Source organism: Pseudomonas sp. RIT409, from assembly GCF_003052515.2.
Taxonomy (GTDB): domain Bacteria; phylum Pseudomonadota; class Gammaproteobacteria; order Pseudomonadales; family Pseudomonadaceae; genus Aquipseudomonas.
Genome location: NZ_QARE02000022.1, coordinates 1 through 84,897, shown reverse-complemented (window position 1 = coordinate 84,897; position 84,897 = coordinate 1). Strand labels below are relative to the sequence as shown.

Here is an 84,897-nt window from a genome sequence, read left to right as displayed (position 1 = left end):
ATGCAGTTGATTCTATGGAAGCTCGAATCGCTGCGTCAGTGGGAGAAAGACACGATTACCCGCTGCATTCAGGCGGTTGTCGACCATCTTCAACTCAAATTGCGCGATGCCATGCCGTTGATGTTCGCGGCCATCACGGGGCAGGCCAATTCGGTTTCGGTGACGGACGCCATGGAAATTCTGGGTCCCGACCTGACGCGCTACCGGTTGCGCCAGGCCCTGGATTTGCTCGGCGGCGTTTCCAAGAAAGAAAACAAGGAATGGGAAAAGCTCCTCGCCGCGATGGCCTGAGTGAACGGCAAGCCCCTGATTTTGCGCGAGCGGAATCGGGGGAGGGCGGTAAGTGATTGTTATCCCGGAAAATTCTTTTGAAATTTGTTTAAAAAAAGTTTGACAGCTACAGGGGTCGCACTTAATATGCGCCCCGTCCACACGGCAACACAGAAACACGGCGGTGACGCAGTGTGATGTGAGAGTGTAATGTGGGGCTATAGCTCAGCTGGGAGAGCGCCTGCATGGCATGCAGGAGGTCAGCGGTTCGATCCCGCTTAGCTCCACCAATTTAGAGGCTTCAAGGCGAGCTGCACAGCGTTGAGGTTTGTACCGAAAGATCGGAACCAGCACCGATCAGGTACACAAAGGGTTACGTCCCCTTCGTCTAGTGGCCTAGGACACCGCCCTTTCACGGCGGTAACAGGGGTTCGAGTCCCCTAGGGGACGCCACGATTCATCGAGATGGACCGCAAGGTTGGTCTCCGCCGAGAGGCGTAAATCCGGGGCTATAGCTCAGCTGGGAGAGCGCCTGCATGGCATGCAGGAGGTCAGCGGTTCGATCCCGCTTAGCTCCACCAATTTTTGCCAGGGTTCGTGAGTGATGGTCTCACGAATCTGACTGAAGGTTTTGCGTCCCCTTCGTCTAGTGGCCTAGGACACCGCCCTTTCACGGCGGTAACAGGGGTTCGAGTCCCCTAGGGGACGCCACGATTTCTCGCTCTGCGAGACCAAGGGTCATTCGATTATTGAATGGCCCTTTTGTTTTTCTGGGGTTTGGTGCCCAACCTCTTGCTTATCTTTCCCTCCCGCTTGCCATCCCGCATGATGCAGATAATATTATCGTCATCATTCCGGAGGCGGCCATGAACGACAAAAAAGCACAGACCCGCGAACGCATTCTCAACGCGGCGAGCGTGGCGTTGATTGCGCGTGGCCCGGTTGAACCCAGCGTCAACGAAATCATGGGCGCAGCCGGCCTGACGGTGGGCGGCTTCTACGCCCACTTCGACAGCAAGGAAGCGCTGATGCTCGAGGCCTTCAACCAGTTGCTGAGCGAGCGGCGCGCCATGGTTGCGAACATCGATCATCAGCTCCCCGGCAGCGAGCGTCGTGCTTTATTGGCCGCGTTTTATCTCTCGCGCAGGCATCGAGATGCGGAGGAGCATGCGTGTCCGCTGCCGACAACCATTGGCGAGATGGCGCGGCTGTCAGACGAATTTCGCGATGCCCTGTCCGAGCACATCGAACTGATGGTTGCTCAACTGGCCGCTTCTCCCGAAGAAACCGACAAGACGCTGGCCGATATCGCTTTGATGCTGGGCGGCCTGGCACTGGCCCGCGCCCTGGGCGCCAACGAGCTGTCTGACCGTGTGTTGCGAGCTGCCAAGTCGGCCATGCAATGAGGCGTTCGCGACAGGCCGAACCCCGGCCCCGATGCTTTTGGTTACACTGCTCGCCAACGCATTCATGAGCGGCGGGAATACGCATGGGCTGGGATCTGGCAACGCCATTCGTCATCGACTTACAGGTGAGCGAAGACGACATCGATGGACTGGGGCACGCCAACAACGCGGTCTACGTGACTTGGCTCGAGCGTTGCGCCTGGCGCCACTCTCAGCAATTGGGGCTGGATTTGACCGAGTACCGCCGCCTTGATCGTGCCATGGCCGTGGTGCGGCATGAAATCGACTACCTGGCCAGTGCTTATCAGGAAGATGAGTTGCAATTGGCCACGTGGATCGTCGACTGGGATCAGAAAATCAGAATGACCCGCCGCTTTCAGCTCAAGCGCCCTCGTGACGGGGTCACCCTATTGCGGGCGCAGACAACATTCGTCTGCATTGAACTGTCCAGTGGGCGGCCGAAACGCATGCCTGCCGAATTCATTGAAGGTTATGCCCCGGCGTTGCAAATGGTCGCTTCCTGACGCGCGGCCCGTTCCCAAGCGTTTCGCCACTGCGTAAACTGCGTGACTTTTTTTCGAGTGTGCGCCATGCAAATTGCTCTGGCCCCCATGGAGGGCCTGGTCGACGACATTCTGCGCGATGTGCTGACTCAGGTCGGTGGTATCGACTGGTGCGTCACCGAATTCATCCGGGTCACCGAGCGCCTACTGCCCGAGCACTATTTCCACAAGTTCGCTTCCGAGCTGCTCAACGGCGCGAAAACCCGGGCGGGTGTGCCGCTGCGGGTCCAGTTGCTGGGGTCCGATCCCGTGTGTCTGGCAGAAAACGCTGCCCTCGCCGCGCAGTTGGGAGCGCCGGTCATCGACCTGAACTTCGGTTGTCCGGCCAAGACGGTCAACAAGTCGCGGGGCGGGGCCGTGTTGCTCAAGGAGCCTGAACTGCTGCACTCGATTCTCAGCCACGTGCGCCGCGCAGTGCCCGCACACATTCCTGTCACGGCCAAGATGCGTCTGGGCTACGACAGTACCGAACCGGCGCTGGACTGCGCGCGGGCGCTGGAGGCGGGTGGTGCCGAGCATATCGTGGTCCATGCCCGGACCAAGGTGGACGGCTATAAACCGCCGGCGCACTGGGAATGGATCGGCAAGATTCAGGACGTGGTGAAGATCCCGGTCATCGCCAATGGTGAAATCTGGACAGTAGAGGACTGGCGCCGTTGTCGCGAGATCTGCGGCGCGCGGGACATCATGATCGGCCGCGGCCTGGTGGCGCGCCCGGATTTGGCGCGGCAGATCGCAGCGGCTGAGGCGGGCCGAGAGGTCGTCGAGATGACGTGGGAAGAGTTGCTGCCGCTGCTACGGGACTTCTGGTCGCAGGCCATGGCGAAGATGACCCGCATCCAGGCGCCGGGGCGCCTCAAGCAGTGGGTGGTGCTGTTGACCAAAAGTTACCCTGAAGCGACGTTGCTGTTCGATTCGTTACGCCGGGAGACGGACTGCGAGCGCATCAGTCAGATGCTGGGTGTGGTGGAGCCGGAAGTGGCCTGAAAAAATTTTCATAGTGACTCTTGAAACAGAAGTGACTGCACCTATTTAGGGATTACGCGATGCCGAAGTCGGGTCGCGGAGACAAACACTTGCTGATTCATTCAGGAGATTCACATGACTACTGCATTTTCTCTGGCTCCACTGTTCCGTTCGTCCGTAGGCTTCGATCGTTTCAACGATCTGTTCGAGTCGGCGGCCCGCAACGAGTCGGCCAGCAGCTACCCTCCCTACAACGTCGAAAAACACGCTGACGATCAATATCGCATCGTCATCGCGGCAGCAGGTTTTCAAGAAGAAGACCTCGAGTTGCAGGTCGAGAAAGGTGTGCTGACTGTCACTGGCAGCAAACGCGACAAGCCAGCTGAAGGCGTGACCTTCCTGCATCAAGGCATCGCCCAGCGCGCGTTCAAGCTGTCCTTCCGTCTGGCCGATCACATTGAAGTGCAAAATGCCGCACTGGCCAACGGCCTGCTGAACATTGACTTGTTGCGCCTGGTGCCTGAAGAGGCCAAGCCAAAACGCATCGAGATCAATGGTCAGAAAACGCTGGCCCATTGATTGTCAGCCAGCCACACAAAGGCGCCCTTCGGGGCGCCTTTTTTATGCGCGCGCAACGCTCACTTTCGGTGGGGCCGCTACCTGGGGCTCAACGGCTTACCCGCTCGCGCAGCAGGGCCTCGAACCCGTCCAGTGTCAGCGGCTCGCTGAACAGAAAACCTTGATAGAAATGACAATCCAGCTGTGTCAAAAACGCCAGTTGCTCTGGCTTTTCTACCCCTTCGGCAATGATTTCCAGGTTGAGGCTGGCGGCGATGGCAACGATGGCCCGGACGATTTCGGCGTCATTGGGGTCATTAGTGGCATCGCGCACGAACGACTGATCGATTTTCAACGTGCTGACGGGCAGGCGCTTGAGATAGGTCAATGAGGAATAGCCCGTGCCAAAGTCGTCCATGGCGAAGCTGATACCCATCTGTTTGAGCGCCAGCATCCTGGCAATGGTTTCCTCCAGGTTCTTGATCACGATGCCCTCGGTGATTTCCAGTTTGAGCATGTGGTACGGCACGCCGTGCTGCCGCAGGCAACGCTCCACGCGCTCGACGAAATCTGCCTGACGGAACTGGCGCGGGCTGATGTTCACGCACAGGCTGAACGTGTGGCTGTCGATCAGTCCCTTGCGCAGCAACTCGCTGCCTGCCCTGCATGCCTCTTCGAGGATCCAGTTGCCGATGTCGAGCACCATCCCGCTTTCTTCCATGATCAGGATGAATTGATGGGGAGGTACGTCGCCGAGGCTAGGGTGCTTCCAGCGCAGCAAGGCCTCGGCGCCTATGATCCGATCGCCTCGGGTGTCGACCTGGGGCTGATAGCTCAGGCTGAACTCGTTACGGCTCAACGCCTGGCGCAAGTCGTTTTCCATGCGCAAGCGGTTGCTGGCGGCTTTCTGCATGTCGCCATGGAACATTTGCGTGGTATTTCTTCCCGAGTCCTTGGCCCGGTAGAGCGCGATGTCGGCACGTTTGAGCAGGTCGGCGGGCGTGGCGCCGTGGTCGGGGATCACTGCCATTCCGATGCTGGGGGTGACCTGCAGGCGATGGCCATCGAGAAACATGGGCTCGGACAGCAGCGCGCGCAGGGTGTCGGCGAGGCCGTGCACATGCTCGATGACCTCATCCCGCGTGCCTTCCAGGCCGCTGACCAGCACCACGAATTCATCACCTCCGAGCCGGGCGACGGTGTCTTCAAGCCGCACGCTGGCCTCCAGGCGGGCGGTGACGATTTTCAACACGCTGTCACCTACCGGATGGCCGAGCGAATCGTTGATGTGCTTGAAATGATCGAGGTCGAGAAAGAGCAGTGCACCGCGCAGTTCATGGCGCGTGAGCAGGGCGATCTGCTGGCTGAGGCGATCCATCAGCAGCGCCCGATTAGGCAGATTGGTCAGCGAGTCGTGGTAGGCCAGGTGCTGGATCTGCGCTTGGGCACTCTTCAACTGGCTGATGTCCCGCGCGGTGATCAGCAGGCAGGCGGTGTCGTCGAGTGTCAGCGGGTCAACGGACACGTCCACGGTGACGAGGTCACCGTTCTTGTCGCGTCCCAGCAACTCCCGATTACGTATCCGCCCTTGGTCCTGGACTTCCTGAATCAGGCGCTCGTACTGGAGCATGTCGGCAATTATCACGAAGTCGAATACCGTCTGGCCCACGACCTCGTTGGCGCTGTACCCGGACAGCCGCGAGAAGCCATCGTTGACTTCAATGTATCGACCTGTGGCTCTCTCGATAATGATGATGGCGTCAGGACTGGAGTGAAACGCGCGGGCAAATTTCTCTTCGCTCGCTTGCAGGGCTCGTTGCGCGCGCTTGTGTTCGGTGTTGTCGATGAAGGTGCTGAGCAGGTAGGTCCCGTCGCTGAGCTCGATGCGCTGCGTATGCAGCGTGCCTTCGTGGGCTTGCCCATCGCGTCCATACAATTGGGCTTCGAGGCTTGCGGGTTCGCTGCCCAGCGATGCCTTGTCCAGCACCACCTGGCGTTGTTGAGGAGTGCCCCACAGGCCTATTTCCAGTGTGGTACGGCCCATGCAGTCAGCGAGCGGCCAGCCGAATGTGACTTCGAAATGACGGTTCGCTTTGCAGACCAAACCATCCGTTTGCCGCGTCAGCAGCACCACATTGGGGCTGAGGTTGAACAGGGTCGCAAAATGGCGTTCCGATTCCTTCGCCGTGAGCGCCAGGCCGGTGAGCGGGTACAGCGAGCTGTCAGCGTTAGTGGGCATGTGATCACGAGCCTTGAAGGAATAAAGCCAGTATGTCGATCCATGAGCGTCACCCTCAGGCCTCGGCCGCCTGAGCATCGAGCAGCGCCATGAAGGCCCTTGCGGCGTTCGACAGCGTGCGTTCGGTGTGAACAATGTAGCCTAGCTGGCGCCGCAGCTGGATGCCGGGCAGCGGAATGCGCGCCACCTGTTCATCGAGCATGGTTCTGGGCAGCACACTCCATGCCAGACCGATCGAGACCATCATCTTGATCGTTTCCATGTAGTTGGTGCTCATGGCGATGTTGGGTTTGAGTCCCTGCGCCTCGCACAGCCCGCTGACAATGTGATGGGTAAAGGTGTTGCCCCCCGGGAAGACGGCGGGGTACCCAGCGATGTCCGCCAGGCTCACATCAGGGGTCGTCGCCAGTGGGTGTTCAGGGGCGGCGACGAAGTCCAGAGGGTCATCCCATACCGGCACCGCCTTGATCAGCGAGTGGGGCTCTGGGGCGAGGGTGATCACCGCCAACTCGGCGCGGCCGTGAAGGATCTCCTCGTAGGCGACCTCCGAGTCAAGGAACTCGATGTCCAGCGCGACATCGGGATACGTCCGAGTAAAGGCCCTCAATAAAGGAGGGAGCCGGTGCAGACCGATGTGGTGGCTGGTGGCGAGGCTCAGCCGACCGGTGACCTCTCCCGTCAGATTGGTCAGCGCCCGGCGTGTATCGTCCAGGACATTCAGTATTTGATAGGCACGGGGCAGCAATGCGCGTCCCGCCTCGGTCAAGCTGACTTCCCGACCCAGTCGGTCGAACAGCCGGACGTTGAGCTGCTGTTCCAGGCCCGCAATACGCTTACTGATCGCCGGTTGCGTCAGGTGCAGGTGCTCGCCCGCAGCGGAAAAGCTGCCGGTTTCGGCGATGGCGATAAATGCATTGAGATTGGCCAGGTCCATTCGAATTCCTATCGGTTATCCAAAGCATGAAAAATATGAATTTGAGTTATTTAAGCATATTCCCTAGCATCTCCCCCACAAGCCGAAGGGTTTTAAGGTGTCGCCGTGACACCCATGCCTGGGGCATAGAAACAAGCTGATGAGGAAACCGTCTGATGGCTGGCAAAACGCTCTACGACAAGCTTTGGGATTCGCATTTGGTCAAGCAGCGCGATGATGGCTCGGCGCTGCTCTACATCGACCGTCACATCATCCATGAAGTGACCTCCCCACAGGCTTTCGAGGGCCTGCGCCTGGCCGGGCGCAAACCCTGGCGGATCGACGCCAACGTTGCGACCGTCGACCATAACGTGCCCACCACACCCGACCGCAAGGGCGGTGTCGAGGCCATTGCGGACCAGGTTTCGCGTCTGCAGGTCAAGACGCTGGATGACAATTGCGATGAGTACGGCATCACCGAATTCAAGATGAATGACGTGCGTCAGGGCATCGTCCACGTGATCGGCCCGGAGCAGGGCGCCACCCTGCCAGGCATGACCGTGGTCTGTGGCGACTCCCACACCTCGACCCACGGCGCGTTCGGCGCGCTGGCGCACGGTATCGGCACCTCCGAAGTCGAGCATGTGCTGGCTACCCAGTGCCTGGTGGCCAAGAAGATGAAGAACATGCTGGTGAAGGTCGAAGGCAAATTGCCGTTCGGCGTGACGGCCAAGGACATCGTGCTGGCCATCATCGGCAAGATCGGCACCGCGGGCGGCAACGGCCACGCCATCGAGTTCGCAGGCAGCGCGATTCGTGACCTGTCCGTCGAAGGCCGCATGACCATCTGCAACATGTCCATTGAAGCCGGTGCGCGGGTCGGGCTGGTGGCCACTGATGAAAAGACCATTGCCTATGTCAAGGGGCGTCCTTTCGCGCCTACCGCGGAGCAGTGGGACGCCGCCGTCGAGGCGTGGAAGGACCTGGTGTCCGACGCCGATGCCGTGTTCGATACCGTCGTCGAGCTCGACGCCCCGCAGATCAAGCCGCAGGTAAGCTGGGGCACGTCCCCGGAAATGGTGCTCGCCGTGGACCAGAACGTTCCCGATCCGGCGCAGGAAGCCGATCTGGTCAAGCGGGGTTCCATCGAGCGCGCCCTGAAATACATGGGCCTGAAGGCCAATCAGGCGATCACCGACATTCAACTGGATCGCGTGTTCATCGGTTCCTGCACCAACTCGCGCATCGAAGACCTGCGCGCAGCAGCGCAAATCGCCAAGGGCCGCAAGGTCGCCGCAACCATCAAGCAGGCGATCGTCGTGCCAGGCTCGGGTCTGGTGAAGGCGCAAGCCGAACAGGAAGGGCTGGACAAGGTGTTTATCGAGGCGGGTTTCGAATGGCGCGAGCCTGGATGCTCCATGTGCCTGGCGATGAACCCGGACCGGCTGGAAAGTGGCGAACATTGCGCATCCACCTCCAACCGTAACTTCGAGGGCCGGCAAGGGGCGGGCGGACGTACCCACCTGGTCAGCCCGGCAATGGCGGCGGCAGCGGCGGTGAACGGCCGTTTCGTCGACGTTCGCACCCTGAGCCAGCATTGAGGAGTCCAGCATGAAAGCCTTTACCCAACACACCGGCCTGGTCGCTCCGCTGGACCGTGCCAACGTCGACACCGATCAGATCATTCCGAAACAGTTTTTGAAATCCATTCGCCGCACCGGTTTCGGTCCGAACCTGTTCGACGAGTGGCGTTATCTGGATGTGGGCCAGCCGTATCAGGACAACTCCAAGCGCCCGCTGAATCCGGAATTCGTGCTCAATCATGCGCGGTACCAGGGCGCCAGCGTGCTGCTGGCCCGTGAAAACTTCGGCTGCGGTTCGAGCCGCGAGCACGCGCCATGGGCGCTGGAGGAGTATGGTTTCCGTAGCATCATCGCGCCGAGCTATGCCGACATCTTCTTCAATAACAGCTTCAAGAACGGCCTGTTGCCGATCATCCTGACCGAAGCGGAAGTCGATGAGCTGTTCAAGGCCGTGGAAGCCAAAGAAGGCTATCAGCTGAGCATTGACCTGCAGGCCCAGACCGTGACCGCAGAAAATGGCAACGTGTATCGCTTCGAAATCGATGCATTCCGCAAGCACTGCCTGCTCAATGGCCTGGACGACATCGGTCTGACCCTGGTCGATGGCGATGCCATTGCCGCGTTCGAGAGCAAGCACCGCGCGGCGCAGCCTTGGCTCTTCCGCTGAACCGCGGCTTTAACGTCAAGCCACAAGCGGCAAGTTATACGCGGCGCTGCGGGTCTTGCAGCTTGCCGCTTCAAACGTGCAGCTTTCGAGTCGGCCTCGCTCCAGAGGCCGACCGCCATTTTGAAATGAGGGTGTTATGAGCAAGCAGATTCTGATTCTTCCAGGTGACGGCATTGGCCCTGAAATCATGACCGAAGCGGTCAAGGTGCTGGAGCTGGCCAACCAGAAGTATCAACTGGGGTTCGAATTGAGCCACGACGTCATCGGTGGCGCGGCCATCGACAAGCACGGCGTGCCGCTGGCCGACGAAACGCTGGACCGCGCCCGTGCCGCCGATGCCGTGCTCCTGGGGGCGGTGGGCGGTCCGAAATGGGACACCATCGAGCGTGACATCCGCCCGGAGCGGGGCCTGCTGAAAATCCGTTCGCAACTGGGCTTGTTCGCCAACCTGCGCCCGGCGATCCTGTACCCGCAACTGGCCGAGGCCTCCAGCCTGAAGCCGGAAATCGTCGCCGGTCTGGACATCCTTATCGTCCGCGAGCTGACGGGCGGAATCTATTTCGGCGCACCGCGCGGGACCCGCGAACTGGAGAATGGCGAACGTCAGGCCTATGACACGCTGCCCTACAGCGAGAGCGAGATCCGTCGCATTGCCCGCGTGGGCTTCGACATGGCCCGCGTACGCGGCAAGAAGCTGTGCTCCGTCGACAAGGCCAACGTACTGGCTTCCAGCCAACTGTGGCGCGAAGTGGTCGAGCAGGTGGCCAAGGATTATCCGGACGTCGAGTTGAGCCACATGTACGTGGACAACGCTGCCATGCAACTGGTCCGTGCACCCAAGCAATTCGACGTGATGGTGACCGACAACATGTTCGGCGACATCCTGTCCGACGAAGCCTCGATGCTCACCGGCTCCATTGGCATGCTGCCTTCCGCGTCGCTGGATTCGAACAACAAGGGCATGTACGAACCGTGTCACGGTTCTGCGCCGGACATCGCGGGCAAAGGCGTGGCCAACCCGCTGGCGACTATCCTGTCGGTGTCGATGATGCTGCGTTACAGCTTCAATCAGCACGTGGCCGCGGATGCCATCGAGCAAGCGGTCAGCCAGGTGCTGGATCAAGGCCTGCGTACGGGCGACATCTGGTCCGAAGGCCATGCGAAGGTCGGTACGCAAGAAATGGGCGACGCCGTAGTCGCCGCGCTGCGCAATCTGTAATATCTCGGGCCCACTGCTGCAATGTGGATGCGAAAACGCATGCGGATGCCATGCGGATGCGTCGCTTCTCCCCGCCACAGTGGCCCCACTTTTAATTAAGGTGTAGTTGCGATGAAACGTGTAGGTCTGGTCGGTTGGCGCGGTATGGTTGGTTCCGTGCTCATGCAGCGCATGCTGGAAGAGCAGGATTTCGATCTCATTGAGCCGGTTTTTTTCACCACCTCCAACGTCGGCGGACAGGGTCCGTCGGTGGGCAAGGACATTGCGCCGTTGAAGGATGCCTACAGCATCGACGAGCTCAAGACCCTTGACGTGGTGCTGACCTGCCAGGGCGGCGACTACACCAGCGAAGTGTTTCCGAAACTGCGTGAAGCAGGCTGGCAGGGTTACTGGATCGACGCCGCCTCGTCCCTGCGCATGGACGACAGCGCCGTGATCGTGCTCGACCCGGTCAACCGCAAGGTCATCGACCAGCAACTGGACGCCGGCACCAAGAATTTCATCGGCGGCAACTGCACTGTCAGCCTGATGCTGATGGGGCTGGGCGGTCTGTTCGAAGCCGGTCTGGTGGAGTGGATGAATGCCATGACCTACCAGGCAGCGTCGGGCGCCGGTGCGCAAAACATGCGCGAGCTGATCAAGCAGATGGGCGCCATCAACGCCTCGGTCGCGGACGATCTGGCCAACCCTGCCAGCGCCATTCTGGACATCGACCGCAAGGTGGCTGAGGCCATGCGCAGCGACAGCTTCCCCACCGAAAACTTCGGCGTGCCCCTGGCAGGCAGTCTGATCCCTTGGATCGACAAGGAACTGCCGAACGGTCAAAGCCGCGAAGAATGGAAAGGCCAGGCCGAGACCAACAAGATCCTCGGTCGCTTCAAGAGTCCGATCCCGGTCGACGGCATCTGTGTGCGCATTGGCGCCATGCGTTGCCATAGCCAGGCACTGACCATCAAGCTGAACAAGGATGTGCCTATCGCCGACATCGAAGGCCTGATCAGCCAGCACAACCCGTGGGTGAAGCTGGTGCCGAACAACCGTGAGGCGAGCATTCACGAACTGAGTCCGACCTCCGTGACCGGCACCCTGAACATTCCCGTCGGGCGCTTGCGCAAGCTGAACATGGGTTCGCAGTACCTGGGCGCGTTCACCGTGGGTGACCAACTGCTGTGGGGCGCTGCCGAGCCACTGCGTCGCATGCTGCGGATTTTGCTGGAACGTTGATTCCCGGCGGTCGCCAACCCTGAAAGCCGCCTTGAGGGCGGTCGATGGGACGATTTCCCCACACCCTGCGAGGGCTACGCGTTCGCAGGGTGCTTCATTTTTGCGGGGCTTCCCGGGCCACTCGCTCGAACTCCGGCGACCTCTACCCGCGGACGCGATTGACCGGTAGTCTTCAACCGACAAATCACACCGTGAATGAGGGGCAACGATCTCCCTGCACCGGGACCGGCCCGTTTTCAGCGACCGAGGCGAACGTTGAGCGAAAGACGCGAGTTCAGCGGGGGCATGAAGGGCAAGAACCTTCGCTACCTGGACGATAACAAGAACACACCCAGTGCAACGACCCGGACCGGGTTTCTGTTGCTTGAACACTTTTCCCTGCCGGCCTTCACCCAAGTACTGGACACCCTCGTCACGGCCAATCTATTGCGGCCCAGGCTGTTCACCTCGCGCACCTTTGGTTTGCACGAAGGCGAAGTCGTCAGCGATCTGGGGCTGGTCATCCGGCCTGACGCGAAACTGGAATTGCCAGACCTCAAAGCCCTCGATTTGCTGGTCATTTGCGGCGGCTATCGCACCGAACTGAACACTCACGAAGCACTGACGACATTGCTCACCACCGCGGCCGATCTGGGCATTGCGCTGGCCGGGCTGTGGAACGGCGCCTGGTTTCTCGGCATGGCCGGATTATTGGAAGGCTATCGGTGCGCCATTCACCCTGAACACCGCCCGGCGCTGGCTGAGTTGTCGAAAATCACCCATGTGACCAGTGAGCCGTTCGTGGTCGACCGGGATCGGCTGACCGCATCCAGCCCGTCAGGCGCGTTCCACATGGCGCTGGAGTGGATCAAGGGCCTGCACGACAAGGCGTTGGTGGAAGGTATCGAAGACATCTTGTCTTTCGAAGAGTCCCGCTATCGCCGGATCAAACCCAGCCGTCACCTCTCGGTCAGCGCGCCGCTCAAGGAAGTCGTCAAATTGATGGACGCCAACCTGGAAGAGCCGCTGGAGATGGATCAACTCGCACTTTACGCCGGACGTTCGCGGCGGCAGATCGAGCGATTGTTCAAAGAACAACTCGGCACCACGCCGCAGCGGTATTACCTGGAACTGCGGATTACCGAAGCCAGACGTCTGTTGCAGCACACCGAACTGTCCCAGGTTGAGGTGCTGGTGGCCTGTGGATTCGTTTCGCCGAGTCACTTCAGTAAGTGCTACAGCTCGTATTTCGGGTATCGACCGTCGAAGGAGAAGCGGTTGGTGAAGTGAGGTGTCGTGCTGCTACCGCGTCAGCCAAACCGGGCGGATCGCTCAGTTCGGGGACAACTCGCAAAACCGCAGCCGGTTGCCAAACGGATCGGCCACTTCCATGACCTTGCCCCAGCCCTGTTCCTGAATCCCGGGGCGGGCATGTTTATAGCGCTTGGCGTTGAGTTCTTCGCACAGGGCTTCGATCTGCGTCACCGGCACGAAAACGCCGTGTTCCGACAATTGACAATCCCCGTGCCGCTTCTCTAGGATGCCGCTCATGCGCCGATTTAAACAGCTACTTGCGGGGCGCCGGGTGTCGAGCATTCGTCACCGAAATACCGCTAAAGCGCTGGTTCGGTGTTGCCTCTCACCGCTGCCCAGCGGAACACTGAGGCGGAGAACCCAGCACCATGAGTAACACGTCCAGCCCACGCCCCCTGATTCGTCTGGTCCCACTGACCAGTCCGTTCAATCGTCGCAATCCGAAAATCCTTCTGGCCGGATCCCATCAGCCGACGCTGCTGCGTTATCTGGACGGTCGACCTCGCCGCCAGCACGGCCCCCATGCCTTTCTGATTCAGTTCATCGCGGCAGATGAGTCACTTGAGCGCTTCAACAACGATCAGTTCGATCTGGCCGTGGTTCAGGCGCCCTCGGCGGACAGGGCTGATGCGGTGATCCGCCACCTCACACGCATCGCCCGTCAGGGGTTGATTACCCGTTGTTGAGATGACGCAACGCAGGCTGCAGCGGCTCCTCGGGGTGAGTGAGCGCGCGCTGCCCACGGATGCGATTGGCGTGTTGGCATTGCGCGATCAAGCTGTGGCGCAGCGACCAATCGGTATTGATGATGTAAAAGTTCTGGATATAGCTCCACTCGTCCACTGACGCAAACCACTGATCGACCTTGTGTGACAGGTCAGTGGCTGCGTGAAAGGGCAGCGAGTATTTGGCGCATTGCACGGCGGTGAGGCGACAAGGTGTTTTTTCCTCTTGGGCGACGCTGTCGATAAAGGCTTTCAGGGTATTGGTGTTGAACAGGTTCTCCCCGGGCCAGCGCTGAAGCACGCCGTCCCAGAACTCATCACGGACGCTGCTGTGGTTGTAGGCGATGACGACGTTGCGGCCCGGATAGTCCGCCCAGAAACTGCTCAGCGTCAGGTCACTCAACTGGTAGGAGATCAAGCGCTGTTCCATCTCGTCGAACAGCAGGCCCTGAAGTTCTGCGTGCGCTTCATCGGTAAAACCGTCGAACTGATGAAAATCCAGGATGACGATTTCCTGCGCAGGGGCGCCCTGGCTTTCCAGTTCCTGAAAGAACGCTTTGACCTTTTGCACGATGTCGACGGCCACCGTTCTGCCGGACGAGGTCAGGTGATAGAGCTGAAACCGCCGGGGGCTGCCGGCCGGCTGGTTCTTGTAGAACGCGACGCGCAGATCCAGTACGCGGATCCCATGGCGAAGCTGTTCGTGAGGTGACACATCCTGAGCGATCTCCTGAGGCAAGCCCAGGTTAGGGGATTGTTTGTCGCTGCCGGAGTTGTGTGTGCCCGGCAGGATCAGTTCGTCGATCCGCAGGTGTTGCAGCTCGGGCGTTTCGGCCATCCATTTCATGTGGATGGGTGCGTGGTTTTGTAAAGTCTGGCTCATGGCGTCGATCCTTGACGTTGAATTGATGAATGATGAGCGTTACGCGGCACAGCGAAGCGCTGCTCGTGATACCCATGGACAGGTTTGCGTGTTCGCCAGAACCAAGCAATGGGGTTCCGGCCGGTGAACCGTTGCGAGGTGTGTTCAGCGAAAACAGGCAGGGTGAGGTCCTAGCTCCGTTTTCCGCCAGCGTCGAGAACGTTGTGGATCACCGGTGTCCTACTGCCGCTGACAACTCTCGTTGCAATCGCGCCCCGTTTGAGCTTCAGCGCACCCGCAGCACGACGCGGCCCCGCACCGGTTCGTCATCCAGATGGTTGTGCGCCTTGCCGAACTGTTCGAAGGGCCAGGTTCGATGAATGTCCGGCTTGAGCAGGCCTTTGATCGTCAGATCGTTGATCACCTCCAGTGCGCGTGCCATCGCTGCGGCGTTCTGCTCGATGCCCAGTTCCGGTTTGCCGGTGAAGTTCTCAAGGCAATGCACGAAGAAACGCATGTTCTTTCTGAACGCTTGCATCGCCGGGAACGGCGTGGTGTTGCCACCGCGCAAGCCATACAGCACCAAGCTGCCGCGGGGGGCAAGTACATCGCCCAGCAGCGACAGTTGGCGACCGCCGAAGCCATCGAACACCGCCTCGATGCCCTGGCCTTTGGTCAATGCCTGGATACGCAGGCCGATGTCGTCCTCGTCGGTGACGATGACGCGCTCGGCGCCGTTGGCCAACAGGTATTCGCGATCTTCGGCATGTTGCGCGGCGGCGATGACATGCAGGCCCAACGCCTTGCCCAACTGAACGAAGGCAATGCCGGGGCTATAGGCCGCATCGGTCACGAGCACGGTCTGGCCGGTCTGAATGCCTGCCAGGTCAATGAGGGCAAAGTACGCCAGCAACATCGGCGTGTAGTGCACGCTGGCCTCTACGGGGGTCAGGACGTCGGGATAACGGGTCAGGGCGTTACGCGGCACGATGACGTGATCGCCACACACGGGGTAGTCGTTGGCGCTCATGGCCTTGAAGCTGGCCACCCTGTCGCCCACCTGCAGATCGGTGATGCCCGGTCCGACGGCCTCGACGATACCGGCCATTTCACTGCCGATACCGGCGGGTAATTGCACCGGGGCCAGGGCGAGGTTCTGACGCCACAACACATCATCCCAGCTCACGCCGAGGGCTTCTGCACGAACCAGCACTTCCTGCGGGCCGGGTAACCGGTCAGGCTGCTCCTCGCAACTGAGCACATCGGCTTTGCCGAAGCGATGAAATTTGATGGCGCGGGACATTTTCAACCTCGACTCATTTGATTAGGGTTGAGAAAACTTTAAGGGCGCGTGGCGTTACGCACTATTTCTGTCTGTCGATACCCGACATGCCTGCTATCAATTGGGGTTTGTGGAACTCGCATGCGATCGGAGCAGGGCGGTGAGCAGGCGCAAAGAGCGCACCAAGTCATTTGATTTCTCCATCATTCAGGGGTTGGCAATGTCGTGTGATGTTCGCTTCAAACAGGCGTGTGAGCAGGTCGGTCACGACTTCGATGGTGAGATCAAGATCGGCGGCAATTACGTCCCGCTGGTCCGTCATGACGCTCAGCTGTACATCAGCGGTCAGATTCCGAGGGTGGGTGACCAGGTGATGGTGACGGGCAGGGCGGGCGCCGATGTGACCCTGGAGCAGGCGCAACTGGGGGCGAAGATCAGCGCCCTCCGCGCGATCGCATTATTGCAGCGCAGCCTGGGCAGCCTCGATAACGTCAAACGGGTCTTGCGCATGACCCTGTTCGTGCAATGCACCGACAGTTTCACCCAGCAGAGCGAAGTCGCCGACGGCGCGTCCGAGGTGTTGTTTTTCGTGTTCGGCGAGGCGGGCGCCCATACCCGCAGCTCGGTGGGGGTGTTCCAGTTGCCGAAGAACGCAACCGTGGAAATGGACCTGATTGCGGTGGGCGGATAGCCGAGGAGCAACCATGCCTAATGGGGCACCGCGAACGGCTCCCCGCCCTGGCTCAACCCCTGTCACTTGCCCCACGCCGCCAGGGCGCTTTCGACAAAATGCCTGACTTTGGGCAAACGGTAGCGGTCCTGCGGGTACATCAGCCAGAGCGACCGACTCGGTGGCGGCCAGTCCTGCAACAAAGGGACCAGTGTTCCGGCGTTCAGGTCCTCGCGAATCAACACATCCGGGAGCATCGCGATGCCCATGCCGGTCAACGCCGCCTGGCGCAAGGCGGGTGAGCTGTTGACGATCATCGGCCCGGATACCGGGATCTCGATGATTCCTTCAGGGCTGGTGAGCATCCACAGCTTGTCGGCGGCGCGCCATTCGTCACCTGCCGGGTAGGCGAAGGACAGGCAGTGGTGGTCGCGCAAGTCTTCAGGCGTGATTGGGGTGCCGCGCCGGTCAAGGTATTCCCGCGATGCGCAGACGGTGAGGGTGTAGTCCTCGAGCGGCCGGGCGATGAGTGCCGAGGGATCAGGCTTGCCCAAGCGGATCGCGGCGTCGAATCCGTGTTCGATCAGGTCCATCAGCTGATTGCTCAGGACCACCTCGATCCTCAATTCCGGGAAGCGGTGGCTGAATGCGCTGAGCATGGGCGAGAGGCGTTCGGCCCCGAATGCGGGGGGCGCGGTCAGCCGCAGCGTGCCACTGGGCCGTGTTTGCGCATGCTCGGCCATGCGCTCGGAGTCGCTCACCAGGCCGAGCACTTCCACGCAACGTCGGTAGTAGAGAACGCCGAATTCCGTCAGGTTCTGTCGACGGGTCGTGCGGTGCAGCAGGCTGACCCCGAGGCGTTGTTCAAGGGCTTTGAGGTGGTTGCCCACCATGGTCGTCGACATTTCGCAATGACGCGCCGCCGCCGTCATGCTGCCGCTTTCGACCACCTTCACAAACACTGTCATGGCCTGGAAAACGTCCATTATCAACCTCTGCTTTAAAGTCACTCAACAAAGTCGATCTTTATACAGCAAAAGCGGTTAACGATACTGAGCTTCACACCGACCTGGAGCTCCGACAATGACCGCCGCCTGCCTGATGAACACGTATAAACCGCTGCCCTTGAGCTTCGTCAGAGGAGAAGGCGCTCGTCTCTGGGATGACACGGGTCGCCAGTACCTGGACGCCGTTGCAGGCGTCGCGGTGACCAATGTCGGTCACAGCCATCCGCGCATCGTCGAGGCCATCAGCGACCAGGCGGGGCTGCTGTTGCACACATCCAATCATTACCGCATCGATTGGCAACAGCGGTTGGCGGGGAAACTGACGCAGTTGTCAGGGCTGGAGCAGGTGTTTTTCAACAACTCCGGGGCGGAGGCCAATGAGACCGCGCTCAAGCTTGCGCGCCTGTATGGTTGGGCCAAAGGCATCGAGCAACCCCTGGTGCTGGTCATGGACAACGCCTTTCATGGCCGCACCCTGGGGACGTTGTCCGCCAGCGACAATGGCGCGGCGCGCCTGGGTTATCAGCCGATGGCCAGGGACTTCATCAAGGTGCCGTTCGGCGACATTGTCGCCATCCAACGGGCAACGCACGCCTACGGTGAGCGCATCGTCGCGGTGATGCTCGAGCCGGTGCAGGGCGAAGGCGGCGTGGTGCTGCCGCCGCCGGGCTACCTCAAGGCGCTGCGGGCCCATTGCAGTCAGAACAGTTGGCTGATGATGCTCGATGAAATTCAGACCGGCATTGGCCGCACTGGCCAGTGGTTCGCGTTTCAACACGAGGGGATCGCGCCGGACGTCATGACCCTGGCCAAGGCGCTGGGCAACGGCATCCCGATGGGGGCATGTCTCGCGACCGCTGCCGTAGGCCGTCTGTTCACGCCCGGCAGCCATGGCAGCACCTTCGGCGGCAATCCCTTGGCCTGCCGGGTTGGCTGCACCGTCCTCGATATCGTCGAGCAGCAAGGGCTGTTGAGCAACGCCGCCATTCAGGGCGAGCGTCTGCTGTCGGGCCTGCGCGAAGCGTTGAGCGGACATCCGGACGTGCTGCAGGTGCGTGGGTTGGGCTTGATGATCGGTGTGGAGTTGAGTCGGCCCATTCGCGACCTGTGCCTTCATGCCGCGCGCGCTCACGGCGTGCTGATCAATGTCACGCGCGGCCAGACCATTCGCCTGTTGCCGCCGTTGATCATCGACGCGGCGCAGGTCGAGGCGATTGTGCGGGGGGTGGTCAGTGCGCTCCACTGAACAGCGCCGCTGAACTCCAGCGAAGCCAAGCGACTCTCAACCCACAGATCACTGAGCGGCTGTGGGCCCCTGACATGACTACCGAGAGCGTTCCATCGGACACCGGCCCCGCCAAGGGGCAACCTTTCGACACCGACCTCCCGGCGCGGCTGGATCGCCTGCCTTGGGGCCGTTTCCACACGCTGTTGGTGTTCGCACTGGGCATTACCTGGTTGCTCGATGGTCTGGAAGTCACGCTGGCCGGTTCGGTCTCCGGGGCGCTCAAGGAAAGCCCTGTGTTGCGCCTGACCAACGCCGACATCGGCCTGGCGGGCGGCGCCTACATCGCTGGTGCGGTGCTGGGGGCGTTGTTCTTCGGCTGGCTGACGGACCGTCTCGGGCGCCGCAAGCTGTTCTTCATCACATTGGCGCTGTACATCAGCGCGACCGCTGCGACGGCGTTCTCCTTCAGCCTGTGGAGCTTCATGCTGTTCCGCTTTCTGACCGGCATGGGCATTGGCGGCGAATACACGGCGATCAATTCCACCATTCAGGAATTCACCCCGGCGCGTTTCCGTGGCTGGGTCGACCTGACCATCAACGGTACGTTCTGGATCGGTGCCGCGCTGGGGGCGGTGGGGTCGATTGTGCTGCTCGACCCGGGCTGGATCGGCGCAGACCTGGGCTGGCGGCTGTGCTTCGGAATCGGCGCCGTGCTGGGGCTGATCATTCTGTTGATGCGCCTGTGGCTGCCGGAAAGCCCGCGCTGGCTGCTGATTCATGGTCAGGCTGACGAAGCCAGGCGGATCGTGGAAGGCATCGAGGCGCGTTTTCGTGAGCAGGGGCATGAGGTGGCGGCGTTCGACGGCAAGACGCTGCGCTTGCACGCCCGCGACTACACGCCGCTTAGGGAAATCTTCGACACATTGTTCAACCGCTACCGCCAGCGTGCTTTGGTGGGCCTGACCCTGCTGACCGCCCAGGCGTTTTTCTACAACGCGATCTTTTTCACTTATGCCTTGGTCCTGACTGAGTTTTATCAGGTGCCCTCAGCGGCCATTGGCTGGTACGTGCTGCCCCTGGCGTTGGGGAATTTCTGTGGCCCGCTGTTGCTGGGTCGGTTGTTCGACGTGGTAGGGCGACGTGTGATGATCAGCCTGACCTATGCCGTTTCGGCGGTGTTGTTGAGCATCAGCGGTTACCTGTTCGAACAGGGCGTTTTGAGCGTCACGCAGCAGGCGATCGCTTGGATGATCATCTTTTTCTTCGCCTCCGCGGCAGCCAGTTCCGCTTACCTGACCGTGGCGGAAACCTTTCCGCTTGAAATCCGGGCCTTGGCGATCGCGGTGTTCTACGCCTTTGGAACGGCGTTGGGCGGCATTATCGGACCGACACTTTTCGGCGAACTGATCGACAGCCACCAGCGAGGTCCGGTGTTCATTGGCTACCTCATCGGTGCAGCTTTGATGCTGTTGGCGTCAGCGGTGCAGGCGGTCTGGGGTGTCGCCGCTGAGCGTAAATCGCTGGAGCAGGTCGCCAGGCCGTTGTCTCAAGCCGACGATTGAGCGCTGTCGCGGGGTATCGCTGTCACGGTAGCGGGAAGGACATCACGCTGAGGCCGTCCCGCAACAGTCAATGCATCGGCCCGCTACCGACGGGCCGGGGCGCTAACGCGTGGCGAATCGGGCGCTCATGCGCCGGGCCGCTGTGTCGAACGCCGCGATCATTTCTTCGATGACGTCATCGTCGTGCTCGAACGAGAGGTAGAGGCGTCCGTAAGGCGACGGCATCACCAGCACGCCGGCCTCCCGCAGCGCCAGGTGCAGGGCCGAGCTGAACGCAGGATCGGCGATGGACGAGGCCTGTTGGTACGTGGAGGGGGCACCGGCGGCCGGCGCACCGGCGCCCGGCCAGATGCCAAAGACGTTGCCGTAGCCGCTGGTGACCACGTGGATGCCTTGCGCCGCGAAGCGGTTTTCGATGGCGTTACGCAGCGTATCACCACGTTGGATGAGCCCTGCGTAATCTTGACTGTCGAGCTGCGCCAGGGTGCTGGTCACCGCCGCGCAGGCCAGCGGATTGCCGCTGAAGGTTCCCCCGCGGGTGACACGTCCCTCCTCGAACCCCGCGAGAACATGGGGTTTACCCACCACTGCGGAGACAGGCACGCCGTTGCCAATGGCCTTGCCGACGCTGGCCAGGTCCGGGTCCAGCCCTTCACGCAAGCCGGCCAGCCCGGGGAACAGGCGAAAACCCATCAGGACTTCATCACAGATTACCAAGGCGCCGTGCCGGTGAGCGACGTCCTGAACGTGCTGAAGGTAGCCGGGCAGGGGCATGATGCAACCGGCGTTGGCCAGCATCGGTTCAAGGAGTACCGCTGCGACGTCAGGGTCCTCAGTGAACAGCCGTTCGATGTCGGCGAAATCGTTGAAACGAATCAAAGTCGTGCGTTCGGTGGACGGACGCGCACCGTCCTGGAAACCCGCTTCGGTGCTGGTGACGTTGCCGAAACTGACATCATCGAACCAGCCGTCGAACCCGGCGGCCATTTTGGCGATCTTGCGGCGGCCGGTGTAGGCTCGGGCTGCGCGGCAGGCGAGGTGCACCGCCTCGCTGCCGGAGTTGGTGAACATCACTTTGGTCAACGCGCCGGTGTGGCGAGCCAACGCCGTTGCAGCGCCATGCTCGCGGACGTGTGCCCAGGACGGCGAGGCGCTATCGGCCAGGGCCTGAGCCACCTGGGCGTTGACGGCGTCATTGGCGTGGCCCAGTAACACAGCGCCGAAACCCAGCGCCGTATCGATGTAGCGACGCCCCCGGTCATCCCACAGATAAGCGCCTTTGCCATTGCGGATAAACAGCTTTTCGCCGTTCAGTTCAGGCAGGATACGGGCGGCGCTGGAGACGTCGCCCACTAGATTCGTCATGCTTGACCTCGGTGTCAGGGCAGTAAAAGGTGCCACTCGAGCCTGTCGGCCCAAGTGGCATCGAGCGCTGGGCGCTTATTGTTTCGAGGCGATCCATGCATTGAAACGCTGGTTCAGCGACTCGCTGTTGTCGACCCAGAAATCGACGTCCAGCGGCAGGGATTGGGCGAGGTTTTCCGGCGTGGTCGGCAATTCGGCCTTCAGCTCGGCGGGCACGAAGGCATTGGCTTTGGTATTGGGCAGGCCATAGGCAATGAATTTGGGCAGCTTGGACAGGTTTTCAGGCTGACTGGCGAAGGCGATGAAATCCATCGCGACGGCTTTGTTCTCGCTCCCTTTGAGCACGGTCCAAGAGTCGATCGCCGATACGCTGCCGTTCCAGAGAAACTTGAAGTGCTTGCCTTCGTTGCGGTTGAAACCGCTGATCCGGCCGTTGTACGCCGAGCTCATCACCACGTCGCCGGCGGAGAGCATCTGCAAGGGCTGAGCGCCCGCTTCCCACCAGACGATGCTCGACTTGATGCTGCCCAGTTTGTTGAAGGCACGGTCCACGCCTTCAGGGGTGCGCAGCACCTTGTAGACATCCGCCGGTTTGACGCCGTCGGCGAGCAGGGCGAATTCCAGCGCGTATTTAGGCCCTTTACGCAGGCCGCGCTTGCCGGGGAATTTCTGAGTGTCGAAAAAATCGGCCCATGAGGTCGGTGCGGTTTTCAGTTTGTCGCCGTCCCATGCGACACCGGTGTTCCACACGATATTGCCGACGCCGCAGTCGCTGACCGCCTCGGGAATGAAGTCGGCTTTATTGCCGACCTTGGCCCAGTCGATCTTTTCGTACAGGCCCGCCTCGCACCCCAGCGCGAGGTCTTCGGCCTCGACTTCCACGACATCCCAGTTGGGGTTGCCGACTTTGACTTTGGCGTCCAGTACGCCGACGCCGCCATCCCAGCTTTGGTCAAGGACCTTTTTGCCGGTCTGGGCGGCAAACGGCTTGAAGTAAATCTCACGCTGCGCGTCCTGGAAGTTGCCGCCCCAAGAGACGATGGTCAGGTCACGGGCGCTGGCGGATTGCGCAGCCGCCAGGGTGGCGACGGTGAACGCGAGAGCGGCTAGGGCGTGGCACGGCTTGTGCTTCTTGTGCATGTGGAACCTCGACGCAGAGTGAGTGTGGGTGGTGGTAAAAATATTTACCACTCGCCCATCTGCGGAGCAAGTTTTATTTTCCTGCGCGTCTGAAAAAATCCAACTCGCCCGATAAGCCGGTAAGCGATTGATTTTTCACGTCCGTGATTTGATAGTGAGCAGCGATATTCAGTGCGCCTGCGCCGCAGCCCTGCGGGTCGGCAAGGTCGCACCGCCTGCGCCCCCCATCGGCAGCCTGTTACGGTGACGTCATCCAGGTGCCGCAAAGGGGTGCGAAATACCCAAACGGGCGCACCCATTCGAGGAAAACAGCGTGACAGAAACGCCGGCCAACAGCCGCAACCCCCATGCCCCCGAAGAGCGGGTCGAAGATCTGGACGCAGCAGAGGAGACGCTGTCGGTCGGCGAGCGGCTCAAGGCGCTGCGTCAGAGCCGGGGCCTGTCGATCCGAGGCCTTGCCGAGCTGGCCGGCGTGCCGCACGCCACCCTGTCGATCATCGAGCGGGACAAGTCCAGCCCCTCGGTGAGCATTCTCAAGCGCCTGCTCAAACCGTTGAACGTGACCCTCAGCGTGTTCTTTTCGGACTCGGCCGTGGTCGACCGCGCAGTGTTCTACAAAGCCAGCGATCTGGTCGAACTGGCGGACGGCAAGAAGCTGTCTTACCGGCAGGTCGGCGCGAACCTGGCCAACAGTTCGATGATGATTCTGCATGAACGCTACGAGCCTGGTGCCGACACCGGGCAGGAAGGGGAAGAACTGTATTCCCATGAGGCCGAGGAGGGCGGCATCGTCATCGAAGGCCGGCTGGAAATGACTGTCGGCGACGAGGTGCGCGTGTTGTCCCCAGGCGATGCCTACTACTTCGACAGCCGCCTTCCGCATCGCATGCGCAACCCGTTCGATGAAGTCTGCGTGGTGGTCAGCGCGGTCTCGCCGCCGACGTTTTGAAAACCGGTCAGCCCCACGGCGATTCTTTCAGCCGTTGTTCGAGGAAATCCCGAAACACCCGGATTCTGGGGCTCAAATGTTTGCGATTGGCGTGTATCAGGTAGATAGGCTCCTTGTGTGGCAGGCTGAAATCGGTGAGCAACGGAATCAGCCGCCCCTGTTGCAGGTCCGCGCCAATGTGGAACTGGGCAAGCTTGACGATCCCCGCACCGCTCAAGGCCATTTCCCTGAGCAAGTCTCCCTGGGCGAAGACCGCTTTCGGGACGATGGGTACGGTGCAGACGCCCCTTTCCCCGGCGCGGAATTGCCAGGTATTCCATGCACTTTGAAAACCGAACGTGAAGCAGTCGTGCTTCAGGAGGTCCATCGGGGTGTTCGGTGTGCCTCGGCGGGCGAGGTAATCTGCAGACGCGCAGGTGATCCACGCGCTCTCGCCGATCTTGCGCGCCACCCTCGAAGAGTCGGGCAGTCCGCCGCTGTGAATGGCGATGTCCAAGCCTTGTTCGAACAGGTCCACGTACTGGGGGCCGGCCTGCAGATCGACGGTCAGGCCCGGGTAGGCGGACAGGAAATCCGGCAGCCAGGGGAGAATCTGGTGTTTGGCGAACGTGGTCATGGTGTGGATGCGCAGCGATCCGCTGACCCGGTCCGGAAAGGCTTGCGCCAGTGAGTCGGCTTCGGCCATCGCGTGCATCACCCCTCGGGCGCTGACCAGATAGGCCGAGCCCTCTTCGGTCAGGGTCAGGCTGCGGGTGCCGCGCTGGAAGAGCCGCACGTGCAAGCGATCCTCCAGGCGGGAGATCAGCTTGCTGATCGCCGACGGGGTCAGACCATTTGCCCGTGCCGCTGCCGAGAAACTGCCGTGCTCGGTCGCCCACACGAAGGCCAGCATCTGTGAATAGTGATCCATCCGCTCGCTCGCGACCGCCAGGTTGTGACGAAGCCTGCCAGTAATCGCCTGCTCGGACAACCGGGCTCAGCGGATGAATTGCTCGATGTAGTCGTCCGGCAGGCCCAGCGACTGGTAGTGCTTGCGCGCGGCCTCGAGCTTGGTGAATACATCTTCGTAGCCCACCGCCACCCCTTGCGGATCGACATAGGTGTAGCCGCCCTGCACGTGGAACCAGGTGATCATCTCGTCGACCCCCTCCGGCACGAACAGGGTATGGGTCTCGCCCGGTGGCTCGTAAGCGAACGAACCCTGCTCGGCCACCCAATCATGTTCCAAGTAGTACCAGCGACCTTTGAGCACCAGCGCGTGCACGCCGCCGCTGTGTCGGTGGCGAGACAGCACGCCGCTCTGACGCACACGGAGCAGGTTGATGTAGTAGCCCCCCGTGGTGCTCAGCAACAACGGTTTGAACGACACCGATGGTGTGACCGGTACCCACAGCGCGTCATCTGCGAGCCAGTCGGTCAGTACCCCCGCGTGGACCATGTCCGGCGTCATGAAAGGCACCTGGGGCCGTTGATAGGGAATGGCGAGTTCGTCGGGCTTGGGCGCTGTGCTCATTTTATTGGGGTTCCACGGTCGGTGATGGGCCCCTGTCATGGGTGGGCCGGGTTGAGCACAGACTAGGCGAGCGGCGGCGCGGGGAAAACGCCCGTTCGGGCACAGCCGCTGTGAACGTCAGGCACAGAGGGGCGGGCGTGCCCCGTCAATGCAGCATGCGGCGGGTTTCGCTGAGGTTATCTTTGAGAATGTCGTTCAGTTCCTTCCAGGGATACCGTACGCCCTGCGCCGAAATCCGGCAGGCGTCGGTGTGGCGAAACGGTTGCTCGTTGAGCGTGGGGCACTGACCGGCGCCGCAGGCGCGGCAGACCAGTTTATGACCATGGATGATCCAGTCCCTGTTCCAACCTTCCATCGTGATAGGGGAGCGTTTGTTCGACATGCCTGCACCTCGCGTTCGGAGCATCGGATGAAGGGGCCCGCTTGCTTGCGCGGGCCCGGACGCAGGTGAACGACGGCATGACGTCATCCCCGAAGCAATCACGCTGAAGTGTAGGCGTGTTTTTGGGCATCAGGTCGTCGGGTCGTCGGTTGCCGTCACAGTGACCATTTGAGCGAGAACATCAGGTTGCGCGGATCGCCATAGACGCCGCTGCCGGTGGCCGTCGGAATGCCTTGCCAGTACTTTTCGTCGAGCAGGTTATTGAGGTTGACGCGCGCGTCCCAATGCTCGTCGAAGCGATAACCGGCCATGAGGCCGACCACGGCATAGGCGTCCTGCACGGAACGACCGTTGCCCACCCGGTTGTAGGTTTCGCTCTGGGCGAGGACGTCTGCGCCCACACGCACCTTGTCCCACTGGCCTGGGAGGTGGTAAGTCGTGGCGGCTTTGAACAAGTGCTTGGGCTGGTTCGGGGCGAACAGATCGCCTTTTTCGAAGGTCCGGTCTTTGACGTACTGGCTCAGCACCAGCGTATAGGCGGCGCTGAACTGCCAGTCCGGCGTCAGCGCACCGGTGATTTCGGCATCGACACCCCGGCTGCGCACTTCACCGGCGGCTTCGTAGCAGGTGCGGTTCTGCTGTTGGCAACCGGCGGGCTGATCGGGAACGGCGTAGGCACGGTTTTGCTGGGTCATGTCGAACAGCGCCACGGAGGCATTCAGCCCGCCGTCGAAATATTCGCCCTTCAAGCCGATTTCATAGCTTTCGCCGGTCATCGGGTCAAGGATGCCGCCGCCCACGTCCTGCTGGCTCTGGGGCTTGAAAATCTCGGTGTAGCTGGCATAGGCCGAGTAGGTCTCATTCAGGTCGTAGACCACGCCGGCGTAAGGGGTGACTTCCTGGGTCACCTTATAGTCGCCGGTGGCGGCGGAGCGGTTCTTGTAGTCGTACCAACTGACGCGACTGCCGAGGATAATGTGCAACGGATCGACCGGGTTGAAGCGTGCGGCCGCGTAGACACCGTCCTCGGTGGCCGTGTTCTGGCTGACGTAATCGGTGCGCGTCGCGGGGTCAGGCTTGGGAAGGCTGTGGGGGGTGAAGTGGTAGATATCGATCGGCGTCGAGCCGTAATACCCGCCTTTCTGGTCGAACTTCTCTTCCCGCCGACTCACCCCGAGCGTGAGTTCATGCTGTCGGCCGAATAATTGAAACGGTCCGGACACTGAACCGTCGAGGTTGGTCTGCACGTCGGTGGTGTCGTACTGGCCCGAGGCCTGTCCGAACCCGTTGGCGCCCGAGGCGGTCAGGTAGCTGGAGAACATGTCCGATTCGGCCCAGATGCGGGCCGCGGCCAGCTTGCCCGTCCAACCGTTGTCGAAGCGGTGCGTCAGGTCAGTGAAAACGCTGACGTTGTCCCGGTCCCAGTAGGCCCAGTCGTTGCTCAGGAAGGTGGAGCGGGGCAGGTGCAGGTTCTCGCCGTTGCGCCCGGAGGGCAGGCTGCCCCAGTCCGAGGTCGCATCGTCGCGTTGCTTCGACGCACCGAAGGTCCAGGTGGTCGCGTCGCCGAGGTCGGCTTCCAGTACGCCATAAAACGTCTGGCGTTCCCGGTCTCGCTCGTCGACGAAGCTGTTGCCCTGCTCGTAAGCCGTGACCACCCGACCCCGCAGCGTACCCGCCTCATTGAGTTTGTTGGACGCATCCACTTCGGTGCGGTAGCGATCCCAACTGCCCGCCTGGGTCGTCACGCTGACCTGGGGTGTTGCGGTGGGGCGTTTCCGCACCAGGTTCAATGTCGCCGAAGGGCTGCCAGCACCCGTCATCAAACCCGTGGCGCCGCGCACCACTTCCACGCGGTCGTACAGCCCCAGGTCGGCGCCGGAAATGGTGTCCAGCGTGAAGTTGCTGACGATGGTGGGCAAGCCGTCATACATCAAGTTGTCGATCGTGAAGCCGCGCGCGAGGAACTGCTGACGGTCCGACCCGAATTTGCGCAAGGTGATGCCGGGTGCGTACTTCACCACGTCGTTAAGGTCATTCATGCCTTGATCATCGATGCGCTGGCGCGTGATGACGCTCACCGATTGGGGTGTTTCGCGAATCGACAAGGGCAGTTTGGTCGCTGTGGTCATCGAACCCGTGGTGTAGGAACCGCTGCCCTCCGTCGTCGCCCGCCCGGCCACACTGCTGGTCTGGGCATCGATGTTGATGGTGTCCAGTGTCAGCGACGTGCTGTCGGTCGATGGAGCCGGCGCAGCGAGGAGAACGGCAGGCGCGGCAAAGGCGAGCAGACCGGACAAGGCGGGCGAGAACGGACGAAGCATCAGGTATTTCCTAAGCGGGAGCGTATGAAGGCGAGGGGATCCGGCGATGAAGGCGATCACGCACTGGCCAGTGGCTAGACAGCGCGGCAGAGCGTAACAATTCTTTTACAAAGGGTTAATTGAGAACGCGTAGCAATTGCATGCGTAAATGTTTCCTGATGTTACGCCTCGAACGTTTAGCGTCGGTCATTTCAAATCTGAAATGATGAGTTTCTGAGGATTCTATTTTGTGCGCCAATAGCCCCCGATAAGCTTTTCCTACATTTAATTCAGCCCTAGTAGGGGGTCAGGAGAAGCATCATGGCTAGTAAGCTCGAAGGTAAAATCGCCTTGGTCACCGGTGGCACATCGGGGATTGGCCTGGCGACCGCTAAGCGCTTTGCCGAGGAAGGCGCTCACGTTTACATCACCGGGCGCCGTCAGGCCGAACTCGATGCCGCAGTCTCCCAAGTCGGCCATGCCACCGGCGTGCAGGTCGACTCGGCGAAACTGGAGCAATTGGACGCGCTGTATGAGCGGATTCGCAGTGAAAAAGGCCATCTCGACGTGCTGTTCGCCAACGCCGGTGGCGGATCGATGCTGCCTTTGGGGGACATCACCGAGGCGCACTACGACGACACCTTCGATCGCAACGTCAAAGGGGTGCTCTTCACCGTCCAGAAGGCCCTGCCGCTGCTGGCGAAAAACGCATCGGTCATCCTCACCGGTTCGACGGCGGGCAGTTCCGGCACCCCGGCGTTCAGTGTGTACTCGGCATCCAAGGCTGCGGTCAGGGCGTTCGTCCGCAGTTGGATTTTGGACGTGAAAGAACGCAAGGTGCGCATCAACACGCTCAGCCCGGGTGCGACCAAGACGCCGGGGTTGGTCGACCTGGCCGGACCTGACGCCGCCCAGCAGCAAGGCCTGTTGGATTATCTCGCCTCGCAGATCCCGATGGGCCGCGTTGGCGAGCCGGTGGAGATTGCCAACGCAGCGGTGTTCCTGGCGTCGGATGATGCCAGTTTCGTCAACGGTGTCGAACTGTTCGTCGATGGCGGGCAAGCTCAGATCTGATCGTCGCATCACGCATGCGCAAGGGGGCAATGTTCAGCATTGCCCCCTTTTTTATTGCACGTCGCCTGCCTGCCTCCCACCACTCGCCTGAGCGGTCTGTTCCTTAAGGACTCAGCTTGAGACTTTCCCACTAAGACGCTTTTTATCGGCGCAAACAACGCCCTCCCTGAATCAGGTCATCGAAATGCTGGATTGACTTCGAGCAATATCTCGCTAAAGTGCGCATAAACGAGCGATCAAACTGTGAAAGCGTCGGCACCGAACATGACGCTACGCTAGCGATGGGAGGTGGGGAGATGTCGAGCGACTTGCACAGGGCAGCTTATGCGGTGCTGTTGCCCGCGTTGGCCGGGCTCGAACTGGACGATACCGTTCGACGCTGCCTGAGTCGGGGAGGGGTTTCGGTGCTCCTGGGCGAAACGAGTGATGAATACCTGGCGCGTAACATGAGCTATGAACGCCGGCGCACCGAGACCCATGAGCACATCGCGCGCATCGCCGATGCCGCCGCCTTTCACGCCGGCGCGCCCGTACTGGTGGCCGTGGACCAGGAACTGGGCGGCATTCAGCGTCTGCATCGGCTTGTGCCGGGCCTGCCGTCGGCCGAAGCGCTCAAGGGGCTGGATGCCGCCGAAATCGAGGCGCGCAGTTACGAAATGGCCAGCGTCGCTCGGGTCATGGGGATCAACCTGTTTCTGGCGCCCCTCGTCGATGTCGTCACCGGCACCCACCCTTGGCTGCATCGCCGCCACCTCGGGGTCGATCCTTCAGAGGTGTCGCGCATCGCCTGTGCGTTCATTCGTGGGGTACAACGTGCTGGGGTTATCGCGACCGCCAAGTATTTCCCCGGTCATTGCCACACCGAGCATGATCCTGCACTGGCGCTCGCCAGTGTTCTCGGGGCCCGTAAGGAGATGGAAGAAGGGCTGGAGGTGTTCCGTCAGGTCATCGCAGCCGGTGTGCAGGCCATCATGCCGGGGCCAGCGGTGTTTCCCGCGCAGGATCCCGAGCATTGCGCCAGCACCTCGGCGAAGGTCATCAGCTTGTTGCACGCGCGGCTGGGGTTCGATGGGTTGATTGTGTCCGACGACCTGGACGCCCTGTCGATCCTGCGGGGCAACAGCGTTGCGGACACTGCGGTCAACGCGTTGCGGGCAGGCGCGCACTTATTGCTGGTCTCCAGCGAATCAGGGTTGGATGCCATTGCTCAGGCGATTGTGAGCGCGGTCGAGGGCGGCGAACTCGACGCGGGCCGACTGTTGGCCGCAGCTGCAAAGGTGCGCAGCGCGGCTCAGGCCTCCAAAGCGCAGGTCGCCTCTGGGCTGTATGTGTCGTACCCGATTTCCGGGGGCCACCTGACGCGTCGGGTCATGCGCTGAAGGCAGTATCAACGGCACGCAAGGAGGGCTTCGGCAAAGCGGCTGATCTTCATTTGTGCGGGAGGCGTCCAGCCCTTACCCTTTCCAAGATGCCTTTCACGAGAGAAGGAGTGCCTGATGAGCTGGTCCGCCAAACAATATTCGATGTTCGAGCAACAACGCACCCGCCCGGTTCGCGACCTCGTGGCGGCGATGCCCGTCGAGCAAGTGAACACCGCGATCGATCTGGGCTGCGGCCCCGGTAATTCCACCGAAGTGTTGGCCGAACGCTTCCCCACCGCGTCGATCACTGGCCTGGACAGTTCGGAAGACATGCTGGGCGATGCGCGTCGGCGTTTGCCCAGCATCTCCTTCGAACTCGGGGACATCGGCGTCTGGAATCCCGCGAAGCGCTATGACGTGATTCTGGCCAATGCGTCGCTGCAGTGGGTGCCGAATCACCAAGCGCTGTATCCACGGCTGGTCAGTCACCTCAACCCGGGTGGCTGTCTGGCGGTGCAGACCCCGGACAATCTGGAGGAGCCAGCGCACAGGCTGGCTCGGGAGGTCGCTGCGAGCGGCCCGTGGTCGGGCAAGATCGCCTCGGTCAAGCATCCGGACCGTCATCCGGCGACCTACTATTTCGAATTGCTGCAGCCGCACTGTGCGCAGGTCGATGTCTGGCGAACGACCTACCACCATCCATTGGCGGGGGGGCATGAGGCGGTCGTCGAATGGTTCAAGGGCTCGGCGCTGCGCCCCTATCTCCAACGGCTGGACGAGAATGAACAGGCCGGTTTCCTCGACGCCTATCTGAAGGCGATTTCCCAGGCGTATCCCGCATTGGATGACGGTTCGGTGCTGTTGCCCTTCCCGCGGCTGTTCGTGGTCGCTGTGCGCTGATCGATGCGGGCGGCCGAGTGGATTTGGTTATAACCATAGATCCATTCGGTCTACCTTCTATATAAGATAAAGCGAGGCCGTTAGAGCAAAAATCGCTATGCTGCGCGCCGGATTTTCTTTCGTATGTCAGGCAGTCAATGGATTTCGGCAATATCGGTTTCGTCGTCGCAGGGTTGGTCGTTGGCTTCATCGTCGGCATGACCGGGGTAGGGGGCGGGTCGCTGATGACGCCGATTCTGTTGTGGTTCGGCATCAACCCGGCGACCGCCGTCGGCACCGATCTGCTGTACGCAGCCATCACCAAGAGCGGTGGCGTGCTGGTGCACAAGCGAAACGACAACATCGACTGGGGCATTACCGGCTGGTTGACATTGGGCAGTGTGCCCGCCGCTGGGCTGACCCTCTGGTTCCTCAGTACCCTGCACACTGCGCCGGATGCGATGAACGCCGTGATCAAGCAGGGCCTCGGCGTTGTGCTGTTGCTGACGGCGCTGGCCATCTTCTTCAAGAAAAGCCTGTTGGCGTTCGCCCAACGCCATGCCGGTGATCACTACCGCTTGAGCAATCGCAGCCTGAACGCGCTCACGGTCATCACGGGCGTGGTGCTCGGTGTCATGGTCGCCCTGACGTCCATCGGTGCGGGGGCGTTGGGCACGGTCGCTCTGTTCATTCTCTATCCATTCCTCGACACCCGCCGGCTGGTGGGGACCGAAATCGCTCATGCCGTTCCCTTGACCCTGATCGCAGGCCTGGGCCACGCGAGCATGGGCAACATGAACTGGTCGATGCTGGGTTTCCTGCTGATGGGCTCTCTGCCCGGCATTTACATGGGCAGCCACTTGGCGGGCCGGATTCCAGATGCGCTGCTGCGACCCTGCCTGGCCGTGATGCTGGTCGCTATCGGCTACAAACTCGCGTTCTAAGCCAGACAACTAGGCCAGTGCCTGGTTTTCCAAGTGCACGCTGAAGCCTGCGCGCTTGCAGGGAAGGATCGGCGCACCGGCTGAATCGACACACGCCCTTGGCCGCCTGAGCGGTTCAGGTGGCCAAAGGCGTCATCGGCGTCAGCAGAGCCGATCGATCACGCGGACCCCTTCCTGGTGCCGGGCGGCGCCCCATTCGCTGCTGAGCGTTTCCAGCACCTGCCCCAGGAACTGCTTGTCAGCGGCGGCCTTCTTGCCGACATAACCCTGACCCTTGCGATACATCTTCAGCCGCGCGCGCATGTGCGGGTGGCGGTCGACGAATTCCTGCTCCTCGGTGCAGGCCCCCAGGCCGTCCATGTGGACGTCACCCTTTTCACACACCCAGAGAATGTGGCTATCGAGGGAGTCCTTCTGCGCCGCGAACAGTCGAGCCAATTGATCAATGGTGGGTTGATTGTTCAGATTCATGATTGGATTACCCCTTTTTGCCCATTTGTCAGCTATCTGGTGAGTTCACACGTCATGGCGAATCGTCCATCGATTCGCAGCCTTGGCACACGCTGGCAAACCCAGGGCGTCGATGCCTGCAACGGCATGCGGCACACAGGATGTAGTGCAGATGAGAGGTCGCTACGGAAAGCGTCGAAACGCAGGGGAGAAATGGCGGGCGTCGGCAGACACTGGCGACGTATCGTGGTCGGCCACAAGTGTCATGAGGACGTTTCGCCAGCGCTCGGCCTATGGGTCGATCTTGCCGGTTCGGCTTCATCAATCTGCCTTGTGGGCAGCACACATCCAGAGGTTGTACGACGGCTACGTCGAACGGTCCCGGAATACTTTTGCCAGCTCTCCCGATCGGGGAGACGGCCTCACTATGCAATCGGGAAAACGCTTCGTCAACCGTTTTGTAGTGAATATTTTTAAAGACTACATATTTTGTAGTTCCAATACACAAAGGTCCGTTCGTGACTACAAAGTCAGCCCTTGCGGGACCAACGCTTGGCGTTCTTGTGCACTTCACGGCGTGGTCGGGCGGCTGGTGTATGCTCTGTACCACGCCTGTCTCCAGGTGCTGGAGACCCATTCGGACAGCTGAGGATGATCATGCAACCACTCGTACTCCCGACCTATGACGACGTGCTCGCGGCGGCGCGGCGCATCGATGGCCACGCCCACAAAACGCCGGTGCTGACTTCACGCACGGCGGACCGCGAGCTGGGCGTCCAGTTGTTCTTCAAATGTGAAAACTTTCAGCGCATGGGCGCATTCAAATTTCGCGGTGCGTTCAATGCCTTGTCGAAGTTCGACGCCACCCAGCGCCGACACGGGGTCGTGGCATTTTCATCGGGCAATCACGCGCAGGGCATCGCATTGTCGGCGCAACTGTTGGGCATTCCCGCGACTATCGTGATGCCGCACGATGCTCCGGCGGCCAAGGTCGCCGCGACCCGGGAATACGGGGCCACGGTGGTGACCTACGACCGTTACCGTGAGGACCGTGAAGCCATCGGCCGGGCGCTGGCCGAGGAGCAGGGGCTGACGTTGATTCCGCCTTACGATCACCCGGACATCCTCGCGGGGCAGGGTACGGCGGCCAAGGAGTTGTTCGAAGAAGTGGGGCCATTGGATGCGCTGTTCGTCTGCCTCGGAGGCGGCGGCCTGCTCAGTGGTTCGGCACTGGCAACCCGTGTCCTGGCGCCTGATTGCAAACTGTATGGGGTCGAGCCTGAAGCGGGTAACGACGGGCAGCAATCCTTGCGGGCCGGGCACATCGTCAAGATCGACACGCCAAAAACCATCGCCGACGGGGCACAGACCCAGTATTTGGGCCAGTACACGTTCAGCATCATTCAGCGGGACGTCGACGATATCCTGGTGGCCAGCGATGCGCAGTTGGTCGATGCCATGCGCTTTTTCGCCGAGCGCATGAAGATGGTCGTGGAGCCCACCGGATGCCTGGGGTTCGCCGCAGCCCGAGCGATGGCTACGCAGCTCAAAGGGCAGCGTGTCGGTGTGATCATTAGCGGTGGCAACATCGACTTGAACAACTACGCGAAGCTCTTGGCGCCGTCGCTCGCGGCCACCGATTGACCCGTGCATGGCCCACGATCGTCCCGCTTGAGCCTGGTGGGCTGCGCCTCAGGCGGGCTCAGCCACACCCGCGCGCTGTCGACGGTACAGCGCCAAGGTTGCCGAGAAGCCGCACACAGCGGCGAACATCAGCCAAAAGGCCGGTGATGCCTTGTCACCGGTCGCCTGTACCAGCCAGGTGGACATCGCGGGCGTGAAGCCTCCGAAGATCGCCGTCGCCAGGCTGAATGCCAGCGAGAACCCCACCACCCGAACATTCTGCGGCATCACTTCAGTCAACGCAGCGACCATGGCGCCGTTATACATGCCGAAGAAAAACGAGAAATACAGCAGCACGGCCAGCAGGCGTTCGAAGCTCGCGGCTTCGGCCAGCCAATGCATGGCCGGATAGGCCGTGACCATGCACAACGTCGAGATGCCGAGGAGCAGCGGACGGCGCCCGATGCGGTCGGAGATCGCGCCGCCGACCGGCAGCCAGATGAAGTTGGTGAGGCCCACGAACAGGGTGACGATCAGGCTGTCGGTGGTGCTCAGGTGCAGCACCGATTTCCCGAAGGTCGGGGTGTAAACGGTGATCAGGTAGAACGTGGTGGTGGTCATCGACGCCAGCAGCCCACCGGCCAGGACCGTGCGCCAGTTGTCACGCATCGAGCGGAACACCTCGCCCGCGCTCGGGTGATGCACCCGGGCGCTGAATGCTTGGGTTTCCTGGAGCGAGCGACGGATCACGAAAATGAACGGGATGATCGCGCAGCCGACGAAAAATGGAATACGCCAACCCCACGCCGCGATCTGCGTGCCGTCCAGCCAGGCGTTGATGCCGTAGCCCAGCGCCGCCGCCAGGATGATTGCGATCTGCTGGCTGGCCGACTGCCAACTGGTGTAGAAGCCAGTGCGCCCCGGCGTGGCGATTTCGGCCAGGTACACCGAGACGCCGCCCAGTTCGGCACCTGCCGAAAAGCCTTGCAGCAGACGACCGAGCAACACCAGAACAGGCGCCGCCAGGCCAATGCTGGCGTAGCCGGGTACCAGCGCGATCAGCACCGTGCCGCACGCCATGATCGACAGCGTGACGATCAGACCTTTGCGTCGCCCGACCTTGTCGATATACGCCCCCAGAATGATGGCGCCCAAGGGACGCATCAGAAAGCCGGAGCCGAACACCGCGAAGGTCATCATCAGCGACGCGAACTCGCTGGTGGCGGGAAAAAAGGTCTGTGCGATATAGGTGGCGTAGAACCCGAACAGAAAGAAATCGAACTGTTCGAGAAAGTTGCCGCTGGTGACGCGGACGATGGCGGCGAATTTCGCCGTCCGCGACGAGGAGGTGGAGGCTGTACTGTTCATCATGGCTAGGGTGTGCTCGGTATTGTTATTGGAATGCTGGATGCTGCGATGGGCCGGTGCGTATCAGTCGGCCCCGGCGTTGATCGGATTCGGCTGACGTTTTTCGATGGAAAATTTCAATAGGGCCGCGCTGCGGAAAACGCCATGGGCGAACTTGCTGTAGGGCATGGTCAGAAAGAACGCCATGACGAATCCAAGGTGCACCGCCAGCAGGAGGCCCAGCGCGGCGGTTTCGCGGAACGCCAGCAGTGCCAGGCCGCTGATGCTCAGGGCCAACAACAAAGCGATGAATCCCCGATCCATGGGTTTCTGATCGCTGTCCCCATGTTCCGGGTGCCGACGCAGGTTCATCCACAGCAGGCCGGCCGGGCCGACCAGCAGGCCGATGCCGCCCACGACTCCGAGCATGACCGGGAGACTCAGGACCGGGTAGGGTGCATGCCACTCGAGCAGGAAGTGGTAGAGCGTCGCCACCCCGGTCGCCGCCAGGCACAGCATGAAGCCGTAGAACGTCAGGTGATGAAAACGGCGACGCCATAAGGTGAAGCGATCGTCTTCGTTGTTGCAGCCCTGGCCGTGCCCACCGTCCAGGTAGGTGAGTCGTGCAACATTGGCCGTGGCCTCCAGTGCGGCAGACGTCTTCAGCGAAGGGGTGGCTGCGCCCGGCCTGACATCTTGCCAGAACCGTCGCACGCCGATGACCAGGGCGAGCACGGCAAATGCGAAGACTGCGCCGAACATCAGCGCCAGGATGTTGTGTGGGAAGATGCGGTAGAAGTCGCCACCCGGGACGGCGGTGAACAAGTTGCCCATGAGCAGCAGCGTCAGGCACAGAAATAGCGCCAATCCAGCGCCCGAGGCCAGCGCGAGCAGGAGACCGTTGCGTCGATAGAGCCCACCCAGAGGTTTTGGCCAGGCATATTCGCTGTAGGTCTGCAGTCGCACCTTGGCCATCGCGGTCGGTACGTTGACCGCAAATTCATGGGGTGCGGCGTATTGACAGGCGTGCAGGCAGGCGCCGCAGTTGTGGCAGAGGTTGGCGAGGTAGTGGATGTCCGCCTGCGCGAACTCCAAACGACGGGTCATGGCGGGAAACACCGCGCAAAAGCCTTCGCAATAGCGGCAGGCATTGCAGATCGTCATTTGCCGCTGGACTTCGGTTTCCTGAAGGTTGAGCACCGGGATCAGTTCACCGGGCGAGGCGGGATCAAACAGCTGCATGGTGCGGCTCCGAAAAAGTGTGGAAAGGCGTCATGCCCGCGGCAGCAGCGGCCTGTGTGCCGGCAATGCGGCCGAACGCCGTACCGATCGCCATGCCGATGCCGGCGGTGTAGCCCTTGCCCAGCACGTTGCCCGCCATCATTTCTCCGGCGACGAACAGGTTGCGGCTCGGTTGGCCATTGAAGTGCACGGCGGCGTTCTCATCGGTGGCCAGACCCAGGTAGGTGAATGTCACCCCGGGCTTGAGCGGATAGGCCTGGAACGGTGGCTTGACCAACGGGCGCGCCCAATGGGTTTTGGCGGGGGTCAGGCCTGAGGTGTGGCAATCGTCGAGGGTGGTGTGGTCGAAGGTGCCGACGCTGCAGGCGCGGTTATAGCGCTCTACCGTGTCGACAAACGTCGCTTCGGGCAGCCCCAGCTTGCGCGCCAGTTCCGCGAGGGTATTGGCCTGGGTGCCGGGAAATACCGGCGGCATGAAGCGGCCAATGGCTTGCTGATCGATGATCGAATACGCTTGCTGCCCCGGTTGCCCCGCGACCAGTCGTCCCCAGATCGCGTAGCGCTTGGGCCAGAAATCCTCTCCTTCGTCGTAGAAACGCTCGCCGTCGCGGTTGACCACCACGCCCAGTGATACACAGTCAATGCGTGTGCAGATGCCGCCGTCGTAGAGCGGCGCACGGGCGTCGATCGCCACCATATGCGCCTGGGTCGGGTCGCCGATCACGTCGGCGCCCAGTTCGATCATGCGCCGCAGCAGCACGCCGGTGTTGAAACGCGTGCCGCGTATTAGGAAGTTATCCGAGGGCCACTCGCCGCGCTCATTCTGGCCCCAGGCCTCCCGCAGCCATTCGCGGTTCGACTCGAAGCCGCCGGCGGCGAGCACGCAGGCGCGGGCTTCAATGCGTTCGGCAGGCAAGCGCTGGCCATCGACGGTGCGCTCGGCGAGGTGAGCGGCGACGAATTGCCCGCCATCCAGTTCCAGATCGCTGACCTGAGCGTCATAGCGGATCTGCACGCCCAAGCGCTCGGCGCTGCGGAAATAGGCATTCACCAGCGCTTTGCCGCCGCCCATGAAGAAGGCATTGGTTCGCGCGACATGCAACGCGCCTGACAGTGGAGGCTGAAAATTCACGCCGTGCCGCCGCATCCAGTCGCGGCAGTGTGACGAGGCGCGGATGGCAATGCGGGCCAGTGTTTCGTTGGTCAACCCGCCGGTAACTTTCAGCAGGTCTTGCCAGTATTCCTCCTCGGGGTAGGCGTCTACTAAAACGCCTGTGGTGCATCGTGCATGCAGCGCAGGTTGCGCGTGTGCTGGGAATTGCCGCCCCGCCAGCGCTTCGGCGAGCCCTCCAGCAGCATCACGCTCGCGCCGGCCTCTCGTGCCATGAGGGCGGCGCAGAGCGCGGCGTTACCGCCGCCTATGACTAGAACATCGATCATGCTTTCTCCTCGAACGCCTTCAGTTGGAACAGGGCTGTCGGCGAGTGGGAGAACAGTAGGGACCGGTCGAGAGGCGCGAAAGACCGGATTTACCCTGGGGTGTTTAGTTTTAGTAAAGGGTCAGGGCGGTGGATGGCGCTCGCTCCGAGTCACCGTTCCCCCAGCCAGCTCGCGCCTGGCCATTGGCGGTGAGCGACCAACTCCCGTGCGACATCAGTGATGACGACACGGGTGGCCAGCGCCGCTGGCGACAGCTCGTCATCGCTGAGCGTCGCCAGGAGGTTGCGGCGGCCGACGTGAGGGTCGGCGATCTGCACCAGCGTGAGTCCGGATTCACCGCTGAGTGCGGCTGCCGCACCGGGCTGAATGGTCGCCGCATGCCCGGCTCGCACGGCATTCATCAGCACCGCCAGGCCGTCCACTTCCATGATGATGTTGGGCACCACGCCTGCGCGCTCGAAGGCCGTGACCAAGGTCGAACGAAGACCGTGTTGCGCGCTTGGCGCGACCAGCGGCAGGTTGCCCAGCTCGGCCAGGCGCACGCTGTCGCCCACTGGGGCGCCGCGCAACGTCGGGCAGGCGAGGACAAACAGCTTCTCGTCCAGTAAAGGGGTGACGCTCCAGCGTTTGCCGCCTTCGAGCTGAAACAGGATCGCCAGGTCGATCTGGCGGGAGTTGAGCTGTGAAGCGAGGTGACCCGAAAGCATCTCCACCAAATGCAATTGAATGTCCGGGTAGCGCTCACGCATGGCAGCGATCAGTGGCAGGGCCAGCACCGTCGCCGTGGTAGGTGGCAGGCCAACGCTGACGTAGCCGCTCATGCGCCCACGGTGCGCCGCCAGTACCGCATTGTCGGCCTGACGGAGGGTCAACTGGGCATGGTGGAGGAAGGCAAGGCCGGCGGGGGTGGCGGTGACGCCGGTCGATGTGCGGTTCAGCAGGCGGGTGCTTAGCTCGCTTTCCAGCTTGCCGATCTGCTGGCTCAAGGCGGAAACCCCCACCTCCAGCTCCAAGGCCGCCCGCCCCAGGCTGCCCAGTTCGACGATTTTCACGAAGTAACGCAATTGGCGCAGTTCCACGCGGGGTTCTCCAGTGGCGGTGCGGTCAGGGGTAAAGGCGCGGGGTCAGTCTACCTGCACCGGGCCGTGGTATCGGTCGTTGTGCACCAAAAAGTGCCTGTCATGGCCTTGGCAGAGACGGAAACCGCGCACGTTTGCCTTGTCACGCGGCGACGGAACCCACGGCGGTCGCCGCGTGCGAGGAATTCGCTGAAGGAGGATGCGCTGATGGCATTGTGCTTGCAGCGCTTGCTGCACACATGGAGGGAGAAACCGAATGTTTTCATTGCGTGGCAACAAACGCCGGGCCCATGACGATGACGCGTTGAACCTGTTGTTCGAGGACTTGGACCTGACGGTGCAATTGTCCGACCACTCGCCACTGAATACCCGTTTGAACGGCTTCAGCAAGACCCTCCACCAGCGGCTGGGCGAGAGCCTGGCGGCCTCCGTGGACATCGCCGCCCATGCCCCCGAACTGGCGCGCATCGCCCGCGCCACCGAGCAGAGCGGTCAGTTGTTGGCTCAGGCGTCGGAACTGATCGCCAGCGCCAGCGAGCAGGTCAGCACCTCGCTGGACACCGAACTGGTGCCCGGCGCCGCGCAAGTGGCCAAGCTCTCCAGTGAGGTCACCTTGACCCTGCGCCAATGCCAACAGACCGGGGAGCAAGTGCTCGGGCAAGTGGATGCGATCGGCGCCAGCGAGCAAAAGCTCGAAGCGGTGATTGACCAATTGTTCGGGCAGCTCGAAGAAGTCAGTCAGGTGCTGGGGGTGATCGCCAGCATTTCACAGCAAACCAACTTACTGGCGTTGAACGCTGCCATCGAAGCGGCCCGCGCAGGCGAACATGGCCGGGGCTTCGCTGTGGTCGCCGACGAGGTGCGCCGGCTGGCAGGGCACACCACCGAGTCCACCGCTCGGGTCAGCCAGATCATCGAGCGCTTCAGGGCAGACATGGATCAGTTGGGTGCTGCCGGGAAAATCATGCACGCGGCCGTCGCCGATGGTCGGGAAGGGATGACCCGCATGGGCGAGGACCTGCACGGTACTCAGTCGGCCATGGATCAGTTGGACCAGCGCGTCGGTCACATCGCCTCGGGCACCGAACACATCGGGATCGCTGTGCATGCCATCAACCGCGACGTGCAGAACATCGCGGGGGTGGCTGCCGAGCTGTTGAGCAATGCCGGTCAGGTGCTGACTCACAGTGACGCCGTGCGCAACAGTGGCGATCACCTGTTGAACGGCCTGGGCGGCTTTCGGCTGGAGATGCACAAGGCCATTCAGCACACCGTCGAGCGGTTGGGCAGCGAGGCCGCCATGAATGGCGATGTGCAAGCCGCCGAGCGCTTCATGCGCGACACCCTGCAGCGCGATCAGCGATTCGAGCTGTTTTACATGGTGGATCGCAACGGTACGCAGATCAGCGAGAACATCGGGTTGGAAACGGACAGCAAGGCACCGAGCTGCAAAGGGCGCAACTGGGCGCAGCGTCCATGGTTCAGAGCCGTGGCCGAGCAGCTCAGCAGCCATATCACGCCGGTGTACCGTTCCTCGGCGACCGACGCTTTTTGCATCACGGTCTCGGTGCCGATTTTCGCGGCCAACGGGCAGTTGCACCGGGTATTGGCGGCCGACGTGCGCCTGTCGGCATTGCTCTAGGCTCTCGTTGAAGCGTCTTGGGACGAAGGTCAGGCGAGGCGGTTTTCGACGCAGCATCACCGCGTATCAAGGCTTCTCAGACAGAGCCTAGGCCGCACCCGCTCAGGCCCGATTCAGGCACCCCGTGGGCAGTTGGAAACGGATCATCGCCCCGCCCAGTTCAGAGGTCTCGGCGTAGAGGTTGCCTTTGTGTGCATCGATGACTGATCGGCAAATGGTCAGGCCCATGCCCAGGCCGCTGGCCTTGGTGGTGTAAAACGCGTCGAAGATCTGCTGCCGGGCGTGGAGCGGAATGCCGGGGCCGTTGTCTTCGACACTCACTTGCACGCCATCGCGCAGCGAACGGGACGAGACCCTGAGCACCCCTCCCGTACGCAGGTGGGCGGCCACCGCCTCGATGGCATTGGCGATCAGGTTGAACACCAATTGCTGGATCTGTATCGCATCAGCGGTCACGCATTGATCGGCGTCCAGTCGTGGCTCCAGCGTGATGCGGTGACGCAACAACGCGGGGGTGTTCAGGCGGATGGCTTCCTCGATGACCTCGTTCACGTTCACCGCCTGCGGCGTGCAAATCGATTGCTTGGCCAATGCGCGCAGCGAGGCCACGATCCCGGCGGCCCGTTCGCAGTCCTTGCGGATGTCCGCCAGGCCATCCAGGGCCTCGTTCAGGTTCGGTGTGTCGCGCTGCAGCCAGCGCATACACGCAGCGGCATTCGAGGCGATAGCCAGCAGCGGTTGGCAGATTTCGTGAGCGATGGACACCGTGAGCTCACCCATGGCTTTCAGATGCGCATTGCGGGCCTGTTCGGTCGGGCTACAGGGCGTTGGAATTGACGACGGGTGCGAGAGGGAGGGCGAGCGCAGTGACAATGTGGCCAGGCGTTGGGGCGCGTCGGCAGAAAGAGACGGCCCAACGTCACCCTGTGACTCGGGGGTAAAGTGCCAGGTCGGCCCGCCATTGTCGCGCCCGAAGGACAGGTCATAGCGGTCGCACCATGAATGATCTGCAGCGCTGCCGGTGCCCGGAGAACGCCTGAATGGACTTTCTTCTGGCATCGTGCCCTCCGTTATCTGAGCGTTTTCCTGTCATCGCCCGAGTATACGCAGGGATATTGAGCGGACACCGGCCAGCCTGTCCTTTGGCAGAATCGGGCACCCGGATGGCCGTCACAGACCCCCGTGACGGCACACGGGAGCCGTCAGCCCCGTGAGTGAGCCGAACGCCCGCACTCAGGCGATGCCGATTTTCCATTGCGCGGGCGGTGGAGTGCCGTTGACGGCATAGTCCCCGACGATTCGATCCTTGTAGATGCGGGGGTTATGGGAGGTCAGGGTGCGGGCATTGCGCCAGAACCGGTCCAGGCCCTGAGGGCGCAGCGTGGCCGACGCACTCAAGGCATCGAACATCCGCGTGCTCGCGTCCAGAATCAGGTCGCTGACCACTGTTTGAGACTGCGCGATCTCCAGCTCCGCGATATCGACCGCTTGCTTCAATTGGGCTGCGTCGCCGTGCAGCCGGGCCTGGTAGGCGCGCTCCAGCGCTTCGGCCGTTTTCAGAACGATGGCCCCGGCGCTGTAGGCTGCCGCACGCAGACTGCCTACCACTTGGAGCACTTGCGGATCCTGGGCCACCCGCGTGGCGTTGCCGTTGCTGAAACTGCGGGTACGGCTGGCGACTGCCGCAGCCACTTCGCCGCTGAGTGCACGGCCGATGCCTGCCAAGTTGGCCAAGTGGACGATCTGATACAGGGCCGGGGCATACTGAAATTTGTCGTCCACACTGACGATGTTGCGGGTGTCCACCGCCACGCCCCTGACATGGGTGGTGCCGCTGGCGGTCAGGCGCTGGCCGAAGCCGTTCCAGTCGTCCACCACCTCGACGCCTTCGGCATCGCGCCGTACCGTCACGAAGACGCGCTTGTCCTCGTGATCGCTGACGGCGACATCGATCCAGTCGCTGTACAGGCAACCGGTGGTGTAGAACTTATTGCCGTCGATGCGCCATTGTTCGCCGTCCAGGTACAGCTTCGAACTGAGGTGCGATTGCAGGCTGGCCCCCACCTCGCCGGTGGCCGGCCCTACGGTCTCGCCACGCACCAGGCGTTCGAACCACAGCTTGCGGCGCTCTTCGTCGCGACTGTTGAGCAGGTTTTCGATGAAGCCGATATGGCCGCGCAACGCCTGCACCAGGTTGGAATCGGCCTCGCCCAATTCGATCAACAAGTTGGTCAGTTCCGGCAGGCTGACGCCGCCACCGCCGAACGCCTTCGGAACCCGCAGCGCCGTGAACCCGGACGCTTTGAGCAATTGCAGTTCTTCAATGGGCAACCGACGCTCCAGTTCGCGGCTGATTGCTCCTCCGCGCAAGTGCGCAAACAGCGGACGAAAGCGCTCGGCCAGTTGTTCATAACTGGCAGAGGGGCCTGCGCCCCAGGCCGCGTTGATTTGATGGGTCATACACGCTCGCTTCTTCAAGTGGCCGGTGAATAGGGTGAGGGGTCAAACGGTCGCAGGCTGGCTTCGCAGCAACGTGGCCGGGTGTGCAGGCCGAGGCAGGCCCAGGCGTTCGCGCAGGGTGCTCCCACTCGGGCCGTCTTGGGGCACCAACCCCCGACGCTTCAGTTCAGGGAGGATCAGCGCGATGAAGTCGTCCAGACCTTCCGGGTATGTCGGCGGCAGGATGTTGAACCCGTCCGCGCCATAGCCTTCGAACCAGGCCTGCAACTGATCGACGACTTCTTCGGGCGAGCCCACCAGTGTCCAATGCCCGCGAGCGCCCGCCAGTCGCAAGTACAGCTCACGGATACTCAGCCCCTCGGCCGCCAGTTGCAGAATCAGTTGCTGTCGGCTCTTCGAGGCATTGCTGGCCGGCAGGTCCTGGGGCAGGGGGCCGTCCAGCGGCAGGTGAGACAGATCGATGCCGCCCAATAGTCCGGACAGCAGGCTCAGCCCCACCTGCGGATGCACCAGGTTTTGCAGGCGCTGATGTTTGGCGTGGGCTTCGGCGGAGGTGGGCGCGGTGAAGATGGTCACCCCCGGCAGAATCTTGATGTGTTCGGGTTTGCGGCCCAAGACTGCGGCGCGTGTCTTGATGTCGCTGTAGAACGCCTGGGCATCGGCCAGGCTCTGGTGGGCGGCGAAGATGGCTTCGGCAGTGGCAGCGGCCAGCGCGCGACCATCTTCCGAGGCCCCGGCCTGCACCAGCACCGGTCGGCCCTGGGGCGAACGCAGCACGTTCAGCGGTCCGCGCACGTGAAAATGCTCACCGTGGTGGTCAGCCAGGTGCAACTTATCGCGGTCCAGAAACACACCGTCAGCCTTGTCCAGCAGCAGGGCGTCGTCCTCCCAACTGTCCCAGAGCGCGTTCACCACCTTATGGAACTCCCTGGCTCGGCTGTAGCGATCAGCGTGCGCGGGTTGATCCCGCTCGGTAGCCCCGCCGAAGTTCTTGGCGGCATCCGGGTCACTGCTGGTCACCAGGTTCCAGCCAACCCGGCCGCCGCTGATGTGGTCCAGCGAAGCGAACTGGCGCGCAAGGTTGAACGGTTCGCTGTAACTGGTGCTGGCAGTGGCGACCAAGCCAATGCGTGACGTTACGGTGGCCAGTGCCGACAGCAGCGTCAGCGGCTCGAAGCTCAGGCTGGGGGCGATCACCCGGTCGAACGTCGGCGCATCGATGCCCCGTACCGACACACTATCGGCCAGGAACAGGGTGTCGAAACCGGCCGCTTCTGCCTTGCGGGCCAAGTCGATGAAATGGTCGAGGCGGATGCCCGCGTCGGCCTGCGAACCGCTGTCGCGCCATGCGGCGATATGGTGCCCGGTGGCCCGCAGAAACAGGCCGAGTTTGAGGGTGTCGGGACGTTGGCTCATGTAAGGCTCCTTGGAATCGTGGGCTCGGCGGCTCGCTGCGAAACCGACAGCTCGCGGGGCTGGATAGGCGAAACGTGCTGAACGCGATGTACACCTTCCCCGACCCGCCGGGCACGCTGCAGTGACGCGTCCGAATGACCACCGCTGCGCGATCGCGGCGTGGAAAGGCTCGGCAGACACACAAACGGTTCGCGAATCGATAGCGTCAGAGCGTCATAGCAATGGCTGTGCCGGTGACCGGCAGGCGGCGGTTTGAAAGGGCAAACCGGGCGGGGGAGGGAAAAGAAGCCGTCAAAAGCGTTGACTGCCATGCGTCAATGTCACCTGTTTTGCTTGGCGACTGTTGCTGGACAAACACTTGGACGCGCAACGGCTGGCGCGATGTGGCAGGCCCTGGAGTAACGCTTGGGCTGGGCAGGCTGCAATTGTGGGCATCGTTGCCCGGCAGGATCGGCGCTCAGGCACGAGGCGCCGTTTGCTCGGCTCTGACAGGTGAGCGCGATCAAACGGCGTCTATCGATGGCGTGCTCAAGACCGCTTCGGCAACACCCAATCCTTGCGAATGAAGTGACAGGTATAACCGTTCGGGATGCGCTCCAGATAATCCTGATGCTCGGGCTCGGCTTCCCAGAACGCACCGGCCGGACTGATCTCGGTCACCACCTTGCCGGGCCACAGGCCCGAGGCGTCGACGTCCTTCACCGTGTCTTCGGCGATCTGCTTCTGTTCTTCGTTCAGGTAGAAAATTGCCGAGCGGTAGCTCAGCCCGATGTCGTTGCCTTGCCGGTTGGCGGTGGACGGGTCGTGGATCTGGAAGAAGAACTCCAGAATCTTGCGGTAACTCAACACAGATGGATCGAAGACGATCTCGATGGCTTCGGCATGGGTGCCATGGTTGCGGTAGGTCGCATTCTCCACGTCGCCGCCGGAGTAGCCAACGCGCGTGGAGACCACCCCCGGATAGCGGCGCAGCAGATCCTGCATGCCCCAGAAGCAGCCGCCAGCCAGCAGCGCGGTTTCGGTTCGATTGGTCATGGTTCAATTCTTCCTGTGGCTCGGTGGGCGCCCTGCGCCTGGCCGGACAGCGGCCGGGTTCACGGTGCGCAGACTAGCTAAATGGAGATTGGTCAGGCGAATTACTAGCCCGCCCGGCGTTTTTTCCAGCCAGGCCGCGTCGGGCCGCGTTCAATGATCGCGAGCGAAGGTTTTCCGCGACCACGGATGCTGATCGCGTGCGTGCACGGGCGTTGCGCGCGGGCTAAGTTGCCGGTCAGCAGTAGCTCATTCAAACCCAGTCGCGCAGCTTATGGCATGGGCTCGCGCCAGTCGCTATGCGCAGCTGTAATCAACGCATTCCAGTCATCTGGAGGGTTGCCGCGGCCCAACATCTTTTCGAATACGGTATAGGGATCGGATTTGCTACCTGCGGACCTAAGCGTATTTTCATCATTGACCCACGCATAGACGATGACCTTGGATTTTGAGTCATAGCGGTAGAACAGCCGGAAGCGCCTGCCAATTTTTGCCCGCCGCCAATGTCGGTGGGCGGTGCCCAACGTGTTTCCTTGGCGGAACTCGTCACGGCCTGGATCGGCAGGTACAGCCTCCATGATCAGATGGCTCAATGCCCGAAACAGCTTGACGTTGGCGTTGCTTTCAAAACCTTGCGGATCGTTCTGTTCAGCTCGGGCGGCGGCTTCTTGCAATTTGCGTAGCTGTAAAATTACACCGTCATGGAACAACACCGTCCAGCCATGTCGCAGCATCAGATCGCGACCTCACCATCGATATCATCGTCCAGGTTTACGGCGTGCTTTGCGTTGGCGAGCATGGTTTGCGCCAAGTCTTCCGGCAGAGTGGTGAGGTTGCGGCCGCTTCGGATATCAGCCTCCAGCAAACCCAGAAACGCATCGATAGCTGGATCTTCGTGGGTGGTTTCTACGCGGCTGACCACGATCTCACCCCCGCGTACGTCAAATGCGATCTTGCCACCTGTGTCAATGCCCAACAGTTGGCGAACAGATTTTGGCAGTGTGACTTGCCCCTTAGAGGTCAACGTGGCGATTTCGTGGATGGCAGGCATGAGTAATCTCCCGGATAAGCTAAGTGGAGGGTAAGGAATAATCCTTACTCGGTCAATCTTGGTTTTCTGCTGATCAGTCATGGGCGGGGGGCGCTCAATGGCGCCGCAAGGCGAGTTACAGCACTTCCAGCGACACGATCTGCAGGACGTAGCTCATCCGATTTCTGTCTGTAAGCGTTCGGAAAAATCGTCTTCCTAACTCCAGCTTCAAAGGTCATGTTGCCCGCATATTAGCTGACCACGATGGCGTTCGGCGGTGGAGTGGGGGGAGGTGCGGTCGCCGACCCCTTACAGACGGATCTCGGACTGGGCGTTTAGCATTTTCAAACCATCCAAGGCACGCCCTCCAATATCCCTCAAATGCCGCAATTCGATGGAAGTGAAAACTCCTAGAGGCTAGGAATCAGCAGAGCCGATCAGGTGAACAGCCCCATCCGACAACCCCTACAGACTGTCAGGATCCCCAAAAAACATCTGAATGCGCGACCGCAACCAACGCTCGCCGGGGTCGTTGTCCTGGGAGCCGCGCCAGGCCATGTGCAGTTCGAAGGTGCGGGTTTCCAATGGGACTTCTTCGGCGCGGACGCCGCCAGCTGCGGTGAGGACGTCGGCGGCGTAATCCGGCACGGTCGCGACGATGTCGGTGCCGGAAATCAAAGTTGCCAGGCCATTGAACTGCGGGACCGCCAGGACCACGTGGCGCTTGCGGCCGACTTTTTCCAGGTACTCGTCGATGAAGCCGCCCAGGTCCCCGGCGAAGGACACCAGCGCGTGGGGCCGTGCGCAGAAGTCGTCCAACGTGATCGGACCAGGCATCGAGTCGGCGCGCAGTAGCTTGGGTTTGCTGCGGCGCAGGACCTTGCGCTTGGCGTTGGCGGGCAGGTCGTCGGTGTAGCTGACGCCAATGGAAATTTCGCCGGACGACAGCAGCGAGGGCATCAGGATGTAGTTGGTGCGACGCACCACCAGCACGATGCCGGGGGCTTCGGATCGTAGGCGCTTGAGCAAGGAGGGCAGCAGCGCAAATTCCGCGTCGTCCGACAGGCCAATGCGGAACACCGCAGTGCTGGTCGCCGGGTCGAAATCGGCGGCGCGGCTGACAGCGGTGGAGATGGAATCCAGCGCGGGGGAGAGCAGGCCGAAGATTTCCACCGCACGGGCGGTGGGTTCCATGCTGCGTCCGGTGCGCACGAAGAGCGGATCGTCGAACAGACCGCGCAAGCGGGACAGGGCCGCACTGATGGCAGGCTGGCCGAGAAACAGCTTTTCCGCCGCGCGCGTGACGCTGCGTTCATGCATCAGGGTTTCGAACACGATGAGCAGATTGAGGTCGACGCGACGCAGGTCGTTGCGGTTCATGACGGGGGTCTCGGAGACGTAGGTCGATACTTTGACGGCCAGGACGGCAGCCTGTGGTCAGCTCGGAAACGCATACTACGGGTAAATGCCGATTCTCCACACCGTTGAATTCATCTGCAAGCATACAAACGTGTTAGCTATCACGACCGTCGATAATACGGGCTGAACCTTGAGCCCGCCCAGACGATCCACTGAGGTGTCAGCGTTGCCGAACCCCGGTCACGGGGCGTTTCAGTCCCTCGGGGAGCGGGCATTCATCCGGAAGTCGCCCCTCGGGTTGCAATGTCGAAGGCAGCCAACAACAATGAGCGCCTTGAATACCGGAGCGTTCGATGGTTATCTAATGAACGCCCGGCAACAACAGAATCGATGACAGGCATGTCGACTATTAATAGCCACTGATAGTGTTACCGGCAGCGCCCGGATAGAGTTCATGGCATCAAGGTTCATAAGGCGAGGTTCGAAATGTCCCGCACGATCCGTTTTCATCAGTTCGGCCCGGCCGAGGTGCTCAAAATCGAAGAGCTGCCCGTCGCGCAGCCCGCACCCGGAGAGGTGCAAGTGCGCGTCCAGGCAATCGGCGTCACCTGGTACGACGTGCTGTGGCGACAAAATCTGGCTTCCTCCCAAGCGCAACTGCCGGCTGGCCTGGGTTCCGAGATGGCGGGCGTGATCACCGCTGTCGGCGACGGCGTGAATGATCTGAACGTGGGTGACAAGGTTGCCAGCTTTCCATCCGCCAACCCCAACGTACATCCTGTCTACGGCGAGCACATCGTGCTGCCGCGCACGTCCGTGACCAAATACCCGGACATCCTCACTCCCCATCAGGCAGCGGTGCATTACACCCCGATGCTGGTGGCCTATTTTGCCTACGCCGAGCTGGCCCGGGTGAAGGAAGGTCAGGTCGCATTGGTCACCGATGCGGGGCACTGCGCGGGCCCGGCCTTTCTGCAATTGGGCAAGGCGCTGGGCTTGAAGGTGATTGCCGCCATCAAGACCGACGACGAAGAGGGCACGGCTCGCAAGTACCTGACCTCGCTCGGGGCCGACAAAGTCGTGGTGACCGAAGAGCAGGACCTGCTGATGGCGGTCAACAAATACACCGACAAGCGCGGTGTGGACGTGGTCCTCGACGGTCTGGGTGGCCCGCAGATGTCGATTCTGGGCGATGTCCTCGCACCGCGTGGCAGCTTGATCCTCTATGGCTTGCAAGGCGGTAACCAGGTTCAGTTCCCGGCCTGTGCCGCGTTCCAGAAAAACATTCAGTTCTTCGTTCACTGCGTGGGTAACTTCACTGGCAAGCCTGAACTGGGTATTCCTCAGGACAAGGAAGCGGTCGAGCGCGCCTTGGTGAAGATCAACGAGCTGACCCGGGACAAACTGCTGTTGCCGCAACTGACCAAAGTCTTCCCCTTCGAGCAGATCGTGGAAGCGCACCGTGTGATGGATGGCTGCCCCGTGGGTGGTCGTGTGGTGGTAGAGGTCGAATCGGCCTGAGCGCAATTGACCGCGCTGGGTAAAAGGTGCGGCGCCGCTGGCCAGGCGTCGACGTAAAGGATCCGGTCACCGATTCAGGGTGTCCGCCCCATCATTCTTCGGCCACGTACTCTCCGACAAAGCCTTCCCGACTGCTCAGGAAGGCTTTTTTGTTTATCGCGTTTTAATGATTAAACACCGCAGACGCCAGTTCGGCCCATCAGCGCAATACTTCCTTATTAAGAACATTTTATAAACAGCATTGTTTGTCGTGCTGTTTAGTGAATGAATAGCTGACAGGGAAAGTGTTGAATATCTGTATCTTGTAATTGCGGTATTCGCTTTCGATAATGACGGCGTACAGAACACTCAAGGAACGAGTAATGCCCTCTTCGTTATTCCGGCCGACTTCAATATGGCACGTGCCGTTCTTCTTGACCGCCGGTAATGCGATCGTCATTCCTGAGCCCTCGCTTGCGTCAGCTGATCGATATGCATTGCCCGTCCTTTTTCCATTGCTGGAATGCCGGCGATACCCCATGGCGCTTATTCAATGCGGGTTGCCAGGGCCGGCAGCGGTTGAGCGACCGCGACAAGGTTGAATGAGACGATCAGCAAGGTAAGTCATTGACAGGCAACGTCATGATTAATGATTGACGATGAACGTGTCGCCCGGACCGAATATATCAGGTAAGTGGTTATGAGTTCTCTACACGAACAGGCAATGAATTATGTCTATCAACAAGTGTTGCAGCGTCTGCTGAGTTATTTCAATCGCGCCGAACGCACCGCACTCCAATTGTTGATTCAGCGGTTGCTCGTGGCTGCGGGCGGTATTGAACGTATCGGCGACTATCGCATTCTGGTCGCGTTCAGCGGCGGCAAGGACAGCGCGTACACCGTCGCGCTGCTGCGGGCGGCGCAGTTGAGCATCGCTGGGCGAGCGCCGGTGACGTTCAAGCTGCGACTGGCGACGATGCGCCACGCTGGCATGACCTCGGCCGTCATGGCGAACATCCATCGGTGTTACTCGGCGTTATTCCTGCACGATGATCCCAGGGTGGAGTTGCTCGTCGTCGATCACCATGCCGTTCGTGCCTTCGAGCCGGACTTGCCCTTTTCGACGATGGGGCGCGAACAGAGCCGCTCCGATATGCTCTTGGGTGGGCACCTCACGCAAGGGGATGCCCGCACGACGTTCTGCAACAGCTGTTACCTGGGCATGGCCGAATTCCTGGGCCGCGCCGTCTCCTGGGGCGAAGGGGTGGATGCCGTACTCAGTGGCGATTCCCTCAGGGAGCAGAAACAGTACGCCACGTGGGCAATGCGCCTGGCACAAGGCAATGGCGAGGCCATCGAGCAGTGGCACACCCTGAGTTTCTCCGCCGCGTTGCGCACCCTCGATCGGGTGGGTCGCCGCTACTATCAGGCTTTGTATGGAGAGGAGCCGGCAGCGAACGCGCTTGTCTCCCGGCCGCTGTACCCTCCGAACAAACGGCAGGCGCCGACGTTCCTGACGATCGCCGATCTCATCGGCTTCCGGCTGGAGGAACGCTGGGCGTTGCTGACGGACTTCCTGGATTTCCGCTTCGACGATCTCGCGTTCAGCTTCAGTGAGTCCGATTGTGCCAACCCGTTGCTGATGGCCCACATGCGTGGGCTGAAGGCGGCGTTCATTCAGGGTCGCGAATACGCCGACGGTATCGCCGAGTACCTCGAACTGGCGGCAAAAATGATGCGCCGCAAGCGTATGCCCAAGCGCCTGATCGCGCAGGCCATGGCCGCTTACGAAGGACCGGAGCGAATCGAAGCACGGCGGGCACTGGCCGACGGCTACGCCCAGGAGGCATTCGGGCTGAACGAGGTTCAATTGGTGTGCCTGTTGTTTGCGCCTTTCGTGGAAGGCGGGGTGCGCCTGGAGAGTTTTCTGCGCCGCTGTCACCCGGGGATGCTGATTGCGCTGGTCGATTTGCACAAGGCGTTGTCCGGCGAGCCCGCGCCGGATCAGGTGACCCAGTGGCTGGTCGAGGTGAGCGGGCTGAGTCTGAAGGGGCTGCAAAACCTCTACGGCAGATCCCACGTGGATTTCGACGACGCCCATTCGGTGATCGCCCGGGTGCGGGCCAGCGACCCGGACAAGGGCCGCATCATGACCCTTGATCCCGTTACGGGCGAGCCGGTGCGTGAGCTGATCTCCGGTCGCTGACCGAGTGCCTTCCAGAGGTGACGCCGATGCGGGCGCTCACTGTGTTTCCTCTCAATGACCCTGCGACTTGCGCATGGATGGGGTGTGTCCGATGCAACACAACAAGACCGATTTCGCCTATCAGAAGGTGTACCGCTACCTGTCGAGACTGACCAATGAGTTGCCCCAAGGCCCTGCGGTAAAATTACCCTCCCTACGCTTACTGGCCCGACGGCTGCGCGTCTCGATTTCAACGGTGCAGAACGCCTACGCCCTGTTGGAAAAAGAAGGGCGGATCTGCTCTGTGCCCAAATCCGGGTATTACGCGCTGCCCCAGCCCAGCAATGACATTCAATGTGAAGGCGAGGGGCTGCTGGAGCGCTATCAGGCCAGCGCCCGTCGGCCCGACATGTTCGTGTTCGGCGCTGACGAGCCGACTCTGCTGCAATCGCTGGACAGCACCTTGCTGAGTGTCGAACGCGACCTGATGCGCCATTACCCCTGCCAGCCCGATCCGCGATTCCAACCATTCGGTGACATCGAGTTGCGCACGGCGTTGGCAGCGCATTACACCTCGTCGACGGCCTCCTGTTGGCACCCGGACAACGTCTTCATGGGGCCGGACAAGACCGGCGTGCTGAAAACCGTGCTCAATGCCCTGCAGCTGCGCGACTGTGCCGTGCTGGTGGAAACCCCCTGCGGCTGGAGTCTGTTGCGCACGCTGCAGTCGTTCGGCATCCGCGTGATCGAGTGGGAGAACCCGGCCGACGGTGAGGTGGACACAGACGCATTGGATGCCTTGCTGACCGGCCACGACGTCAAGATGGTTATCCTGGCATCGCGTATGACGCCGCTACGCGGGCGTGCTCGCAGTCAGGCAGCGCTCGAGCAAGTGGCCCAAGTGCTGAATCGGCGGGTCGTCTGGGTCGTCGAGGATGACAGCCATGGCGGCCTCTGTGAACCCGACCACGGCGCCCCCCTGCGCGACCTGATCGATCCACAGCGTTTGTTGATTCTCGGCGCATTCGACAAGACCATCGGCCTGGAAGCGCCGTTCGGCTACCTGCTGAGCCGTCACTCCCGTTCGCTGTGGCATCAGCAACTCCTGTTGCGCTCTTTCCGTTTGCCACCGATTCGGCAGAAAGCCATCGCCCGCTTGTTCGGTTCCGGCCAACTCGGCCAACACCTGCAAGGGCTACGCGCGGCCCTCGACGAACGCATGCACCGACTCACCGCGTTGGTCAGCCATTTCCTGGGCGAAGAGGTGGGGTTCCTCCAGCCTCAGGGCGGGGCCACCCTGTGGCTGGACTGTCAGTCCCGCGTGGACATGGCACGCGTGTTCGAACGGTTGCTGGAGCAGCGCATCGTCATTGCGCCGGGGGAGTTGTTCAGCGTCCGCGGGCTGCATCGGCAGAGCCTGTGCCTGAGCGTGGCGGCCGATTGGGGACACGACATCGAGTCCACGCTGGTGATCGTCAAAAACGCGTTGGCGCAGGAGCGAATTCCGTAGCGCGACGGGCGCCGTCGATCCAATTCCGTTTGCCACGAAGGGCCTGCCACTGGTATCTGTATGCCTGTCCAGTATTTCAGCGCGTCGGCCCTTTTCTGCAGTGACTTCCATCGTTTCCCAGCCTCCCGGTGACACCCCGTCCAGCCTGTCGGCGATTGATGCGCCGGGCGAATATTGCATCGCCGTACGCGCCTTGTGCGAGTTCACGGCCAAGGCCGGTGACCTGGACCTGCGTTTCACCCCGTCTCCTACCGCTCAGGAAGGCATCGCCGGCCACCGCATCGTGGCGGCGCGGCGCGGTGAGGGCTATCGGGCCGAAGTGTCACTGGCCGGGCGTTTTCATGAACTGTCTGTGAAGGGCAGAGCGGACGGCTATGACCCTGCGCTCAACCGTCTGGACGAGGTCAAGACCTACCGGGGCGATCTCGACAACCTGCCGGCCAATCATCGGCAACTGCACTGGGCCCAAGCGAAAGTCTATGCCTGGCTGCTCTGTCAGCAATTGCAACTGACCGAGATCGACATCGCGCTGGTCTATTTCAACATCGTCACCGAACAGGAAACCCTGCTGACGCAGCGCTGCGGCGCCGAAGAGTTGCACGCTTTCTTCGATGCTCACTGTGAGCGCTTCCTGGCATGGGCCCGTCAGGAATTGGCCCACGTCCAGGCGCGCAACCACGCCCTCACCGAGTTGAAGTTTCCCCACCTGGATTTTCGCAGCGGCCAGCGTGAGCTGGCCGAGTCGGTGTACAAGGCGGTCAGCACCGGGCGTTGTCTGATGGCCCAGGCGCCCACCGGAATAGGGAAGACCATCGGCACGGTCTTCCCGATGCTCAAGGCGACTCCGCGCCAGAAGCTCGACAAGGTGTTCTTTCTAACCGCCAAGACGCCCGGACGCCAGCTGGCGCTCGAAGCCCTGCGCGTCATCGGTGAATCTGCGCTGGCGGTGCAACTGCGGGTGCTGGAGATGGTGGCTCGCGACAAGGCATGTGAATACCCCACCCAGGCCTGCAATGGGGATTCCTGCCCACTGGCCAAAGGTTTTTATGATCGCTTGCCGGCGGCGCGCAGCGCGGCGCTGGCGCAACGGGGGCTCGATCGCGCAGGCGTGCGAGAGGTGGCGCTGCAGCATCAGGTGTGCCCGTATTACCTCAGCCAGGAGCTGGCCCGCTGGGCCGATGTGGTGATCGCCGATTACAACTACTACTTTGACCTCAACGGTCTGCTGTTCGGCCTGTGTCAGCTCAATCAATGGCGCGTTGCGGTGCTGGTGGACGAAGCCCACAACATGGTCGAGCGTGCGCGGCAGATGTACAGCGCGGGGCTTGACCAGTACGCCTTCAATCAGGTTCGGGCCAGTGCCCCCGAAGCGTTGAAGCAGCCGTTGCAACGGCTCAATCGCGAATGGAACGCGCTGCACAAGGCACAGGTTGCGCCGTATCAGGCGTATGCCGCGACACCTTCAGCGTTTCTCAATCGCTTGAATCAGTGCATCGCCGCGATGGGTGACTACTTCAATGATCATCCGCAGGCGGCCCATGGCGAGTTGCAGAGTTTCTACTTCGAAGCCATCCAGTTCGCCCGGATTGGCGAATTGTTCGACGAGCATTTCCTCTTCGACATCGGCAAGCGCGAGCTCGGCAACCGTAAGACCCTCTCGCGACTGACCCTGCGCAATGTGGTCCCTGCCGGTTTTCTGCGGCCCCGCTTGACTGCCGCCCGCAGCACTGTGCTGTTTTCCGCGACCCTCAATCCTCGGCATTTTTACCGCGACCTGCTGGGTTTGCCGGACGATACGGCGTGGATCGATGTTGCGTCGCCGTTCCAGGGTGAGCAATTGGAAGTGCGCATCGTCAGCCGCATCTCCACCCGCTTCAACCATCGGCAGGCTTCACTCATGCCCATCGTTGGATTGCTCGCAGAGCAGTTCACCGCCAAGCCTGGCAACTATCTGGCCTTTTTCAGCAGTTTTGATTACTTGCAACAGGTGGCCGAACTGATGCAGGCGACCTGTCCGGACGTTCCGCTGTGGCAGCAGGCCCGCGGGATGGCCGAGTCGGATCGCCAGCAGTTCATCGACCGGTTCACGCCGGACAGCCGAGGCATCGGTTTCGCGGTGCTGGGCGGCGCGTTCGGAGAGGGCATCGACCTGCCTGGAGCGCGATTGATCGGCGCCTTTATCGCAACCTTGGGGCTGCCGCAGTTGAATCCGGTCAACGAGCAGTTCAAACAGCGCATGGGCCAATTGTTCGGGGCCGGTTACGACTACACCTACCTCTACCCCGGCCTGCAGAAGGTGGTGCAAGCGGCGGGGCGAGTGATTCGCGGTCAGGAGGACCGAGGTGTGGTGATGCTGATCGACGACCGTTTTGCCGAGGCTCGGATTCAGAAGCTCTTGCCCGCCTGGTGGGCGCTGTGACCAAGGCGCTTTCGTCCAGCGGGGCGGGGCGGACAATCGACTCAAGGGTTTACGGATCGATACCCAAGCAGGGCGGTCCAACTGCCAGTAAACTGCCGCACAACGGTCTACTTTCTCACCTAATGTTTTCTGGCTTTCCCATCCACGGAGGTTTCGCATGAGTATCAGTCCATTCGCGGGCAAACTGGCGCCTGCAGAATTGCTGGTCGATCTTCCTCGTCTGGTCACGGCGTATTACACCGGGCAGCCCGATGCCTCGGTGCCGACCCAGCGGGTTTCCTTTGGTACCTCCGGCCATCGTGGCAGCTCGTTCGACTTGAGCTTCAACGAATGGCACGTACTTGCGATCAGTCAGGCCATCTGCCTGTACCGTCAGGCCCATGGCATCGACGGCCCCCTGTTTCTTGGGGCCGACACCCACGCGCTGTCTACGCCCGCTGCGGCCTCGGCGCTGGAAGTGCTGGCGGCCAATGGCGTCAACGTGATGATCTCTGAAGGCGATGAATACACGCCCACTCCGGCCGTGTCCCACGCGATCATTTGCTACAACAAAGGCCGCACTTCGGGCCTTGCCGACGGCATCGTCATCACCCCGTCGCACAACCCACCGGAGAGCGGCGGTTTCAAATACAACCCGCCCAATGGCGGCCCGGCCGATTCGCACATCACCAAGTGGATCGAGAACAAGGCGAACGAGCTGCTGGCCGAGAAGATCGTCGGTGTCAGCCGCATGAGCCATGAAAAGGCGCTGCGTGCGGCGACCACCCACCGGCATGACTACCTCAACACCTACGTCGCGGACCTGCAAAACGTCATCGACATGGACGCCATCCGCGGTGCCGGTCTGCGTCTGGGCGTCGATCCGCTGGGCGGCGCAGGGGTGCGTTACTGGTCGGCGATTGGCGAGCACTACGGCCTGAATCTGGAGGTGGTGAACCAGCATGTCGATCCGACCTTCCGCTTCATGAGCGTCGACTGGGACGGCAAGATCCGTATGGACCCGTCCTCGAATTACGCCATGCAAGGCCTGATCGGGTTGAAGGATCGCTTCCAGGTGGCTTTCGCCTGCGACCCGGATCATGACCGGCATGGCATCGTGACGCCCACCGGGGGCCTGCTGGCGCCGAACAACTACCTGGCGGTGGCGATCGATTACCTGTTCCAGAATCGCCCTGAATGGCGCGCCGATGCCGCCGTCGGCAAGACCGTTGTCAGCAGCGGCATGATCGACCGCGTGACCCAGCGTCTGGGTCGTCGCCTCTACGAAGTGCCGGTCGGCTTCAAATTCTTCGCCGAGGGCTTGTTCGAAGGCTCGCTCGGCTTCGGTGGCGAGGAAAGTGCAGGCGCGTCGTTCCTGCGCCGCGACGGCTCGGTCTGGAGCACCGACAAGGATGGTTTGATTCCCTCCCTGCTGGCGGCCGAGATTCGTGCGCGCAAGGGCCGCGATCCGAGCGAGGTGTACAAGGCGTTGACCGACGAACTGGGTGAACCGGTGTCCACTCGCGTGGAGGCCAAGGCCAATTTCGAGCAGAAGGCGTTGCTGAGCAAGCTGTCGCCGGAGCAGGTGACGTCCACCGAACTGGCGGGCGAGAAGATCCAGCAGATTCTCAGCAAGGCGCCAGGCAACGATCAGGCCATCGGCGGTTTGAAAGTCATGACTGAAAACGGCTGGTTCGCGGCGCGTCCGTCCGGGACCGAGGACATCTACAAAATCTACGCCGAGAGCTTCAAGGGCGAGGAGCACCTCAAGCGTCTGGTGGCCGAAGCGCAGGTGCTGGTCGACGCTGCGATCGCGCCGAAGTAAGCCACCAGGGAACGGGGCCGGCGTCAGCCGCCGGTCATGTTCATGAAGCGCACGACCTGCACATCGTCGTTGATTTCGAAGGTGTGCCGGTAGGGCTTGAGCTTCATGGCCTCGACAATGGCGGTCTCCAGCTTTTCCGGTTGGCCGGGGTTGGCCCTGAGGACCGCCTTGAGGTCCGCCGAATGCTCATTGCCCAGGCACAGCAGCAAGCGCCCTTCGACGGTCACCCGCACGCGATTGCAGGTGGCGCAGAAGTTGTGGCTGTGCGGGGAAATGAAGCCCACGCGGATATCCGGCGCTTCCGCGATTCGCCAGTAGCGTGACGGCCCTTGAGTCGACTCGGTGGAGTGGACGAGCGTGTAGCGCTCGGCAATACGGTCGCGCACCTGCTCGCTGGAAAAAAACGACTCGGCGCGACTGTGCTCGCTGATCGCCCCCAGCGGCATTTCCTCGATGAAAGTGATGTCCAGCCCTCGGTCGATGGCAAAGGCGACCAGGTCGTTGATTTCGTGGTCGTTACGCCCCTGCATCACCACACAGTTGAGCTTGGTTCGGGTGAACCCGGCAGCGTTGGCGGCGTCGATCCCGGCGATGACCTTCGACAGGTCACCGGTGCGGGTCAGGGCTTTGAAACGCTCCGGGTCCAGGCTGTCCAGGCTGATGTTGAGGCGTTTGAGCCCGGCCTCGAACAGCGGCGCGGCGAGCTTGTCCAGTTGCGACCCATTGGTGGTCATGCACAATTCGCGCAGCCCGGGGAGGGCAGCAATGTTCTTGCACAGCCCGACGATTCCCGAACGGACCAGCGGCTCGCCGCCGGTCAGGCGGATCTTTTTCGTGCCCAGCGCGACGAACCGTTCGGCGATCTGCTGGATTTCCTCCAGCGACAGAATCTGTTGGCGCGGCAGAAAGGTCATCTCTTCGGCCATGCAATACACGCAACGAAAATCACAACGGTCGGTCACCGACAATCGAACGTAATCGACTTTGCGTGAATAGCCGTCTATCAAAACCCGGTTGGACATGCGTTTTCTCGGCAGCGTGTTGCGTGGCAGATCAGGCGTCGTGTGCTATGAACGGACGAAGCACATGGCTCAAGGTTCAAATCTTCTGGCTGACCGGCGGCTCGACCATCACGTCATGCGCCCGTTCAGCTTTCGAATAGGACACGTAATACGCCAGACCGACGAAAATTGCACCCCCCACCGCGTTGCCCAGGAACACCGCGCCGATATTTTCCACGAAGACGCCCCAGTTCAACGCATCGGCAAAAATGGCCGCCGGGATCACGAACATGTTCGCCACCACGTGCTGGAAGCCGATCGCGACGAAGGCCATGATGGGAAACCACATGCCGATGATCTTGCCGGTGACGTCCTTGCTGGCGTACGACAGCCAGACCGCCAGGCACACCAGCCAGTTGCAGCCGATGCCGGAAATGAACGCTTGACCGAAGTCGGCACTCGCCTTGGCTTTGGCGATCGCCACGGTTTTGGCCAGGTAAACGCCTTCGGTCAGCCCCAGCACATGGCCGAAAAAATAGGCAATGAACATTGCGCCCAGCAGGTTGGCGAAAGTGACCAGCGCCCAGTTGCCCAGCACCGCGCCCACTGAGATGCGCCCGGCAAACAGCGCTGTGGGAAGGGTCATCATGTTGCCGGTGAGCAACTCGCCGCCCGCCAGGATGACCAGGATCAGCCCGATGGGAAACACCGCTGCACCCAGCAAATTACCCAACGAGGCCCATGGGCCGGGGATCATGGTGCTGACGTGAATGTCCAGCAGAAAACCCAGGGCGATGAAGGCGCCTGCCAGGAAACCCAGTACCAGGATCGCGGACACTGGCAGCCGGGATTTCTTCACGCCGGCCTCGATGGTGAGCTCGGCGATTTGTTGGGGGGTGTTGATGGACATGTGTTCAAACTCGCACGCAAAGGCCGATGGCACGACACTCAGTCACGCGCCAGGCAACGATTAATGATGGGTCAAGCGTCCGGTCTTGATGCGCGAGCGTGCTGTGAGCCACGGCGCCTATCCATTTGAGGGTGTCGGTGTGCGACTTCACACCGCATCGCAGAAACGCCAGAAAAAGCGTAATCAGGTAGTGAGCAAGCTACCGATCCGGGGCCAGAGCGTCCAATCGCTTGTTCCGATCATCTCATCGATATGCTCTATCGCCCGCTGTTTCGGTCGGTGTGCAACCCTTCGAGATGGCCCATGCGCGCGCAAGAAGACCGGCGGTGAGAGCGAAAGGCCATTTATCGCTATCCCCATTGCCAGCGAATTGGCATGATGCACTGGGGAACCGACAGCAGGATCGCCGATCCGATTGAGCATGTCGCTTTCTGCCAGCCCCCTTACCAGCGTGAACCCATGACCCATCGCCCCGCGCCGCTCCCGCTTGACGAAGCTCGACGTATCGAGGCCTTGGAGCGCCTGCACATCCTCGACAGTCTGCCCGAGCAGGCCTTCGACGACATCGTCTCATTGGCCGCGCTGATCTGCGAAACCCCGATTGCCCTGGTTTCGCTCATCGACCGCGAACGTCAATGGTTCAAGGCCTGCGTCGGCTTGCCTGTGCGCGAAACCCATCGTGATCAGGCGTTTTGCGCCCATGCCATCCTTCAACCGGCGCAACTGCTGATCGTGGAGGACGCTACGCTGGATGAGCGCTTCGCCCAGAATCCGTTGGTGCTGGGTGAACCCTTCATCCGGTTCTATGCCGGTGCGCCCATCGTGACCGAACACGGTGCGGTGCTCGGCACCGTGTGTGTGATCGACAGGGTTCCGCGCACTCTGAACCCGGCTCAGGCTGCCGCGCTCGAGGCGTTGGCCCGCCAGACGTCAGCCCTGATGCAGCTGCGTGAATTCAGCCTGCTCAAAGACGAACAGACCCGCAGTTTGAGCCGCAAGGTGATCGACGCACTGGGTGATGACCGAACCGCCCATGCCCAATTGCGCCAGGACCAGCGGGTGTCGGTGATCGGGCAACTGACCAGCGGCATTGCCCATGACTTCAACAACCTGCTCCAGGCGATCAGCGCCAGCCTGCAATTCATCGAGCGCAAGGCGCAGAAGCCCGAAGACGTTCTGCGCTGGGCTTCGGTCGGTCTGCAGGCCGTGAACAAAGGCTCGACCTTGATCGCGCAACTGCTGGCCTTCACCCGCCAGGACCCTTCGGCGCTCAGCCTGCTGGACGTGAGCGCGGAATTGCGCGGCCTCGAGGAATTGTTCGGCCGTGTGCTGAGCCCGGACATCAAGCTGCTGTTCGAGCTGGACTCGACGCCTGCCTGGGTGCTTTGTGACGCCACGCAACTGGAAGCTGCGGTTCTCAATCTGCTGGTCAACGCACGGGATGCGATGGGCGGGGCGGGGAGCATTCGCGTGGCGACCCGGGTGCTGTCACTCACCGATCACGCGGCGCTGAGCGACGGCGTCTATGTGGAGTTGACCGTCGAAGACGACGGCCCTGGCATTCCTGAAGCGATTGCCCGACAGGCGTTCGAGCCGTTCTTCACCACCAAGCAAGCCGGGAAGGGCACGGGGCTTGGGCTTTCGCAGGTATCGGCGTTCGCCGCCCAGGCAGGAGGCAACGTGACCTTGCAGTGCGGCGGCGCAGGCGGCACCACGGTGAGCCTGCTGCTCAAGATACGCGAGGGCGTAGACGGGACGATCGCGCAAGCGCCAGCCCACTCGACAGCATCGGCAGCTGCTTTGCCAGCTCGGGGAGCGAAGGTCTTGCTGGTGGACGATGACGACCGCCTTCGAGACGTCATGGCCGGGCTGCTAATGGACGCCGGTTACGCGGTGGAGTCGGTGTCGAGTGGTTTCGCAGCGATTGAGTCGATACGCCGTCGCGTGCCGGATATCGTCGTCAGTGATTGCGCCATGGGCGATTTCAGCGGAGTGGCGCTGTTTCGCGTACTGCGCGAGATCTGGCCAGGACTGCCGGTGTTGCTGCTCACCGGGCACGCGGACATCGAAGCGGTGCGCGCGGGCTGTCAGGCCGGCGCGGTGATCATGAACAAGCCTGTGAGCCTGGAAGGCCTGATTGCCGGTATCGAGGGATTGCTGCGCTAGGCTGCCGCGCTGAGTTCGTTGGCAAACCCCACTCCTTGAGCAGGGGTTTGCCGTCAGAACGGGTTGCAGGTCGCAGCCATCACCGGGGCATACACGCCCGGTGTGCTACCGCTCGATGGTTCGGCTCCAGCGAGCGTTCCACTCCGGACGCACCTGATTGACTTGATCCCAATCGATGGTCACCGCTGTTTCCAGGTACTTGTTCATGGCCTCGACCTGCCCGCGGGTGCGGTCGCTCGTCGGCGTTTTCGGATTGGACGGGATCTGGTCACCCAGTTCCAGCGCCGGAGATTGCGCCTGCGGAGTGAGCAGGAATTCCGCCAGTTTCTGCGCCAGCTCGGGTTGATCGTTATTGGCAATGGTGCATTCGGCGACGTTCAGCACCACGGCGCCTTCCTTGGGCGGCGCGTACTCAACGGGCACGCCTTTGAGCTTGAGCGCGGTGACCTGCGTCGGCGTCAGCGGGAACAGGGCGGCCTCGCCGGTCTGAACCATTTCGGAAATCTTTGCGGAACTGGCGATGTATTCCAGCACATTCGGCCCCACGGTCTTCGGCCACGCCTTGAAGCCGGGCTCGACATTGGTTTCGGTGCCGCCCTGCAAGCGGTTGAACATCAGGAAGCCGTGCAGGCCGAAGGTGCTGGAGGCCAGCGACTGGAACACCAGCTTGTCCTTGTAGCGTTTGTCTGCCATGTCCGCCCAGGAAGTTGGCGCGCTCCAGCCGTTCTCCTGAAACATCTTGCTGTTGTACGCCAGACCGGTGACGCCCAGGCTCACTGCCACGGCTTCGTCCTTGATCTTGCCCTTGGCCGGAATGTCCGCGAGGGTTGCGCTCGGCTGAAGCTTGCCGCACAGCCCCATGGAAATCGCGCGGTACATGATGCCGTCGTCGAGAAACATGACGTGCATCTGCGGGTTGTCCTTGCTGGCCTGGACCTTGGCGAGAATGTCCGAGGAGGTGCCGGGGACGATCACCACCTTGACGTCGTTGGCCTTCTCGAACGCAGGCAGTACCTGATCGGCATACAGCCGTTCCATGGTGCCGCCGTTCATCCCCAGGTACAGGGTGGTTTGCGCATGGACGGTGGTCGATGCCAGTGCGGTGGCCGCCAGTGGCAGACCGGTCAGGGCGAGGCGTTTAAGGGATCTGAGGGTATTCATGGCTGCGATGTTCCTCTGAGCAAAGGGATAACGTTATCCGTGCGCGGGGGCACGGCAGGGGCAGGCGGTACCGCTTGAAATCGGGAAATCGAAAAGGCATCCAGGGCGATGTCGGGCGCCCCGTCGCAGACGATCTGCGCCAGCGCCTGACCCGCGGCCGGGCCGATCTGGAAACCGGAACCTGCAAAGCCGAAACCGTGCAACAGACCCGGTTGCGTGGCGCTGGCCCCCAGCACCGGTTCGCGGTCCGGCAGGTAGCCTTCGGTGCCGCTCCAGGTGCGGATCGCCTGTGCGCCTGCCAGCGGCGGGTAGAGTTCACCGGCGTTGCGCAGTATTTCCAGAATCGCCGCCTGCCCGGGCCGGGCTCTGCCCGGGTCGAGCGCGAAGCCTTGGCCACCGCCGAGCACGCAATTGCCCCGAGCGACCTGTCGTGCATAGATACCGCCGCCTTCGACGCCGGTGCTGACGTCCATGAACAGGGGCAACGGTTCGGTGACCAGCATCGCCGGGTGGCCCGAGCGCATCGGCACCGGTTCGCCGAATTGTGCAGCGAGGTCGGCAGCCCAGGCGCCTGCGCAATTGAGCAGCCAGGGCGCGCGCCACTGGGTGCCATGGGCTGTGCGGACTCTGAAGGCCAGGCCGTCATGGGTAACTTCAATGACGCGAGCCTGTTCCTCCACCTGAGCGCCGGCACGCCGCGCTGCAAAAGCAAATGCGGGAGAGACGAGCCGCGGATTGGCGTGACCATCGTCGGCGCACAGCGACGCTCCCACGGCAACATCGCCGGCCCAGGGAAAGCGAGCACGCAGTTGAACGCGGTCGAGCAGTCGCAGGTTCAGACCGAAGCCCCGAGCCGCCCGTTCGTAAGCCTCCAGCGCCGCCATGTCCTGTTCGCTGCGCGCCAGTTTCAAATGGCCGGAGCGCTGGTATTCGCCATCGATGCCGATCAGGTTGTGCAGGTCTGCCCAGATCCCGTGCGCCCGTTGCGAAAGCGGTAACTGAGACAGCGGACGCCCCTGGCGGCGCACCCCGCCATAGTTCACGCCGCTGGAATGGGCGCCGACAAAGTCCCGCTCCAGCAAGACCACGCGCTTGCCCGTTCTGGCCAGAAACAGCGCGGCGGAGGAGCCGACGATGCCGCCGCCGATGATCACGGCATCCACTTCGCTGAATGCGCTCATGGCTCCATCTCCACGCCGAACGGCAAGGGTTTGATCGGTGCCTGGCCGCGCAGGCGACCCACGCTGGAAATGTCGCGACCGCTGGCCTGGGCGATGATTTCGGCCGATGCCGGCCCGCACATCCGGCCCTGGCAGCGCCCCATTCCGACCCGGCACATGGCTTTGACCCGGTTCACCTCCCAATGCCCCTCGGCGACGGTCCGGCGAATGTCACCGGCGCTGACTTCCTCGCAGCGGCAGATGGTCGTTTCGTCCGGCGCATCGGCCGCCCAGCGATCAGGGAAAGGAAAGGCCGTTTCCAGGCCATGGCGGAATCGCCGAATACGCTCGAGCTTGCCTTGCAGTTCGCGGCTGCGGGCAGCGTCGCGCTGATGACCGATATCGCCCAGCAGGGTCAGGGCCGCCAGCTCGCCCGCCATCTCTGCGGCGTCGGCTCCCATGATGCCGGCGCCGTCTCCCGCCAGGTAAACGCCTTCCACGCTGCTGCGCGCCTGGTCGTCCCGGCGCGGCAACCAGGCGCGGTTCAGCGGGCACCAATCGAAGGCACAGCCGAGTAAATCGGCCAGTTGCGTCTCGCTGCGCAACGCATGAGCGAAGCCGACGGCATCGCAATCCAGCCGTTTCAATTGGCCGCCGTCGCGCCATTGCACGCTGCTGACACGCTGGCGCCCCTGGATGCTCTCCAGCGCGACACCTTGATGCACCGCAATGCCATGGGCGGTGAGCCAGCCGCGGTAATACAGGCCTTTGGCGAGGGTCGCGGGCTGCCCGAGCAGGGCGGGCAGGGCGCGGGTCTGAGCCGAGAGCGGGGCGCTGTCGAGCACCGCCGCGACCTTCGCACCGGCTCTGGCGTACTGATAAGCCACCAGGTACAGCAGCGGCCCGCTGCCCGCGAAGACCACCTTTTCGCCAATCGCGCAGCCCTGGAACTTCAGCGCGATCTGTGCGGCGCCGAGGCTGTACACGCCGGGCAAGGTCCAGCCAGGTACAGGCAGGATGCGGTCCGTGGCGCCGGTGGCGACGATCAGCCGTTGATACGGCACCTGTGTCGCGACGCCGTTGGTCAGCGTGTCGAGCGTTTGCGCTTCGGCGTTCCAGACCAGCGTTTCCGGCCGATAGTCGATCTGGCTTGCCAGGCGATCCAGAGCTGAATGCACGGCACGGGCTTTAGGCGCTTCAAATCCGTAGAGGGTCTTGGCCGAGCGCTTGAAGTGCTCGGGCTGACGGCGGTAGATCTGTCCACCGCCGCGCAGGCTTTCATCGATCAGGCAGGGCTGAACGCCATGGGCAACCAGCGTCTGCGCAGCGCGGATGCCGGCCGGCCCGGCGCCGACAATGACGATATCGGCGCGTTTCACAGGCAGCGCCCCGGTTCGCGAACGACACTCAGCCCGGCCTCCAGTAGCGTCGAGCAGGCGCGCACTCGACGGCCATCCCCCAGGCGGACCCAACAGTCCTGGCAGGCGCCCATCAGGCAGAAACCGGCACGAGGCTCGGCGCTGAAGTCGCTGCCCCGCAAGCGGTCGGCGCCGGTGAGCACGGCGGTCAACAGGGTGTCGCCCCGCAGGCCTTGGGTCGGTTGTCCGTCGAGGGTGAAGGGCAAGACCTCGCGGTCGAGTTCGGCCAGTCGTTTCAGCAATGCCATGGTGCGCTCTCTGTAAGGCCGGTGCAGGGGTGAAGGATCAAGGGACGCGCCATCAGTGTCGTCCCACTAGAACGCGGTCCAGGCCGTAGACCCGGTCGAGGATGATCATGGTGGCGGCTGTCAGGGCGATGACCAGCGCCGAAACAGCGGCCATCATCGGGTCGATGGATTCGGTGGCGTAGACGTACATGCGCACGGGTAATGTCTGGGTCGCCGGCGAGGTGACGAAAATCGACAGCGTGACCTCATCGAAACTGTTGATGAATGCCAACAGCCAGCCGCCGGCCACACCCGGCAGGATCATCGGCAGCGTGATCTGGCGGAACAGGGTGAAGCGGCTGGCGCCCAGCGATTCGGCGGCTTGTTCGGCACTGCGATCCATGCCGATCGCGGCGGCGAGCACCAGGCGCAACACGTAGGGGGTGATCACCACGACGTGGGCGAACATGAGCCAGACAAAGCTGCCGTTGACGCCCATCAGGGCGAACAGCCGCAGCATCGCCACGCCTAGCACCAGGTGCGGAATGATGATCGGTGACAGGAACAGGCCGTTGAGCAGGTTCCGTCCGGGAAACTGGTAGCGGGTGATCGCCAGCGCGGCGGGGACGGCAATCAGTGTCGCAAGGGTCGCCGCCACCACCGCCAACAACAGGCTGTTGTAGAACGACTGGATGAAATCGGCGCGTTCGAACACCGCGCTGAACCAGCGCAGGGAAAACCCATGCCAGGGCAGGCTCAGGGTGTTTTCCGGGGTAAATGCCACCAGGCACACCACCGCCAGCGGCGCCAGCATGAACACCACCACCAGGGCATGAAAGGACAAGGCCAGCGGGCCATTCTTGGACATCGGTCATTCCCCCAGGGATTTCTTGTAGCGGCCTTCCACCAGCCGGTTCCACGACAGCATCACCAACAGGTTGATCAGCAGCAGCGCGACGGCGATGGCCGCGCCCATGGGCCAATTGAGTTCCGAGAGGTATTGGTCATAGACGGTGGTTGCGACCATCTTCAAGCGACGCCCGCCCAGCAGCCCCGGAATGGCAAAAGAGCTGGCCGACAGGCCGAATACGATCAGGGTGCCGGACAGCACGCCGGGCATCACCTGCGGCAGCACCACCTGACGCATGACCGTGGCCTGGCTTGCGCCCAGCGACAGCGCGGCCTGCTCGGCCGACCGATCGAGCTTTTGCAGCGACGTCCACACCGGGATGATCATGAACGGCAGCATCACGTGGACCAGCGCCAGCACCACGGCGAACGGGGTATACAGCAGCTTCAGTGGACGCCCGCCCAGGGCCTGGATGGCCTGATTGATCAACCCGTCGGCGCCGAGCAACAGGCTCCAGCCGAATGCCCGCACCACCACGGAAATCAACAGCGGGGTGAGAATCAGGATGAGGAAAATCGAGCGCCATGGCGTACCCATGCGGCTGAGGATGTACGCCTCCGGAACACCGATCAGCACGCAGAGCAGCGTGACCAGTGCGCTGATCCAGAACGTGCGAAAAAAAATCTCGTAGAAGTAGGAATCGCTGATCAGGTTCAGGTACTGGGCGAACGTCCACTGATCGCCTTTGACGCCCACCTCGTAATCGAACACGTTGAACGACAGCACCAGGGTGAGCAGCAATGGCAGCACCAGCAGGCCGATGAACAGCACCAGTGCCGGTGCCGAGAGCAGGTAGCCGCGCCCGCTGTCGCGTAACAGGGTGCTGCCGCTCATACCGAGACCTCATCGGTGTTCACGATCCGGAGCAAGGTTGCGGGCCAATCCAGGCCGACTGTCGTGCCCTCTTGCAGCGGCGCCTGACCATCGTTGCGACGGACGACGGTGATTTCGCCGATTGTCGTTTCAACGCGGTACAGCCACTGACTGCCCAGGAAGTAACGGGTGATGACCCGTCCCTGCAGGCGGCCTTCTCCGGCAGCGAGCAGGTCGATTTTTTCCGGTCGCAGGCTCAGGGTCAGCTCGCCGTCGCCGTGCTGCTGTCGGACCTGCGCCGCGCCGTTGCCATCGCGGTCGCCGCGCAGCAGGTTCGCCTTGCCCACGAAGCCGGAAATGAAACGCGTACGAGGGTGCTCATAGAGCGCGTAGGGTTCGTCGATCTGGGTAATGCGCCCGGCTTGCATGACCACCACCCGATCACTGATGGACAGCGCTTCGGCTTGGTCGTGAGTGACCATCAGCGTGGTAATGCCCACTTCGCGCTGAATCCGTCGGATCTCGAACTGCATTTCTTCGCGCAAATTCGCATCCAGGTTCGATAGCGGCTCGTCGAGCAGCAGCACAGGCGGCTCGATGACCAATGCGCGGGCCAGGGCCACGCGTTGCCGCTGGCCGCCGGAGAGTTCACGTGGATAGCGCTCGGCATGCCGGTCCAGTCGCACCAGCGCCAGCACCTTGGTCACCCTGCGCTGAATCTCGCTCGCCGCCACTTTGCGCATTTTCAAGCCGAAGGCGACGTTGTCGCGGACGCTCATGTGCGGGAACAAGGCATAAGACTGGAACACCACACCCAGCCCCCGGCTGGCGGGCTTGGCATGGGTGATGTCACGGCCGTCGAGCAGGATGTGGCCCGAGGTGACCTCCACGAAGCCGGCGATCATCTGCAGGGTCGTGGTCTTGCCGCAGCCGGAGGGGCCGAGCAGCGACACGAATTCGCCTTTTGCCACCGACAAGTCAGTGGCGACCACCGCATCGACGGCGCCGTAGCGTTTGCACAGGGCCTGAAGTTGAAGAAATGCCATGGCTGCGTTCCACCTCGTATTCGTGCATGCCGGGGCATGCGTTTTTATGGGCAGATGCGAAAGAGAAAAGCGCGGGTGCTTGGGGTGCTAGCACGCTGGACGTTGGCGCTCGATCGGGTCGGCTGCCGCTGTTATTCAAATCGCCCTGTGGACTGATCCTAGGCCGAAGCCTAGGATGGCCTCAACGATGAATTTCATTGAGCGAGATTTATTTTCGAGTTTATTCGCTCAATGAATTACCTAAGGTTTGGGATGAATATGAATTCCACTGAACGAAATGATCAAGCTGGCGATGTGGGTGTGGGTGCGGTGTCGCGACTGTTTGCAGTGCTGCGCTGCCTAGGGGACGGTCCGCCAGACGGTGAGCGCGCGAGCCAGGTCGCGCAGCGGATAGGGTTGTCACAGCCCACGACCCATCGCCTGCTGCGCAGCTTGCTGGATGAAGGGATGGTCGAGCAGGATGCCCGCAGTAAACGCTACCGCCTGAGCCTTGAGTTTTTTGCGCTGGCGGCAAGGGCAGGGCAGACCGGCAATCTGCGCGATGTGGTGCGGCCGAGCTTGCTGCGCTTGTCGGCGTCGCTCGGGGATTCGCTGTTCCTTCTGGCCCGCAGTGGCTTCGACGCCGTTTGCCTGGACCGCAGCGAGGGGCCGTATCCGATCCGTACCTTTACTGGCGACATTGGCGGCCGCGTGGCCCTGGGCGTGGGGCAGGGTAGCCTGGCCATTCTCGCGTTCCTTCCCGAGGAGGAAAGGGACACCGTGATTCGCTACAACCTGCCGCGTCTTCGGGACTTTCACCTGTACGACGAAGTCATGCTGCGGTCGGAAATCGACAGCGTCCGGCAGTTGGGCTATGCCGCACGCAATACCGGCGTGCTCGAAGGCATGGCGGGTCTGGCGGTGCCGATCCTGGATCGCGAAGGCCGGGCGGTGGCGGCGTTGAGCGTGGCGACGATTACCGACCGCCTCAATGCCGAGCGCATGCCAACCGTCGTCGAGATGCTCAAGCGCGAAGCGATGGCCATCGGGCAGAAGATCAACCCGTTCGATCCGGTGCTGAGGCGGCCGTCGCAGGTGTTCGGGCAATAGGACGGATTTTGAGCGTGGCCGCCGTTCAGATGCACTGATCGGGGAAAACACGATCAGCGACTCCATTGAGTGATGGCGGGTGTTCGCCAAATGGTTGACTGGCCTTTCAGACGAACCATTGACGCTTTCCGACCGTCTGTCGGGTCTGCATCACGGCGTTTAAAGAACCCTATCCCAGAGTCGAATCAACCTATGTACGCCCGCTGTTTGCATCAGCTTGAAATGGCGGCACAGGGATGTGGCAAGCAGGCATTTTCGGACGATTCCGAAGACCGCAGTCCTTCCCTGATGAGATTCCCGTATGTCCAAATCCCTGAGATTGCAGATTCTCGCGCTGCTCGGTGGCAGCCTGGTGCTGGTGCTGCTGATCGCACTGGCCTGTTTTCATTTCCTATCCAGTAACGTGCATGCTTATCGCGGCCTGTTGGACGGGCCGTTGCAGGCCTCGCAGCGGGTCGATCAGGCGAACCTGCAGTTCAAGGTGCAAGTGCAGGAGTGGAAAAACGTGCTGCTGCGCGGCAAACAGACGGCCGATCGCGACAAGTTCTGGGGCCAGTTCGAGGAACAGGAACGTTTGGTCCAGGATACCCTCGGGCGGTTGAGTGCCATGAGCGACCTCGATTCGGCGACCCGCGCTCGGATCGACAAGCTGCGCGAAGAGCACCGGGCGCTGGGTCTGGCCTACCGCAAAGGGTTCGAGGCATTCGTGGCGGCAGGCGCTGATCCGGTGGCCGGCGATCATGCGGTCAAGGGCATGGACCGGGCAGCCAGTGAGCAGATGAGCGCGCTGGTGGTCAGCCTGCGCGAACAGAGCGATGCACAATCGCTGATGATCAGCGATGCCGCCGACCGAACCATCCTCATCGGTACGCTGGTGATGCTGGTCTCGGCCTTACTGGTGGGGGGGCTGGCGCTGTGGGTCGTCAACCGCAACATCGTGGGTCCGATCGGCCTGCTGATCGACTACGTCGCGCAATTGAGCCAAGGGCGCTTCAGCGACCGCGTCAGCGTCATCCGTCAGGACGAGTTGGGGCGCCTGGCGGTGGCGGCCAACACCTTGCGCGATTTTCTCGCCGACACCTTCAACCGTCTCAAGCGCAGCACCACCGACCTGGACAGCGCCGGTGGCGAGTTGAAAGCCATTGCGGCGTTGATGGCGCAGGGCACTCACGAGCAGTTCGAGCGTACCGATCAGGTGGCCACCGCGATGACCGAGATGTCGGCCACTGCGCAGGAGGTCGCTCGCCACGCTGCCCAGGCGGCCAACGCGGCGGATGAAGCGGATCGCAACTCCCAGGACGGCAGCGAGGTGATGAACGCAACCATCACGGCGATTACCCGGATGCGCGCCGAGATCAGCAACACTGCAGATGTGATCCGACGTCTGGAAAGTGACAGCGGCCGCATCGGCAAAGTGCTGGAGGTGATCCGCGGCATCGCCGAGCAGACGAACCTGCTGGCCTTGAACGCGGCCATCGAGGCTGCGCGCGCCGGGGATGCGGGCCGCGGCTTCGCCGTGGTGGCCGATGAAGTCCGAACCCTGGCCCAGCGCACCGCCGCCTCGACCGCCGAGATCCATCAGATCATCAGCTCGGTGCAAACCGGTGCCATCGATGCGGCGCAGGCGATCGAAAGTGGTCAGGCGCGCAGCCAGGAAAGCGTCGATCAGGTGGCCCTGGCCGGTTCTTCGCTGGCACGCATTACCACCGCTGTGGAGGCGATCCGCGACATGAACCGGCAAATTGCCACGGCAGCGGAAGAACAGACGTCCGTGGCCGAAGACATTTCCCGCAACCTGACGGAGATCACCGCCATTGCCACCACCAACCAAAGCAACGTACAGCGCACGCAAACCGCGAGTCAGGACCTGCACGTCTTGTCGGTGGGGCTGAACGACGTGATTTCGCGGCTCAGTGCCTGAACCGGGGAGCGCATCGAAGCGCTGACGCTGGCCTCAGCCCTGGCGAAACACCAGGGTTTTGAGGCCGCCCTCCGGGTCGATGTCCGCGAACTCCGGCGGGTTGGGAATGCGCTGTTCGAAGCGCAGACCGGGTGCCTCCCGGATGACTTCCTCGATCAGGAAATCCGCGCCCAGCGACGGGTCGTTCATGCATGCCAACACCGTGCCCTCGGGTGTCAGCAACTCAGGCAACTTGCGCAGCACGCGCTGGTAATCCTTGGTCAGGAGGAAACTGCCTTTCTGAAACGATGGCGGATCGATGATCACCAGATCGTAGGGCCCGCCGTGCTTGACCTTGCCCCAGGACTTGAACAGTTCATGGCCAAGAAAACTGACCTTGGTCAGGTCGTGGCCATTGAGCCGATGATTGTCTCGGCCGCGGCTCAATGCCGCGCGAGACATGTCCAGATTGACCACGAACGTGGCGCCGCCTTCGAGCGCGGCCACGGAAAATCCGCAGGTGTAGGCGAACAGGTTGAGCACGCGTTTGCCTGAGGCGTTGGCCCGCACCCATTCCCGGCCGCAGCGCATGTCGAGAAACAGGCCACTGTTCTGCTTCTTGCCGAAATCCACGCGATAGCGCAGCCCGTCTTCAACGACGGTCCATTCTTCCGGGCACTCGCCGAACAGGGTTTCGGTGGCGCTGTCAGGCAAGTAACGGTGTTGCAACAGCAAGGTCTGGGCACCGCTGTCATGCCACGCGGGCGCCTGAACGACCTCCCTCAGCAGCGCTTTCAAGGCGTCCAACTCGTCGGCGGCCGGTGCCTTGAACAGCGCCACCAACACCACCCCCTGCATCCAGTCCACTGTCACCTGCTCCAGGCCCGGCCAGCGTCGGCCCCGCCCATGGAACAGTCGGCAGGTTTGCGCAGGGGCGGGGCAGAGGGCGGCGAGCAGGTGTTGACGGAGGGTATCGAGGGCGGTGGCGTTCATCGGGGCGCGGGCGTGGGTCGGCAGTGAAAGAGGGCGGCAGTTTAACCGCAATCAGTGCGCCAGCGCCTGTAACGCTTCGAGCACTTGGCGCAACGCCTTGTTCACGGGTTTGTCCTGCCTCAGGACCAGGGCCAAAGTGCGACTGAGCGGCGGTGTAAGCGTCTCCACCCGCAAGCCGCGCCGGTGATGCTCAGCGGCCACCGACATGCGCGGCACGATGCTGTAGCCCAGGCCGGCGGCCACCATTTCCTTGATGGCTTCGACACTGCCCAATTCCATGATCGGTTTGACCCGAAGACCCGCTTGCAGGTACCACTCATCGATCAACAAGCGGGTGCTGCTGCCCGCCTCGAACACCACCAGCGGCAGACGCTCCAGTGATGTCGGCGTCAAAGGGGGGTGGATGCCCGGCGCCTCAGCGCTGAAGATCGCGACAAACTCGTCTGCCAGCAATGGGCTGATCGACAGGCTGCGCCCAGCCGCCGGGAGGGTGACCAGGGCCAGGTCGAGGCGGTTTTCCTCCACCGCGCGCAGGATGGCATCGGTGTTACCGGTACTGACCCGTACGTCGAGATCCGGAAAGTGATGTCTGAGGTTTTGCAGCATAGGGGGAAGCAGGTGGATGCAGGTGGTCGCCCCCGTACCGATCGCGACCTGACCGGCGATGCCAGCGGCGTGATGGGCCAGTTCGAGCAACGCCTCTTCGACGACAGCGTCGATGCGCCCGGCGTGGTCGAGCAGTCTGTCGCCAGCGGACGTCGGTTTGATCCGCTTGCCGACCCGCTCGATCAGACGCAGGTTCAGACGCGCTTCCAACTGCCGGATGTGCAAACTGACCGCGGGTTGAGTCAGACCCAGGCGTTCGGCTGCGGCGGAAAAACTGCCGTGTCGGATGACCTGCGCGAAGGTGTGCAGGTGGATGAGGTTGAGGCGGTGCATGGCAAAGTTTTACTGATGCTGAGGATGACGAATCATAGCTTTGTTTTGTCTGGGCGGCGCGGCATCATGAGTCCGTCCCGATCCTATGACCAAGAAGACGTTCATGCCTGAAGCCCTTATTCTGCGCGACGCTGACGAAGACGATATGCCCGCCGTGCAGGCGATCTACGCCCACCATGTGCTGTATGGCACCGCCAGCTTCGAGTTGGAGCCCCCCACAGTGGATCAGATGCGCCAACGGCGGGCGGACCTCCGTGCCCATGGCTTGCCCTATCTGGTGGCCGAGCAGGCCGGGGAGATCGTCGGCTATGGCTACGCGACCCTGTATCGCCCGCGACCGGCCTATCGTTTCACCGTCGAAGATTCGGTGTACGTGCGTGAAGGCATGGCGGGGCGGGGCATTGGCCAGGCGTTGTTGAGCCGGGTCATCCAGAGGTGCGTCGAGAACGGACGCCGCCAGATGGTGGCGATCATCGGCAACAGCGAAAACATTGCCTCGATCCGACTGCACGAGCGCCTGGGCTTTCGACGGGTCGGGGTGTTCGAGGCCGTGGGATTCAAGCACGGTCGCTGGCTGGATACGGTGATCATGCAGCGCGAACTGGGCGAAGGGGCGGCCAACCGCCCCGAGGACTAGCCCGCCATGGGTTGCGCCGAGGTGGGTGCCGAGGGTGGCGCGGTATTTCGATCGGCGTGCCGAGCGGTTTCCGGTACGCCCAGCCAGAGCAATGCACTGGCGACCGCCGCGATGCCAGCCAGGGTCAGGAAGGCGGCGCTGTAACCCGCCTCATGAATCACCAGCCCCGCCAGCCCATTGCTCAATGCTGCGCCCAGGCCGAATACCGTCGAAATGGCGCCCAGGCTGACATTGAAGCGGCCAGTGCCCTGGGTCAGATCCTTGACCACCAGGGGCATCAGCGCGCCGAAGGCGCCAGCGCCGATGCCGTCCAGCAATTGCACGCTGACCAGCCACCAGGGGTTGTCCGAGAGCACGTACAACACGCCCCTGAGCGGCAAGATAATGAAGCCCGCCAGTAACAGCGGCTTGCGCCCCCACTGGTCGGCCTTCGCCCCCACCAGCCACGCCACCGGTACCATCACCAGTTGGGCGGCGACGATACAGGCCGAGGTCAGGGGGGTGGCCAGTGACATGTCGATCTGCGAAAGCTTCTGGCTGACCAGCGGCAGCATCGCGGCGTTGGCCAGGTGAAACAGGCCGCAGCACACGGCGAACAGCATCAGGGGCCGGTTGTGCATCAGTACCGACAAGCCGCTTGGTTGCTCGTGGGCGTTGTCGACAGACTGGTCGAAACCCCGCGCGACGTCATGATCGATCGCTTCGGCATCGACGAAGCTGACTGCGATCACGCTGGCGACGGCCATGAAGGCCATCAGGTAAAAGACAGCGATGGGGCCGAAGGCCCAGAACAACCCTCCAGCCAGCAGAGCCGCGCAGGCGTTGCCCGCATGGTTCCAGGTTTCGTTGCGTCCAGTGCGTCGGGTAAAGGCTCGCGGGCCGGTGATGCCGAGCGAAATCGCCGCGATGGCCGGAGCGAACACGGATCCGGCGATCGCGCTCAGGCTCTGGGTGAGCGCAACCCAGGTAAAACTGTGAATGAAGGGCAAGATCAGGCAACTGGCCGTCACCAGCAGCGCGGCGGTGGCGACCACCAGCCGTTTGCTGCGGGTGCGGTCAATCAGCGCACCCGCTGGCGTCTGGGTGATCAAAGCGGCTATACCGGCGATGGTCATCACCAGGCCGATACTTGCCGGATCCCACTTATGGACGGCCAGCAAGTAGATCGCCAGGTAAGGCCCCAGCCCATCGCGCACGTCTGCGAGGAAAAAGTTGAGGCCGTCCAGGGAGCGGTTGTTACGTCGTTCGGAAGAGGTGTCGTTCACGGCTGGCCTCGCCACATGGGTTGCGCAGCCGGGAAGGGCGCTGCATGCGATAAATGACAGGCGAAGCGGGGATTTGGTTCGCCGCCGGGCGCGGGACTTTTGCCCGTCTGACAATTGTGTTTATCGCCCCGATATTTGAATCCCATGCGAGGCAGGCATAAGCTTCGCGCCATTAATGAGGGCCCGGTTGCTGTGTGCGGGCCCATGTACGCCATTTTTGATCAGGAACTGCCATGTCCAGTCTGTTTCCCGCTGCCCGTCCACGTCGCCTGCGCAGCAATGCCAACTTCCGCGCGCTGTTTCAGGAAACCGAATTCACCTTGAACGACCTGGTGCTGCCGATCTTCGTCGAAGAAGAAGTCGACGACTTCGTCCCGATCACCAGTATGCCGGGCGTCAGCCGCATCCCCGAGTCCAAGCTGGCGCAAGAAGTCGAGCGTTACGCCCGCGCGGGCATCAAATCGGTCATGACCTTTGGCGTTTCCCACCACCTGGACGCGACCGGCAGTGACACCTGGCAGGAAAATGGCTTGGTCTCGCGCATTTCGCGCACGATCAAAGATGCCGTGCCGGACATGATTGTGATGTCGGACACCTGCTTCTGCGAATACACCGATCATGGCCACTGCGGTGTCCTGCACGGCGACCACGTCGATAACGACGCCACCATTGAAAACCTCGGCAAACAGGCGGTCATGGCAGCGCGCGCCGGCGCCGACGTGATCGCGCCGTCCGCGGCGATGGACGGGCAGATCAAGGCCATTCGCACCGCGCTGGACGCGGCGGGGTTCACCCAGACCCCGATCATGGCGTATTCGACCAAATTCGCCTCTTCGCTCTATGGGCCTTTCCGGGAGGCCGGCGGGTCGGCGCTCAAGGGCGACCGCAAGACCTACCAGATGAACCCGATGAACCGACGCGAAGCCCTGCGTGAATCCCTGCTGGACGAAGCCGAGGGCGCCGATGCGCTGATGGTCAAGCCCGCTGGCGCTTACCTGGACATCATCCGCGATATCCGCGAAGCGTCGAACCTGCCGTTGGCGGCGTATCAGGTCAGTGGGGAGTACGCGATGATCAAGTTCGCCGCACAGGCCGGCGCCATTGACGAACACCGCGTGGTGCGTGAGAGCCTGGGCGCCATCAAGCGCGCGGGCGCCGATCTGATTTTCACTTACTTCGCGATGGACCTGGCCTTGGCGGGTATCTAGCGCCAGAGCGCCCCTTCCTCCGGCGTGATCGACATTACGATCACGCCCACCCTGCGCGTTCGTGCCGCGTGAAGCCGTTGCCCAAAACCTGGCTTGGCATGGGGCGGCTCCGGGCGGTGCGCCAGGGCAGCTTGCGAGTGACCGCTATCGCCCGCCGCGCTGCCCGCCGGGGCACTTCTCGCCCGCGGCCGAGACTTCGAACGGTCAGAGACTTCGTGTGTCGTATACAGGGTCCGGATTTGTTAATGTGTACGCCCATTCAATCAGTGCCGACGTTTTCTGGCACCCATCCCGGTGTGTCTGTCTCAGGCAGGCTGGGGTGAAGGAGACCGACTTTTGACCCTGAGCCCGGCACTTGAACAGAGCGCGATCGATCAGTGCGCCCGCGAGCCCATCCAGATCCCCGGCAGCATCCAGCCTCAGGGGTTTTTGCTGGTGATCGAAGAGGCAGCGATGACCGTTGTCCAGGTCAGCGCGAACGTGAGCGAGTGGCTGGGGATTGCGCCGCAGGCGCTGATCGGCCTGCCGCTGTCCCAAGTGTTCGATGACGCCGAACGATTGATCGCGCGGTTCGCGGCCTTGCCTGAAGAGGATCAGAACCCTTTTCACGTCGGCGATGTTCGCTTTCTGGAGGGGATCCAGGCTGGCAAACCGATCGCGATGATGGCCCACCGGCACGATCAGGTCCTGATTGCCGAATTCGAACCGGCCAGCGACATGGGCTCGGCCTACGGCAACGTCTACCCCTTGATGCGTACCTTCATCAGCCAGATGCAAGAAGCCGAGAGCATCGAGGCGCTGTGTCAGCGTTCGGTGGCGGAGGTCAAACGGATCACCGGTTTCGGTCGCGTCAAAGCCTATCAGTTCGATGCAGAGGGCAATGGGCTGGTCATCGCTGAAATGGCTGAGCCGGATTACCCGACCTACCTGGGGCTAAGCTTTCCTGGCTCCGACGTCCCGGCCCAGGCCCGTGCCTTGTACCTGGCCAACCGTATCCGGGTCATCGAGGACGCCAATTACCAACCCTCGCCGCTGGTGCCGCTCGACAACCCGGTGACCGGGGCGCCGCTGGACCTGAGTTTCGCCACGTTGCGCAGTGTGTCGCCCGTGCATTTGCAGTACATGCGCAACATGCAGACCCTGGCGTCGATGTCGATTTCCATCGTGGTCCGGGGGCAGTTGTGGGGCCTGATTTCCTGTCACCACGCAACGCCACGTGCCGTCAGCTTCCAGACCCGCACAGCCTGCGAACTGCTGGGCAGTGTGCTGTCGTTGCAGATCGAAACCAAGGAAGCCCAGGCCAGGACCGAGCGCATGCTCAGCCTGCGCCGCCAGATCGTGCAGATGCTCGCCGCCATGGCCGACCTAGACAGCGTGATCGGCGGTCTGCGGGCTGTACCGGACGTGCTCCTGGCGTTCGTGGGCGCCTCCGGTGCCGCAGTGATCTCCGAATCATCGCTCGATGTATACGGCGAGACGCCGGGCCACGGGCACATCCAGGCCCTGACCCAGTGGTTGAGTCAGCGGGGTTCCCACGACGTGTTCAAATCCGACAACGTGGGGCGCGACATTCCCGAACTGCCCGAACTCAGCCGCTCGGTGAGTGGCGTCTTGGCCATGGCGATTTCGGAGTTGCACTCCAACTACATCATTTGGTTCCGTCCCGAACAGACACGTGTGGTGAACTGGGCAGGCAGGCCGGAAAAGGCCGTCGACGATAGCGGCTCTTTGAGTCCGCGCCACAGTTTCGCGCTTTGGCAGGAGACCGTGCGCGGCTTCTCTCGGCCATGGGATGAACTGGACACTGAGGGCGTCATCGAATTGCGAGCTGCCGTGCTCGGCATCGTACTGCGCAAGGCCGAGGAAATGGCCGCGCTGGCGGACGAACTGAAAAAGTCCAACAAGGAACTCGAAGCGTTTTCCTACAGCGTGTCCCATGACCTTCGCGCGCCGCTGCGCCACATCGCCGGCTACGCCGAGCTGCTGGGTGACACTGAAGGCGGCAAGCTTTCCGAAAGAGGAGTGCGTTTCCTCGATAACATCGGTGAGTCGGCTCGCTTCGCTGGCACCCTGGTGGACAACCTGCTGAGCTTTTCGCAAATGGGCCGCTCGGCCATGCGCTTCTCGGAAGTCGACCTCAACGCCATGGTCGAGGCCATGCGCAAGGAGATGCAGCCCGACTACGAAGGGCGTGACTTGCAGTGGCTGATCCCCGAGCCGCTGCCGGTGGTGATTGCTGACGCCGCTTTCCTGCACCTGGCGATGCGCAATCTGTTGGCCAATGCCATCAAGTACACCCGAACGCAAATCGCCGCCGTGATCGAGATCGGCAGCTATGAAGAAGACGGCAAGGTGGTGGTGTACATCCGCGACAACGGCGTGGGCTTCGACATGCAGTACGCCAGCAAGCTGTTCGGCGTGTTTCAGCGCCTGCACCGCATGGAAGAGTTCGAAGGCACGGGCATCGGCCTGGCCAGTGTGCGACGTATCATCGAGCGCCACGATGGCTCAGTCTGGGCTCAAGGCGAACTGGGACAGGGCGCCACCTTTTACTTTGCGTTGCCCAAGCGCAGCTTGACCGTAACCCTTTGAGTGTCCGAGGAGACGCCCAATGCTCAAACCCATTCTTCTGGTGGAAGATAACCCCAACGATCTGGAGTTGACCCTGGTTGCGCTGGAACGCAGCCAATTGGCCAACGAAGTGATCGTGCTACGCGACGGTGCCGAGGCGCTGGATTACCTGTTTCGCCGCAACAACTGGCACGATCGCGCGGCGGGCAATCCCGCGGTGATGCTGCTGGACCTCAAACTGCCCAAGGTCGATGGTCTGGAGGTGCTCAAGGCCATTCGCGAGAGCGAAGAGTTACGCAGCGTGCCGGTGGTCATGTTGACGTCGTCCCGTGAAGAGCCGGACCTGCAACGCGCATATGCCTTGGGAGTGAACGCTTACGTCGTCAAACCGGTCGAATTCAAGGAATTCGTCTCGGCAATCTCCGATCTCGGGGTTTTCTGGGCCGTTCTCAATGAGCCGCCGCCCGGTTCACTGCGACTGACACGCCGTCCGGGTTCCTGATCGCCGACACCTAGAGGCCCGACCCCTGGCGTCACATGCAGGCGGCAAGGGCCCTTGTGCAATGAACGACGACTATTCATGCCGATATCGCTACTCAAGCTGCTGCTGGTTGAAGACAGCCCACACGACGCGGAACTGACCCTGCTCATCCTGGAAAGCAGCGGTCTGAACGTTGACGCTACACTGGTCTACAACCACAAGGACGTGGAACGCGAACTGTCGGGCGGGCGTTTCGATCTGATTCTCAGCGACTACCTGCTTCCCGGGTCTTCCGGTCCGGATGTGCTGGCCACCGCCTTGCGTCTGGCCCCAAAGACGCCTTTCATTTTCCTTTCCGGCATTTTCGGCGAACAGCACGCGGTCGAGATGATGCGGATGGGGGCTGTGGACTACGTCCTCAAGCAAAATCTCAGAATGTTGCCCAAAGCGGTCACCCGGGCCGTGCTGGAAGTGCAGGAACGGGAGAAGCGCCAGCGGGCCGAGCAGACGCTGAAGGAAACCGAAATCCGCGCTCATCTGGCGATCGAGGCTGCGGAAATGGGCGTCTGGACGTACGACCCGCGCAGCGAGACGCTGCTATGGGACGAGCGCTGCAAGGCGCTGTACGGTGTGCCCGCCGATGCGCAGGTCAGTTTCAGCTTCATGTTCTCGCGCTGTCATCCAGAGGATCGTGAGGCGTTGCGCAGCAAGGTCCTGGCAGCGCTGAGCGGCGACACGGGCTTTCAGATCGAACACCGGATCCTCACCGAAGGGGAAGACGAACGCTGGGTCTTTTCCAATGGTCGCTCGCTGTTCGAAAACGGCCAGTGCGTGCGCTTCACGGGGGTGATGCAGGATATCAGCGAGCGCAAGCAGGCCACCGAAGCGCTGCAACAACTCAACGACATCCTGAACGAGCGCGTCGTACAGCGGACCCGCGAACGCGACCGGACCTGGGAGCTGTCCCGTGAATTGCTGGGCGTCTTGCGTCTCGATCTGACGCCCATCGCGCTGAACCCGGCTTGGGAAGCGACCTTGGGCTGGACCCGCAACGACTTCCAGAGTCAGTCGCTCGCCGAACTGATTCATCTGGACGACCTGGAGGCCACCCTCGGTGAAACCGCCAGCGTCGCAAATGGGCACGTGACCACCCGTTTCGTCAACCGCATGCGCCATGCCGATGGGGGGTATCGCTGGCTGTCCTGGACCATTGTGCCCGACGAAGGGGTGATGTACGTGGCGGTCCGCGACATCACCAGCGAACGGACGGTCATGGACGAATTGGCGGCGACCAACAGGCGGCTGCGCGACCAGATCCGCGAACGGGAGCGGGTGGAGGCGGCGCTGCAGCAGATGCAGCGGCTCGAAGTGGTGGGGCAACTGACGGCGGGAGTCGCTCACGACTTCAACAACTTGCTCACAGTCATCCTCACCAGCGCCAACTTCCTCACCCGGGACCTGGAAAAGGGCGTGTTCACCAAGTCACCCCAGCGCTTGGAGAATATCCGGGCTGCCGGCGAGCGGGGCGCCAAGTTGACCAGCCAGTTGTTGTCGTTCTCGCGGCGTCAGCGCCTGGAACCGGTCGCGCTGAACCTCAATGACACCATCGGCGGCATGCGCGAACTGCTGGGGCGGGCACTGGGTGGCAGCGTTTGGGTCGAGACTGACCTGGCCGAGGACCTCTGGAGTGCGCTGGTTGATCCGACCCAGACCGAAATGATCATTCTCAACCTGGCGATCAACGCCCGCGATGCCATGGCGCAAGGCGGTCAATTGCGCCTGAGCACATGGAACGAGATGGTCTACCGCCTGCCGCAGCGGCCGGAGGATCCTGATCCCGGTGCCTACGTCGTGCTGTCGGTCAGTGACACGGGCTGTGGCATGAGTGAGGAGGTGCTGGCCAAGGCGTTCGAGCCGTTCTTCACCACCAAAGCCGTCGGCAAGGGGTCGGGCTTGGGACTGGCCCAGGTGTTCGGCTTCGCCAAGCAGTCGGGCGGGGGAGTGCGCATCGACACCGTCGAAGATGTCGGCACCACCATTCGGGTGTTCCTGCCCAGCATCGCTCAGACCGCGCAATCGGTCACCAGTGACTCGGACATGCCTGGCCACGCCGATGCGGACGACCTGCACCGCACCATTCTGTTGGTGGACGATGATCCGGCGGTGCGCTCGGTGACGGCGATGATGCTCGTTTCACTGGGCTATTCGGTCGTGGAAGCGGAGAACGGCGAAGAGGCACTGAAGAAAATCGATGCCTGCGTCGATCTCGTCCTGACCGATTTCGCGATGCCCAACATGACGGGCGCCGAATTGGCCGCTCGGGTGCGACGGGAGCATCCAGACTTGCCGGTGATGTTCATTACCGGTTTTGCCGACATCGACATTCTGGATGTCGATCAACAATTGATTGTGCAGAAGCCTTACAAGGAAGAAGAACTGGCGCGCAAATTGGCGAACGTGCTGATGAAAACGGGCACCAGTGTGGCCTCATGATAGAGAGGCCACGCGTGTTGGCACATGAAAGCGGGCAGGGTCGCGCGAAACAAATAGAAACATTTGCCGGAACCGACTTGCCTCGAGAACCACACAGTTGCCATCCCTCGATCCCGGATGGCGACCCTCATGCGTATTTCGAACAGTCCCTACAGCGGTATCTCACCCCAGGCTGACAGCGGCCAGGCCACTCGACATTCACCGCTCGACGTTTCAGCGCCCAAGCTTGCGAAACCCCAGCTTTCTACTCAGAACGCCAACGTGCAGTTCGGCACCGCGACGGCGCAGGCGCCGGTCGGTGGCGACACGACCGAGAAACAATTGCTGTCCCTGCTCGCGCAGCTGACCCAGTTGTTCAAGGGCAATGTTCAACTTCCGCAGAACACTCCGCAGGCTGTCCCAGATGGGGCAGCGCCGTCGGCCGCGGCCACTGGCGCCGAGAAAACGGCGGCGGCAACAGATGTGAACGCCGCAAAGCCCGTTGCAACTGCTGCCACGGCCGACGTGCCGAAAGCCGACGATGCGAGCTTCCTCGATGATTCCAAATACTCTTCGCCCAAGGAATTGGAGCGATGGGCACCCATGGTCGCCCATCTGCCACCGGAACAGCGCGAACAGGCAGCCAAGGAACTGAACCGGCCGATCGCCGCTGCCCGAATGGCCGCTGAAAAAGGCCCCGATGCGGCCAAAGCGATGGACTTCATCAACGCCAATCCGGCCCTGAAAACGGCGGTCGACACCGGCAAGCATGGCGGCAAGGCCGATGGCAAGATCACCGATGGTGACCTCAAAGCCTTCGCCAAGCATATGCAGAAGGCGGCTGACAGTGCCGACAAAGACATTGCCAATTATCAGAAGGACCATCCGGACGCCGACCCTCAATCCCTGGAGCTGGTCCGCAGCGCAGCCTTGATGCGTGCCAATGAACCCTTGACCAAGGCCGCCGATCCGAAACACGCGGCCGGGACCGAGGGTGAAACCAAGGTCGACGGACTCACCAGCGCCGATGGCCTCAAAGCGCTGCAGAACGATAACCCCGGCTTGGCCGGCCCTCTGCGTCAGGCCGCGAAGACCTGGGCACAGCCGGGCTTTCTAACGCAGATCGACCAGGGCGGCCTGTCGGGGCGCTCGCTGGCCGCCCACAGCCCGGACAAGTTATTCAGCGCGAGCAACATTAGCGATTGGATCAAAAAGCAGGCACCCACCAATGGCGGAGAGTTCGCCAGCGTGCTCAGCGACGCGGCCACCCTCAATTCGGTGGCCAATACCGATATCAGCAAACTGGGCAAGGATGTCTTCGATCACCCTGCAGCCTATAGCGGCGAGCAGAAAGCCGCGGTCATGGTGAAGCTGCAGCAGACGCTGCAAAGCGTGGAGGCTGGCGAGGATTTGCGCAAAACCGGCAAGACCGAGGACGCCCTGAACGAAAAAATCGCACAGCTCCAGGCCGACCCCGATGTGCAGGCGTTCCTCGATCAACAGATTCCCCAGCAATCTCGGGCCTTGGTGAACAGCACCCCGACCCTGCAAAAGGCGGTCACCGAGCAGATGCAGCGGGTCAACAGTGGGCAGGCGTTGCAAACCGATCTGAACACCGCAGACAAAGCCGTGACCAAGGACAAGCCCAATGCGGATTACAGCAGTGCCCTGGGCGGGCTATCGGCCCAGTTGCAGATGCAGAAGGACTTGCTCGGCCCTGATGCCGCTGTTCCCACCGCGCAAGAGGTACTGGGCGGGCGCCCCGACCTGCAAGGGCGCATCCAGGATTCTTACGTTCGCAATTTCAGCGAAGGTGGGGCGGTCAGGCAGTTGCTTCACGCCAAAAAAGCCGACGGGGAGCAGGCGCTCAACAGCGCGGATGCGCAGAAAGCGGCCTACGACAGTGTGCTGTCCGAAAACTTCGTCCAGGGGCAGCAAGGCAATTACGTACAGGCGACGCTCGGCCAGCTTCAGGATTCCAAGGCCGGGCGCAAGGTGTTGGACAACGCCAAGGGCGACAAGGATCACGCGCCCTCGATGTTGATGCAGGCCGCCTCGCATGTGGGACCCAAGGCATTCCAGTCCATTGCCGGCTTTGCGTCGGTCTCGGACATGCTCGCTCGCGGCGACAAGACCGACGCTGCCAAAACCCTCTACGACAGCACCAAGTCGGGACTTTCGGCGGCCAAGCATGGCTACGACGCGGTGGCCAAGTCTGCCGGGCGCGCGGGCTTGGGTGAGGTCGCCGCGAAAGTGGGCGGTCGAGTGGCGGGCATGGTCGTCGGCGAGGCGGCCGGGCTGGCAGCGGGGGCGGCCATCGGCGCCTCGATCCCGGTGGTCGGCTGGATCGCGGACGCGGCCATGAGCCTGGGCTTTGGCATCTCCGCAATCATCGAGGCGGTTAAAAAGCACAAGGCGCAGAAAGCCTTCGACCATAACGTCGACCCGGTTCTGGACCAGTTCGGCATTCCCAAGGCCCATTGATTCATTCCCCCTGAGCTGAAAGAGGTAAACGATCATGAGTATCGGTGTTTCGTCGCTTCGTCCGTTACAGGACCTGAGCACCCCCACGGACTTTTCCTCGCTGAGCGGCAAGTCCGGGCAGCACAATGCGCTCACCGGCGGTGGCAGCGGCAACCAGAGCATTGACCCCAGCACGTTGCTATTCGCCAACGCCGCGCAGCCGTCACAGGTGAACTTCGCGCCACCCAACAGTCAGGATCCGCAAGTCAATGCCAGCAATGCGCTTACCGGTAACAACGCGCAGAACGGCATCATGCAGCAGATCCTGACGCTGCTGATGGAACTGATGCAGTTGCTCAAGCAGAACAACCCCAACGCTCAGCCG

Annotated in this window: 68 protein-coding genes, 4 tRNA genes and 4 pseudogenes; 40 read left to right on the top strand and 36 right to left on the bottom strand. The window is 62.0% G+C overall.

What is annotated here, in order from left to right; translation table 11 throughout:
* The 9 genes and pseudogenes from DBP26_RS22610 to DBP26_RS22570 form a co-directional block, all read left to right on the top strand.
* Positions 1-291, top strand: a pseudogene (locus DBP26_RS22610) (glutamate--tRNA ligase); the annotation flags it as partial.
* A 193-nt stretch (positions 292-484) separates the two neighbouring features.
* A tRNA-Ala gene (locus DBP26_RS22605) sits at positions 485-560 on the top strand.
* An 87-nt stretch (positions 561-647) separates the two neighbouring features.
* Positions 648-723: transfer RNA gene (locus DBP26_RS22600), tRNA-Glu, on the top strand.
* 52 nt (positions 724-775) lie between these two features.
* Positions 776-851: transfer RNA gene (locus tag DBP26_RS22595), tRNA-Ala, on the top strand.
* 54 nt (positions 852-905) lie between these two features.
* A tRNA-Glu gene (locus DBP26_RS22590) sits at positions 906-981 on the top strand.
* A 155-nt stretch (positions 982-1,136) separates the two neighbouring features.
* Positions 1,137-1,676, top strand: a complete 540-nt coding sequence (locus DBP26_RS22585) for a TetR/AcrR family transcriptional regulator (protein WP_108239745.1) — start codon at positions 1,137-1,139, stop codon at positions 1,674-1,676.
* 83 nt (positions 1,677-1,759) lie between these two features.
* Positions 1,760-2,200, top strand: a complete 441-nt coding sequence (locus DBP26_RS22580) for a thioesterase family protein (protein WP_108239744.1) — start codon at positions 1,760-1,762, stop codon at positions 2,198-2,200.
* Positions 2,201-2,266: 66 nt separating this feature from the next.
* Positions 2,267-3,226 carry a tRNA-dihydrouridine synthase gene (locus tag DBP26_RS22575; protein ID WP_108239743.1) on the top strand — a complete coding sequence of 320 codons (960 nt, stop codon included), beginning with the start codon at positions 2,267-2,269 and terminating at the stop codon, positions 3,224-3,226.
* A 114-nt stretch (positions 3,227-3,340) separates the two neighbouring features.
* On the top strand, positions 3,341-3,784 hold the full coding sequence (locus DBP26_RS22570) for an Hsp20 family protein (protein ID WP_108239742.1): 444 nt from the start codon (positions 3,341-3,343) through the stop codon (positions 3,782-3,784).
* Positions 3,785-3,872: 88 nt separating this feature from the next.
* On the opposite strand, the pseudogene DBP26_RS22565 reads toward DBP26_RS22570, so the two are convergent.
* Both DBP26_RS22565 and DBP26_RS22560 read right to left on the bottom strand, forming a co-directional pair.
* Positions 3,873-5,939 (bottom strand): annotated as a pseudogene (locus DBP26_RS22565) (bifunctional diguanylate cyclase/phosphodiesterase); the annotation flags it as partial.
* Between the two features lie 118 nt (positions 5,940-6,057).
* Entirely contained in the window at positions 6,058-6,936 is an 879-nt protein-coding gene (locus DBP26_RS22560) for a LysR family transcriptional regulator (protein ID WP_108239740.1), read from the bottom strand.
* A gap of 155 nt (positions 6,937-7,091) precedes the next feature.
* Between DBP26_RS22560 and leuC the strand changes: the two genes are divergently transcribed.
* The 5 genes from leuC to DBP26_RS22535 all read left to right on the top strand — a co-directional run bounded on the left by leuC (position 7,092) and on the right by DBP26_RS22535 (position 12,877).
* Complete coding sequence (gene leuC, locus DBP26_RS22555) at positions 7,092-8,516, top strand: 3-isopropylmalate dehydratase large subunit (RefSeq protein ID WP_108239739.1); 1,425 nt, start codon at positions 7,092-7,094, stop codon at positions 8,514-8,516.
* Positions 8,517-8,526: 10 nt separating this feature from the next.
* Entirely contained in the window at positions 8,527-9,165 is a 639-nt protein-coding gene (gene leuD / locus DBP26_RS22550) for a 3-isopropylmalate dehydratase small subunit (RefSeq protein ID WP_108239738.1), read from the top strand.
* Between the two features lie 136 nt (positions 9,166-9,301).
* Positions 9,302-10,384, top strand: a complete 1,083-nt coding sequence (leuB, locus tag DBP26_RS22545) for a 3-isopropylmalate dehydrogenase (protein ID WP_108239737.1) — start codon at positions 9,302-9,304, stop codon at positions 10,382-10,384.
* 111 nt (positions 10,385-10,495) lie between these two features.
* Positions 10,496-11,608 (top strand): aspartate-semialdehyde dehydrogenase, encoded by a 1,113-nt coding sequence (gene asd, locus DBP26_RS22540; RefSeq protein WP_108239736.1) that lies wholly within the window; start codon positions 10,496-10,498, stop codon positions 11,606-11,608.
* Between the two features lie 255 nt (positions 11,609-11,863).
* Positions 11,864-12,877 (top strand): GlxA family transcriptional regulator, encoded by a 1,014-nt coding sequence (locus DBP26_RS22535; RefSeq protein ID WP_256601982.1) that lies wholly within the window; start codon positions 11,864-11,866, stop codon positions 12,875-12,877.
* 42 nt (positions 12,878-12,919) lie between these two features.
* Here DBP26_RS22535 and DBP26_RS22530 read toward each other — a convergent pair whose 3' ends face one another.
* Positions 12,920-13,138, bottom strand: a complete 219-nt coding sequence (locus DBP26_RS22530; RefSeq protein ID WP_256601981.1) for a glyoxalase superfamily protein — start codon at positions 13,136-13,138, stop codon at positions 12,920-12,922.
* 131 nt (positions 13,139-13,269) lie between these two features.
* Between DBP26_RS22530 and DBP26_RS22525 the strand changes: the two genes are divergently transcribed.
* Positions 13,270-13,587 (top strand): hypothetical protein, encoded by a 318-nt coding sequence (locus tag DBP26_RS22525; RefSeq protein WP_108239733.1) that lies wholly within the window; start codon positions 13,270-13,272, stop codon positions 13,585-13,587.
* Here DBP26_RS22525 and DBP26_RS22520 read toward each other — a convergent pair.
* Together DBP26_RS22520 and DBP26_RS22515 are read right to left on the bottom strand one after the other, a co-directional pair.
* Entirely contained in the window at positions 13,574-14,509 is a 936-nt protein-coding gene (locus DBP26_RS22520) for a hypothetical protein (protein WP_256601979.1), read from the bottom strand. The genes DBP26_RS22525 and DBP26_RS22520 overlap by 14 nt on opposite strands.
* A 265-nt stretch (positions 14,510-14,774) precedes the next feature.
* Positions 14,775-15,791 (bottom strand): zinc-dependent alcohol dehydrogenase family protein, encoded by a 1,017-nt coding sequence (locus DBP26_RS22515; protein ID WP_108239732.1) that lies wholly within the window; start codon positions 15,789-15,791, stop codon positions 14,775-14,777.
* 199 nt (positions 15,792-15,990) lie between these two features.
* On the opposite strand from DBP26_RS22515, the gene DBP26_RS22510 reads away from it, so the two are divergent.
* A complete protein-coding gene (locus DBP26_RS22510) occupies positions 15,991-16,461 on the top strand; it encodes a RidA family protein (protein WP_108239751.1) in 471 nt (156 codons plus the stop codon).
* A gap of 62 nt (positions 16,462-16,523) precedes the next feature.
* On the opposite strand, the gene DBP26_RS22505 is transcribed toward DBP26_RS22510, so the two are convergent.
* Positions 16,524-17,426, bottom strand: a complete 903-nt coding sequence (locus DBP26_RS22505; protein ID WP_108239731.1) for a LysR family transcriptional regulator — start codon at positions 17,424-17,426, stop codon at positions 16,524-16,526.
* Positions 17,427-17,523: 97 nt separating this feature from the next.
* On the opposite strand from DBP26_RS22505, the gene DBP26_RS22500 reads away from it, so the two are divergent.
* Positions 17,524-18,693: an aspartate aminotransferase family protein gene (locus tag DBP26_RS22500; RefSeq protein ID WP_108239730.1), complete on the top strand. Its 1,170-nt coding sequence runs from the start codon at positions 17,524-17,526 to the stop codon at positions 18,691-18,693.
* Positions 18,694-18,767: 74 nt separating this feature from the next.
* Complete coding sequence (locus DBP26_RS22495) at positions 18,768-20,237, top strand: MFS transporter (protein WP_108239729.1); 1,470 nt, start codon at positions 18,768-18,770, stop codon at positions 20,235-20,237.
* 102 nt (positions 20,238-20,339) lie between these two features.
* On the opposite strand, the gene DBP26_RS22490 is transcribed toward DBP26_RS22495, so the two are convergent.
* Entirely contained in the window at positions 20,340-21,602 is a 1,263-nt protein-coding gene (locus tag DBP26_RS22490) for an aminotransferase class III-fold pyridoxal phosphate-dependent enzyme (protein ID WP_108239728.1), read from the bottom strand.
* Positions 21,603-21,677: 75 nt separating this feature from the next.
* Positions 21,678-22,742, bottom strand: coding sequence for an ABC transporter substrate-binding protein (locus tag DBP26_RS22485; RefSeq protein ID WP_108239727.1), 1,065 nt, complete (start codon positions 22,740-22,742; stop codon positions 21,678-21,680).
* Between the two features lie 313 nt (positions 22,743-23,055).
* On the opposite strand from DBP26_RS22485, the gene DBP26_RS22480 reads away from it, so the two are divergent.
* A complete protein-coding gene (locus DBP26_RS22480; protein ID WP_108239726.1) occupies positions 23,056-23,691 on the top strand; it encodes a cupin domain-containing protein in 636 nt (211 codons plus the stop codon).
* Positions 23,692-23,698: 7 nt separating this feature from the next.
* Here DBP26_RS22480 and DBP26_RS22475 read toward each other — a convergent pair whose 3' ends face one another.
* From DBP26_RS22475 to DBP26_RS22460, 4 genes are all read right to left on the bottom strand, one after another.
* Complete coding sequence (locus DBP26_RS22475; RefSeq protein WP_108239725.1) at positions 23,699-24,601, bottom strand: LysR family transcriptional regulator; 903 nt, start codon at positions 24,599-24,601, stop codon at positions 23,699-23,701.
* Positions 24,602-24,667: 66 nt separating this feature from the next.
* Complete coding sequence (locus DBP26_RS22470; RefSeq protein ID WP_108239724.1) at positions 24,668-25,204, bottom strand: 2,4'-dihydroxyacetophenone dioxygenase family protein; 537 nt, start codon at positions 25,202-25,204, stop codon at positions 24,668-24,670.
* A gap of 145 nt (positions 25,205-25,349) precedes the next feature.
* A complete protein-coding gene (locus DBP26_RS22465; protein ID WP_108239723.1) occupies positions 25,350-25,586 on the bottom strand; it encodes a hypothetical protein in 237 nt (78 codons plus the stop codon).
* Between the two features lie 155 nt (positions 25,587-25,741).
* On the bottom strand, positions 25,742-27,907 hold the full coding sequence (locus tag DBP26_RS22460; protein ID WP_108239722.1) for a TonB-dependent siderophore receptor: 2,166 nt from the start codon (positions 27,905-27,907) through the stop codon (positions 25,742-25,744).
* Positions 27,908-28,207: 300 nt separating this feature from the next.
* On the opposite strand from DBP26_RS22460, the gene DBP26_RS22455 reads away from it, so the two are divergent.
* From DBP26_RS22455 to DBP26_RS22440, 4 genes are all read left to right on the top strand, one after another.
* Entirely contained in the window at positions 28,208-28,960 is a 753-nt protein-coding gene (locus DBP26_RS22455) for an SDR family oxidoreductase (protein ID WP_108239721.1), read from the top strand.
* 296 nt (positions 28,961-29,256) lie between these two features.
* On the top strand, positions 29,257-30,339 hold the full coding sequence (locus DBP26_RS22450) for a glycoside hydrolase family 3 N-terminal domain-containing protein (protein ID WP_108239720.1): 1,083 nt from the start codon (positions 29,257-29,259) through the stop codon (positions 30,337-30,339).
* Between the two features lie 117 nt (positions 30,340-30,456).
* Positions 30,457-31,221 (top strand): trans-aconitate 2-methyltransferase, encoded by a 765-nt coding sequence (tam, locus tag DBP26_RS22445; protein WP_108239719.1) that lies wholly within the window; start codon positions 30,457-30,459, stop codon positions 31,219-31,221.
* 137 nt (positions 31,222-31,358) lie between these two features.
* Entirely contained in the window at positions 31,359-32,144 is a 786-nt protein-coding gene (locus tag DBP26_RS22440) for a sulfite exporter TauE/SafE family protein (protein WP_108239718.1), read from the top strand.
* A 141-nt stretch (positions 32,145-32,285) separates the two neighbouring features.
* Here the strand turns inward: DBP26_RS22440 and DBP26_RS22435 are convergent, their stop codons facing one another.
* Positions 32,286-32,615, bottom strand: coding sequence for a hypothetical protein (locus DBP26_RS22435; RefSeq protein WP_108239717.1), 330 nt, complete (start codon positions 32,613-32,615; stop codon positions 32,286-32,288).
* 636 nt (positions 32,616-33,251) lie between these two features.
* On the opposite strand from DBP26_RS22435, the gene DBP26_RS22430 reads away from it, so the two are divergent.
* On the top strand, positions 33,252-34,238 hold the full coding sequence (locus DBP26_RS22430; RefSeq protein WP_108239750.1) for a threo-3-hydroxy-L-aspartate ammonia-lyase: 987 nt from the start codon (positions 33,252-33,254) through the stop codon (positions 34,236-34,238).
* 48 nt (positions 34,239-34,286) lie between these two features.
* Here the strand turns inward: DBP26_RS22430 and DBP26_RS22425 are convergent, their stop codons facing one another.
* From DBP26_RS22425 to DBP26_RS22410, 4 genes and pseudogenes are all read right to left on the bottom strand, one after another.
* On the bottom strand, positions 34,287-35,588 hold the full coding sequence (locus DBP26_RS22425; protein ID WP_218565131.1) for an MFS transporter: 1,302 nt from the start codon (positions 35,586-35,588) through the stop codon (positions 34,287-34,289).
* 60 nt (positions 35,589-35,648) lie between these two features.
* A complete protein-coding gene (tcuB, locus tag DBP26_RS22420; RefSeq protein ID WP_108239716.1) occupies positions 35,649-36,806 on the bottom strand; it encodes a tricarballylate utilization 4Fe-4S protein TcuB in 1,158 nt (385 codons plus the stop codon).
* Positions 36,793-38,246: pseudogene (gene tcuA / locus DBP26_RS22415) on the bottom strand (FAD-dependent tricarballylate dehydrogenase TcuA). The gene tcuB and the pseudogene tcuA overlap by 14 nt, the downstream one beginning before the upstream one ends.
* A gap of 149 nt (positions 38,247-38,395) precedes the next feature.
* Positions 38,396-39,325: a LysR substrate-binding domain-containing protein gene (locus DBP26_RS22410; protein WP_108239715.1), complete on the bottom strand. Its 930-nt coding sequence runs from the start codon at positions 39,323-39,325 to the stop codon at positions 38,396-38,398.
* Positions 39,326-39,581: 256 nt separating this feature from the next.
* Between DBP26_RS22410 and DBP26_RS22405 the strand changes: the two genes are divergently transcribed.
* Complete coding sequence (locus DBP26_RS22405) at positions 39,582-40,967, top strand: methyl-accepting chemotaxis protein (protein ID WP_108239714.1); 1,386 nt, start codon at positions 39,582-39,584, stop codon at positions 40,965-40,967.
* Between the two features lie 102 nt (positions 40,968-41,069).
* On the opposite strand, the gene DBP26_RS22400 is transcribed toward DBP26_RS22405, so the two are convergent.
* From DBP26_RS22400 to DBP26_RS22370, 7 genes are all read right to left on the bottom strand, one after another.
* A complete protein-coding gene (locus DBP26_RS22400) occupies positions 41,070-42,026 on the bottom strand; it encodes a HAMP domain-containing sensor histidine kinase (protein ID WP_108239713.1) in 957 nt (318 codons plus the stop codon).
* 174 nt (positions 42,027-42,200) lie between these two features.
* The gene (locus tag DBP26_RS22395) at positions 42,201-43,427 is read right to left on the bottom strand and encodes an acyl-CoA dehydrogenase family protein (RefSeq protein WP_108239712.1); all 1,227 of its coding nucleotides are present in this window, start codon (positions 43,425-43,427) and stop codon (positions 42,201-42,203) included.
* Between the two features lie 42 nt (positions 43,428-43,469).
* On the bottom strand, positions 43,470-44,843 hold the full coding sequence (locus DBP26_RS22390; RefSeq protein WP_108239711.1) for an LLM class flavin-dependent oxidoreductase: 1,374 nt from the start codon (positions 44,841-44,843) through the stop codon (positions 43,470-43,472).
* Between the two features lie 528 nt (positions 44,844-45,371).
* Positions 45,372-45,878: a peptide-methionine (S)-S-oxide reductase MsrA gene (msrA, locus tag DBP26_RS22385; protein WP_108239710.1), complete on the bottom strand. Its 507-nt coding sequence runs from the start codon at positions 45,876-45,878 to the stop codon at positions 45,372-45,374.
* 269 nt (positions 45,879-46,147) lie between these two features.
* The gene (locus DBP26_RS22380) at positions 46,148-46,609 is read right to left on the bottom strand and encodes a type II toxin-antitoxin system YhaV family toxin (RefSeq protein ID WP_108239709.1); all 462 of its coding nucleotides are present in this window, start codon (positions 46,607-46,609) and stop codon (positions 46,148-46,150) included.
* Positions 46,609-46,926 (bottom strand): type II toxin-antitoxin system PrlF family antitoxin, encoded by a 318-nt coding sequence (locus DBP26_RS22375; protein ID WP_108239708.1) that lies wholly within the window; start codon positions 46,924-46,926, stop codon positions 46,609-46,611. The genes DBP26_RS22380 and DBP26_RS22375 overlap by 1 nt, the downstream gene beginning before the upstream one ends.
* A gap of 444 nt (positions 46,927-47,370) precedes the next feature.
* Positions 47,371-48,285 carry a LysR family transcriptional regulator gene (locus DBP26_RS22370; protein ID WP_108239707.1) on the bottom strand — a complete coding sequence of 305 codons (915 nt, stop codon included), beginning with the start codon at positions 48,283-48,285 and terminating at the stop codon, positions 47,371-47,373.
* A gap of 465 nt (positions 48,286-48,750) precedes the next feature.
* Here DBP26_RS22370 and DBP26_RS22365 point away from each other — a divergent pair, with 465 nt between their 5' ends.
* The 5 genes from DBP26_RS22365 to pgm all read left to right on the top strand — a co-directional run bounded on the left by DBP26_RS22365 (position 48,751) and on the right by pgm (position 57,682).
* A complete protein-coding gene (locus DBP26_RS22365; RefSeq protein ID WP_108239706.1) occupies positions 48,751-49,785 on the top strand; it encodes a zinc-dependent alcohol dehydrogenase family protein in 1,035 nt (344 codons plus the stop codon).
* A 679-nt stretch (positions 49,786-50,464) separates the two neighbouring features.
* Positions 50,465-51,970, top strand: coding sequence for a hypothetical protein (locus DBP26_RS22355; protein WP_108239704.1), 1,506 nt, complete (start codon positions 50,465-50,467; stop codon positions 51,968-51,970).
* A gap of 91 nt (positions 51,971-52,061) precedes the next feature.
* Positions 52,062-53,459, top strand: a complete 1,398-nt coding sequence (locus tag DBP26_RS22350; RefSeq protein WP_108239703.1) for an aminotransferase class I/II-fold pyridoxal phosphate-dependent enzyme — start codon at positions 52,062-52,064, stop codon at positions 53,457-53,459.
* A gap of 178 nt (positions 53,460-53,637) precedes the next feature.
* Positions 53,638-55,878 (top strand): ATP-dependent DNA helicase, encoded by a 2,241-nt coding sequence (locus DBP26_RS22345; RefSeq protein ID WP_177411115.1) that lies wholly within the window; start codon positions 53,638-53,640, stop codon positions 55,876-55,878.
* A gap of 157 nt (positions 55,879-56,035) precedes the next feature.
* On the top strand, positions 56,036-57,682 hold the full coding sequence (pgm, locus tag DBP26_RS22340; RefSeq protein ID WP_108239702.1) for a phosphoglucomutase (alpha-D-glucose-1,6-bisphosphate-dependent): 1,647 nt from the start codon (positions 56,036-56,038) through the stop codon (positions 57,680-57,682).
* Positions 57,683-57,705: 23 nt separating this feature from the next.
* Here the strand turns inward: pgm and moaA are convergent, their stop codons facing one another.
* Together moaA and DBP26_RS22330 are read right to left on the bottom strand one after the other, a co-directional pair.
* Positions 57,706-58,704 carry a GTP 3',8-cyclase MoaA gene (gene moaA, locus DBP26_RS22335; RefSeq protein WP_108239701.1) on the bottom strand — a complete coding sequence of 333 codons (999 nt, stop codon included), beginning with the start codon at positions 58,702-58,704 and terminating at the stop codon, positions 57,706-57,708.
* 76 nt (positions 58,705-58,780) lie between these two features.
* On the bottom strand, positions 58,781-59,593 hold the full coding sequence (locus DBP26_RS22330; protein ID WP_108239700.1) for a formate/nitrite transporter family protein: 813 nt from the start codon (positions 59,591-59,593) through the stop codon (positions 58,781-58,783).
* Between the two features lie 375 nt (positions 59,594-59,968).
* Between DBP26_RS22330 and DBP26_RS22325 the strand changes: the two genes are divergently transcribed.
* On the top strand, positions 59,969-61,759 hold the full coding sequence (locus DBP26_RS22325; RefSeq protein ID WP_108239699.1) for a response regulator: 1,791 nt from the start codon (positions 59,969-59,971) through the stop codon (positions 61,757-61,759).
* A 105-nt stretch (positions 61,760-61,864) separates the two neighbouring features.
* Here the strand turns inward: DBP26_RS22325 and DBP26_RS22320 are convergent, their stop codons facing one another.
* From DBP26_RS22320 to DBP26_RS22290, 7 genes are read right to left on the bottom strand one after another with little or no spacing between them, the layout of a single operon-like run.
* The gene (locus DBP26_RS22320) at positions 61,865-62,920 is read right to left on the bottom strand and encodes an ABC transporter substrate-binding protein (RefSeq protein WP_108239698.1); all 1,056 of its coding nucleotides are present in this window, start codon (positions 62,918-62,920) and stop codon (positions 61,865-61,867) included.
* On the bottom strand, positions 62,917-64,101 hold the full coding sequence (locus tag DBP26_RS22315; RefSeq protein ID WP_108239697.1) for an FAD-binding oxidoreductase: 1,185 nt from the start codon (positions 64,099-64,101) through the stop codon (positions 62,917-62,919). Before DBP26_RS22315 ends, DBP26_RS22320 begins: the two co-directional genes overlap by 4 nt.
* Positions 64,098-65,459, bottom strand: a complete 1,362-nt coding sequence (locus tag DBP26_RS22310) for an FAD/NAD(P)-binding oxidoreductase (protein ID WP_108239696.1) — start codon at positions 65,457-65,459, stop codon at positions 64,098-64,100. Before DBP26_RS22310 ends, DBP26_RS22315 begins: the two co-directional genes overlap by 4 nt.
* Positions 65,456-65,746: a (2Fe-2S)-binding protein gene (locus DBP26_RS22305; protein ID WP_108239695.1), complete on the bottom strand. Its 291-nt coding sequence runs from the start codon at positions 65,744-65,746 to the stop codon at positions 65,456-65,458. Before DBP26_RS22305 ends, DBP26_RS22310 begins: the two co-directional genes overlap by 4 nt.
* Before the next feature lie 52 nt (positions 65,747-65,798).
* Positions 65,799-66,593 carry an ABC transporter permease gene (locus DBP26_RS22300; protein ID WP_108239694.1) on the bottom strand — a complete coding sequence of 265 codons (795 nt, stop codon included), beginning with the start codon at positions 66,591-66,593 and terminating at the stop codon, positions 65,799-65,801.
* 3 nt (positions 66,594-66,596) lie between these two features.
* Positions 66,597-67,469, bottom strand: a complete 873-nt coding sequence (locus DBP26_RS22295; protein ID WP_108239693.1) for an ABC transporter permease — start codon at positions 67,467-67,469, stop codon at positions 66,597-66,599.
* The gene (locus DBP26_RS22290) at positions 67,466-68,494 is read right to left on the bottom strand and encodes an ABC transporter ATP-binding protein (protein ID WP_108239692.1); all 1,029 of its coding nucleotides are present in this window, start codon (positions 68,492-68,494) and stop codon (positions 67,466-67,468) included. The genes DBP26_RS22295 and DBP26_RS22290 overlap by 4 nt, the downstream gene beginning before the upstream one ends.
* A 258-nt stretch (positions 68,495-68,752) precedes the next feature.
* On the opposite strand from DBP26_RS22290, the gene DBP26_RS22285 reads away from it, so the two are divergent.
* Both DBP26_RS22285 and DBP26_RS22280 read left to right on the top strand, forming a co-directional pair.
* The gene (locus DBP26_RS22285) at positions 68,753-69,583 is read left to right on the top strand and encodes an IclR family transcriptional regulator (RefSeq protein ID WP_108239691.1); all 831 of its coding nucleotides are present in this window, start codon (positions 68,753-68,755) and stop codon (positions 69,581-69,583) included.
* Positions 69,584-69,884: 301 nt separating this feature from the next.
* On the top strand, positions 69,885-71,504 hold the full coding sequence (locus tag DBP26_RS22280; RefSeq protein WP_108239690.1) for a methyl-accepting chemotaxis protein: 1,620 nt from the start codon (positions 69,885-69,887) through the stop codon (positions 71,502-71,504).
* Between the two features lie 33 nt (positions 71,505-71,537).
* Here the strand turns inward: DBP26_RS22280 and DBP26_RS22275 are convergent, their stop codons facing one another.
* Both DBP26_RS22275 and DBP26_RS22270 read right to left on the bottom strand, forming a co-directional pair.
* Complete coding sequence (locus DBP26_RS22275) at positions 71,538-72,476, bottom strand: class I SAM-dependent methyltransferase (RefSeq protein ID WP_108239689.1); 939 nt, start codon at positions 72,474-72,476, stop codon at positions 71,538-71,540.
* Positions 72,477-72,527: 51 nt separating this feature from the next.
* Positions 72,528-73,415, bottom strand: coding sequence for a LysR family transcriptional regulator (locus DBP26_RS22270; protein WP_108239688.1), 888 nt, complete (start codon positions 73,413-73,415; stop codon positions 72,528-72,530).
* Positions 73,416-73,518: 103 nt separating this feature from the next.
* Here DBP26_RS22270 and DBP26_RS22265 point away from each other — a divergent pair, with 103 nt between their 5' ends.
* Positions 73,519-74,052, top strand: coding sequence for a GNAT family N-acetyltransferase (locus tag DBP26_RS22265; RefSeq protein ID WP_108239747.1), 534 nt, complete (start codon positions 73,519-73,521; stop codon positions 74,050-74,052).
* On the opposite strand, the gene DBP26_RS22260 is transcribed toward DBP26_RS22265, so the two are convergent.
* On the bottom strand, positions 74,049-75,317 hold the full coding sequence (locus tag DBP26_RS22260) for an MFS transporter (RefSeq protein ID WP_108239687.1): 1,269 nt from the start codon (positions 75,315-75,317) through the stop codon (positions 74,049-74,051). The two genes, DBP26_RS22265 and DBP26_RS22260, sit on opposite strands and share 4 nt — an antisense overlap.
* 233 nt (positions 75,318-75,550) lie before the next feature.
* On the opposite strand from DBP26_RS22260, the gene hemB reads away from it, so the two are divergent.
* The 6 genes and pseudogenes from hemB to DBP26_RS22230 all read left to right on the top strand — a co-directional run.
* Entirely contained in the window at positions 75,551-76,525 is a 975-nt protein-coding gene (gene hemB / locus DBP26_RS22255; RefSeq protein ID WP_108239686.1) for a porphobilinogen synthase, read from the top strand.
* A gap of 336 nt (positions 76,526-76,861) precedes the next feature.
* On the top strand, positions 76,862-79,117 hold the full coding sequence (locus DBP26_RS22250; protein ID WP_108239685.1) for an ATP-binding protein: 2,256 nt from the start codon (positions 76,862-76,864) through the stop codon (positions 79,115-79,117).
* A gap of 19 nt (positions 79,118-79,136) precedes the next feature.
* Positions 79,137-79,598, top strand: coding sequence for a response regulator (locus tag DBP26_RS22245; RefSeq protein ID WP_108239684.1), 462 nt, complete (start codon positions 79,137-79,139; stop codon positions 79,596-79,598).
* 78 nt (positions 79,599-79,676) lie between these two features.
* Entirely contained in the window at positions 79,677-82,070 is a 2,394-nt protein-coding gene (locus DBP26_RS22240) for a hybrid sensor histidine kinase/response regulator (protein WP_108239683.1), read from the top strand.
* Positions 82,071-82,199: 129 nt separating this feature from the next.
* The gene (locus DBP26_RS22235; protein WP_108239746.1) at positions 82,200-84,533 is read left to right on the top strand and encodes a type III effector HrpK domain-containing protein; all 2,334 of its coding nucleotides are present in this window, start codon (positions 82,200-82,202) and stop codon (positions 84,531-84,533) included.
* Between the two features lie 34 nt (positions 84,534-84,567).
* Positions 84,568-84,897 (top strand): annotated as a pseudogene (locus tag DBP26_RS22230) (lytic transglycosylase domain-containing protein); the annotation flags it as partial.

Bases quoted from the DNA above. Each gene is read 5' to 3' on its own strand.
- DBP26_RS22510 (WP_108239751.1), top strand. From the start codon at position 15,991: ATGTCGTGTGATGTTCGCTTCAAACAGGCGTGTGAGCAGGTCGGTCAC.
- DBP26_RS22435 (WP_108239717.1), bottom strand. From the start codon at position 32,615: ATGAATCTGAACAATCAACCCACCATTGATCAATTGGCTCGACTGTTC.
- DBP26_RS22395 (WP_108239712.1), bottom strand. From the start codon at position 43,427: ATGACCCATCAAATCAACGCGGCCTGGGGCGCAGGCCCCTCTGCCAGT.
- pgm (WP_108239702.1), top strand. From the start codon at position 56,036: ATGAGTATCAGTCCATTCGCGGGCAAACTGGCGCCTGCAGAATTGCTG.
- DBP26_RS22370 (WP_108239707.1), bottom strand. From the start codon at position 48,285: ATGAACCGCAACGACCTGCGTCGCGTCGACCTCAATCTGCTCATCGTG.
- DBP26_RS22380 (WP_108239709.1), bottom strand. From the start codon at position 46,609: ATGCTGCGACATGGCTGGACGGTGTTGTTCCATGACGGTGTAATTTTA.
- asd (WP_108239736.1), top strand. From the start codon at position 10,496: ATGAAACGTGTAGGTCTGGTCGGTTGGCGCGGTATGGTTGGTTCCGTG.
- DBP26_RS22350 (WP_108239703.1), top strand. From the start codon at position 52,062: ATGCAACACAACAAGACCGATTTCGCCTATCAGAAGGTGTACCGCTAC.
- DBP26_RS22470 (WP_108239724.1), bottom strand. From the start codon at position 25,204: ATGAGCACAGCGCCCAAGCCCGACGAACTCGCCATTCCCTATCAACGG.
- DBP26_RS22285 (WP_108239691.1), top strand. From the start codon at position 68,753: ATGAATTCCACTGAACGAAATGATCAAGCTGGCGATGTGGGTGTGGGT.
- DBP26_RS22240 (WP_108239683.1), top strand. From the start codon at position 79,677: ATGCCGATATCGCTACTCAAGCTGCTGCTGGTTGAAGACAGCCCACAC.
- DBP26_RS22325 (WP_108239699.1), top strand. From the start codon at position 59,969: ATGATGCACTGGGGAACCGACAGCAGGATCGCCGATCCGATTGAGCAT.
- DBP26_RS22235 (WP_108239746.1), top strand. From the start codon at position 82,200: ATGCGTATTTCGAACAGTCCCTACAGCGGTATCTCACCCCAGGCTGAC.
- DBP26_RS22265 (WP_108239747.1), top strand. From the start codon at position 73,519: ATGCCTGAAGCCCTTATTCTGCGCGACGCTGACGAAGACGATATGCCC.
- DBP26_RS22475 (WP_108239725.1), bottom strand. From the start codon at position 24,601: ATGGATCACTATTCACAGATGCTGGCCTTCGTGTGGGCGACCGAGCAC.
- DBP26_RS22280 (WP_108239690.1), top strand. From the start codon at position 69,885: ATGTCCAAATCCCTGAGATTGCAGATTCTCGCGCTGCTCGGTGGCAGC.
- DBP26_RS22490 (WP_108239728.1), bottom strand. From the start codon at position 21,602: ATGACGAATCTAGTGGGCGACGTCTCCAGCGCCGCCCGTATCCTGCCT.
- DBP26_RS22320 (WP_108239698.1), bottom strand. From the start codon at position 62,920: ATGAATACCCTCAGATCCCTTAAACGCCTCGCCCTGACCGGTCTGCCA.
- DBP26_RS22425 (WP_218565131.1), bottom strand. From the start codon at position 35,588: ATGATGAACAGTACAGCCTCCACCTCCTCGTCGCGGACGGCGAAATTC.
- DBP26_RS22270 (WP_108239688.1), bottom strand. From the start codon at position 73,415: ATGCACCGCCTCAACCTCATCCACCTGCACACCTTCGCGCAGGTCATC.
- DBP26_RS22290 (WP_108239692.1), bottom strand. From the start codon at position 68,494: ATGGCATTTCTTCAACTTCAGGCCCTGTGCAAACGCTACGGCGCCGTC.
- DBP26_RS22515 (WP_108239732.1), bottom strand. From the start codon at position 15,791: ATGTCCCGCGCCATCAAATTTCATCGCTTCGGCAAAGCCGATGTGCTC.
- DBP26_RS22520 (WP_256601979.1), bottom strand. From the start codon at position 14,509: ATGAGCCAGACTTTACAAAACCACGCACCCATCCACATGAAATGGATG.
- DBP26_RS22500 (WP_108239730.1), top strand. From the start codon at position 17,524: ATGACCGCCGCCTGCCTGATGAACACGTATAAACCGCTGCCCTTGAGC.
- DBP26_RS22365 (WP_108239706.1), top strand. From the start codon at position 48,751: ATGTCCCGCACGATCCGTTTTCATCAGTTCGGCCCGGCCGAGGTGCTC.
- DBP26_RS22305 (WP_108239695.1), bottom strand. From the start codon at position 65,746: ATGGCATTGCTGAAACGACTGGCCGAACTCGACCGCGAGGTCTTGCCC.
- DBP26_RS22585 (WP_108239745.1), top strand. From the start codon at position 1,137: ATGAACGACAAAAAAGCACAGACCCGCGAACGCATTCTCAACGCGGCG.
- DBP26_RS22485 (WP_108239727.1), bottom strand. From the start codon at position 22,742: ATGCACAAGAAGCACAAGCCGTGCCACGCCCTAGCCGCTCTCGCGTTC.
- DBP26_RS22275 (WP_108239689.1), bottom strand. From the start codon at position 72,476: ATGAACGCCACCGCCCTCGATACCCTCCGTCAACACCTGCTCGCCGCC.
- DBP26_RS22465 (WP_108239723.1), bottom strand. From the start codon at position 25,586: ATGTCGAACAAACGCTCCCCTATCACGATGGAAGGTTGGAACAGGGAC.
- tam (WP_108239719.1), top strand. From the start codon at position 30,457: ATGAGCTGGTCCGCCAAACAATATTCGATGTTCGAGCAACAACGCACC.
- DBP26_RS22375 (WP_108239708.1), bottom strand. From the start codon at position 46,926: ATGCCTGCCATCCACGAAATCGCCACGTTGACCTCTAAGGGGCAAGTC.
- DBP26_RS22430 (WP_108239750.1), top strand. From the start codon at position 33,252: ATGCAACCACTCGTACTCCCGACCTATGACGACGTGCTCGCGGCGGCG.
- DBP26_RS22560 (WP_108239740.1), bottom strand. From the start codon at position 6,936: ATGGACCTGGCCAATCTCAATGCATTTATCGCCATCGCCGAAACCGGC.
- DBP26_RS22505 (WP_108239731.1), bottom strand. From the start codon at position 17,426: ATGGACGTTTTCCAGGCCATGACAGTGTTTGTGAAGGTGGTCGAAAGC.
- moaA (WP_108239701.1), bottom strand. From the start codon at position 58,704: ATGTCCAACCGGGTTTTGATAGACGGCTATTCACGCAAAGTCGATTAC.
- DBP26_RS22525 (WP_108239733.1), top strand. From the start codon at position 13,270: ATGAGTAACACGTCCAGCCCACGCCCCCTGATTCGTCTGGTCCCACTG.
- DBP26_RS22245 (WP_108239684.1), top strand. From the start codon at position 79,137: ATGCTCAAACCCATTCTTCTGGTGGAAGATAACCCCAACGATCTGGAG.
- DBP26_RS22570 (WP_108239742.1), top strand. From the start codon at position 3,341: ATGACTACTGCATTTTCTCTGGCTCCACTGTTCCGTTCGTCCGTAGGC.
- DBP26_RS22580 (WP_108239744.1), top strand. From the start codon at position 1,760: ATGGGCTGGGATCTGGCAACGCCATTCGTCATCGACTTACAGGTGAGC.
- DBP26_RS22575 (WP_108239743.1), top strand. From the start codon at position 2,267: ATGCAAATTGCTCTGGCCCCCATGGAGGGCCTGGTCGACGACATTCTG.
- DBP26_RS22330 (WP_108239700.1), bottom strand. From the start codon at position 59,593: ATGTCCATCAACACCCCCCAACAAATCGCCGAGCTCACCATCGAGGCC.
- DBP26_RS22295 (WP_108239693.1), bottom strand. From the start codon at position 67,469: ATGAGCGGCAGCACCCTGTTACGCGACAGCGGGCGCGGCTACCTGCTC.
- DBP26_RS22315 (WP_108239697.1), bottom strand. From the start codon at position 64,101: ATGAGCGCATTCAGCGAAGTGGATGCCGTGATCATCGGCGGCGGCATC.
- leuC (WP_108239739.1), top strand. From the start codon at position 7,092: ATGGCTGGCAAAACGCTCTACGACAAGCTTTGGGATTCGCATTTGGTC.
- leuD (WP_108239738.1), top strand. From the start codon at position 8,527: ATGAAAGCCTTTACCCAACACACCGGCCTGGTCGCTCCGCTGGACCGT.
- DBP26_RS22300 (WP_108239694.1), bottom strand. From the start codon at position 66,593: ATGTCCAAGAATGGCCCGCTGGCCTTGTCCTTTCATGCCCTGGTGGTG.
- DBP26_RS22390 (WP_108239711.1), bottom strand. From the start codon at position 44,843: ATGAGCCAACGTCCCGACACCCTCAAACTCGGCCTGTTTCTGCGGGCC.
- DBP26_RS22440 (WP_108239718.1), top strand. From the start codon at position 31,359: ATGGATTTCGGCAATATCGGTTTCGTCGTCGCAGGGTTGGTCGTTGGC.
- DBP26_RS22450 (WP_108239720.1), top strand. From the start codon at position 29,257: ATGTCGAGCGACTTGCACAGGGCAGCTTATGCGGTGCTGTTGCCCGCG.
- hemB (WP_108239686.1), top strand. From the start codon at position 75,551: ATGTCCAGTCTGTTTCCCGCTGCCCGTCCACGTCGCCTGCGCAGCAAT.
- DBP26_RS22355 (WP_108239704.1), top strand. From the start codon at position 50,465: ATGAGTTCTCTACACGAACAGGCAATGAATTATGTCTATCAACAAGTG.
- DBP26_RS22460 (WP_108239722.1), bottom strand. From the start codon at position 27,907: ATGCTTCGTCCGTTCTCGCCCGCCTTGTCCGGTCTGCTCGCCTTTGCC.
- DBP26_RS22405 (WP_108239714.1), top strand. From the start codon at position 39,582: ATGTTTTCATTGCGTGGCAACAAACGCCGGGCCCATGACGATGACGCG.
- DBP26_RS22455 (WP_108239721.1), top strand. From the start codon at position 28,208: ATGGCTAGTAAGCTCGAAGGTAAAATCGCCTTGGTCACCGGTGGCACA.
- leuB (WP_108239737.1), top strand. From the start codon at position 9,302: ATGAGCAAGCAGATTCTGATTCTTCCAGGTGACGGCATTGGCCCTGAA.
- DBP26_RS22400 (WP_108239713.1), bottom strand. From the start codon at position 42,026: ATGCCAGAAGAAAGTCCATTCAGGCGTTCTCCGGGCACCGGCAGCGCT.
- msrA (WP_108239710.1), bottom strand. From the start codon at position 45,878: ATGACCAATCGAACCGAAACCGCGCTGCTGGCTGGCGGCTGCTTCTGG.
- DBP26_RS22530 (WP_256601981.1), bottom strand. From the start codon at position 13,138: ATGAGCGGCATCCTAGAGAAGCGGCACGGGGATTGTCAATTGTCGGAA.
- tcuB (WP_108239716.1), bottom strand. From the start codon at position 36,806: ATGCAGCTGTTTGATCCCGCCTCGCCCGGTGAACTGATCCCGGTGCTC.
- DBP26_RS22495 (WP_108239729.1), top strand. From the start codon at position 18,768: ATGACTACCGAGAGCGTTCCATCGGACACCGGCCCCGCCAAGGGGCAA.